Origin of the sequence: Chitinophaga sp., assembly GCF_039596155.1 — a bacterium.
Taxonomy (GTDB): Bacteria; Bacteroidota; Bacteroidia; order Chitinophagales; family Chitinophagaceae; genus Chitinophaga.
Window position 1 is genome coordinate 1 of sequence record NZ_JBCNKF010000034.1, and the last position, 96295, is coordinate 96295.

The following is a 96295-nucleotide window of genomic DNA, read 5'->3' on the forward strand; positions in this document are numbered from 1 at the left end:
GTGCTTTTAAATACTACGGATAAAGTTTTACCTCTTGCCATATTTAAATATAGGAAGAGTTAATAAAATATTGATTAACAATACATTTTTTTATACAAAAAAAAGAGGTAGCACTTATGCTACCTCAATAAATTATCTGGTCCTTTGAAAACCTAATTTGTATTATTCCCCTTCAAATATTGGTACACAAATGTAACAACCTTTTTCCGCTCTTTCCAAATCTTTTTTCCCATAATTCTCGCCTCCTGATACTACACAAGAGACAATTACCTCAAGCTCAATCGTATTATGCAATTGTACTCATATAAAGAAAATGGCTACCCGAAAATATATTTTATTATATAGGAAATTATTATAATTTACGTGTCTCTGGAACCATTATCGACACATACAGCTACCGTGATATTGAACCCATATTTAACCAGATCCTCTATGTATTGAAAACTTTATCCTATACCCGATGCCAAAACTCTATTCGCTGTCCCTGGCACTGCTTTTATCTCCATTGCAGCTAAAAGCGCAATATGCCGATACCGGAACAGGATCCCTCAAAGCGCAATCATACTGGTGCAACTGGTCCGGTTTTTCTATTACCCAGGGCGCCACCAGATCATTCACTACCAGTGATAGTCTCACCGTTACCGCCACCTTCTCCGATGTGGCCGGGGCTATGCCCATACCCAACTATATGTCTTACGCCGGCTACGATTTCCGTAATCCTTCCATCAAAGGCTCTTTAAATGCCACTGGCAGTTCTCACTTTAAAGTCGCCTTTACCGCCACCCGCAACAGTACTCCGGCCCCCGTTACCGTGGTGGTCATCCCTTCAGGTGGTACCAGCTTTACAAATGCCTGCGCCACAGAGCCATTATTACAAAGCGCTGCTACCGAAGTTAACATGCCATACAATGGAGCGCTCATTTTTGGTATTCTCGCAGCCTTTGACAGAGGAGACCTCCCTGCTTCTTACGGCTACGCTGCACATGAACTCACCTACGATTCCTGCACGTTAACCCCGCAAACAAATTACTACCTGGGTGCCATTGCTCCTGATGCAGATACTTTGAAGTCTGCTGATGATGGTGCTGATGAAGATGCTATTGCCACCTTTCCTCCATACACAGGAGGAGGCGCCTATGAGCTGGTCATCCCTGTAAAAGCGGTTGGCAAAGCATATGTTTCCGCATGGTTCGACTTCAATCGCAATGGTATTTTTGATTCGACCGAAATAGCAATAGATACTGTTACAACCGGTATTACAGCCACCCTGAAATGGGAGAACGTGCCATCCCGCCTGCCTGCAGGGAGAGTATCCCCCTGTGCTTTTCGTTTCCGTATCTCTGATAGCCTGCTTACCAGTCCTACAGGCTATGCACCTAATGGTGAAGTAGAAGATTACTTCATTTCACTCAATGCCCCCTGCGACGCGAAAGTGACAACGCTTGCAGACGTTATTCTGTGCGCCGGAAAGTCTACCCAACTAAGTGCGGCAGGCGCTACTACCTATCGATGGACACCTGCTGCAGGTCTCAATGCAGACACCGTCGCACAACCTGTTGCATCGCCTGCCGTCAGCACAAAATACACCGTCACTGGCACAGATGCCTATGGGTGCACCGGCACAACTTCTTTGACAGTCTCCGTCAATCCCTCCCCGGTCATTACCACCAGCCGGGATACCGCTATGTGCACCGGCACTACCATCCAGTTGTCCGGGGTTTCAGATATTCCTGCCAGTTATAGCTGGTGGCCTGCCAGCGGATTGAACAACACCACGATTGCCAACCCGGCAGCTTCTCCTCAAACGACGACTAATTATATCGTTACTGCATCTACCATCTATGGTTGCCGTACTTCGAAAACTATTCATATCGGTGTGACCCCCACACCTGTGTTTAAAGTCACACCTGATTCACCAGCTGTCTGCATTGGCCAATCGGTGATAATGACTGCCAGCAATGGCGATGAATACGCCTGGCTCACAGCTGAAGACTCGTTGCTTACTACCAGCTCCTCTCTCAATATATCTCCCCTGCATGATACTACTTTCAAAGTATACATTGCTGACTACACCTGTAAGATCGCTGATACGCTTGTGGTGCCCGTGATCGTCTACGATACACCCATCACTGCTATCGCCAAATCGGGCGATATCGACTGCGCGAATGCCAGTATCAATCTGAAAGCTACAGGAGGCATCTATTACACCTGGCAGGCGGCACCTGGTATCACCAATACTCATACTGCCAGCCCGGCTGTATCGCCGCTTGAAACTACCACTTATGAGGTTACTATTATGGATGGTCATGGATGTACCAATGTAGAGAATATCACCGTTCATGTGGACGTTGCGCTTGCGTTCACCCGCTATCCTATTCCGTCGGCCTTTACGCCCAACGGTGATGGTAAAAATGACTGCTTTGGGCTCAGGCGCTGGGGAGAGACTGCCTGGTTCGAATTTAATATCTTTAATCGCGGAGGTCATATTGTCTATACATCGAATACGCCAGATGCCTGCTGGGATGGCACTTTCAAAGGACAGCCGTTACCTGCGGGTAGTTATATTTACATGATTCGGGCCAGGACGATTTGTGGAGATGTCATAAGAAAAGGATCCATCCTCCTCATCCGTTGAGCTAAATCCATTTTGCAAAAAATAAATTTGGGGCTCATAGATATTTCCTATTTTAAGGGACTAAAAATCATGACCCTATGTTCAATAAAAAAAGGCGCCAGTTCCTGGCCAACGCAGGTAAAGCTGCTGCTCTCACCGGTATTGCTTCCCTGTCGGGCGCTGCGCTCTCTGCAAAACCAACAGAAAAGGTCTTTGTACACCATGTCTACTTCTGGCTCAACAATCCTGACAGTCAGGACGACAAAGCCAAATTGATTGAAGGCCTGCAAACCCTGGCTAAAACAGCCAAAACTATCAAACAGCATCACATTGGCGTCCCTTCTACTACCAACCGCGAAGTAATCGACCGGTCTTACCAGGTATCGTGGCTCCTGTTCTTTAAGAACAAAGCAGACCAGGATATTTATCAAACGGATCCAGCGCACCTGGCATTCGTTAAGAACTGCTCCGCCCTCTGGCAAAAGGTGATCGTTTACGATTCGGAGGATATCTAGCATTAACCGTTTATTAACCATAGAAGACAGGAATAATCCTTTATTTCGACCTATCAACCAAATACACGCAGCACACAACAACGTTATGTTAGAAACATATATGATGATCTGTATATGACATTAGTATACCGCTATTTGTATTACCATTATTACTTGTTGGCACAAAAATTTACAAAACGGTATGCTAGAGGAAATGCCGTTTTATATCTGACTGCAGTGGGTTTTATGGTGCTGTTACCATTTGTAATAGCCAGCTTTATTATGATCTTCGATCAGGTGTCTTATGGCTCCCTGTCGCTCATTTCAGCGGGATTTACCATCTTTATCTATATGGTTAACAGATGTTATTTCAGCCGTAAAACAGTGATTCGTAGAACTTATAAGGAATTTGCCCACCAAAGTGAGCAAGCCATACATGATGGACTCATTTTTGCCACCGGCCTCCTCATACTGGCCCCTGTGCTTTTTCTGCTGTTACTCGGCTTTATGTCGCTGCTTGACAGATAATAAAAAAGCAGCGGATCAATCCGCTGCTTTTTGTTTTTCCCTTTCCTATGTATAAAAAAATTACATCTGCATTCCGGAGTTAGTATCCATGCTGCTGTTGGCTTTACGCTTAAACAGACTTGCATCGATCTTACCAAAACGATACGCCAGATTCAATCTTACAAATTGTGGGTTACGCAGACGTGTATATTCCTGCGTGAAATATGTGCTGTAAGATACCTGATCTGTTTTCCTGCTGCGGAAAATGTCGTTCACACTCAGTGTTGCAGTCAGCGCTTTGCTCTTCAGGAAACTCTTCTTCAAGGCCAGGTCTATACCATAGAATCCTTTGATATAACCCTGTGAAGAGCTTTGTGCCTGCATCATTGGCGGACCGTCACCAAAGCCCTTCTGCTGATTAACCGGCAGGTTGGTTTTTGATTGATACGTACCTGTCAGCTGCAATTCAAAGCTGGCCGGCAGCCTGAAGTTACTGTTCACCTTTGCAAATACGCTCCACAGCGCATTGTTCTGTACTTCTGCCGTACCCGCATTGACCTTTGAATTGTATGCGTTGATATTCGTATTCATATCCCACCACTTCGTGAGGTAATTGACGAGTGTTACTTCCGCACCTGTTGTATAGCTATTCTTCGCATTGATATATGTATTTATGAGCGCGGTGCTACCGGTCGTTTCATCTTTCTGCGAATCGATGTAGCTGGTGATCGTATTCGTAGTACGCTTGTAATAACCAGATGCCATAAAGGTGCTGTTATTACTGAACGTCTTCATGTAAGATAACTCGAATGACTGTGTGAATTCTGGTACGAGTGCAGGGTTACCTTTTGTGATATTCAGTTTGTCGGTACTATCCGCAAATGGTATCAGCTGGAAAAAGTTAGGACGGTTGATTCTCCTTGTTACACTGAACTGTACTTCCTGGTTACCGGCCAGTTTCTGGCTCAGGAAGATCGTTGGGAACAAGCTTACCGGATAACTATTACTGAACTTCTCACCGGTGTTGATGAGTTTACCATCATAGTTGCTCCGCTCTGCACGCAGGCCCAGTTTATAGCTGAAGTTCTTTACACTGCTGCTGAACGTACCATATGCCGCAAAGATATTTTCATGATTCTCGTAGTTGCTGCTTGAGCTGGGAGACAGATCGTACTCACCGGTTGCATCATTGAAATAGTATACGGCATTTTTATTCAACGTATAGTTCAGCTGCGCACGTACACCGGCTTCCAGTTTGGATTTTGACGTCAGTTGTTTTACATAATCCGCCTGGCTAGTGATGTGGTACATTTTGCCATTACCATCAATTTTCTGAATTTGATTGTCTGTATAAGTACCTCCTTTTGCTGTATAATAATTGGTAGTATACAGTGAATTATTTTTGTTGGTACCACCAAAGTAATTGCTGGTGATACTCAGTTCATCGCCTTCGTGGGGAAACAGGTGTTTCATGGCCAGTTCCAGGCCATTCCCGTTGAACACTCTCTTCCCATCTGTAATACGACGGCTATAAGAGTTGGTAGTACCGGTATTGAACAGACTATCTGTAAAGATATCCAGTGTACTCTTTGGAGTCATTTCACCATGAACCTTCGTGCCTGTCAGGGAGAAAGTTGTTCTGTTATTCATGAAATAGTCCAGTCCTGCTCTGCCAAACATGAACCCGCCGCCGCCGGTTTGCGTATTCTCCTGCAATGTGTGCAGGTTAGGTGTAGTTGAGTAGTCCGTACGGTCGGTGTAACCGGTAGTCCGATCTCTGTTCTGGTGATACATCGCATTGGCACTAAGGTTAAATTTGCCCTGGCGTGCGTTAAAGTCTAAACCACCATTCACACCACCCCGGCTATCAACGCCTGCTCTGAGATTACCGTTGTAACCCGTCTTACGGTTTTTCTTCAGTACGATGTTCACAATACCTGCGCCACCACCCGAAGCGTCGTATTTTGCGCTGGGAGCTGTCATCACTTCCACACTTTCGATCGCATCTGCCGGAATCTGATCCAGGGTCAGGGTGGTAGGACGGCCATCCATGTACAATTGGGGGGTGGCATTGCGCATGGTCATATTACCATCTATATCTACGTTTACAGAAGGAACGTTTTTCATTACATCCTGCGCGGTACCACCTACGCTGGCAATGTTCTGCGTCACATCGAATACTTTCTTGTCCATTTCCACTTTCATCAGTGGTTTGGCAGCAGTGACGGTTACCTCGTTCAGCTGGCTGACGTCGGAAGTGAGTTTGATATTTCCCAGGTCCTTGTCAGCAGATGGTGGGCCACCACCCGCTTTCCTGAAAGATACTGTCTGAACATATTGTTTAAAACCGGTTGCAGAAATTTTCAGGATCAGCGGGCCAAATGTAGGTACCCCTTCAAGGCTGAAATCCCCGTTATTTTGTGTGATCGCTCCTTTTAACAACACATCTTTTTTAGTGCCGGTAGCGGAGTCAAATTTGTTCTGAAATACGATTACGGAAGTGTAGGGCAGGGGTTTCCCGTCACTATCCAGTACTTTGCCGTAGAGGTGGCCATTTGCGGCGGGTCTTCCCCCGCCAGGGAAGGCACCTGGGGGAGGAGTGCCACCCCCGGGCATTTGTGCATACGTTGCTACGGTAAAGGTCAACAGGGCGATTAGCCAAAAAATTCTTTGCATAACTTTCTTTTCTGATAAAGCAAAACTAATTGTAGAATTTAATTATGCATAGGCAAATGAGACAATAGGAAAAAATATGGCGACAAAAGGTAACTTCTTTTCATGTTCGGCCCGGCAAACAAAAAAAAAGGGTTTCGCCGCCCGGCAAAACCCTCCAATGACCTATTCGGCAGTGATTATTTAGTGCCCGTCAGCGCCGCTACGGATTCCCGGTAGTTATCTCCCACAGGCAGCTCCATTGTGCCGATAAATACGCTATTCTTCCTGATAGCAGTAATGTGCGCTACGGCAATGATATAGCTCTTATGAATCCTGATGAACTTAGCCGGATTCAGCTGCTCTTCTACCTGTTTTAACGGCATGCGGGTCACCACCGGTTTGGCGGTTCCCGTCATATGGATCCTGATATAGTCTTTCAGGGCCTCAATCCAGATGATATCCGCGATGTTGATCTTGAGCAGGCTGTAATCAGCATTCACAAAGAAAAACTCTGGCGAGGGAGCCGTTGTGGTAGCAGTAACCGGCTGGTGCTTCAACTGGAATAATTCCTTGGCCTTATTGCAGGCTTTGATAAACCTGGGTAGTGCTACCGGCTTAACCAGGTAATCCGTTACTTCCAGGTCAAAACCCTGCAAGGCATATTTCTCGTATGCCGTAATCAGGATGATCATCGGTTTATGTTGCAAACTCTGTATGAACTGTAATCCAGTCAAGCCTGGCATCTGGATATCGAGGAAGATCAGGTCTACTATATTTTCCTCCAGTACTTTAATGGCTTCAAACGCATCTGCACACTTCGCCACCAGTTCCAGATAAGGTACCTGTTTTATATTATCTTCCAATAAATCCAGCGCCAGTGGCTCATCATCTACTGCTATACAACGTAATACCATATTCGTAATTTATTAATGCAAATGTAATTGTAGAGATACTACGAACCATCCCTCTTTTTTATTGATCAATAACTGATAATTATCCCTGTACAAAAGGTTCAGCCTGCGTTTTACATTCGTCAGTCCGATCCCGGATGTCTTATCTTTTACCTCTTCAAATTCTTCATTGTATTTGTTCATCACAGAAAACTGCAGTAATCCCTGCCTCGCTCTTAATTCTATGTCTATCCTGGCATCGGGTATCATACCGGTACCATGCTTAAAGGCATTCTCTACAAAGGGGATAAGCAGCATCGGTTCTATTTCATACCCGTTTTCCGGCAGCTGGAGGTTCACGTTTACCTGTACCTTAGCCCCGAACCGCTGCTGCTGCAGGTCGATATAACTTTGCAGGTAATCCACCTCCTTGTCAAGTCCTACCTTGTCCTCATCCGTTTCATACAACATATATCTCATCAGGGAGGATAATTTAATCAGGGATGGCTCCAGCTGGTCCGATTGTTTCCTGGCAAGGGCCACCATATTGTTCAATACGTTGAACATAAAGTGGGGGCTTACCTGGGAGCGCAACAGGCTCAGCTCTGTCTTCAGGTTCTCGTTCTCCCTGTCACTGGCCATTTGTTCTGCCTCTACCTTGTCTTTCACGATCCTCCATGTAGTACTACAGGCAAGGATAAAGAGCAGGGTGAAGAAGCTGAAGAAGATGGTGGGTTTTAGATCAAACTCCTCCGATGAAATGAACAGGTTGACAAAAATCCATCTCACCAATACCTGTATGATCAGCATCAGGAATAGTACGCCACCATACTGCCACCATTTCTTTTTATAAACAAGTCTGGGTATTAATACGTTTGAATTAATGTAAAAGCAGCACGTCAGCAACACACAGTTTATAATAAAATGTATATGCCAGAGTGGGTCTTCCTGCCTGTGGCCCTGGTGTTTGTCAGGAGACGGGCGTAGTAAGTAAGGTAGTGAGAAGAGGGTGATCCATGCTACTGCATGCAGGAAGGGTTGTGCCCATTTCTTCGTGTACCAGGCGGGTATTATTTCATTTCGTGTAACAGTCATTACTTTATTCTTCCGTTATAACACCCCAAAAAAACTGAAAATATCCGGATTGTAAGATAAAATAGAGATGAATTACTCGTTTTTGGCGGCAAACTTGTACTTTTCTCTTAATATTGCTGTTAATATTTTGTTATAATCATATCCATGTCCAACCACTAGCAATAAAATCACTTCATCTTCAGGGTGAGTGTTCAGAATAACTATGGTGCAATCTAAGACCTTTAACCCTGCGAACAATTGGGAGGGCGCAATAGCAGCCGCTTTTGAAGATGGCTATGTTGTTGTTGATCACGCCGGCCAGATTGTGGCCTTTAATCTCTCCGCACTGGAGATCCTCCAGGTCTCTGAATCCCAGCTTCGCAATGCAGACTGGTGGAGGAGCCCGTCTGCGGGTGCTTTAGGGCATCTTCTGCAGGAAAAGATAGAATTCTCTGACCAAAAGGTCAGGCAGGAAGTCCCTCATAAAAAAGACTGCTGGTTGCGGGTTACCGGCAAAGTATTGCATACCTCCACAGAAACCGGATATATGATAATTTTCAGAGATGTGACAGGTTATCTGGAAGTGAACCGTTCACTGAACACCATCATCTCATCGCTGGACGATATCATTCTTGAAATGACCACTGATGGCATTATCCTGCATGTCTGGATGAACAGAACAACCCGCCTTACGCTACCCTGGATGGAGATGCAGGGAAAGCCGGCTAACAATTATATGCCTGACCAGTTAGTCATGGAGATCCAGCAGCTGATCGGGGAAGTAATGACCTCCGGGAACGAGGTAATCAGAGTGCTGCACGACCCACTGGGTAGAGATCAACAGGTATGGTACCGTATCCGCCTGCTCAAACCTGGTACCACAAACAATACAATTATCGTCACCATACACGATGTAACAGCCGAATACAAGGCTAATGAAGCGCTAAAAGAAGCCCGTACACAACTGGAAGACAGTCAGCAGATATTCAAAAGTGTTTTTGACTATTCTCCCACGGGCATCGCCCTTTTGTCAATTACAGGGCAGTGGCTGGATGTCAACGCTTCTCTGCTGGATACGCTGGGATATACCCGGGAGGAGATCTCCAGGCTGAGCGTAGCCGACCTGATTCATCCCGACGATATAGACAAAGCTGCTGCCCAGATTGAACTGATCCGGGACCGCAAGATCAATGCTTACAGGGCAGAGCGACGCTACCGGCATAAGGAGGGGCATTACATTTATATGTTCCTGGCTTGCTCGGCCATGCTAAATCCGGATGAAAGCATTCGCTACCTGATCCTTCAGATGATCGATGTGACAGAGCTTAAGCACCTGGATTCAGAAGCCAGAAAAAGGAATATTATTCTCCATGCGACATCTATAGACCTGCAGCAAAAGATCAAGCAACTCTTCGAAATCAACCAGATCATCGCTCACAACCTGCGCGGCCCCGCTTCCGCCCTTATTAGTTCGGTTGAATTACTACCAGAATTGACAAATATGGACGAACAGCAAATGCTGCTCTATCACATGAAAAATTCAGCTAATGCAATTTTAAACACCCTGAACGACCTAAAAGATGTACTGGCACAACATAGTAATACAGAGCTTCCCTTTACCAGTTGCAATGTGGAACATATAACAAAACATTTGTGGAGCTCCCTCAATCAACAGGTTGTGGAGAAAAATGCGCAGTTAAAAATGCTGTTTAGAGAACCAAGTATTGAGTATTCCCGCCCGTATCTGGAAAATATTTTATTTCATTTGATAAACAATGCATTAACTTATACCCGGCCGGAAGTTCCACCCGAAATTGTCGTCGAGACCTGGAAGGAAGATGATCAGATCGTGCTGATGGTCAGGGATAATGGCATAGGGATTGACCTTCAATTACACGGGGAGCAGTTGTTCAGGTATAAGAAGAAGTTTCATCGCGGTTATGTAAGTAACGGAGTGGGTCTTTTTATGATCAGGAATCAGATCCGGACTTTCGGTGGCAATATAGATGTAAAGAGTGAGGTTGGGAAAGGAAGTAGTTTCTTTGTTTATTTTAATAACCGGGTACACATATCGAAGGATGATGAATAAGATTAAAAATGTTTGCGTTGTTGATGATGACGAATTATTTCAATTTGTCATGCGGCAGCATTTTGAAAGGCTGGAACTGGTGGAAAAGATCCATAAGTTTACAGATGGAGAACAGGCACTGAATTATATCAAGCAAAACCTGAACGAGCCGGATAATCTACCGGATTTAATTCTGCTTGACGTCAATATGCCCTACATGGATGGGTGGCAGTTTATGCGGGAATACATGAAATTGCAGCTGCCTGAAGGAAAACACATAAAGGTTTATGTGCTGACAAGTTCAACACACGAGAGTGATCTGCAGCGGGCAAAAGAGTTCCCCTCACTGGCAGGTTATTTAGTGAAACCTATCGGGAAAAATATTATCAAAGAAATATTAACGGAACTGCTGCCTGCTTAACCGGTAGCTTATTTTAAGCTCTCCGGATGACAGGACTTAAGAAATACTCATTTGCCTACGGTAAATGAGTATTTTTTTGCAATTTTATGATACAAAGCCGGCCACCACCAGTGGAGCCAATATAGGTATTTCTCCTTACGGGCAATAATTACATGTTTTTTCCTCTTCGCTACGCCGTCCAATATGCGCGTCGCACATGCGCTTACCGGGATTCCCTTTAGCTGCGCCTCATCCATCACCCCATGTGCTTTACCACTCGCTGTAATTGCTGATAAAGACAACCCCGTCTGCACCCTGCCCGGACTCACAATCGTCACCGGCACATCCTGCTCCACCTGCAACGTCTCGAAATATCCCTTTAATGCATGCTTACTCGCCGCATACCCCGTTCTTCCCGGAAAGCCCATCAAGCCTGACATACTTCCAATCACAACCATATGTGCTTTACATACAGGCAATAAATACCCCGTAATGGCTACCGGCACAAAAAAATTAATTTCCATCAGCTGTCGGTATACCTCCAGTGGCGTCTCCACTGCCAGTGATCTCTGGCCCACTCCGGCAGCATGGATTACAATGTCAATATTCCCAAAGGCGGTCAGCGCATACCCCGTGAGTGCTGAGAGATCCGCGTCATACAGATCTGCGGCTAAAACGATGACATTTGTATCCAATCGTGCAGCCAGTGTTTCCAACTGCGCTTCCCGTCTTGCTGTCAGGATAAGTTTCGCCTTTTTTTCAGCTAACAGCACCGCCAGCGCTTCTCCGATTCCAGAAGAGGCTCCCGTAATCCAAACAACCTTACCCGTAAAATTTATATCATTCTCTTGCATGACCCTGATCATCTAATTAATAACTGCCGGACTGCATCTTTGCAACACAAGCTTAGTCACCATGAAAATAGAACAAATTTATACAGGATGTCTCGCACACGGGGCTTACTACATCGAAAGTGATGGAGTAGCTGCCATCATAGACCCGTTGCGTGAAGTGGCCCCTTATGTCCAGAAGGCCGCTTCAGCCGACGCCAGTATTAAGTATGTGCTGGAAACACATTTTCATGCTGACTTTGTATCCGGTCACCTGGAATTGTCCGCGATCACCGGCGCCACTATCGTATATGGCCCTACGGCACAACCAGGTTTTCCCGCCTATGTAGCAAACGACAATGAGTTTTTGTTCCTGGGCAAATGTACCATACAGGTGTTGCATACACCAGGTCACACACCCGAATCATCATCTTATCTATTATACGACGAGTTTAATAAACCGGTGGCCCTGTTCTCAGGAGATACCCTTTTTATTGGTGATGTAGGACGCCCTGATCTTGCCCAAAAGGCTGCCAATATGTCCAGGGAAGAATTAGCCGGTGTGCTGTTCGATTCCCTGCGCAATAAGATCATGACGCTACCCGGCGATATCATTGTATATCCCGGTCATGGCGCAGGTAGTTCCTGCGGCAAAAAAATGAGCCGTGAAACCACCGATACCCTGTCCAATCAGCTGGCAACTAACTATGCCCTGCGTGCAAACATGACCCGTGAAGAGTTTATTGCTGAAGTAACGAATGGTTTGACCACGCCGCCTGCTTACTTCCCGGAAAACGTGCGGTTGAACAAAGAAGGAGCAACTGATATTGGTACCGTAGTGTCACGTGGCTTACGCGCTTTAGTGCCCGACGATTTTGAAGTTACTGCCGGTGAAACGGGTGCGCTCATACTCGATGCACGCGATCCGGAAGAATTTGCGACCGGCTTTATACCCGGTGCTATCAATATTGGTATAGATGGCAGTTTTGCCCCATGGGCAGGCACCCTCATTCCCGATATTGAGCAACCTATCCTGATTGTAGCTCCCACAGGCCGTGAGGAAGAAGTAATCATCCGTCTTGCCAGAGTAGGATATGATTTCACCATGGGCTACCTGAAAGGAGGCATCCTCTCCTGGATGGAGGCGAATAAGCCAATAGACAGAATTATTACAGTAGAAGCCAGTTCCCTGACGGGGGGTGAACATATCGTGGACGTACGCCGTAAAAGTGAGTTTGACAGCGAACATGTAACCGGCGCTATTCATGCACCGCTGGATTATATTAATGACAGCATGGTGCTGCTGGATAAAGAAAAATTGTATTACGTACATTGTGCAGCAGGATACCGCTCCATGATGTTTATTTCTATACTTAAGGCCAGAGGTTACAACCACCTGGTAGATGTCAGAGGTGGACTCAAGGCGATCCGCGAGGCAAAGAGGCTTCACCTGACAGACTATGTGTGCCCCGTGACCCAACTCTGACGTTCTTCATAGACTATACAAATAAACCTGCAAGGAAGCTGACTAAGAAGATACCCTTCTGCCGGAGGATCATCTTTTGGGTTGGCTTCCATTTTTGTTTGCTGGCATGCTGATTGTTTTTACAATATAAAACTGATACGCATGAAAACATTAGGTCTCGTTCTTATTATCGCCGGTATTGCCATGATTGTCATCAGAGGCTTCTCTGTACAAACGCAAAAGAAGGTCGTTGACCTCGGCCCCGTAGAAATCAACAAAAAAGAAAACAAATGGATCGGATGGCCTACCTACGCAGGCGGTATCGTTGCGGTAGTAGGTGTAGTACTGGTTTTAGGCGCCAGGAAAAAATAATCCTTACATTTACAGGCATAAAAATAGGAACATATGCCTGAATTGAAGAACGGACAGTTGCACGTAGTCATCGCTGAAAAAGGAGCAGAGCTCCGGAAAGTAACCCGTACTGACCTGCAGCAGGATTATATCTGGAGTGCAGACCCTGCTTTCTGGGCTAAAACCAGCCCTGTATTATTTCCTATAGTGGGTACGGTGAAGAATAACACCTACACGTTTGAAGGAAAAAATTACACACTCAGCAGACACGGTTTTGCAAGGGACAATGTATTTGCTGTAACTTCCCAGAGCGATACACAGGTGACGTTTGAATTGAACAGCAATGAAGAGACCCTGAAAGTTTACCCCTTTCATTTTCGTTTTGCTGTCATTTATACAATTGATGGTGCTACACTCACAGTGACCTATCAGGTAGAAAATAAAGGTGCTTCAGATATGTATTTTTCTGTAGGTGCGCATCCCGCATTTAAGGTGCCTTTGGAAGAAGGTGTGACCTACGAAGATTACTACCTGGAATTTAACAAAGTGGAAAACACCCCTTTATACCTGCTATCTGCCGGTGGATTTGTGGAGACAACACCCGTGCCTTTCCTGGAGCATACGCAGCGCCTACCCCTGAAGAAGTCGCTGTTTTATAAGGACGCACTGGTATTTAAAGGTCTTTCTTCCAACGCAATCACTTTGAAAAGCGATAAAAAGCCACATGGCCTCACCCTGAAATATGACGGGTTCCCTTTCATGGGAATATGGGCAGCCATCGATGCAGACTTTGTTTGTATCGAACCTTGGTGTGGTGTGGCGGATAGTGTAGACGCAACGGGTGAATTGACAGAAAAAGAGGGTATTAATAAATTACCGGCCAGGCAGGTATTTGAAAGAAACTGGTCCGCCGATTTCTTTTAAACTGGTACGGTATTTTCTGGTGTTGTAATGAGAAAAACGACATGTCATGATACGAAAATTGAAAACCGGGAAGTATAGGATTTACTCCCGTAAGGTGGACCCTAAAACACAGAAACGCAAGAACCTTGGAACGTTTGATTCACTGGAAGATGCGAAGAAACATGAACAGGCGATACATTACTTTAAACAACAATAACAAACCTCCCTTCGGGGAGGTTTGTTTATTTTAATACATTTCAGTTTTCAGTCGATCTGCCCCCTCCGCTAAAAAATAATAGTACACTAATTTGGTGGACTAATATTTTTTACTATTTTTGCCTTCATATCACTGTAATTTATTCGTACAATGGCAAATACAGTACAGACCATTTATCATCAACCAGGATGTTCTAACTCAGCCAACCGCTGTTGTTGCCGCTAATTGTATTCTCTTCCATTAATCACCCTTTTGATAGTAATAATCCTAACACGCCTTCCTATGTTCCTCACAAGAGATATGGGAACGCCTCAAAATTGTAACATGCACAGTCATCTACATAACAAAGGCACGCCTTAGTGCCCTGAAAAAAGAAAGCCGGTAACTGCGGGAACAGTCACCGGCCGGATTTTAACAAGGCTCGTTATCGCACTACTCAACGACTCACACCGTTGGGCAGGCACCTTATTTTCTAATCGCTAACTGCAAATTTAATGAAAAAAGTTCTCTTGCTCATCTCACTTACGCTGGGATTTGCACCTGTAACGTCGTATGCACAAACAGTGAATGAACCAGTCATCAACTCCACACTCACCGGCATTGTCGTAGACAGTAAGTCACAAACCCCGCTCATCGGGGCTTTGGTCAGAATTAAAGGGACTACCAACCAGGTACTCACAGACAGTAAAGGAAAGTTCTTCTTCAAAACAGGACAAAAACTTCCCTATGTACTCGAAGCTGCTTACATAGGTTATAAAAAACAGGAGATTGAAGCCTCCACATCACCGCTCACGATCTCACTTGTAGAAAATGAAAGCCAGCTGAATGAAGTGGTGGTGGTAGGTTATGGTACCCAGCGCAAAAGTGACCTGACCGGCGCTGTAGCAAGCGTTAACAAAGGGTTGCTGTCACAACCGGCGGCTTCGTTCGATAACCTGCTGCAGGGTTCCGTGCCGGGAATAAACGTCACCCAAAGCTCCGGAGCGCCAGGTGCTACCGCTACTATCCGTGTCAGGGGAGGTAATTCTATCAGCTTCGGAAATGCCCCGCTCTACGTCATCGATGGCTTTATTATTTATAACAACAACGATAATGTGAATACCGGCGCCTCCAACGGCGTAGGCGTCAATGCGCTCTCTACCATCAACCCCAGCGATATAGAAAGTATCGAAATACTCAAAGATGCGTCTGCTACAGCTATCTATGGCTCACGCGGTGCGAACGGTGTAGTGGTGATCACTACTAAAAGAGGTAAACGCGGCCGCGACGAGATTAGTTATAGCACCTACTTTGGCCAGCAACAGGTACGCAAGAAACTGCATCTCCTCAACGCTTCTCAATGGGCCTCCCTCATCAACGATGTGAATGAAAGCACCGGCAGCGCCAAGACCTACAGCGACTCCGCCATCACGGCCCTCGGCGCAGGTACTGACTGGCAGTCTGCCGCTTTGCGCAAAGGCCCTATTCAAAACCATGAACTCTCCGTATCCGGTGGGGACGATAAATCAAGATACCTCATCTCCGGCAACTACTTCAACCAGGATGGTATCATTGTGAATACCGGTTTTAAACGCTACTCCGGCAGGATCAACTACGAAAGAAATATTGGTGACAAACTGAAGGTCTCGGCAAATATCTTCGGTAGCCAGTCGATCGAAGATAAACTCTACGGTAATGCCTATAACAGCATCAATTTTCAGAATACTGCCTTCGCTAACCTGCTGCAGGTATCGCCTGTAGTACCTGTTTACAATGCAGATGGCAGCTACTACACAGCCAGTCCTTATTCCTCTATTCCTACCAACCCTATTCAGGATTTTAAGTCTACTATCAACCGTACTTATATCCGTCGTATTCTCGGCAACGCTTCTGCTGAATACAAGATCCTCAAAGAATTGACACTCAAAGTTACCGGCGGTACAGACCTCATTAATACCAAACAAAACTATTACTCACCCAGCTATGCCGGTTCTCCAGGCGGTAGCAGCACCGGTTATGCTTCACAAGGCTATGCATCTGTAGGTAGTATTGCCGCCAGCACCTGGATCAATGAAAATACACTGACCTGGGATCATACTTTTAGTGACAAGCACTTCCTGAATGTATTGGCCGGATATACCACCCAACACCAGGAAGATCAGTCGGCCGTAGCCAGTGCACAGAAGTTCCCAAACGACCTCACTACCTTCAATAACCTGAACTATGCAGGAACAGCTGTACTCTCTACTTCCGATGCACATGAATCTTCCCTGAATTCCTACCTCGCCAGAGCCAGTTATTCCTACAACCATATCTACAATGTAACGATCTCACTCCGTGCAGATGGGTCTTCCAAACTGGGTAAGAATAACAGGTGGGGATATTTCCCTTCCCTCGGTCTCTCCTGGAATGCAGGCAGGGAAAGCTTCTTCCGTCCTGCCAGTCAGGTCGTAAATGACCTGAAACTGCGTGCGTCTGCAGGTCGCACCGGTAACTCTGAAGTACCGCCATATAGCTCACTCGCAGCACTGTCTCCGAGCAACTACTATTTCAATGGTACACTTGTTACAGGTATCGCACCTACGCAGATCGCCAATCCGAATCTGAAATGGGAAACGACTACCCAATACAATGTAGGATTGGATGCCGGCTTCTTTAACAACCGTCTCACCTTTACCTTCGATGCGTACTATAAGAAGACAACCGACCTGCTGCTGAACGTGCCTTTCCCGCTCTACTCCGGTTATTCCAGCGTATTGCAGAACGTGGGTAGCGTAGAAAATAAAGGGATTGAACTAAGCCTCTCATCTGATAATATCAAAAACAGCGCTTTCACCTGGAAGACCACTGCGGTATTTGCTGCCAACAGGAACAAGATCCTGAGTCTTGGTCAGGGTACTGACTACTACTTCCCGCTGGCGCCCACAGGGTATGTGTCTCCTGTGATCGTAAAAGTAGGTTTGCCGGTGGGTAGCTTCTGGGGGTATAACACTGCCGGCCTGCTCACTGCTGCTGATATAGCGAAAGGGGTACCCTACCTCTCCGGGGTATCTCAACAGGTAGGTGATACCAGGTATGTAGACACTAATGGAGATGGCGCTATCACTACTGCTGATAAACATTACCTGGGCAGTGCACAGCCAAAGTTCACCTTCGGCCTCAATAATACCTTTGCATACAAAGGCTTTGATCTGTCCCTGTTCTTCCAGGGATCTTATGGCAATAAGATCTTCAACTTCCTCCAGCAGAAACTCGAGATCCCTACACTGTCGCTGAATGCCTCTGCCACTTTGCTGGACAGATACAGCGCTACCAATCCTAATGGCAAAGTTGCCAAAGCCACCAATGCACCAGTTGCACAGGTGACTGACAGGTATATAGAAAATGGTTCTTACGTAAAACTGAAAACACTGTCCTTAGGCTACACCATTCCCCGCGAGGTGATCCGCCAGCTACATATCAATCAGCTCAGAGTCTATGTGACCGCTCAGAATATCTGGACATGGACTAAATACACCGGCCTCGATCCTGAAGTGAATTTCTTTGATAGTGACAATACCAAGCAAGGTATTGATTACGGAGCCTATCCCAGCACAAAAGGTTACCTCGCCGGGCTGAGTCTGACATTCTAAAATAAACAACCATGAAAAAATCATTCATTATATTTTCATTACTCTTCGCTGCAGCCTGCAACAAGCTGGAGGAAGATCCGAATTCTATCGTCACGGCATCGCAGTTCTATAAAACAAAGTCAGATGCTATATCTGCAGTAGCAGCAGTGTACAGCACACTCAATACTGATGCTGCAGGCGACTTTGTGATCTATGGTCGTAACCTGAACCTCCTGACCGGTAATGGCAGCGATGATCAGATCTTTAGCCCCTCCAATACCAATCCGGATGTACGTGCATTAGGTACGGCTACTTATGTACCCGCCAATGACCGTATCAAAAAGAACTGGCAGCAACACTACTTTGGCATCAGTCGTGCCAATGTGGCGATTGATAATATTCCCAATATAGATTTTGATACGGCAACCCGTGCAAGGTTAGTACGTGAAGCTAAATTCATCAGGGGCTTACTATATTTTAATATCGTGCGGCTTTGGGGAGATGCGCCACTGGTACTCCATGATCCTACAAGCATAGATGTCAATGCACAAAAGATCAAACGTAGCCCGAAAGATACCATCTATGCTCAGATCATTTCAGATTTAAATGAGGCTACGTTATTGCCTAAAACTTATACAGGTGCTGATATCGGCCGCGCTACCAGTGGTGCAGCACATGCTTTGCTGGCCAAGGTTTACCTCACCAGGAGAGAATGGACCAAAGCCGAAACAGAGCTAACGACTGTCATTAATGGCGGCTATGGTTATGCCTTATTCGATAGCTTCCTCGATGTATTTCAGCAGGCTACAAAAAATGGGAAGGAACATATCTTCTCTGTACAATTTGGCACTAATCTCGGTGCAAAGAATAGTACAAATTCTCTGAGTAGCGGCAACTTCGGGTCTTTTAATCCAGCTGTATATCCCGGTGATCAGCCCGCAGATAGTAGCCTGTATCAATTGTTTGCCAGCTTTGATACCCGTCGTGCTGTTACCTTCTTTACACAGCTGTATAACTCAGCCACCGGTAAGTATGTCCAATTTGGTGCTGCACGCTTTGCCAAGTTCATAGACTATTCCATTTCTCCATTGACAAATCAGTCTATCAGCGGGATTAACTATCCGGTGATCCGCTATGCGGACGTACTCTTAATGCAGGCAGAAGTATTAAATGAAATCAATGGTCCTACCGTCGATGCCTATGCCGCGATCAACCAGGTGAGAGCAAGGGCAAAGATCAGTAACCTCACAGCTGGTTTGAGTCAGGCAGATTTTCGGGACTCCGTATTTCTTGAAAGAAGAAAAGAGTTCATTCAGGAAGGCAATCGTTGGTTCGATCTGTCCAGAAGGGGCGGCACTTACCTCTATGATGCCCTGAAGAAATATCCTTTGAAAACAGGGGCTGCTGTCAAAGATACACTCTTCCCGATTCCCCAGTCTGAAATAGATATTAATAATGAACTGACACAAAATCCTGGTTGGTAAAAAATACAAAACTTCATCAATGAAAAAACAATTTTTAGCCGCTGCTGTCATGCTCTCTTCGCTCGCTACGACGGCTCAGACTTATAAGGGCACAGTAGGCCGCACCCTCGCTGAATCCAAAGAGTGGTGGCCGGAACCTGTGCGACCACCACAAGGTGCGCCCAATGTGTTACTTGTATTATTGGATGATGTAGGATTTGGTGCCAGCAGTGCATTTGGTGGTTTGATCAGCACGCCTACATTCGATAGCCTGGCTGCCAACGGACTTCGTTATACCAACTTCCACACCGCTGCGATTTGTGCGCCAACCCGTGCTGCCCTGCTTACTGGCAGGAACCAGCACTTTGTACACATGGGTGGTTTTGCACACTACTTCTCATCAGCCGGTTTTCCTGGCTGGGATGGCCGTATTCCCAGCACTTCAGGTACCATTGCTGAAGTGCTGAAAAATGCCGGCTACAATACTTTTGCAGTAGGTAAGTATGGGGTAACACCTGATGAAGATACTTCCGATGCCGGACCTTTCGACTACTGGCCTTCCGGTAAAGGGTTCGAACATTTCTTTGGCTTCCTGGGTTCGCAGACAGATCAGTATAAACCTGCGCTCGCGGAAGACAATGTAAACATTCTACCCGATGGCCGCCACTTCAGCGAACAGCTTACGGACAAAGCGATCAGCTATATTGCCCGCCAGCAAAAAGCGGCACCCGGTAAACCATTTTTCCTCTACTATGCCCCTGCAGCTACGCATGCTCCGCATCAGGTACCTGCTGACTGGCGCGATAAGTACAAAGGACAGTTCGACGAAGGTTGGGATGTATACCGCCAGAAGGTATTTGCTAACCAGAAAAAGCTGGGTATCATTCCTGCCAACGCCACATTGCCGGCACGCAATGCACGTATCAAAGCATGGAACAGTCTCAGACCAGATGAACAAAAATTGTATGCGCGATTCTTCGAAGTATATGCTGCTTATCTCACCTACACCGATTACCAGGTGGGCCGCGTGATCGATTACTTAAAAAGCATCAATCAGCTCGATAATACCCTCATATACGTGGTGATCGGCGATAACGGTGCCAGTAAGGAAGGTACCGATGAAGGGGTCGTATCCGCAAAGCAAACACCCCGCGGCAATAAAAACCTGACCCGTGAAGCAGCTGTCAGATACAACGAAGAAAACATTGCGCTCATTGGGACGCCGGAGTCAGATGCCAACTATCCGCTAGGTTGGGCACAGGCCACCAACACACCGTTCAAATTCTGGAAGCAGGATGCACATGCAGAAGGAGGGACCCGCAATCCACTGATCGTGTTCTATCCTAAAAAGATCAGGGATAAAGGGGCTTTGCGCACACAGTACGGTTATGTAACAGATATTCTTCCTACTACGCTGGAGGTAACAGGTGTACCATTCCCTGCATCTATCAAAGGCATCACGCAGGATACCTTACAGGGAACCTCACTGGCTTATTCTTTTGATCATGCAAATGCGCCTACCCGTCACAATGAACAATACTATTACATCTTTGGTTCCCGTGCAGTGTACAAAGATGGATGGAAAGCAGCAGTTGCCCACCACCCGGATTACATTGATCTGAATGAATTTGCCGATGCAAAACATGACATACAGCGAGATTATGATAAAGAGGAGTGGGAGCTCTATAATCTGAATGAAGACTTCAACGAACAGAACAACCTGGCTAAGAAGTATCCCGAAAAACTGGCTGAGTTGAAGAAGCAGTTTGAAGAAGATGCAAAGAAATATCACATCTATCCATTCATTGACTGGGAAGATGTCTTTACTGGAAAATTGATTAATGCAAGAAAAGTAAAACGATAAGTTATGGTGCTTCAGGATATCCTGTTACTCATCAGGAAAATCATAGTGGGGATTATCATCTTCCTCATACCGCTGTCAGTGATCGGCCTGTTGTTATGGCTGGTAAAGTATTTATTGTCTAACTAAAAAAAAAGCGCATGAAAACACCTCTTGTCACTCAAAAACGCATACTGAGAGATGTGATCATCAGCATCTTTATCTATGCCTTGCCGATAGTATTGATGCTATTGTCATTTAAGATCTCCGGCCAGCGGCCATGGAAGGATAAGCCGGCAACAACGATTAACAAATAAAATCTAATGCATATGCTCGTACATATTGAAACCATTTTTCGCAATCTCAATGGATGGGGACTACCTGTCATCATGCTCCTCATTGGAGTGATCGAATTTGCTTATGGACTCTACGAAAATCACTGGACAAAGAATGAAAAGGTACTGGATATTGTATGCTTTGTAATACCTAAAATAATAGTAAGGCCTTTTGTCGCTTATATCGGTTTGTTGCTGTTCCCCCGTTTTTTGCCCGATGCAAAGAATGTGTTTGCCTGGGTGCCTTTCTGGTGGGGCTTTGCAATTATTGCGGTCGCAGACGACCTTACGCAGTATTGGTATCACAGGTTGCATCATCAGCTGCCGTGGTTATGGCGATTCCATCGTACACACCATTCCGCACCGTATATGGGGATGGCCATGGCAAGCCGGCAGAATATTATTTATACAATCTTCTTTTCTCAGATTTATCTCACAACAACATTGGTGTATCTGGGATTAGGCTACCCGGTCCTGTTTGTAACGGGGGTAAAGGCGCTGATCACAACCGGTGCACATTCGAGTATTAAATGGGATAAACCTTTTTATACGATAAAATGGCTGAAGCCAGTCGGCTGGGTCATGGAGCGGCTCATCTCAACACCAGCCACTCACCATGCGCATCATGCGGATACTTCGGATGATGGAGTCGGGTATTATAAAGGGAACTTTGGAAATATGTTTTTTATCTGGGATCTGATATTTGGTACAGGGATTATTACCCGGCAGTATCCCTCAGGTTACGGGATCAAACATTACAAGCAGGAAGAATGGTATGCCCAGTTCCTCTGGCCCATCTTCAAGTCTAAGAAGGAGGGAAGCGAACTGGCAGCAAATGGTCCTATGGTGGGAGATGCCCTGCCTGCTGAAGCGCCTGCTGTATAAGTTGCTGCCATACAAAAAATGCTGCTTTACCATCGGTAAAGCAGCATTTTTACATTTCCAGCCCGGGGGCCTGCAGTCCAAAAAATTAATATTAAATGTTACACCATCATTAGGGAAATCCCTTCACACTCCGTATTTTACATAATCAACCTCAAATTATGAAATCACTTAACCTTGACATCCATCAGCAATATGCCGAGATCTATGATGGAGACAACTGGGTAGGAGTAAGTTTCTGCAGTGCCATTGATGGAGTAACCCCCCAACTGGCTTTTCAGCAACCCCCAGGCCAACGTAATTCAATTGCAGCGATCGTTAAACACATGACTCATTGGAAACAATTCGTGATCCAGAAATTGCAAGGCAATGTATCCTTCGATGTAGACCAGGAAGATTCTCTTGATGTCACTGACCTGGCAGCGGACCCTGCCGCCGGTTGGAAAAAACTGCTGGAGGCCCAGGAAAATGTACACGAAGACCTGCTGGACGCACTCGATGACCTGAGCCCCGAAGATTTAGACACACCTGTTGGGGGAAGAGACTACGATATCAAATACCTCATTAACGGCGTCGCCCTGCACGACATGTACCATACCGGTCAGATCGAACTATTAAAGAAACAACTGCAAGCCCTCTGACCCTGTTTACTACCGTCATGGGAATAGCCACCCATAAAAACTTTCCCTCACATGTCCTGATTTTTTAAATACCTTTGCCCCGGAAGATAAAAAATTAGGAAAATGAACTTTAACCTGGACAAGATGCCGGAACGTACGCAGCGGCCCCGTTCTTACGGCATCACAATGGTAACTGACAAAGGACTTAGCCTGCAAGACACTAAAGACTTCTTAACCGTTGCATCACCGCATGTGGACATGGTCAAGCTCGCTTTCGGTACGGCTTATGTAACGCCAAACCTGAAGGAAAAAATAGACCTGTTTCATTCTCACCAGGTACCTGTCTACTTTGGTGGTTTACTGCTCGAAGCTTTTATCATCCGCAACCAGTTCGACGATTACCTCAATGTAGTTAAGGAATATGGTATCAAGTATTTTGAAGTATCTGACGGATCACTCAACATTCCACATGCTGAGAAATGCGGCTATATAGAAAAACTCGCGAAATTAGGCACTGTATTGAGTGAGGTAGGGTCCAAGGATAAAGATCGTGAGCACATCACACCTCCTTACAAATGGATTGAACTCATGAAAGCTGAAATGGATGCCGGTGCGTCGTACGTAATTGCGGAAGCAAGGGAGCAGGGGACTGTAGGGCTGTATCGTGATTCCGGTGAAGTAAGGGAAGGGCTGGTACAGGAGATCCTGACAAAGATCCCGGGTGAGCAGATCATTTGGGAAGCACCCCGCAAAGATCAACAGCTGTATTTTCTGCGTTTGGTAGGTTGCAATGCCAACCTGGGTAATATTTCTGCCAATGAGGTAATATCCCTCGAAGCGATGAGAGTCGGATTGAGAGGTGACAGCTTCCATTTCTACCTATAAACGAATTCGGGTGGCAGGATAAACCCCGCCACCCGAAATTGTATCTTATTTCAGCTATCAATACAGCTTTTCTGTGCCATCTATCGCAGAATGCCTTCTATCTCTTCCAGCTCTTCCACGGTATATCTTAAATTCTCCAGCGCACCCAGGTTATTATCCAGTTGCTCCACAGAACTGGCCCCGATTAATACTGTCGTAATTCTCCTGTCCTTCAGCAACCATGACAACGCCATCTGTGCCAGTGACTGACCTCTCCGTTGTGCAATCGCATGCAGCCTGTTGATCTTGTCCAGTTTATCCTGTGTGATCTGCTCCGCTTTCAGGAACCCGGTTGGCTTGCTCGCCCTGGATCCCTCCGGAATACCATGCAGGTATCTATCTGTAAGTAATCCCTGTGCCAGCGGTGAAAATGGAATACATCCCACACCGTTGTTCTCCAGTACATCCAATAACCCGTTCTCCACCCATCTTTCAAACATAGAATATCTTGGCTGATGGATCAGGCAGGGTGTACCCAGCGATTTCAATACTGCAAGTGCTGCCGTTGTTTGTTCCGCTGTGTAATTCGACAATCCTACATACAATGCCTTTCCTTGTCTTACAGCCGTATCCAGTGCCCCCATTGTTTCTTCAATCGGGGTCTCAGGATCCGGACGATGAGAATAGAAAATATCTACATAATCCAGCTGCATCCTTTTCAGGCTCTGATCCAGGCTGGACAACATATATTTCCTTGAACCCCATTCGCCGTAAGGTCCCGTCCACATATGGTAACCTGCCTTCGTTGAGATCAGTAGCTCATCTCTCAGATAGCCGGTGAAATCTTTCCTGAGTATGTTCCCAAAATTCTCTTCGGCAGAACCTGGCACAGGACCATAGTTGTTTGCCAGGTCAAAATGGGTAATGCCTCTGTCAAAGGCACGGCGTATAATCTTCCTGCCGTTTTCAAAAGTATCGATGGAACCAAAGTTGTGCCAAAGACCCAGTGATATGGCCGGGAGCTTGATGCCGCTTTTCCCGCAACGGTTATATTGCATGGAATCATACCGGTCACCAGCAGGTACATAAGCATTCATAGTCGTGAAAATTTAGAAGGCCCAAGATAGTGCTAATTAATTAATCTCTCAAGCCGGTTATCCGTTCCTTCAGCCATCCAACTGCTTCATAAGGCGATTGAAATTTCCGCAACTTCTGTGCACAAAATGCTAAAATCTGCAAACCCATCTGACCTTGCATCCCTTAAATTTATCATTATGAAAAAGATTTTCCTGTCAATCATGCTACTCCCTGCATTCGCCAGGGCTCAATCCTTACCGCCTTTTCAGCCCTCTGCTGCTGAAGAGAAAACGGCTTACCAGGCAGCCGCTCATCTCGATTCCATCATTCGTGGTAAAGCCTACAAAACTACTGTCAAACCACATTGGCAGGCTGATAACAAAACATTCTGGTATAAAAATTTACTGGCAGATAGCGCTGTCGAATTCATACTCGTCGATGCGGTGAAAGGTACAAAAGTACCTGCCTTCGATCACGTAAAAGTAGCTGCTGCATTGAAAAAATATGATGCCAGGCATCTTCCCATCACGGATATTATTATTGATAAACGTTCCTTGAAATTCGCTGTCAAAGATCAATGGTTTGAATATAAAAACGGCCAATGCATAACCATTGCAGCACCTGATCGCACCATCCCGCAAACCAACTTCCGCGAAATTCCCCGCTGGGCTTTTCACGATGACAATACCGCTTCTGACACCTCATCTCCCAACAAGGAGTGGATCACAACTATCCAGGACGGCAACGTATTTCTAAAATCATCAGGTGCTACAGATGCTATCCAACTCACCACCGATGGGAGCATTCATCAACCCTATGGTGCCCTGAAATGGTCTCCTGACAGTAAATACTTTGTCGGTTATCGCATCCGCCCCGAAGTAATAAAACCAATCCATCATTTGTTGTCCTCACTTCCTGATCAGACACGTGCACGCCTGGATACTGAAGAATATGCCCAACCCGGTGATCCCTTCACGTCCTTCGAAATGTTCATCTTTAATCCCTCGGATAAAAAGGTCACCAGGGTAAACACGCCGATCTATGATTTTCTGGGAAAGCCTTACCTGCGCTGGCGCAAAGACAATCCCCGCTATTTTACTTATGAAAAGGCAGATCGCGGTCACCAACGTTTTCGCATCATTGAAGTCGATGCCACCAATGGCTCTACCCGCGATCTTGTAGATGAAAAAACAAACACATTTATTTACGAATCCCGCATCTTCACGCACTATCTCGAAGCTACCAACGAAATTATCTGGTCTTCTGAAAAAGATGGCTGGTATCACTTATACTTAATTGATGCTATCAAAGGCTCGATTAAAAACGAAATCACCAAAGGGCCATATGTAGTACGTGATATTGACAGTGTGGACGAAAGTAAAAGAGAAATATGGTTCAAAGCCAGTGGTATGAACCCCGGCGAAGATCCCTACAATCTTCACTACTACCGTATTAATTTTGATGGGTCTCATCTTGTATCGCTCACCAAAGAAAACGCACAACATAACCTGAGCTTTTCTCCGGACAGGGCATATTACTTAGACACTTATTCCCGTCCTGACTTACCACCTGCCACTTCCTTACATCGTACCTCAGACGGTAAGCAGATCATGGAAGTAGAAAGGGCAGACCTGGGTGACTACTTTGCCACGGGTATCCGGCTTCCGGAAGTGTTCACGGCAAAAGCCCGCGACGGGCAGACCGACATATGGGGAGTCGTATGCCGTCCGCGCAACTTTGATAGTACCCGCCGATATCCCGTGATAGAAAACATTTATGCAGGACCACAAGATGCTTTCGTGCCAAAGACATTTATGACCTATAGTGAAATGCAGAGTCTCGCAGAAGTAGGTTTTATTGTTGTACAAATCGATGGAATGGGAACTGCGAACCGCTCCAAAGCATTTCATGATGTATGCTGGCAAAACCTGGCTGATGCCGGATTGCCTGATCGTATACGCTGGATCAAAGCACTCGCCGCGAAGTATCCTTATGTAGATACTACCCGTGTAGGTCTCTACGGCACTTCCGCCGGTGGTCAGAATGCTGCCGGCGCTTTACTGTTCCATCCTGAATTTTACAAAGCTGCTGTATCAGCCTGTGGTTGTCACGATAACAGGGTCGATAAGCAATGGTGGAATGAACAATGGATGGGATACCCCGTAGGACCGCATTATGCAGCACAGTCGAATGTAACCAATGCTGCAAAACTAAAAGGTAAACTCCTCCTCATCGTTGGCGAAGCAGATAGTAACGTGCCCCCGGAATCGACCTATCGCGTAGTGGATGCATTGATCAAAGCAAATAAAGACTTCGACCTGCTCGTCGTACCTGGTATGGGGCACAGTGATGGAGGACCTTATGGCAGAATGAAGAAGCGGGATTTCTTTGTCAGGAATTTATTGGGGGTGATGCCACCTGATAGAAACTGATGACATTCGCTGACCGGAATTTACCTGGCTGCAGCGATCCCTATAAACATACATCTCTTTTCTGCGGAAATGCCGGTATCTACCGGCATTTCATAATAATAAGTTAACCACGTTTTACATTTTTCTGACATATAACCTCCAATAACTTTCTTATTTTACAACGACCATTATCAAAGACAATATCCTCTGATAGCCTAAACCATGCCTTTAACATATCCTCCTATATTCATTAATCAACAATCCTTACATGAAGAAAAACCTACTCACCATTCTGATGTTGATCATTCTCTATGCCTGCCCTGCTTATAGTCAATTGCCATCGGCATTTGTACTCAAACAGTTATCCGGCAAGGATATCAACGAAGCCACTGCCTTGGCGCATGCTCCCGACGGCCGTATCTTTATCGCTGAACGTGGCGGTAATGTAAAAGTCTATCAAAACGGTACTGTGTCAACCGTACACACAGTATCAACCACTACCGCAAATGAACAGGGACTGTTAGGCATGACACTGCACCCGCAGTTTGCTACCAACGGTCAGTTCTACATCTTCTACACCAATGCAGCCAGCACTGTGCACTACCTGGACCGCGTCACCATCAACGCTGCCAACCAGGTCACCGGCACGACCCGCATTATGGAGTTTGATCCTATTATCAATGGCTTTCACAATGGTGGCGCTATCCTCTTTAAAGACAACTATCTGTATGTAGCCATCGGAGAAAGTAATGCACCCGCTGAAGCAACCAAACTAAACACCTATCGCGGAAAAATTCTTCGTCTCACCGACGACGGGCAACCGGCTCCCGGCAATCCTTATTACAACACACCCAATGCTTCCCGCCAGCAACGAAGTATCTGGGCCATCGGTATGCGCAACCCGTGGAAAATGGCGCTGGACCCGGTATCAGGAAAGATCTTTGTTGTCAACGTAGGCGGTAACTATGAAGAAATTGATGATGTAACGGCCCCGGATTCTACCAAACATTATAACTATGGTTGGGATGGGAAGGGACAATCAGGGCCGGAACAACCTGATTCTACTATCGCTCCTGTATTTGCTTATCCGCATGATGGATGGGGATGTGCTATCACTTCAGGAGTGTTCTTTAATCCGGTAAATACCAGATATCCGGCTGAGTACAAGAACCGTTTTTATTTTTCTGACTGGTGTTCCGATTGGTTGAAAAGTGTGGATGCTACTAACCCCGGTGCCGGTGCAACCACTTTTTCTACCACAAACTTCAGAAGCGTGCTGGGTACCAGCGTAGGCCTGGATGGTAATATCTATTTTGTCTATTATGGCAACGGGGGCTCTTTGTATCGCCTTGAATACGACACCACCCAATTGCCGGTGATTGTAAATCAGCCCCAGAGCCAGTCAATCGTAGCAGGCGACCCTGTTGAATTCTCTGTAACATCTTCAGGCGCCCTGCCATTAGCCTACCAGTGGCAGAAGAATGGTGTGAACATAGCGGGTGCAACTGCCAGTAAATTTGCAATAGCAGCAGTGGCAGCAGGTGACTCTGCTAATTACCGCTGTATAGTGAGCAATAGCGCAGGCAGAGATACCAGTGACAATGCAAAGTTGACAGTATTGCCGTTCAATGCCCGCCCTGTACCACACATCACTGCTCCATTATCTACACGCACCTGGAGTGTGGGCGATACCATTCGATTTGCCGGTACAGCTACCGATGCAGAAGATGGAACCATTCCAGCCAGTAAGTACCAGTGGGAAGTACGTTTCTATCACCAGGATGGTCCAAACAATATGCACTATCACCCAGGTCCCGGCGTACCTAATGGTGTTACCTCCGGTACTTTCATCGCCGACAATGGTGGCGAAACTTCTCCGAACGTATGGTTACGTATCCTGCTCACGGTAAGTGATTCTAAGGGACGCACCGGTATAGATTCAGTCGATATCATTCCTAATAAAGTAAACATCACCGCCGCCGCCAGCGTTCCTGGTTTACAACTCATTCTCGGCGCGCAGAGCACGGCGCCATTTACGAAGACGCTGGTAGTAAACACCCCGATTGCCCTGGAAGCGGTGACCCCCCAGGTGCTGAATGGCAGGTTCTATGAATTTGCATCCTGGAGTAATGGTGGCGCTGCCAGTCAAACGATCCGCGTGCCTAAGAAGGACAGTACGTTCACCGCTACTTACGCATTGGGTGCCAGTCTGCAGAATCCTTATTTCGCAACGCCTGCACCTATCCCAGGCAAGATCGAAATTGAAAACTTCGACCTTGGCGGAGAGGGCATTGCTTATCATGATAACTCTACCGGTAATGCAGGTGGCCAATACCGTACTACCGAAGATGTAGATCTTGAAAACTGTTCAGAAGGAGGCTTTAATATAGGATATGTAGCAGCGGGAGAGTGGCTGGAGTATACGATCGATGTAACAACTACTGCACAGTATACCTTATCTGTTCGGGTTGCGAATCCGGGTGCTGCCAAGTCTATGCACGTGGAGCTGGATGGTCAGAACATCTCCGGCAATATTACGGTACCAGCTACCGGTGGTTTCCAGGCATGGCAGACGGTTTCGGTGACTACCCCGGTATTAACGAAAGGCGTAAAGGTACTGCGCGTATCGCTGGATGCAACAGACTTCAATGTAAACTACCTCACGTTTGCACTGGCAGGTAGCATCGAAGGGCCTGTTGTGAGCCTGACTTCCCCTGCAAACAATACGACTTTCTCAGCAGGTGAAAATATCGAAATAGCTGCCTCCGTAACAGATGCTACAGCAGCAGTTACCAATGTAGAATTTTATCAGGGTACCACTAAGATAGGACAGGATGCAGATGCTCCTTATACTTTCACCTGGACCAATGTTCCGGCAGGTACCTACTCCCTCACTGCAAAAGCAACAGACATTGCCGGGCTTAATGCCACCTCTATACCCGTAAGCGTTACAGTGACTAACGGTAGCAGCAATAACCTGGCGCTGAATAAGACTGTAGTGGTGTCAGGTAATGAAAATGCGGTAACTATGCCTGGTTCGGCAGCAGTAGATGGTGACATGACCACCCGCTGGTCAAGTGCGTTCGAAGACCCTTCCTCAATCTATGTTGACCTGGGAGCAAGGTATAATATCAGTGAGGTGAAGATCACATGGGAAAATGCCAAGGGCAAAGACTACCTCATTCAGATAGCAGACACCATTGGCAACTGGAACAGGTTGAAGGCCGTTACGGGTAATAATGACCTGGTTAATGACCATACGGGTTTAACCGGAGCAGGTCGTTACCTGAGGATATATGGTACCGCCAGAACTACCGGCTACGGTTACTCTATATTCGAACTGGAAGTGTATGGCAACAGTGCCGCCAGAATAGCCAGTTTTGCCCAGCCAACAGCTGCTATAGCGCAGAAGGCTTTCAAAATTTACCCTAACCCGGTTTATAATTATCTTACTATCAGCGGACTGTCTGAAGATGGTCTCTTTACAATTGTGAATGTCGCAAATGGCCAGAATAGCTATCTGCGTTCAGAAGGTGGTAAAATTGATGTAAGCAACCTGATTCCGGGTACTTATATCATACAATTTAAAGAAGGTGAAAAGAAGATAAACAGGAAGTTTATTAAGTTGTAGCAAAAAATGATGGAGGTCAACGCTGACCTCCATCATTTCTATTTGGAAAAAAAGAGAACTTATAATTAAACAAATCTTTCTCAATACCACCTTTCCGGATTATCCATACAATACTGTTTCCACCGCTGAAGGCGGGCTCGCACAGATATCATACATTCTGAAAATAACTCGTCATATACTCACTCGGCGATTGCGTTGTCACCGTCTTAAACACCCTGTTAAAATTCGTTATACTATTGAATCCACACGTATACGCCACCGTGGCAATATTGTCAAATGCCCCATCGGTCAGCTTCTTGCACGCTTCATTAATCCTCACTTCATTTAAGAAAGAAACGAATGTATGCAACGTATGCTTCTTGAAAAACCTGCAGAATGCCTGTGGTGTCATATGTGCCTGTTTGGCCGCATCCTCCAGCGTAATCGGCTTATCATAATTCTGCATAATATAATTATAGATATTCCCGATCCTGATCCCCTCATGCTCAGTGACCATTTGAGTCTTCTGCGCAGTGGCCAGCGGAGTCATATCTGTGTAGCCGGACAACTGTTTGAGCAGATCAACAAACTGCAATAACTGATCCGTTCCACTACTATTTGTAATCTGCATCATCTTGCTCGATACCTCTGCTGTATAGGAAGGCGGTACCTTAAAACCTGACTGACTTTGTTGAATGAAATTCTTCAGCAACTTCGTCTCCGGTAAATTAAAGAGCGATGCCAATTCTCCATTCGGGTTAAAAAAGATGACCAATGCCACTATTTTCTTCCTGCTCTTCGGCTGAAAATAGGATGCCTCACTTTTAAAAATATGCGGTTGGTTGGCCCCCAGCCAGAAGATGTCATTTGGCCGGAAAGCATGCATGTTATTATCCGCTACCAGGGTGCCTTCTCCCTGCTGGATCCAGCTCATCTGGATCTCCTGGTGCCTGTGCAAATGAGGATAAAAAAAAGGCATTACATCTTTTTGAACAATGATCGATTTGTCCAGCGGAACAGGTATAGTAAACTGTAACACTTTCATCGTAAAGTAATTTTAAGTCACAGCAAGCAGGTACTTGCAAAAACGGTTTACAGGTAAAAAAGCAGAAATCCCTTCTTATGTGGCCCTATTTTAATGTTTTGGTTGATCCCTTCTATCAGGTAAAAATGAGTGTTAATGGCACAATTAAAATTTCGTCCTCTCAATATTACAGATTTTAACCCAAATTTCATAATATTAATCTTATACAGGTTAAAATCCGGGCAATGATGGATAAAATCCTGATTACCGTATTTTGCACTTATTAATAGTACAGTGTTTGAGCTCGTTGCAGGCCTGCCGCATACCTGTGCAAGATGTGGGTATCCGGGCAGGGCCGCAGTCGCAATCGCCCGTCAGTCAAAGAGGTTAAAATTCACTAATAATTGATTACTATTAGAGCGGCCCCCTTACATCGTAGTAGATATTTTTGAAAAAAAAACACACAGTCTATGGCTATTGAATGGAAAGGAATATTTCCTGCATTTACCACCAAGTTTACATCATCAGATGAATTAGACCTCCCTCTGTTTGGCAAGAATCTGGATGCACAGGTAGCAGCCGGTATTGACGGCGTTATCCTCGGCGGATCACTGGGCGAAGCCAGCACCATTAGCATCGCTGAAAAAGAAACCCTCACAAAATATGCGGTTGAAAAGGTAGCCGGAAAGATCCCGGTTGTACTGAATATTGCAGAAGGTGCTACCAGCGAAGCCGTGAAGCAGGCCGAAGCTGCCGCCAAATGGGGTGCAAAAGGGCTGATGCTGCTGCCGCCTATGCGCTATAAGAGCGATGAAAAAGAAACTGCTACCTTCTTCAAAACCGTAGCTGCTTCTACCGACCTGCCTATCATGATCTATAATAACCCTGTAGACTATAAGATTGAGGTTACATTGGACATTTTTGAACAGTTAGCCGCTTATCCCAACATACAGGCCGTTAAAGAATCTACCAGGGACGTCTCTAATGTAACCCGTATGATAAATCGATTTGGGGACCGTTTTAAAATACTTTGCGGTGTTGATACGTTAGCCATGGAAGAGATCATGCTCGGGGCAGATGGTTGGGTTGGAGGACTGGTATGTGCCTTCCCTGCAGAAACAGTGGCTATCTATCGCCTTACCAAAGCAGGCAGAATCGCAGAAGCGCTGACTATCTACCGCTGGTTCCTGCCTTTGCTCGAATTAGATTTACATCCTAAATTAGTACAATATATCAAGCTGGCTGAGCAGGCTGTAGGTCTCGGTTCCGAAGCTGTGAGAGCGCCACGCCTGCCACTGGAAGGTAAGGAGAGAGAACAGATCCTTGCGGTGATCAATAACGCACTTGCCAAAAGGCCACAGTTGCCCGTATATTAACATTTACAATATAATATCGCATGCAGATACAAAAGATTATGCAGCAGTCCGCACAGGCCTTTGAAACGTACAGACAGGTTACCCCTGCTGTACGTGCTGCATTCCTGGAAACCATCGCCACAGAACTTGAATCAAAGAGAGAAATAATGGTACAGACAGCCGGCGAAGAAACCAATCTGCCTGCCGCCCGTCTGAATGGTGAACTGACCCGCACCACTAACCAGTTGAAGCTATTTGCCGAACTGCTCCGCGAAGGCAGCTGGGTAGAAGCTGTTATTGACTCCGCCCGGCCTGAAGCGACACCTGCCAGACCTGATCTTCGCAGAATGTTATTGCCTGTTGGACCGGTTGTGGTGTTCGGCGCCAGCAATTTCCCTTTTGCGTTTTCTACCGCGGGGGGAGATACTGCCAGTGCCCTTGCTGCCGGTGCTACCGTGGTAGTAAAGGGGCATCCTGCTCATCCCCGGACTTCCTTACTGGCATACGAAGCCATTGCCAGCGCTATAGAAAAATCAGCATTGCCTGCCCATACCTTACAGCATGTAGCTGATGAAGGCTATGAAACAGGTAAGCAGTTAGTCATGGATCCGGCGACTACCGGAGTTGCATTTACCGGTTCTTTCAATGGTGGAAAAGCTTTGCTGCAATATGCTGCACAAAGGGAAACCCCCATTCCTGTCTTCGCTGAAATGGGCAGTGTGAACCCGGTTGTTTTTTATCCTGATGCATTGCTCACACAGGGAGCGCAATTGGCCCAGACTTTCGCAGCCAGCATCACACTTGGTATGGGACAGTTTTGTACCAACCCCGGTTTACTGCTCGGTATACAGAGCGATGCGCTGGACAACTTTGCGCATATGTTAGGTGGTGCTATCTCGGCCAGTGCACCTGCAAAGATGTTGCATACAGGCATCTATACTGCCTATACCAAAGGCAGGTCCAAAGTTCTTTCCCAGGAATGTGTAACCCTGGTAGGTCAGACACCTGAACCCGCAGAACTGGAAGCATGGCCTGCGGTAGCCCGTACTACCGGGGCGGAATTTTTACAACATCCACATCTCGCAGAAGAATTGTTTGGCCCCTACTCTTTACTGGTAGCATGCGCCGACGAAGAAGAACTGGAGAAGGTACTCAAAAGTCTAAAAGGACAACTTACCACAACAGTGGTAGGGACTGAAAAGGATACCACTATTTACAAATCACTGATCGCCTTGCAGGCCACGCTCGCAGGCAGGATCATACTGAATAATGCGCCTACCGGTGTGGAAGTCTGCGCTGCAATGGTGCATGGAGGCCCTTATCCGGCTACTACCGATAACCGCTTTACGAGTGTAGGTACCAGTGCTATTCGTCGCTGGGTACGCCCCGTATGTTTTCAGAACTTTACAGATAATATGTTGCCCGATGCATTAAAGAAATCAAATCCACTGGGAATATGGCGACTTGTCGATAACGAGTTTACCAGATAAAAAATACCTATGTCAGATCAACCAAAATCATTTAAACGTTCATTTGGCCTGCTTGATGCTACAATGATCGTAGCAGGATCTATGATCGGCTCCGGGATCTTTCTCGTGAGTGCAGATATTACCCGCAACGTAGGTTCGGCCGGCTGGCTGATACTGATATGGGTTATTACAGCAGTACTCACCATTACAGCGGCTGTGAGCTATGGCGAATTGAGTGCCATGTTTCCACATGCAGGCGGACAGTATGTATACCTGAAAGAAGCGTTTAACGACCTGACAGGGTTCCTGTTTGGCTGGAGTTTTTTTACGGTCATACAGGCTGGTACCATTGCAGCGGTGGGAGTGGCATTTGCAAGGTTCACGGCTTTCCGGTTCCCTGTTTTGAGTGAGACGAATATCCTGGCAGATCTGGGGTTTGTAAAAATCTCCGCTGCACAGGTTACGTCTATTTTGCTAATTGTCTTTCTCACATTTATAAATACACGTGGTGTGAGAGAAGGGAAGTTGATTCAGACAATCTTTACTTTGACCAAGATTGTTGCATTGCTGGCACTGATTATATTTGGCTGCTTTGCCGCAAGCAGACAGGTGTGGGATGCCAACTGGCAGAGTGGATTTGGATTTAATAAAATGGAGCCTTCACAACTGGTGTCTTATTCAGGATTCGCCGTGTTGGGTGCCATTGCTGCCAGTATGGTGGGGGGCTTGTTTAGTAGCGATAGCTGGAACAACGTGACTTTTATAGCCGGGGAGATCAAGAACCCTGAGCGGAATATCGGCCGCAGTTTGTTTTTCGGTACTTTATTGGTGACCACTATTTACATTGCTACAAACCTGATTTACCTGGCAGTGCTGCCCCTGCATGAAATCGCTTTTGCAGAAAATGACAGGGTAGGTGTGGCTGCTGCGGTAAAGATCTTTGGGAACAATGGAACGATGATCATTGCGGTATTATTGATGGTATCTACATTTGGATGTGTAAATGGATTGATCCTGTCTGGCGCACGTGTATGTTTTACGATGGCGAAAGATGGATTGTTCTTTAAACAAATGGGATTGCTGAATAAGAATGCAGTACCGGGCAAGGCATTGTGGAGTCAGTGTGCATGGGCTTCTTTGTTGTGCCTTAGTGGAAAATACGGACAGCTGCTGGATTATGTGATCTTCGTAGTGCTGATCTTTTACATTCTGACCATTACGGGGATCTTCAGATTGAGGCTTACCAGGCCTGAAATTGAAAGACCCTATAAGGCATTCGGATACCCGTTTATCCCGATGTTGTATATCATAGCAGCGACGATTATTTGTTTGTCTTTGCTGGTGTATAGATTCGGGAATACCTGGCCCGGGTTATTGATCGTGTTATTGGGAATCCCGGCTTATTATTTCTTTGGTAAAGGGAAAGTAGCAATTAACAAGGCATTGTCGTAGTAATCCTGCGGGAACGGATCAATTACAGCTAAGGCAGCATTGATCTGTTCCCGGCGGATTAGCCACATGTAAACATTCCCATATGTCCGGGTAGTTACAGGCAGGTACTATTTTATTGTTGACCAGCTCCTTCTTCCTTCTGTACCTCTTCCTGCTGCTGCCCCTGCAGGTGTACATTATTCAATTCCTCAAACACATAGCCATCTTCATACCCCACGGCTACGAATACTGACAATTGTTGCTTTGCGGGTCCTTTAAACGTGCCCTTCACGGGAGTACAATCTTTAAAATCCCGGCCTACTGCCAGTTTTACGTGCTTGTTTGTTACCCACACATTATTTGTGGGATCTATTCCCGCCCAGCCGGTTCCTGGAATGTACACTTCCACCCATGCATGGGTAGCTCCTTCACCCCGCAATCCATCCTTATTCGGACAGATGTACCCACTCACATACCTGCTTGGGATCTGGCAACTCCTTAATATCTGGAGCATGAGATGCGCAAAGTCCTGGCACACACCGGCCTTATGTTGCAGGATCTCATCCACCGTAGTCTCGATATTCGTAATCCCCTTGATGTATTTAAAATGCCTGAAAATATATTCACTGCAATGCTCGGTTACAGCCGCCACACTTTTCCCGTTTGCATTGATTGTTGTAATAATATCTGTAATGGTTTCCTGGGCTTTAACCGGTGCCGTCTGCGCCATTTCCAGCAACTGTAAATTCCCGGACACCTCGTCTTTCAATTGTTCAAATCCCGAATGGAAGTTCAATTGGAGCTGCGAAGTGGCCGTAGTGCGTACCAGTAATTTACTTTCAATCTTCAGCGTTTTGTGTGCAGTCAGTATATTAAATCCACCTGTCTTATTTCCGAAGTAGTCCGTAAACGTCTGCACATCCGGATACCCTGTAATAGTCAGATCATGTTGCAATACTTCCTGCCCCGGACATTGAGAAGGAAAGATCTTGATTTCGTTCACACTTTCTTTGACCGGTCTGTCGTATTCGTATCTGGTAATATGATGTATTCTGAATATTGGCATATGGCAAGCGCTTATGCGTAAGAAAAAAATTGTTGACTCAGCAGTTTGGTAAACTGCAATACTTCTCCCCGCAACTCTTCCAGGTAAGGGTGTAAGGTGTGATTATTCAACGTATCCATGTCAGTATGTTTTACCTTACTGTACAATCTCCCAAAGCACCGCATCAAGGCGGCATTCTCTTCAGAGACGTTGCGCCTGGTAACATCCTGCAGATGCCTGTCAATACGGCCTAAAGAATATACGACTGAATGTGGGAAATCTTCATTGAACAATACCTGGTGTAATACATCGTGATTATCCGCAGAAGAGCGATAAGTCTTTAAATGCAGTTCATATCCAGATAGTGACATGAGCAATTGCCGCCATTGCATTATATCTTTACTTTCATGAATCTTGTAATGATTCATCTGGTAATGTTTATTAGTCAGCACGATGGTCTCAAAGCAACGCTCGATATATTTCCCCAGGTTCATAAACCCCCATCCTGTACCGCGTGCCATCGTAATATCTGTAATACCTGTATACAAGACACTATGTCTTGTGAAAAGATCCAGCATATCAGCAGCTTCATAACTGGATAACCGTTTGTCAAGCGTAGGCTGATTGATGAGATGATAAAAGGAGTTAACTTCCTCCCATACTTCTTTCGTAATATAATCCTGTATACCTCTTGCATTTTCGCGCGCTTTGCCAATGATCATCTTCAGTGAATTGGAATTACTATTGCTGGTAAGCAATAATTTCAACGCATCGGCAGTCTGATTTTTGGTCGCTTCTATCTCTGCTGGTGTAGCAGTGGTAAATGTCTCCAGCACTGACTGCCAGGTGAGGGCACCATTCACATCTTTGTCGAGAGAGAGAAGATAATGTGTAGCAGTTACTCTTAGTAAACCTTCGGCCCTTTCCATATAACGGGCCAGCCAGAATAGTGAATCCGCAATCCTACTTAGCATGTACGATCTATATTAATATTTTAATCAATAACCCAGGTATCCTTACTACCCCCTCCCTGTGAAGAGTTCACGATCAGGGAATCTTTGCGTAAAGCCACCCTGGTAAGGCCGCCGGGTACAATCTGCACACCCTGCGGCCCACATAATGCATAAGGGCGCAGGTCTACATGTCTGGCTTGAAAAGTACCGTCTATAAAACATGGTACGGTGGAGAGCTTGATAATGGGTTGTGCTATAAAACTACGGGGATCAGCTTCAATGGCGGCTTTCGCTTTTATCCATTCCTCCGGTGTCACTTTATTCCCCATCACCATCCCATACCCGCCAGATTGATTGGTCCGCTTGATCACCATTCTTTCTATATTGTCAAACACATGTTTGCGTTGCTCCGGATCACTTAATTCGTAGGTAGGTACATTGGGCAGGATCGGTTCCTCATTCAGATAGTACCGGATCATCTGTGGTACATAGGCATACACTGCTTTATCATCGGCCACCCCATTCCCAATCGCATTTACAATAGCTACATTTCCCATTCGGTAGGCATTCATCAGCCCGGGTACTCCCAATGCACTATCCGGTTTAAATACCAGGGGGTCCAGGTATTCATCGTCTATCCTGCGATAGATTACATGCACCTGCTCCAGGCCTTCCGTTGTCTTCATGTAGACTTTATGATTATCTACGACCAGGTCCCGGCCTTCTACGAGGGTGATGCCCATCATACGTGCCAGAAAAGCATGTTCGTAGTAAGCGGAATTATAAATTCCTGGCGTAAGTAGTACCACACTGGGATTGGAAATTTGCGCGGGTGCCATTTGCAACAGGATCTCATGGAGCATCAGGGGATAGTTACTTACCCTGCGCACATGACTGGCCGCCAGCAGTTCCGGGAAGATCCGCTTGGTCACCTCCCTGTTCTCCAGCATATAACTCACCCCGGAAGGCGTGCGTAGATTATCTTCCAGTACATAGAACTGCCCGTCTTCGCCCCGGATCAGGTCAATTCCCGAAATATGAACATAGATGTCGTGCGGCACCCTGATCCCAAATACCTCCCTGGTGTAATGAGGACAGGAGGCAATCAGCGCCGCAGGAACGATCTTGTCTTTCAGGATCTGCTGTTCATTGTAAATATCTTTTAAGAAGAGATTCAGGGCCTTTAAACGCTGCTGAATGCCCAGTTCAATATGGTTCCATTCTTTCCCGGTAATGATCCGGGGAATGATATCAAAGGGGAAAATTCGCTCTATTCCGGCGTCATCACTGTACACTGTAAAGGTAATGCCCTGATTCATAAAGAGTTCGCCAGCCAGCCGGTCTTTCTGCTGGAGAGCATTGACATCAAATTGTTCCAGCGAATGAAAGACTTTGTGATAGTGCTCCCGTATCTGTTTGCGATCGTACATCTCGTCCCAAATGTTTGGAGAGAGGTCATATTGGTCCAAAAATCCCATAAGCGGTTGATAAGGTTTGGTACTGGCTTGATACAATATAATAAAAAGAAGGGGTTGTTTCAGAAAAAGCGAATATATAATTTATTTTAATGTATTGAAGAGGTAGGTGTAAACCCTTGCTAAGGTATAGTCAGACTATACTACCAACCCGTCATTAAACCATCACCATAAGGGCACCAATATATCACCTCTATATCTCCCTGATATTGAAGTGATATATTGGTGCCCTTATGGTGTACTGTTGATGCCCCGTTTGCACTAAGGCCCCGACGTCGCCAGACTAGTTATGATATGGCTAGAACCTGTTAATATCCGTACCGCACCCCCTGCCAGATTGCCCTAAATTTAATAGCGCACACCCGCATGCCCCCCTGAAAATCTGTTACACTAAAAAACATAACCCATGAAAAAAACTGTACTGTCGTTATTATGCCTGTTCATTACAGGTATCACTGCCGCCCAGAAGTCGGTATTTATTCCCACCGAGTTTTCGTCGGCCCCACTCAATACCTGGTCATACAGCAAGTCTTATCAATCCACGAATTTCATTGTCTTCTGGGGTAATGTAGTTGGCACCGATCCCGTCAATTATCCAGATGCAAACCTGGCCTTTAATCCCAGGTCTATTTGCGATACCCTGGAGAAGATTTACACCAGGTACATTTCCGACATCAAATTTTGTTCTGACACCAGTACTAAGAACCTTGGCAAGTACAAGATCATTATCGTTATGAACGACACCTGGGGTACTAATGGGCCCAGTGGATGGGCCTTTGGAGGTGCCTATGACAATACCATCGGCGCTATGTGGGTACATCCCAATGCCTGCCGGGATGGGGGTGTGATCAGTCATGAACTGACCCATTCCCTGCAGGGCATGATCTCCATTCAGGAAAATACAGCCGGTGGGGGATTTGTCAATTATGAACCCGCTGGTTTCTTCTGGGAAACCCACGCCAATTACATGCGCACCCAGGTGTATCCCCGTTTCGCCGCCGATGATATGTCCAGGTGGATGGGAACTGCCATGTTCCATTATAGTTCCACCCGGCATCACTATGATGCTTTCCGCTTATTATTCACCATCCAGCAGTTCGATGGCATCTCCATGGTCAACCGGCTCTGGAAAGAGTCTGTTGCCAATGAGCATCCTTTGATGACCTATCGCCGGTTAAAGGGATGGACACAATCACAGTTAAATGACTTTATGTATGAGTATGTAAAAAGAGAGCCAACGGCCGATTATACCGTGAATGGTTTCGGAGGAATTATACGTGCACAGCGCGACGCCTACATCAACAGTGAACCGCACTATATATGGCGCCTGAATACGATGCTTACACAGATCAATGCCAGCACCGGGCGCTATGTAGTGCCGGATGCTTTTGCACCGCAGGATTATGGTTATAATATCATTCCCTTATATCCTACCTGTAGCTCAAAATTGGTAACAGTAAAGTTTAAAGGACATACAGAAGTGAATAGTACCGCAGGCTGGCGCTATGGCTTTGTTACCGAACTGGCAGATGGTACTATTTCCCGGTACGGTAACCTCAATAGTGCCAATGAAAGCCAGATCAGTTTTCAACTGAACAGCAACGAATCAAAGTTGTACCTGGTTGTAATGGGAGCACCTACCACACATACTTCTTATGCATGGGAGCCTGGCTGGCCGAAGATCAAACGTTATCCATATGAACTGCGCATTGCCAATGCCGTTCCGGAAGGATACCAGCCCGGTTTCCGCGCTGCTTACAAAACGAACGGGCATGCACACGCTAATGGGGGAGGTTGGGTAGCGAATTCGGCTACCGTAGCATCCACGGCCTATGTAGGGCCCAATGCCATCGTGCTGGGATCCAGCAATATCTCTGGTACTGCACGCATAGATGGATGGGCCTGGGTTGAAAATTCGAACGTATCAGGCAGTGTTGTGATCAATGGCAATGCGAATGTATGGAATAGTACCTGCTCAGGTACTGCGCAGGTGACGGACAATGCCTTACTGAGTTATTGCACCGTTACCAACAGTGCAATTGTAAAAGGTGATGCGATGGAATGGGGCGTTACATTGGGTACAGGCGTGACCGTAGGCGGCGATGCCGAGACCGGTAGTTGTAGCACCGCAGGTGTATACTTACAGGTACCACATGCAAACAATGGGCGCAGTGACTGTGATGGTAAAGGCGCCAGTGATGTATCGAACACAGATGTAAATAGTACATATACCCAGTTTACCAATGCACAGATGGCATTTACCGGTAGTGTGGCATGCGTTGGCGGAGCTGCCCGGATAGCTGCGGTAGCCGAAGCAACCACTACAGAAAAGGAGGTGGTCATATATCCAAATCCCGCTGCTACCTCTTTTAATGTGAGTCTCCGCAATTTTGATGATGGAGAAGCGCTGCTAATATCAATATATGATAGCCAGGGAAAAGAAGTGCTGCGACAGGGAATAAAAGGACAGCACAGCGTAAATATTAATAAAGTATTGGAACCAGGTATGTATGTATTGAAAGTAACGGGTGCCCAAACCTATACTAAAAAATTACTGATCACAAAATAACTGGAATGTTGAGATGAAGGGGCTCTCTGTTTTTACAGAGGCCCTTTTTTAAACTTAATATTCAGTTTACATCCGGTGAGTATGTTTGTACCCTTATATGGAAAAGTATCCGGACAGCCAGCTATTAGCATTCATTAAAACTGGGGATCAGCAAGCCTTCACTGCATTGGTAAACAGGTATTGGGAAGAGCTGTATACCCATATATACGCACGCCTGAAACAGGAAGACGATACGAAAGATATTTTACAGGAAATTTTTATTACTGTCTGGAAAAAGCGCGATACCATTCTCCCTGACGATAATGGTCGCCTGAGCAGCTATCTCTTTACAGCCGCCCGTTACTGCATCATCGATCATTTCAGCCGCCCGCAAACACCTGTATATAACGAAGATTATTTTGCGGAGACCCTGGCACAACAAACGACCTTTTCTGCTATTGAACTACTGGAAACGAAAGAAATGGAGGAACAGGTGAATGAAGCCCTGAACCGCATGCCGGATCGTCTTCGCCTGCCATATCGCCTGAGCCGCTACCAGCAGCTCTCTACACGGGAAATTGCCCTGCAGCTTTCTCTCTCCGAACAGACTGTCAAGAATAATATATCTATTACCTTACGCTACCTCCGTACTTATCTAAAAGAACACAATGACATAACAGGTGTCATTATCATCGTACTCTTCATAATTCCTTAACATACTTTTCCGGTACCTCTTTTCATGGCGGGAGATGTATAGAGTGTTATGAGCAATCAACAGCTGAAATTCCTTTTGTCCCGATACCTGGAGGGTAAGGCTACACCTGCCGAAGCTGCGCTGGTGGAAGCATGGTATGCCTCTTTTAATGAAACGCCTTTATCAGAAAATGATAGCGAACGCCTGAAAGATGAAATTATTTCCAATTTACTACGGGAAATAAGACCACCTGAACGCGTGCATAAATTATACTGGTGGTATGCAGCCGCAGTCATCGTTTTGCTGGGGTCTACACTTTCTTTTTTTGTCATTAATCACAAGCCGGTGCCTGCTATGGCAGATCAACTGGTAAGCACACCGGCAGGTAGTAGAAAGACCATTCGCTTACCAGATGGTACAATGGTCCAGATGAATGCAGGTACTTCGCTGTTGATTGCAGGTGACTTTGGTACGAAATGCCGTTCCATCACATTGACCGGCGAAGCGTTTTTTACTGTTGCTACCGATGCCCGGCATCCCTTTATTATTCACGCGGGCAGTATTCAGACCACTGTATTAGGTACCTCCTTTAATATCCGCTCCTGGCCTGAAGAAGATACCTGGGCCATTGACGTAAGTACCGGGCAGGTAAAGATATCGAACGAAGTGAACAGACAGGTAATAGCCGCCTGTCTCACTGCCAATAAAACGCTCGTTCATCACCTGCAGCGTGGTACCTCCGATATAACTGACATTGAAACGGGTGTGCCGGGTGCATGGCGCAATAATATCTTCCAATTTAATAATAACAGTATCGCGGAAATAGGGCAGGAGTTACAGCGTCAGTACAATATCCCTGTGATAGTGACCGGTGCCGGGAAAGACGGTGGACACTATAAGATCAGCTTCTCCCGGGAGCCGCTTGCCAAAGTATTGAAAGTACTCGCCGGCCTGACCGGTATTACATATACAATTAAATCAGATCAGGTGATCATTCGGATGCCAACAACAAATTAAAACAGGCGTGGGCAGCAAAAGAAAACCGGAAGTGGTTGCAACACTCCCGGTCCTTCACGCACTGCGAACAGTACGCCACATTTTTAACGGATTCAACTCACATTAAAAAACAGATCAAAGATGCGAAAAATTTTCTCAGGTTACTACAACCTGTTTAAAAAGCTATTTACCCTGAAAATGAGACTAACGAGCTTTCTGCTACTTTTTTCTTCGGTCATTTCCTTTGCTGCTACCGGCTCCGGCCAGTCTATGCATGAAGTGAAAGTAAGCCTTCAGGTCGAAAACAGGCCTATCAGAGAAGTGCTGGCCATCATCGAAAAGCAATCTGCTTTTGTAATCGGGTACAATCAGGACAATATTCCGGATAGCAGCCGAATCAGCTATCATGCGAATAATAAGTCTGTCAGCGATGTGCTCAGAGATATTCTGACTATCTATCCCGTGGTAGCCCGTCAGGTGAACGAAAAATATATTGTACTCAATAAGGTATCGTATACTGAAAAGTATCTGTTGATGCAGCAAATTACCATCACGGGTAAAGTGAGTGACAAAACTACCGGCGAAATGCTGCCCGGTGTAAGCATCGGTATCAGGGGCACCACTCTGGGGGCTGCTACCGGAACCGACGGCCGGTTCGCCCTGCGTTTTCCGCAGGATCAGGAACAAATTACATTGGTGATCTATTCCCTCGGCTATAAGAAAATTGAGCTGGTGCTGACCCGTGATAAAGCAGGCAGTCCGCTCGACGTACAGCTGGAAGCTGACCGTCTGGGTCTGGATGAAATTGTAGTGACCGGTCAGGGACAGGATATTTCCAAAAGAAGGTTGTCATCTACAGTAGTTTCTATAGGTACTAAAGAACTGGATCAGGCGCCTTCAGGTAGAATTGATCAGATCCTGCAGTCAAGACTGCCCAATGCGCAGATCCGCCTATCTGGTGGCCAGGCGGGTGCTACCTCCATCATTCGCGCGAGAGGCGTAAATTCTGCTTTTGTAAACTCGACACCGATCATTTATGTTGACGGTGTGAGAATGGATAACCTGAACACCGCCTCCAAACTCGGTGGGGGCTCTTCTACCGGTGCTGCGGTAAGCTCGGTCGCAGATATTCCGATGGACAACATTGAGAAGATTGAATATATCAACGGAGGAGCTGCTACAACGATGTATGGTTCTGATGCTGCCAACGGGGTGATCCAGATTTTTACTAAAAAAGGAGGTGCCGGCAGGACAGCTGTCGTTGCTGAAACGCAGATGGGCGTCGAGACACCTACCAGCGATTTTCTACATTTCAGGCGCACAAAAGACCTGTTATTCCAGCATGGCTTTTACCAGAAACAACACCTGGCGATCAACGGTGGTAAAGACAACTTCGGCTTTAGCTTTTCAGGCAATTATATGAACAGTCAGGGGGTACAGATCTATGACCAGAACAGAAACAAGCGCGTAGACTTCGCCAGTGGTTTCCGCGCAGATCTTGGTAAAAATGTTACCTACGAAAGTAGTTTCACCTATATTAATAACAACTACAAGCGAAACAGGAATGGTAACCAGGGTGGTTATACAGGATTATGGTTTGCAGAAAGCGGGGCATCCGCTATCACCGGACCTAAGTTCAGTCCCATTATCGACACACTATCTGCCGCATCTTACGAAAAAATGAAAGCGTATGTGGATGAAGCTGAACGCCTGCAGAATAACAGTATCAAAGTAAACCGCTTCCAGACTTCACAGGTGTTTAAGTATGCGCCACTTAAAAATCTGGTGTTTAAAGCTACCGGTGGCCTCGATTACCGTGTGATGCGTAACCAGGTCATTACGACTAATCAATACCTGTCTGTTACCACGAATACAAAAGTGACCGACCAGGGTAGCGTGAACAATACAGATAGAAAGTACATGGGTATTACTCTCGAACTGAATGGCCAGTATCAGGCAAAGTTAGGCGACTTCTCTTTCGTAACAACTGGTGGTGGCCAATACTTCCGCAATGAAGACCAGCAGATCCAATACGTGGGTAGTAATATCCGCGACGGTGCCCAGATCATTACCGGTGCTGCGACTAAAACGAGTGATGAATATTACCTGGAAGTAGTGAACTACGGTGTCTACCTGCAGGAGAATATCGGTTTCAGGAACAGGCTGTTCCTTGATATGGGAATCAGAGGTGACGGCAACCCGGCGTTCGGAAAGAACATCGGTGTACAATATTATCCCAAAGTCGGATTGTCCTATATTCCTAGTGTTGAACCATGGTTTGAAGGCCTCTCCAAAGTCATCTCTTCTGCGAAAATCAGGGGGAGCTTTGGGGTTGCCGGGAACCTGCCTACGGCTTTTGCAAACCAGCGTACCATTGCATTCAGCGGGTACCAGAACGAGCAGGCGGCCTATTTTGGTCAGCCTGGAAATGATAACCTGAAACCGGAAAAAACACAGACCACAGAAGGAGCGCTGGACCTTGGTTTCGCACATGACAGGATCTTATTATCGGCAGGATACTATCGTTCATTGACCAACAATGCCCTGTTTTACGTGCCTGCCACTCCTTCCAGTGGACAGTCACAATCTCAGCTTTACAACGTAGGCCAGATCCTGAACCGTGGTTTTGAATTCAACTTTGTAGTCATTCCGATAGAGACAAAGTATACTTCGCTGCGCCTCAATGCGTCTGCTAACACATCTTATAATAAAGTACTGAGTAGTGGAGGAGTTGCCGCTTTCAATATTAATGGTTTCAGTGCGAGAACAATTCAGACCGTGGTACAGGAAGGATATGCCATTGGTTACCTCAGGGGGAACAAGGGTGTATTTGCAGCAGATGGTACACTTGCTTCTACGACTGCACAGCAGTACCTGGGTACCACTATTCCGAACCTGTTTGGGAGCATGGGGTTGAACTTCCGCTATAAGGAGCTGGAAGTATTTGCAAATGCAGATTATCAGCGGGGCGCATATGCCAACTCTTTTGATCGTCAGTTCCGTTTTTATTACAGTGCGGCCACAGAAGGTATTCCTGATGCGGAAATCGCTAAAAATGGCCGTACCAACTGGCTGAACTTCACTGATCGCTTTGTAGAGAAAACCGACTTTATCAAAGTAAGAACTATCGGAATGAGCTATACGCTGAAAGCCAGTAAACTAAACAATAAGGTGGGTGCTGTAGTGATTGGTTTTATGGCTGTAAACCCGCTGAATTTCAGTTCGTCCAGCTTTGATCCTGAAGCGACCATCAGTGGTGCAGCACAGGGACAGGGCGGTGCGACTACCGGTGGTATCTCGTATGCTACCTATTCTTCACCACGTCAGTGGCTGGGCTCTTTAAGGTTAAACTTCTAATTCAGGCAACAATGAAACGACTCTTTATATTACTTTTTCTGGGTGCCAGTGCCTGTAATGTACTGAACCCGAACATCACAGATGATGTATATATTTCAAATGCCGGTGCAGCCAGCAGCTGGGTAAATGGTGTACGTCGTCAGCTCGCGCTCACGATGAACCAGGTAGTGGTGAGTGCTGAACTGGTATCGGACAACTATTATAATAACCGTACTCAGAGTAGCAAGGTATTCGACATTCCGCAGATTGATTATTATGATACGGATGTGAATAATATGCAGACGCAGGTAGCGGTATTGCGTATCATGGCAGAATATGGTCTGAGCAAGGTACTGCCGGGTGATAATACGGCAACTGCTGCCAATTATGCGGAGATGTATTTTAGTTTAGGGTACGCGCATATTTTAAGTGGTGAATTATTTGTTGGTTTGCCCGGTAGCGAAAAGGGACGGGTGCTGACACCAACAGAACACCTGAACCTGGCCATTGCTAACCTGAATGCTGCCATTACACTGGCCGTAGCTGGTAGCACTGAACAAATGGCCTATACGCTGCTGAAGGCACGGGCGTTTTACTCCCTCGGTAATGCAGATAGTGCAGTCTCCCTGGCAAGGAATGCGATGAATATTCCTACCCTGTTAAGACAGGTGAAGTATGATGGTACAAACGGCGTGACCAATGACATGCAGACCTATGTATTCTCCTCTACTTACAATGAATTTGCCCCTAACCCAAGACTGGATTTCCTGGATCCTAAATATTATCATATTGGACTGGCTGCTGCCGATCAGAAACCTGTAACGATTGTAAAAGCAGAAGAGGCCTGGCTGATCGTAGCGGAATCTGCCATTTCGAAAAGTGACCTGGCTGCTGCACGTATTACACTCAAAGACCTGCTCACATCTGTCATCGCGAACAGACCTGCCGTTTCACTGGATGATAGTAAAGAAACCCGTAATGGGGGGAACAGAAAGGATTATCCTGTGACAGCGGAGCTGGTGAAATTTGATGCAGCTGATAATACACGCAGTGGCTACATCCTGAACCGACAGGCGGGAAATATCACTGCTTATACTGTATCAGGTACAAAGGTAACGGCGACGGACATAGATGCAGCGGCAACGCAGGATGATCTGCTATACCTGTTGTATCGTATGCGCCAGGAGATCTTTATGGCGGAAGGTCGTCGTATGACAGACCTGGGTATTAAGTTTCCCGTATCACAAACGGAGCAGTTAAATAATAAGTATGTAACAGATGCAGATATCAAAGCCCAGATCCCTTCTTATATCCCGCTGGCAAGAGGGATGGACGATTTTACCAATGATAAAGTCGCTGGTATTGTGACAATGAAATATGATATGAACAAGGTATTGGTAGCGAATAAAACCTCTCCTTATATTTTCCCATTTATTAATTAATTATGAAGAAGTTAATATTATCTATAGCAGTCATTCTTTGTGGTTGCCAGCTGATGGCACAGCAGGTAAAATATGTGGTACTGGTGAGTGTGGATGGCTTTCGACCTGATTTTTATATGGATGCTTCGTGGCCGGCGCCCAATATGCAGCAGATGATGCATACAGGTGTGTATGCAGAAGGTGTAAGGGGCATTTTTCCCACGGTGACCTATCCTTCGCATACGACGTTGATCACAGGGGTGATGCCTGCGAAACATGGTATCGTATACAATACACCTTTTGATCCGAAAGGTCTGAATGGGACCTGGTTTAAATATGCCAGCCAGATTAAATCTGAAACGCTGTGGGAAGCAGCACATAAAGCGGGATTGAAAACGGCGGCGGTGTCATGGCCGGTTACGGTAGGTGCGGATATTGACTGGAATATTCCTGAAACATGGCTGGAAAATCAGCCGGGTGACCGACGGATGGCTACCAGCCAGGATGCGACACCAAAGGGATTGTTTGAAGAGATCCAGGCAAATGCAACCGGGCTACTGGAAGCGAATGATATGGACCTGCATTACCTCAGTATGAATGAAAATCTCGGCAGGATGACGGCTTACCTGATTCGCAGATATAAACCTAACCTGATAGCGGTGCACCTGCCTAATACAGATGAATTTGAGCACATGGAAGGTCGTGAAGGGCCGGGTGTACGCAAGGCTGTGGCAGCAGCAGACAGGGCTATTGGAGACATTATGGAGGCTTTGCAGAAGGCAGGGATAAAGGATAGCACAGCGCTCATCGTTACCGGTGATCATGGGTTTGTAGATACACACTCCAGCCTGGCGCCAAATGTATGGCTGGCACAGCATGGCTTACAGGGTACAACGCCTGACAGGGGGAACTGGAAGGCCACTTTTCATGCAAGTGGCGGATCTGCTTTTTTACACCTGAAAGATCAGGGCGATACCAAAACGCTGGAGCAGGTGAAGGCGATATTAGCCGGTTTGCCAGCTACGCAGCAACGCCTGTTCAGGGTCATCGACAAGGCTACGATTGACAGAATGGAGGCGGATCCGGCGGCGGTACTGGCATTGACGGGGGAGCAGGGGATCAGTTTTAATAATAATGCCGACGGACCTTTGCTAAAGCCGGCAAAAGGTGGTGCGCATGGGTACTTCCCGGATTTTAAGGAAATCAGGACCGGTTTTGTGGCAGGTGGTGCTGGTTTGGGAAGCGGGGTCGTATTGCCTGAGATCGGGTTGGAAGATGTGGCGCCTTTGGTGGCAAAGTTGTTGGGTATTGAGCTGAAACAGGCTGAGGGACTGGTGTATCCCGGCGCATTGAAGAAATAAAGTCAGGGCGGACCTGCAGCAGGCCCACGCCGCAAAAAATCCATATCTGCCGGAGGCGGATATGGATTTTTGTGCTAACGGCATGATTTTTACATGATAAATCTAAAAATCATGCTTTTTTTATGGAAGAATCACTGACAGCGCCAGTCATCATCCACAGCGCTTTTGACCTCATTACTACATCAGAAAAGGTAATTCAGATCAGCAACGACGTTCCCTTTGTTTCGACCACCTTCAATACCTCCCCGGAAGGCAAAAAGCTTCTCTCGGTAAAGGCCATTATCGGGCTCAATGCCGATAGTATGGAGTCGTTCAGACTGATCGTGACGGAAGTAAGTGACACCCTGGGCGTAACCCTCCGGTATGACCAGGATGTAGACAGTGCGCAACGCAGCCTGTGGTACATTGATGCTGTATTTGGGAATGTAGATCAGATTGATAAGGTTGAATTCATGATAGACTCTTCCGACGACTATCATGATCAGAAAATAGGCAGGATTGCCATTCCGAAAGAATAGCCTTTCTTTTCCGCTGATTTTATGTTAATTTTTGCACATCATTGATCAATACCGGAGAGTACACATTCCTGTGCAGCCGGTATTTTTACCAATGAGGAATAAATTAACCAGAATCAAGCACCCGTGAAGAAAAATTTTTTTTGTATCGATGCCCATACTTGTGGCAATCCTGTGCGACTGGTAGCCGGCGGAGGTCCTGTACTCCATGGCGCCACTATGAGTGACAAACGCAACCATTTTTTACAGGAGTATGACTGGATCAGGAAAGGACTGATGTTTGAGCCGCGTGGCCACGACATGATGAGCGGCAGTATCCTGTATCCCCCCCACGATCCGTCGAACGATGTAGCTGTTTTATTTATAGAAACCAGTGGTTGTCTGCCCATGTGCGGACATGGTACGATCGGTACCATTACCATTGCCATCGAAGAAGGGCTCATTACACCCAGGGTCCCTGGTATTGTGCGCATGGAAGCACCTGCCGGACTGGTTATCATCGAATACAAACAGGAGGGCAACAAAGTTAAAAGTGTCAAACTGACGAATGTTGCATCTTACCTGGCAGCCACCGATCTGGAAGTGGAATGCCCTGACCTGGGCATGCTGAAGGTAGACGTGTCTTACGGTGGTAATTACTATGCGATTGTAGATGTGCAGGAGAACTTCCCCGGTCTTGAACACTACACAGCCTCCCAGTTAATCAGCTGGGCGCGTGAACTCAGAAAACGCATCAACGAGAAATACACTTTTGTACATCCTGATAATCCACACATCAATGGCTGCTCGCATGTTCTTTGGACAGGCAGTGTGCTTGATGCTGCTTCTACTGCACGTAACGCGGTATTCTATGGTGATAAAGCCATAGATCGCTCCCCCTGTGGTACCGGTACCTCCGCAAGGATGGCGCAATGGTATGCAAAAGGCAAACTGAAGAAAGGAGACGCTTTCATTCATGAAAGTATCATCGGTTCTAAGTTTATCGGAACGATAGAAGAGGAGACAACCGTCGGTGGCATGCCTGCCATCAGGCCGGGCATTGAAGGATGGGCAAGGGTATATGGATACAATACGATTTCCATCGATCCTGAAGATGATCCGTATGCATATGGGTTTACTGTTTTATAGCAAAGGAGAATTTTGTTTTGTCAATTTTAAAAAGACAGTACAAGATCGAAATTCATTATCATGAAGACAATCATTATAGGCGGCGGCATTATCGGATTATCCAGTGCGCTTTATTTACAGGCCGCAGGCCACGACATTACCGTTGTAGACCGTACTGACATGCTCAATGGCTGCTCATACGGTAATGCAGGATATATTTGCCCAAGTCACTTCGTTCCACTCGCTACACCGGGTATCGTATGGCAGGGCCTCAAATGGATGCTCAATTCCAAAAGCCCTTTTTACATCAAGCCATCCCTGAATGGCGCACTTGTAAAATGGGGATTACAATTTGTAAAGAGCGCTACAAAATCACATGTAGAGAGAGCTGCGGTGCCTTTAAGAGATATTGCCCTGCTTAGCAAACATCTCTATGAAGAATGGACGAAGATTCCCGGCCTGGATTTCAGTTATGATCCTACCGGTATGCTGGAGCTCTTTCAAAGTGAAGCCAACGCTCATCATGCAGAACATACGATCAAAGATGCCAGGGCACTGGGCATAGAAGCCCGGCTGATAGATAAAGCAACGTTACAGCAAATGGAACCCGACACGGAAATAAATGCACTCGGTGCTGTGTATTTTCCCGGTGATTCCCAGCTGTATCCCAATCAACTCATGACCAGTTTGATTGCCTACCTGAAAAGTAAAGGGGTACAGTTCGAAGCCAACCGTGAAGTGACCGGTTTTACGAAGAAAGGTGTTATTACCAGTAAAGGGGACCTCGACGCGGACCACATTATTGTTGCGGCAGGCGTATGGAGTGGTGAACTGGCCAGGCAACTGGACCTGAACATTCCTATGGTAGGTGGCCGGGGCTATTCTGTTACTTACGAAGATGCCCCCTGGAAAGTAAGGCGCTCTGTGATCCTCAGTGAAGCCAGAGTGGCTATTTCTCCCATGAACGGCAACAAGATCCGTTTTGGTGGCACAATGGAGATCACCCCCGTCAATACCCCTCCACGTATGGAACGGGTACAAGGCATTCTTGAATCTGTAAAAAGATATTTCCCTGCTTACGACATTCCGTTACCCACAGCAGATAAGGTATGGCATGGCTATCGTCCCTGCAGTGCAGATGGGCTGCCACATATCGGCACATTGAAAAACTATCCGAATGTCACCGTGGCTACCGGTCACTCTATGCTGGGAATCAGCCTGGGCGCCGCCACCGGTAAGTTAGTCAGCGAAATCATCACCGGCGATAAACTATCCATGGATATCACGCCTTTCAAGGTAGACCGATTCTGAAATAGATAAACTCATTATACATGAAAAGACTCATTTTCTCGATGATGCTTGGGACTACTATGCCCGTATGGGCGCAACAGAAAGATATTACAGATCTGCTCATTCATTATGAAGCAGACAGGGGTAGTTTATACCGCTTTTACCAGGTCGATGAATCACCGGAAAAAAATGCCCGCTTTAAAACTTTCAACAACGACTACCTGTCACAACTGGAGGCCGTGAACTTCGATGCACTTACGACAGATGCCAAGGTAGATTATGTACTCTTCCGCACGAAACTGAAAGAGAATATTTACCATATCGATGAAGCAACAGCGCAGGTAAAGACGTTGTCCTCCTGGTTCCCCATCGCAGATAAAATTTATGCTGCCGAGAAGATCAGAAGGAGAGGAGGAAAGCAGGACGCACAGGCGCTCGCTGCTACCTATAGAGAGATGGCACTTGCTATCAAAGAAAAGGAAAAACAGTTAACCGGTAATACAGACCTCAACATTTACCTGCTGCGCAGAGGTGAGCAGGTCACTAAAGGTTTGCTGGAAGCGATCCATAGTATTCAGACTTTTTACAACGGTTATGATCCGCTGTTCACCTGGTGGATACCTGCTCCTTATGCACAACTGGATAGTGCGTTGAACAGTTATGCGAATGCATGGAGAACAAAGATGAAACAGGCGCCCGGTACCAAAGATGATGGTAGCGGTATCACCGGTCATCCCATTGGCCGGGAAGAACTGATCCGTCAGTTACAAACAGAGTTCATTCCATATTCACCGGAGGAACTCATAGATATTGCCAATAAAGAATTTGCATTTTGTGATAAGGAGATGCTGAAAGCCAGCCAGGAAATGGGATTTGGGGACGACTGGCACAAGGCACTGGAAAAAGTAAAGAACACGTATGTACCTGCCGGCGATCAGCCGGAGGCGATCATGAAACTTTATAACGAGTCAGTAGATTTCATCAAAGGTCATCACCTGGTGACCATTCCACCACTGGCGGAAGAGACCTGGCGGATGATTATGATGACGCCTGAGCGGCAGCTGGTGAATCCATTCTTTACCGGGGGAGAGGAGTTGAGTATTTCCTATCCTACGAACGACATGGAAGAGGCAGATAAGCTCATGAGTATGCGTGGCAATAATCCGCACTTCTCCCGTGCGACGGTGCATCATGAACTTTTTGCCGGTCATGCATTACAGGAATTTATGACCAACCGTTATAAGACCTACCGCCATTTTGAAACCCCGTTCTGGATAGAGGGCTGGGCACTCTACTGGGAAATGTTACTGTGGGATCAGAAATTTCCGCAGTCACCCGAAGACCGCATCGGCATGCTCTTCTGGAGAATGCATCGCTGTGCCAGGATTATATTTTCCCTCAATTACCATCTTGGTAAATGGACTCCTCAGCAATGTGTTGATTTCCTGGTAGACAGGGTAGGGCATGAAAGAGCCAACGCCGCAGGCGAAGTGCGCCGTTCCTTCAAAGGTGATTACAGTCCACTGTACCAGGTGGCTTATATGATAGGTGGTCTGCAATTTATGGCACTGAAAAAAGAAATGGTAGATAGTGGCAAGATGACTTACCAGCAATTCCACGATGCAATCATGCAGGGTAATATGATGCCTGTAGAGATGATCAGGGTGATCCTCGAAAACAAAACTATCACGAAAGATTTCAAAACGAACTGGCGCTTCTATTAACCTGATTTAAACAAATTGATGCATGAAAATACGCTCTATATTCTCATTCTCGTTGTTGCTACCTGTAGCCTTTTGTTCCGCACAGTCTTTCTCTCCTATGAAAGATAACGGAAAGATGAAGGTAAAACCTGTCGTTAAATTACAGGCATATACATTCCCCCTGGAAGATGTCAGCATTGCGGCGGGCCCTTTTAAGCAGGCAATGGAGGCTGATGAGCGCTTCCTGCTGTTACTGGAACCAGATCGGCTGCTGGCGGATTTTCGTGAACACTCCGGACTGAAAGCAAAGGGACAACGATATGGTGGCTGGGAATCATCCGGCCTGGCAGGACATACCTTAGGGCATTACCTGTCTGCCTGTGCGATGGAATACGCAGCTACCGGCGATAAACGTTTTCTCGATAAGGTCAATTATATCGTAAAGGAGCTGGATGAATGTCAGCAGGCCCGCAAAACAGGGTACCTGGGTGCCATACCGGGGGAAGACTCTGTATGGGCACAAGTGGCAGCAGGCAATATCAGAAGCCGTGGTTTTGACCTGAATGGCGGCTGGTCGCCCTGGTATACAGTGCATAAGATTATGGCCGGTTTGCTGGATGCTTATATCTATTGTAATAACAATACGGCACTTGTGGTCGAGAAGAAAATGGCTGACTGGACCTCAAAAGAGATCAACCATCTGCCGGATTCCCTGATCCAGAAAATGCTGCTATGCGAATATGGTGGCATGAATGAAGTACTGGTGAATACCTATACCCTGACAAAGGAGAAGAAGTACCTCGATCTTTCGTACAAGTTCCACGATGTACGTATTCTTGATTCGCTTGCTGCCAATCTCGATGTGTTGCCTGGTAAGCACTCCAACACACAGATACCCAAAGTCATTGGTTGTATCCGTCGCTATGAAGTGACCGGGCAAAAGAAAGACAGCGTGATCGCAGGATTCTTCTGGAACACCATCACGCAGCATCATAGTTATGCACCTGGTGGTAATAGTAACTACGAATATCTCGGGCCTCCGGATAAGTTGAACGATTATCTGACTGATAATACCATGGAGACCTGTAACAGCTATAATATGCTGAAGCTGACGCGCCATCTCTTCTCCCTGCAACCGGATGCGCATTTCATGGATTTTTATGAAAGGGCACTATACAACCATATCCTCGCTTCGCAGAATCATGCAGACGGTATGATGTGTTACTTTGTTCCGCTGCGCATGGGCACCCGCAAGGAGTTCAGCGACACCTTCAATACATTCACCTGCTGTGTGGGAAGTGGTATGGAGAACCATGTGAAGTATGGAGAAAGCATTTACTTTCAGGGTGCTGATGGCAGTTTGTATGTGAATCTCTTCATTCCTTCACGTTTGCAATGGAAGGAAAAGAACATAGTAATAGACCAGGCTACATCACTGCCGGCTGATGACAAAGTGCAGCTCACGATTACTGCCAGGCAACCTGCTACATTCGCAGTACGCATCCGTAAACCACACTGGGTGCAACCAGGCTGGAAGATTTTGGTGAATGGTGAAACGGAAAGGGGCGTAACAGTGGGTAGTGACGGTTACATCACCGTAAAACGTACCTGGAAGAATGGTGACAAGATCACCCTGGAGCTGCCTATGAACGTGTACAAGGAAAGCATGCCGGACAACCCGGACAGGATCGCATTGTTCTATGGACCTGTAGTATTGGCTGGTGTATTGGGCAATACAGAACCTGATCCTGTAACAGGTATTCCTGTACTGGTTACAGCAGACAACAATCCCAACAACTGGGTAAAAGCAGATCAGCCACTGGTGTTCCACACCACGCAGACAGGGCAGCCGAAAGATCTGACACTGGTACCATTTAATACTGTTGCCAAAGAATACTATAGTGTATACTGGGACGCGTTTACACCGCAAACCTGGGCCGTACAACAGGAAAAATATGAAGCAGAAAAGAAACGCCTGCAACAGATAGAAGCAAAGACAGTCGACATGCTGCGGGTAGGAGAGATGCAGCCGGAAAGAGACCACAATTTTGGTGGTGAAAAGACGCTGACGGGGGAAGAGCATGGTCGCAAATGGAGAGCAACAGAAGAAGATGGGTCTCTTACATTCACGATGAAAACAGATCCTGTAGCAGCCAATAGCTTGCTATGCAGCTACTGGGGAATGGACAATCGTTACCGCAAATTCGATATCCTGATAGATGGCGTGAAGGTAGCGACAGAAGACCTGAACCACTACAAGACGAGTAAGTTTTATGAAGTTGTGTATACAATTCCTATAGAATTAACGAAGGGCAAGCAGCAGATAACTTTTACACTGAAAGCGGCGCCTAAAAACAGCGTAGGACCTATATACGGTACGATCAGAATGGTAAGGGACTGACATAAGATAAGTAATTGCTAACCATTAAAATGAAAGCGGGCCTGCACAATTGTGCAGGCCCGTGATATTTTATGATCAGAATAATAAGGGAGATTATTTAATGTTAATTCCCATTCCGATTGTGATCTGCTGAGTGTGCCAGTTAATGTCAGTACGTTCAGCCGGATGTACATTCAGTACATCGTTGATACCGTATACATAACGGCCGAAGAAGTGTACCTGTGCTACCTGCACCTGTACGCCTGCTACAGCGCCAATATCATTTTTAATCAACGCATCTCTGTTGCCCTTGAAGATATTTTCATTTGCATAGAAGAGGTAGCTGTACTGTGCACCTACGTGAATAGTTAAGTTTTTGATCGGGTTGTAACGTAACAACAATGGTACAGTGATATAGCTGAGCTGTAATTTGTCATTACCATAAGTGTTCCTGTCGGTTACGAAATAAGTCGCAAAATCATTTGATTTCTTTGCTGTTGCCTGTGTAAAAAGCAATTCAGGCTGGAAACCCCATTTCCCGTTTTTTGACAGGTCCCATTGTGCATACAGACCACCCTGGAAACCTGGCTTAATTCCTGATTCCATACCATCTCCGTGAATACTGGAAAACATCAGGCTGGCTTTTAAACCGTAATGAAATGTCTGCGCTTTGGAAGCCGTTCCAATAAACAGTGATAAAACACCTGCCAGTAACAATCCTTTTTTCATAGATTTTTTTTGCTATTTGACAATTTTATAATTTTGAAGGGTGAAAAAAGGCTCCCTTTAAAATATAACCTAAAATTTATTCGCGGGCAAACTTACGTAATTCATCATAATACCTTATTATAATTAAATTAAAGTTTGTCAGGTTTTTTAGATACCCTTTTACGAATTGAGTTTAAAAAGATCAGATTTAATAGGATGAACGACTGGATGTTATCTGTTAAATCCTGTTTTTGATCCACGAACGGCCGGAAGACGTCGCTCAGTTATTTTTCGTTATTATTGCACGAAATTCCTTTTTTCGCTTATATATGGAGATTATTATCATTGTCGTGCTTTCGTTCGCGATTATCGTGTGGCTGCTTTTTACCATACAAAAATACAAGACACGGCTGGCGGTTATGGAGACCCAGATGGGTACGGGCAACCAGGCGGTAGACCTTTTAAAACAGGAATTGCAGGAGAAAAAGGCACTCGCAGAGGAGCTAAATGCCCGTATGCAGATCTTACAACAGGAAAATGTCCGGCTGCATAGTGATACAGAAGCCCGTGATATGCGGTTGCGGGAGCAGCAGCAGTTTATTGAACAATCCAACCTGCAGCTCAGGGATGCTTTCAGTGCTTTGTCTACAGAGGCATTGAAGCATAATAACCATTCTTTTGTTACACTGGCCAAGGCTGCCTTGGAAACTCAGCTGACAGATGCAAAAGGAGATCTGGAAAAGCGGCAGCAGGCGATTGATAATATGGTGAAGCCCCTGAGCGAAAGTTTACAACGCTTTGATGATAATATGCGCCAGCTGGAAAGCAGCCGGCAGCAGCAATATGGGCAGATCAACCAGTTTATACTCGGCGTGCAGCAAAGTACGGAAAAGTTGCAGAAGGAGACGCATAGCCTGGTGAGTGCATTGAAGACCTCTCATATCCGTGGAAAATATGGAGAAATTGCATTGCGCAGGGTCGTGGAGTTCGCGGGTATGACAGAGCATTGTGATTTTAATGAGCAGGTGTCGGTAAACAGTGAGGATGGGCAGTTAAGGCCGGATATGATCATTCGTTTGCCGGAAGGGAAGACGATCGTGGTTGACTCGAAAGTGCCGTTGAGTGCTTATATGCGGGCTTTTGAAACGGATAATGAAGATGAACGCAAGGCCTTGTTCACACAACATGCATTAGCGGTAAGGGATCACCTGAAGAAGTTGAGTGCAAAGGCTTATTGGAGCCAGTGGAGCCATTCTCCGGACTATGTTATTTTGTATTTGCAGATAGAGTCTTCTTTTGGCGCGGCTTTACAGGCAGATCCTACGCTGATTGAGGATGGTATCAGAAACAGGGTGGTGTTTGCCACGCCAACTACATTGATCACTTTGTTGCGGACAGTAGGTTTTGTGTGGCAGCAGCTGCATGTGGCGGAGAATATAGAGGAGATCAGGAATGCGGGGATAGAGTTATACAACCGGACGAATGTGCTGGTACAGCACTTTACCCGTATAGGGGGGAGCCTGACGACAGCGGTGGGCCATTATAATAATGCGGTGGCTAGCCTTGAGAGCCGTTTTGTACCGCAGGCAAAGAAGTTATATAATTTAGGGCCGGCGTTGAAAAACACATTGCCGGAGGTGAAGCCGGTGGAGACGGCCGTGAGACAATTGCCGGAGCAGTTGGGAGAGAGTGAGGAAACAGTAGAAAATTAAACAATAAATTATTTATTTTGTGAAAAGTAACGGGATGGCATTCCGCGGTGCGGACGCTCCCGTTACTTTATTTTTTATATTAAACCACCCACGTATTAAATGGTCTACTCAATTAAAGGTCTGAAAAGAACTATGGGCATCCTATGCCTGTCAGTCTCCCTGATTCCCGCAGTCACCCGGGCACAGGACAAAACATCAACCATCAGCCGTAAAGGTTATACCCTTGTCTTCACGGACAAAAGTACTGACCTCGACTCCACAGTCAAAGCACGCCTGATCAGCACCTTCTTCACGGTCTATCCGGCCGAAGCGAAGAGGTATAACAAAAACACGGTAAAGAAAGTAGATTTCGTTATCGATCCTGCTTATGATGGGGTTGCTGCTACCAGCGGTTCGGTAATTACTTTCAACCCGGAATGGTTCCGCAAGCACCCCGGTGATATCGACGTGGTGACCCATGAAGGGATGCACGTGGTACAGGCTTATCCTGAATACAACCCGGGCTGGCTTACCGAAGGTATCGCCGATTACGTACGTGCTACTATGGGAGTAGACAATGAAGGCGCCCACTGGACTTTGCCGGATTACAATGAAAAGCAGTCTTACAAAAATGCTTACCGCGTTACAGCCCGCTTCCTGATCTGGCTGGAAAAACATAAACGCAAAGACATGGTCGCGAAACTGGATAAGGCTATGCGTACCAACACTTATACAGATGGCATCTGGACAGAACTGACGGGGAAAACAGTGGATGAGCTGTGGCAGGAGTATGGTGCTAATCCGGTCCTGTAGCTATGGGCCTTGTTGAAAATGAGTATTAGTCTACTAAATTAATGTAGTATATTTGAGATACCTTTTATCAACTAAATAAACATACATGCAAACCCGTAGTATTACTTGTGTATTGTCTGTTTTCCTGAGCTATGCCACGCTGACAACTGCACAGCAGCAACCTATCACTGGTTACAACAGCAGTGAATCTGCTACACAGCTGCAGCTGGAAACCCGTTTCGACAAACTGCTTTCCGCAGCACAAATCGGAGATGACATCCGCTACTTTTCTGCTTTCCCACATCATATTGGTTCGGCCCGGGGGAAGGCCGTGGCTGAAGACATTGCTGCCAGATTCAAAAGTTATGGCTGGGATGCCCGCATCGTTACTTACAAGGTGCTTTTCCCAACACCTAAGACAAGAGTGCTGGAGCTCACAGGGCCCACTCCCTACAAAGCTGTACTCAAAGAGCCTGCATTGAAAGAGGATGGCACTTCTGCACAGGATGGACAATTGCCTACCTACAATGCATGGAGTGCGGACGGAAATGTAAACGGGGAACTTGTATTTGTTAACTACGGGTTACCTGAAGATTATGAATGGCTGGAAAGACAGGGAATATCCGTAAAAGGCAAGATCGTCATCGCCAAATACGGACATAGCTGGAGAGGTATCAAACCTAAAGTAGCGCAGGAACATGGTGCTGTAGGATGTATCATTTACTCCGATCCTGCTGATGACGGTTATACCCAGGGAGATGTATATCCCAAAGGGGCCTACAAAAACGAGTACGGGGTGCAGCGGGGATCAGTCATGGACATGGTAATTTACCCCGGCGACCCGCTTACCCCGGGTACCGGGGCTACGGAGTCTGCTGCCAGGCTGGATAGAACCCAGGCTCCCAACCTGCTGAAGATACCGGTACTACCCATTAGTTACCATGATGCACAGCCATTGCTCAAAGGCCTGGAAGGTCCTGTAGCACCGGCGGCATGGAGGGGAACACTGCCCATCACTTATCATATAGGACCCAGCGTAGCCAGGGTGCACCTCGAATTGTCCTTCGACTGGAAGTTAGTACCTGCTTACAATGTGGTAGCTACAATAAAAGGATCAGCCTATCCTGACCAATGGGTGATCAGGGGGAACCACCATGACGCGTGGGTAAACGGGGCTTCTGATCCGATCAGCGGCCTGGCTGCCGAGCTGAATGAAGCAAAGGCAATTGGCCAGTTGGTAAAAGAAGGTTATCGGCCGGCTCGCACGCTTGTATACTGTGCCTGGGATGGTGAAGAACCAGGATTACTGGGATCTACAGAGTGGGTAGAAGATCATGCGCAGGAACTGCAACAGAAAGCGGTGGCTTACATCAATAGCGATGGTAACGGCCGTGGCTTTTTGTATGCAGGAGGTTCGCATGCACTGGAGCCGCTGATGGCAGATATTGCAAAGACAGTGACCGATCCACAAACCAAAGTAAGTATCTATGACCGCAAGAGAGCCGCAGATATACTGAAAGCAGGGAGTGCCAAAGCAAAGAAAGACCTGCTGCAACAGCAGCAGCTAACCATGAGCGCATTGGGATCCGGTTCAGACTATTCTTCTTTCTTACAACACCTGGGTATCCCGTCTCTGAACGTAGGTTTTGGGGGAGAAGATGAAGGCGGTGATTACCACTCTATCTTTGATAGCTGGGATCACTACCGCCGTTTCGGTGATCCGGAATTTGCATATGGAGTCGCCCTGGCACAAACCGCAGGGAGGGCCGCACTTCGCCTGGCAGATGCGCCGGTATTGCCGTTCAACTTCAGTAACCTGCAGAGAACAATTGCCGGTTATGTAAAGGAACTGGAAGCACTGGTTACTACTATGAGAGAAAATACCACTATCGATAATGAACTGATACGTAGTCGTCAATACGATCTGGCAGCAGATCCGACAGAGAAAATAAAGGCGCCGGCTGTAAAAGCGGAAGTACCCTACCTGGATTTCTCCCCCCTGCAGAATGCATTGGTCACACTGGATTCCGCTGCACACCATGCGAATGTAAAGGCAACGGGAACAGGTGATAAGGCGGCAGTGAACCAGGCCCTTTATCAGGCAGAACAACAGCTGTTAACAGCGAGTGGGCTGCCCCGGAGGGACTGGTATAAACACACGATCTATGCGCCGGGGTTTTATACCGGTTATGGGGTGAAAACCATACCCGGTGTAAGAGAGGCGATAGAACAGCGGGACTGGAAAGAGGCGCAGGAACAGATCATCATAGTAGCAGGCGCTATCAATAAACTGGCAGCATACCTGGAAAAAATCTGATGCTGACGGTATGTCCGGCAATTGAAAGAATCGCTTATGCTGTAAGGCATAGGCGATTTTTTTGTAACTATCTATAATGTGGCACTATATTTACGGCCTTATAGACCGCACAACAACGAATGGATGAAAACTAGTTCTACTTTCAGAAGAAATTTGCTAATTGGTTTCGGCTTATCCCTATTCCTGCTGATCATCAGCTCAGTCGCTTCATTTTTCAGTATTAAGAACCTGATGGATAGCGCTGCCCTTGTAGATCATACCAATCAGGTGATCATGGGCCTTGAAAATACAATCTCTTACATGAAAGATGGGGAAACGGGTCAGCGGGGATATCTGCTCACCGGGAATGATGAATTCCTGGACCCTTACAGGGGCGCTTTTGATAGCGCTATAGCAGGAATTCAACAGGTGAAGCAACTAACTGTGGATAATTCTCTACAACAAACCTCGATAGAGCAGTTGCGGCTCCTCGTTATGAGGAGGCAGGCCCTCCTTCAGCGGTCCGTTGAAGCAAAAAAAACCGGCAGGATGATCAGTTACGATACGCTGCAAAGCGGCCGCATGATCATGGACGATGCCCGCAATATAGTGAAGGTGATGGAAGCCAGGGAAAGGAAACTGTTGCAGGACCGTACTGACCGGCTAAACCGTGTATCCGGTTATACGCCTGTCCTCATAGTAATCGCAGCTATTCTCGCACTGTTGATCACGTCGGTCTTTTACGTAAGGGTAAAACGTGATTTCGATGTCCGTACACAATTACAGCATGCATTAGAAGCGAAAGACAAGGAAATCACCCGGCGTATTGATATCATCCGGAACATTGCTGAAAAGATCTCAGCGGGCGATTATGGCATCCGCGTAAATGATGAGGAAAGAGATGGACTGGGTAGCTTGTCTTTTGCACTCAATAAAATGGCGGCTTCTCTCGAAACCTCTTTCAATCTTCTGGGAGAAAAAGAATGGCATCAGACCGGCGTAGCAGGATTGAATAATAAAATGGTAGGCGAGAAGTCGGTAGAAATGCTTTCCGCACACATCATTGAATTCCTTGCTGAATATACGCATAGCCAGGTGGGTGCATTATATGTGAATGAATCCAACAAAAAGTTGTGGTTAGCTGGTAGCTATGCTTTTTTACCCAGCGAAGAAAGAGAAGAGATCAAATATGGTCATGGACTGGTAGGCCAGTGTGCTGCCAGTGCAAAAACGATTTTAGTAACTGATGTAGCACCGGAAAATATTACTATCAGCTATGCTTCTGGTGAAATAAAACCGACCAGCATTATCGCGGTGCCTATCAATTACGAAGGCAGAATCAAGGGTGTAATAGAACTGGCTGGTCTCACGCCATATACGCCTAATGATGTTGCATACCTGGAGCAGGTGAGTCATAATATTGGTCTTGCTATTATAACAGCAGAAAACCGCCGCCGCCTGCAGGAATTGCTGGAAGAAACGCAGGCACAGTCAGAAGAACTGCAAGCCCAGCACTCAGAACTCGAGAATATCAATACAGAGCTGGAAGCCCAGGCACAGAAGCTGCAGGCCTCAGAAGAAGAGCTTCGGGTACAGCAGGAGGAACTGCAGCAGGCGAACCAGGAACTCGAGGAGCGTTCGCGCATGCTGGAAGACAGGAACCAGGTGATCGTAGAGCGGAACCTGGAAATTCAGAAAAAGGCAGAAGAACTGGAAGTAAGTACCAAGTATAAGTCCGAGTTCCTCGCGAACATGTCGCACGAACTCCGTACACCACTGAACTCCATCCTGTTGCTGAGCCGCCTGATGGCAGAAAACAATGAAGGGAACCTGTTGGATGACCAGGTAGAATCTGCCCGCGTGATCCAAAGTTCCGGTAAGGGGCTACTGAACCTGATCGATGAGATTCTGGACCTCTCCAAGATAGAAGCAGGTAAGATGGACCTGGAATTTGCCAATGTACCGGTACATGAGATCTGCACAGACATGGAATCCCTGTTTGCACCGATTGCCAGGGAAAAGAACCTTTCGTTCAATATCAATATCCTGGAAGATGCGCCGGCATTGATCGAAACAGATAAAATGCGACTGGAGCAGATCCTGAAAAACCTGCTTTCCAATGCACTGAAGTTTACTGCAAAAGGGAGCGTGACACTGCAGGTAGGATTACTGGCAGACCAGTCAGGCTACGTTCGTTTTTCAGTGAGAGATACCGGCATCGGTATCCCGAAAGAAAAACAGGCGGTCATTTTTGAAGCCTTCCAGCAAGCCGATGGTTCTACGCGCCGCAAGTATGGTGGCACAGGACTTGGGCTTTCTATCAGCCGTGAACTAACGAAGTTACTGCATGGTGAACTGAAGCTGGATTCTGAACCGGAACATGGCAGTGAGTTCATGGTAATTATTCCGATACATCCGCAGAACGTGGAAAAAGAAGCGTTACCTGAACCTACCCAGGAGCAGGCAGAAAAAGTATGGCAGGAAGCACAGCAACCGGTAGACAAATATGCGAATTTCATTGCGAGTGCTATCCCGGATGAGATTCCTGACGACAGGAACGACATTACTGCGAATGACAAAATCATCCTGATAGTAGAAGATGATACCAACTATGCCCGTATATTGCTTGATTTCACGCGTAAACGTGGATATAAGGGCATCGTGGCAGTGAGAGGTGACCAGGGGCTGGAATGGGCGTTGAAGTATAAGCCGATTGCCATCCTACTGGATATTGTACTGCCGGTACAGAGTGGCTGGCAGGTAATGGATGCGTTGAAATCAAACCCGGCTACCCGTCATATTCCGGTACATATTGTATCGAGCATGGACGCGAAAAGGGAAAGTTTGCAGAAAGGTGCGGTAGACTTCATTAACAAACCACTGGCGCTGGAGCAGATGCCGCGTATATTCCAGCAACTGGAAGAAGCATTGAGCAAGGGACCGAAGAAGGTATTGATTGTAGAGGAGAATCCTAAACATGCACAGGCGCTGGCTTACTTCCTGGAGAATTTCAGTGTAAGTACAGAGATTACGGGTAATATATCAAGCAGTATCACGGCCCTGCAGAAGCAGGATGTGAACTGTGTGATACTGGATATGGGGGTACCTGACCAGCATGCTTACGAAACGCTGGAAACGGTGAAGAACAATCCGGGGTTAGAGAATCTGCCGATCATTATCTTCACCGGGAAGAACCTGTCCCGTGCAGAGGAGAACAGGATCCGGCAGTATGCTGACAGTATCGTGATCAAGACTGCACATTCTTACCAGCGTATGCTGGATGAGGTAGCACTCTTCCTGCACCTGGTAGAGGAGAAGGGGGGCCAGAAGCCAGGCCGTAAGCAGCTGGGTAGTCTGAAAGAAGTATTAAATGGTAAGACGGTGCTGATAGCAGATGATGATGTGCGAAACATCTTCTCACTGACCAAGACACTGGAGCAGCATAAAATGAAGATTGTATCGGCACTGGATGGAAAGGAGGCGATGCAGCAGCTGGAGAATAACGGGGAAATAGACATTGTGCTGATGGATATGATGATGCCGGAAATGGATGGTTATGAAACCATCCGGCAGATCCGCCAGGTACCAAGGTATCGCCATCTGCCGATACTGGCGGTAACGGCCAAAACGATGATTGGGGACAGGGAAAAATGCATTCGGGCAGGAGCTTCTGATTATATTTCGAAACCAGTAGACATTGACCAGCTGGTATCCCTGCTAAGAGTATGGTTGTACGATAATTCCCGTAACGCTTAAGAGACAAATGAAAAAGATTCTGATTATAGACGACGATTCGCGTAATATTTACGCATTAAGACTGGTACTGAAGGCAAAAGGCTATGAGGTGTTAACGGCAACGGACGCCCCGGCAGGAATTCAGTTGCTGAGAGAGGAAAAGAAAATAAAGGTGGTACTGATGGACATGATGATGCCGGAGATGGATGGATATGAAGCATTGTCTATATTGAGAAGTGATCCGGACCTGGTGGAAATGCCGGTGATAGCGGTAACGGCGCAGGCGATGGTAGGTGACCGGGAAAAATGTCTGGCAGCGGGTGCAAACGGATATGTGAGTAAGCCAATAGATGTAGATGTGCTGCTGGAGCTCTTAAAGCAACAATAATGACGTGAATTTCACAAGGTTACTTCAAAAGTAATATTACCCGGTTTTATTTGGGTAGCTGACAGAACGAAAATTCGTATGGAACGATGTTCGAACTTTCAGATTACTTTTGAAGTAGCTTTTTTTATCCGGATAATTTTAAAATTCTCTGGAAAAACCGGCACGATAAAGCAATAAAGCGATCTTTGTTCAGTTAATAAATCGTACGTTTATCTGGTTTTCAGAGGTAAATGTTACAGGAATGGGTATACCAGAATCAGCCATAGGTGGCATTAAAAACGTAAAATGTACCTGTTAACATGGTATTAACGTTGTGGCGATCAGGGAAATATGATATTTACGGTAATAACTGTTAACGTTTTTCCCAAAAAACACGCTGTATGCAGTATATGGATGATTCGGTAATGCTGGCTGCCCTGAAAGGCGGAGATTTGAAAGCGTATCAATATTTCTTTATGAAATATTATAAGCCTTTGTGCCTGAAGGCCAGAACGATGCTGACTGTGATGGAAGAAGCGGAGCAGCTCGTGCAGCATGTATTCGTACAGGTGTGGGAGGAGCAGTTATACCTTGAAATAGACCACTCTATGGGTGGATATTTATACAAAATGGTTCACAACAGTTGTGTTAATCTGGTAAGAAAGAGCGATTCGAATGACCGTTTTTCCGCAGATCCCGGCTTATTGATGGTCCACCACGCTGAGTTCCCTTTACCGACATCCTATGACCAGTTGGATATGAACGGTGCGCTTAGTTTTTCTCCTGCTGAAAAGGACTGGGGTGAGCAATTTAAAAGAATAATGGAAAACGGTGTCTTTTACGCTAAACAGTTATGCAGAGAAGTCCTCAGAACGCTCAGGCTTCGTAAATAGTAATGATTAATGCCAACGAAAAACCGGTTGCCCGTAGCAGGTGACAATTTTCTCTTTTTAGCCCAATGATTCATAACGAAGAACATATCTTTCAGCTGATACTTGAAAAGTTGAGTGGTGAAATCACCCCGGAAAATCTCGACTACCTGAATAAGGTGGCTGCGGAGGAACCGAGTGTGCAACGTTGTCTTGACGAAATGGAAAATGCGCTGCGGGCTGCAGGTCCCGGCTTTATGAATGATGTGTACAATGAGATGGCATGGGGAAAGGTATTGTCGTTGCTGGATGTAGATCAGTCTGATCTAATGGTTGGGGAGCTGGAAGCAGGTACCCTGGAACTGAATGTGTTGACGCCCGTTGACATGCCTGAAGCGTCTGAAGTGCCGGAGGAACCTGTAGAACAGGTAAGGATCAGCAAAAAGAGCGCTTTCAGGGGATGGATGGCCGCTGCTGGTTTACTGGTGATAGTTGCAACGGGATTGTTCTTTTTCCTTTCTGCACGTCAGCCAGCTACAAATGTATTACAGGCCGGTACCGGTACTGCTGGTATGATCAGGCTCCTGTTGGAGAATGGCGATACGATCAGCCTTCCGGAAAACAGCAGTGAAGATATTACCGCCAATCAGGCCAGACTGCACCCTGTACCGGGACAGCTCAGTTTTACGTCTACCGGCAATACCAGTGGCTGGAACACTTTGCTGGTACCCACCGGTAAAGATTACAGGGTCGTTCTTGCAGATGGCTCGCAGGTACATCTTAACGCATTCTCCCGGCTCCGTTTCCCTTTTGCTTTCAATGGAAGCTCCCGGGAAGTATACCTGGAAGGAGAAGCTTATTTTAATGTGGCACCGGATGCCCTGCATCCTTTTATTGTTCATACAGGTACAATTGATACCAAAGTGCTGGGTACAGCATTCAATGTGAATGCTTATACAGATAGCCTGGTGGTGACCTCGCTGGTTCAGGGTAGTGTAAGTACCACCCGGGGGCATGACCCGGCAGTGCTGTTAAAACCCGGTATGGAGACGGTGTATTCAGCCACACATGCCCGGCAGGTTCGTGCATTTGATGAGAATGTCACATTGGGATGGCGCAAAGGAGAATATACCTATTACAACCAGTCTTTAAGTTCACTCGATGCAGTGATTCGCCGTTGGTACGGTAAAACACTCATATTTGAAGATACTGCCCTCGCTCATAAAATGCTCACAGGGGTGATAGAAAGAGATCATCCCGTTACCGAATTTCTCGACGGTTTGAAAAAAACTTCACGAATAGCATATCACATTACAGCAGAGAAGATTTATCTTAGTAGCCATAATTAAGACTTAAGAAGGTGTTGCCAAAAGAAAGGAAAGCATTTGGCAGTAGCGTACCTTCGGGACGAAAGCATTTACGTTGTGATAAACTCAACCAAATAATACTTGTCAGTAACGCCAAGAAGTCCGTACCGTAAAACTCAAGGATGGCCAAGCATGTTTGCAGCGCTATTGGAACCCTTTGTGTTTTTTACCTTTTTTTACTGCCGTCCACTGCTTTAGCCCAACCTGCTGATCACAGTGTAAAAGTCTCGGTGGTGGGTAAACACGTTCCATTATCTGCTATTTTTAAAAGTATTTCAAAGCAGACCGGTTATTATTTTGTTTTTGATAACGCTATCCTGGATGAAACGGAAAAAGTGACCGTTCATTTTCGCAAAGTGTCCTGGAAGCATGTTTTACAAATTGTATTACAGGATAAACAGATCAGCTGGACCCTGCAGAATAACAGGATCTTTTTACAAAGAACGACAACTGGCGGCCTTCCCGCCGCACCTGTGCCCGCAAAGGATACCCTGCACTATACTATTAAAGGGTATATCAGAACAGCGGGAGAACAGCCTGTGCCGGGGGTAACGGTGATGCTAAAAGGTACTTCCCGGGGTATTACTACGGGGAATGATGGTGCATTTGAACTCAGCCAGCTGCCGCGTAATGCCGTATTACATATTTCATCGTTAGGTTTTGCATCCCTTGATACGTTATTGACACCTTTCCGTTCCCATGTGATCCAATTGTCCCCGGCAGTAAATAGCCTGGACGCAGCTGTTGTAATTGGTTATGGTGCCAGCAGCCGTCGTTTGCTTACGGGGAATGTGACCCGCATAACCGGTCAGCAGATAGCCAGCCAGCCGGTTGTAAATCCTCTTACAGCCCTGCAGGGGCAGATACCGGGTCTGCTCGTGATGAATACCAATGGCCTGCCGGGGGCTGAAATAAAAGTATATATCAGGGGCCGTAATTCTATTGCCGCAGGTAATAATCCGCTGTTTATAATAGATGGTGTCCCTTTCGATAATACCCCGTTGAACAACATGGATCAACTACAGGGGGCGATCCGCTATATCAGCCCTTTTAACAGCATTAACCCTGCCGATATAGAAAGTATTGATATTCTCAAAGATGCAGATGCTACGGCTATCTATGGCTCCCGTGGAGCAAACGGGGTGATCCTTGTGACCACCAAAAAGGGAAAACCAGGAAAATCAGTGCTGGACCTCAATGTATATCAGGGTGCAGGGCGCACTGCCGGTTCTCTTCACATGCTGAATACCCACCAGTATCTTGCGTTGCGGAGAGAGGCATTTCATAACGATGGTATTACACCTACAGCTGCGGAAGCTCCTGACCTGTTTCTATGGGATACTACCCGCAGTATAAACTGGCAACGATATCTTGCGGGCGGTACAGCACCTGTTTCCAATGCGCAGGCCAGTTATGCCGGAGGGAATAAGCTGACCACCTTCAGACTGGCCGGCAACTATTACAGGCAGGGTTCTGTATTACCTGCGCGGCTCTACTATGAAAGAGGAGGGGGGCATTTCAGTATACAGCATCATGATGAGAAGGAACGTTTTGAAATCAATAGCACCACGTTGTTTACGACAGATAATAACAGAAGTATTTCGGGCGATCTTTATTCACTGATCAATCTGCCTCCTGATTATCCTATGTATACCCCGAACGGGAAATTGTACTGGGGTACTTACCTCGACAATCCGGCTGCCTACTTAAGGCAACATGCGAATAGCAGAACGGATAATTTATTGAGTAATGCCGTGCTGCGTTGCCGGTTGTATCCGGGGCTTTACCTCAGGATGAGTGGTGGGTATGCGCGGATTGACATGCTGCAGACATTTAGTTTCCCTTTGTCTTCACAGCGTCCTGAAAATGCGGTTGACAGTTATATGAGACAGGCAGAGAACAGAAGAACAGCCTACATCATAGAGCCGCAGGCAGATTATACTATGCGCATTGCAAAGGGGAGTCTGCATGCCCTTGCCGGTGGTACCTTTCAGCGTACATTGAGCAGGGGACAGTTTGCAGAAGGAAGTGGTTATGCCGATGAAAATAATATACATTCGCTGGCCGGGGCAGACACGATCATCCGTAAGCCGGATACACATATTGAATACCGGTATATTTCTTTTTTTACGCGCTGGAATTATAACTGGCAGGATAAGTACCTGTTGAATATCAGTTACAGAAGAGATGGTTCTTCCCGCTTTGGTCCGGGTAAACAGTTTGGGAATTTTGGAGCAATCGGTGCTGCCTGGATCTTCTCTGAAGAGCCGTGGTTAAGGCGGCTGACCTGGCTGAGTTTTGGGAAACTTCGTGTAAGTGGTGGTATTACCGGCAATGACCAGATTCCCGATTACCAGTATATGAGCAATTATGGATCGAACGGTAATTATCAGAATAGTAATACATTGTCCCCTTTGCGCATAGCTAATAATGATTACAGCTGGGAGGAGAGCAGGAAGCTGGAAGCGGCCCTGGAGTTGGGAGTACTGCATGACAGGCTCTTTTTTACAATTGCCCGTTATGACAACTGGAGCAGCAATCAGCTGGTCGGATACCAGTTGCCGGCTATCTCCGGCTTCGGTAGTTATCAGGCGAATCTACCGGCGATTGTACGTAACAGGGGATGGGAGATAGCGTTGACGTCGACAAATATTCAGCGTAAGAAACTGAGCTGGAAGAGTAGTCTGAATGCTACTTTCTTTAGCAATAAACTGCAATCTTTCCGGGCATTGACGGCGTCCTCTTATGCGAATACGCTTGTAATCGGGCAGTCGCTGAATATTGTAAGAGGATATCATTTCCAGGGTGTGAACCCGGAGACAGGCGTAGCGATATTTGAAGATGTGAATAAGGATGGCAGTTTGTCCAGTGCGAACGACCTGGTAACAATTTCAAATAAAGATCCCCGCTATTATGCAGGATTAACAAATGATGTTACATTCGGACAATTTTCTGTCAGTTGTTTTGTACAATACGTAAAGCAACAGGGACAGATCCCTGTCAATACGCCTGGTAGTCTGCACAATGAAACAATCACAGCGCTTAGGCGCTGGCAGCAATACGGAGATCAGACGGTAGTGCAGCGGGCCAGTACAACACCCGGCAATGAGGCATTTGATCTGAATGCAAATTTGTCTTTTTCCAATGCGGCCTACATGGATGCGTCTTACCTGCGGCTCAGGAATATCAGCCTCGCATATGAACTGCCTGCAGCATGGATGAAGCGGGTGCATATTACCAGATGCAGGCTGTATGCAATGGGGCAGGATCTGATCACCATTTCACCATATGATGGTGCCAACCCTGAAACACAGCTGGCACTGCCACCCATGAAAATTATCACCGTTGGTATGCAGTTAACACTATAGTACATGGTACATGTAAGAATTATATTACTGGTGCTTTGCCTGGCCTCCTGCAGAAAACTGCTCACCGTTCCTACGGCGGACAACGAGCAGAGTGCTGATGCTGTGTTCAGTTCAGATGCCGGTGCAGATGCTGCTGTGTCAGACATTTACTATACTATGGGTATGTACTACAGTGGTAACGTATTGTCGCTGATCAATGGAATGACAGCGGATGAAGGCAGTACATTGAACACGTTTTATCAGCGCTATGTCAATAATAGCATACCTGCTGATGATCCGCAGCTTTATCTGATCTGGAGTGCCTATTACAAGGTTATATACCGTTGCAATGCAGTGCTGGAAGGACTGTCGCATTCGTCGGGGCTCACACCGGAAAAGGTTTTACAATGGAAGGGAGAGGCGCTGTTCATGCGGGTATTATGTTATTATTACCTTGTCAACTGCTGGGGGGATGTGCCTTATATTACGACGACCGATGTCAGTCAAACGGCGCTTGCCTACCGTACCAGTACCGATAGTATCGGTATATGGATGAAACGGGATCTGCTGGGTGCGATTAATTTATTGCCGCCGGCAGCAGAGCGTGTAAGAGCGGGTAAAGATGCTGCCATGGCGCTGATGGCAAGGCTTTGTCTCCAAAATGGACAAAACTCCACTGCTGAATTTTATGCTACACAGGTGATCAATTCCGGCCGGTATCGTTTATGTGTACAGGATAGCGTATTTCTATACAATAGCCCGCAGGCGATATTACAGATCTGGACAAAAGATGGATATACACTGCCTGGGCAATTATTTATTCCGCAGGATGAAAACGTTTCTTATTACCCCCTGTCTGCAGATATGATGGGGGCATTTGAAAGCGGAGATCTCCGCAAAACTTCCTGGACACGGTCGTTTGCCTATGGAGGCAGTACATGGTATTATCCATTTAAATATAAGCAGCGAAGCATCACGAACGGAGACAACAGGGAGTACCTGATGGTATTACGTTTAGCAGAGCAATACCTGATAAGGGCAGAGGCCAGGGCCTTGCAGGATAAGTATCCTGATGCGATAACAGACCTGAATGTGATAAGGGCTGGTGCCGGATTGGCGGCACTGGATGCAAACATTACCCGTACCTCCTGCATAGCCGCAGTGGCGCGGGAGCGGAGAGCAGAATTGTTTTGTGAATGGGGCGACCGCTGGCTTACGTTGCGACGCATGGGAACCATGAATGAAGTATTGGGTACCCTGAAGCCCGGTTTCTGGAAGGACTGGGCTGCTTATTATCCTGTTCCGCAACAGGAGCGAGAAAAGGACCCTAATTTAACACAGAATCCCGGGTATCAATAGTGTAGCTGTAAATATAATCCCTGCACTCAATCACCATGCTGTGGTTAAAAATATGAATGCGGCGCACTTTGTCCGGGCTTACCGGCAGATAGAAGCTGCCAAGGTATTGACTGGTATTGATATCATACTTGTCAATAGCCGTATTATTACCAAATTTACCGTCTGCTTCATGATCACCTTTGAGCAGGGAATGAACGAACAATTTGCCGTTGTATACAAAGCTGGTATTGTTCACTATCTGGTCAGGGCCCTGGCTTGTGAAGACGTGTTCACCGGAGGCAGCGGCGTCGGATAGCTGAAACCGGAAGTGGCTGGAAGTATCGATGGTATGACCTGCGTGTAATTTATGCAGCGATGTATCGAAGCTGAAGAATTGATTGATGTAGAAATAGGTGTAGATCAGTTTTTTACTGGCTGTATCGTATACCAGGCTGCCATCAGTGCTCATTCCCCCATCCTGGTGCAGGATGGAAAGGTTCTTTTCAACAGTGATCTCATTGGTGGTGGTATTGACTTTCAGGAATTGCTGATCGGCAATTATTCTATCCAGTTTGCGGAGAATAAACCGGTCAGGTGCAATGGCGTATGCTTTGGAAAAGCCGCCGGGAGGGAATCTGAATACCTGTGTATGGCTGCCGGAAAGGTGGAGCGTCACAATAGCCGGCATGTTGTATCCGAAGATATGTACAAACGGAGAGTCGATCGTGGTATAGAAATAGGTTTGCAGGGAATCAATGAGTCCTTGTGAGAGGTGTAGTTTAATTCGCCTGGGATGTTGCAAATGGTAGTCGGTGCAGAGAATGATGGTCGGGTCGGTAGTGGTAAAGAAGAGTTGAGTGGGGGTGGCGCCGCTTACCAGCTGGATGGAGTCTGCAGGCATATTGCCCAGTGGGGTGAGGAAGTTGGTGGGCAGGATGGTCCTGTCAAAACCGTTGAGTACTTTATTTGGAAGGGGGGCAGTTTTCACCAGCAGGGTGACGATGAGGATAGCAGTGAGGAATAGGGATAGGAGAGTGAAAATTGCTTTACGCATGGTACATTTTATGTAAGGCGGGGCTGATGTTGATGGGCATCAGCCCCTAATAATTTTAGGAATGTTGGCTTACGGTTTACGGGCGGAAAACGATTTCATACCCATTGTCCATGTTGACTGCGCAAACCTGGTTGTTAGCGCCTTTGCAATAGATATTCTTAATATCGGCGGCGATTCCGGTTCTGGTACTACCTTCCCAGAACACCCAGGTAGTTACACGTTTGTGGCTGGCTAACGCTGTTCCAACCGCCAGCAGGGCGGCAATAAAGGTGATGCTCAGGGTCTTTTTCATGGTCTGATGATTATATGTAGTTGATAAATGCCTACTCTTTTCTACAGGTTTTCGGCGGCGCCTGACAACGTTTTTCATCGTGACTTTTTCACATGCATCAGTACCCCCATAGTGGTTAAGATGATGAATGCTGCATTGAATATGATGTGTGCCTGCCAGGAGAGGTGTTGAAGTACGCCTCCGCAGGAACAGGGTATATAAGGGCTGTACCTGAGCATAGCGGTCAGGTAAAAGGTGAACAGGTTAAGAAGGAAGAATGAGCAGTAAAGGCCCGATAACCGGGTTTTATTGATCAATAGCAGACCTGCTATCAGGAGTTCTCCGAGGGGGAGTGCCCAGGAGATGATGTTGGCATACCGGGAGATAAAGGGCGATTGGCTGAGTTGCCTGTTAAAAGCGGTGTAATCCAGCAGTTTGCTGATACTGGTATAGATAAACAGGAAAACAAGCAGTGCTGAGATAAATTCAATCAATCGTTTCGTTAACATAGGAACAGGAATCGGGGCTAATATAGTGCTTATTTTTAATTTGTTTGTAAAAAAATAAGGACCGTTTGGGACGGTCCTTATCAAAAAAATTCACCTTATATCTCGTTTCCTCACCTCCTGCGCCTGCACGACCAGATTTACCGGGAAATGCTCGTTCACATATTCATCAAATCCTATTCCCAGTCGTCTTGCGTCTCTTTCCATGTTTTCCAGTTTCTCCAGCATGTGTTGCTGGTGTCGCCTGATATGTTCCTCATTTGAAAAATCGCTTCCATGTGGGGTTAACCAGGCTTGCTGTAAAGCCACCTCATTGCGCAGCGCTTCGAATCTTGTATCCATCTGAAGAAAAGCTGTATGGAAATATTCCAGTTTTTCCAGGAGGGAACGATCAAAGTGATACTGTAAAATATTGGCTAACTGGGTTTTAAGGTTGATATTCCGGTTCTCCAGTACGGCCAGTTGTTTTTTGCACCTGTCAAGGGCATTGCGCAAGTCTTCCATCGCTAAAAATCTTATCAGTTCAAAGATACTTAGCGTCTGTTTGGCCAAACAGGATACGGGTCAGTAAGAAAACTGATTTTTATCATGCTTAGTTTACCAGATTGGCCAGCTTTTGTTCGTTCAGGATTGTGATCACCCCTTGTTTAATCTCCAGTAGCTTTTCGTCTCTGAAATCGCCCAGGGTCCTGATCATCGATTCGGTAGCTGTGCCTGCGATAGTTGCCAGATTTTCTCTGGAGATATCTATCGAGAAGGGCTGGTCTTTGGCTACGTGATATTTCTTTTTCAGGAACAGGAGGGCTTCTGCCACTTTCTTACGCAGGGAACTGTAAGCGATGTGGAGCAGTTGCTGTTCTTTTTCGGTAATGTTTTTAGCCAGCAGGCGTATAAATTGCTGGGCTACTTCCCGGTTATTGTTAATGAGTGTTTCGAAGTCTTCCCGGGGAATGGCGGTCAGTTCACAATCGTCCAGTGCTTCTGCATTTTCGTGATAATTACTGCCTTCCAGCAGGGCAACATAGCCCAGGAAGTCGCCGGCGCTGTAGAGGTTAGCAGCCAGTTCTTTACCGTCATTATTCACCTTGTAGGTCTTTACTCTTCCTTTCTGTATGTAATACAGGCTGGTTGGGCGGTTGCCTTCCTGGTAAATGAGTTGTTTTTTCTTGAACCGGTCGGTGTTACCTTCTTCCATGAGGGTTTGCAGTGTATTCGTTCCGGTTGCACTCGTCAATAGCTGTTGTAATCCTTCCATATCTGACGTAAGTTCCAGTTTCTTTACAGCGGCTTTTTTCAGCCTTCTCTCCACGGCATTCAGCAGGTCGGTGCCACTGAATGGTTTGGTGATATAGTCGTCCGCGCCCATTTCCATTCCTTTACGGAAATCGCCACGTTCACTTTTTGCGGTTAAGAAAATAAAGGGAGTATCCTGTATGTCGGGATTCTTTTGCAGCAGGTGCAGTACCCCATATCCATCTAATACAGGCATCATGATATCACATACCACCAGGTCCGGTTGATGTTCCAGGGCCAGTTCCACGCCGGTTTTACCATTTTCGGCGGTTAATACTTTGTAGTTGGCCAGCTCAAGGATTTCGGCGGTGTTCTCGCGAATATCGTCGTTGTCTTCTATGAGTAAGATAGTTTTCATCATTTGAGCGTTTTAGTTAAGATTGCAGAAAGGTCACTGTAAAGGTAGTACCTTTATTTAATTCACTCTTACAAGTGATCTTCCCGTTCATGAGTTCTGCGTATTTACTTACAATGTGCAGCCCTAATCCCGTCCCCTGTATATTGCTGACATTGGTGCCCCTGAAAAACCGCTCAAACAGATGCTGTTGGTCCTCTTCGGAGATACCTATACCGGAATCGCTTACTTCGAGTTTGATAATATGTCCTTTCTGGAGGGTGTTGACGCGGATCACGGCGTTCTTTCCGGAGAATTTGATCGCGTTGCCCAGTAGATTGAGCAGGATGTGTTTAATCAGTGATGGATCCAGCTTTACTTTGGAAGGGCCTTTGTGTTCATATTCAATTTTCTGGCCTTCCTGTACGAGATCCTGCATTTCCTGGATAATGGCAGTGGTGTGTTGCTGCATATCAAAGGTGTTGCTTCTTACCTGCACACCTCCTTCTTCAATTTTGCCTACAGAGAGGAAATCATTCAATACTTCGGTGAGCAGGGTCACGGAAGAGATGATTCTTTGTATATGTTTACTTCTTTTAGGTTGGTCTTCGGTATTGATATATTGATTTACCAGGAACGCTGAGGACAGGATGGTACTAAGTGGCGTCCGGAACTCGTGAGAAGCCATGGAAACGAAGCGACTTTTCAGCTCACTCAGTTCTTTTTCCTTGTTCAGTGCGATCATCACTTCCTGTTTGGAAAGTTCCAGTTGCTCCAGGGCATGGGTAAGTTGCTGGGTACGCTCAGCGATCTTCTGTTCCAGCTCGTTATGCATTTTTTCGAGCTTTTCTTCCGCTTTTTTCCGTTCAGTAATATTATTGATATAGGAAATAACGAAAGACCCTTCTTCATGTTGGTATTGACTGAGGCTGACTTCCACGGAAAACTCCGTACCATCCTTTTTAAGGGCAAAAAGATCCATTCCGATACCCATAGGCCGGCTTTGGGGATGGTTGTTGAACGAATCGCGATAGCCTACATGTTTTGGCCGGAAGCGCATAGGCATGAGTCGCTCAATGGACTCGCCAATGAGTTCTTCCCTTTGATAGCCAAATTGTTCCAGTGCAAAGTCGTTCATCAGGACGATCTCTCCCTGCTGGTTGGTCACCAATATGCCAATGCTGGCAAAATTGAACAGGGCTTCAAAGCGCTGTAGTTCTTTATCGTATTCTTTTTTATACAGATTTTTACCGTAGAGCATAGTTACAAGATCAGCCTTACGGCTGTAAAATTCCGCTACGGTGAGGTGAATGCATATGACGAGCGTCAGTAAATCCGGTGATTATCATCATCGGCCATAGGGGGCGAGCCATTTGGCGGCCAGCGATGGCCAGGTGTCGGCCGCCGGGTTGCCTTTGCGGAGTCCGTAACCATGACCGCCATATGACAAAAAGTGTAGTTCGACGGGCACTTTTGCATCGCGGAGCGCACCGGCCATCACCAGTGCACTGTTGCCATAGAAGTCGTCGGCGGTGGCAAAAAGGAACATGGGTGGGGTATCTGCATTTACCTTCAGCTCTGGCGTAAGGGTACGGTGCTCGCCCTTGTCCAGGTAGGCCGGGTAGATCAGTACACTAAAAGCAGGCTTTGCTGACTGGTCATCAGCAGCGTCAACCCTGGGGTAGCTGTCAGTCGCATAAAGGGTACTGATACGGGCACTCAGGCTGCCTCCGGCAGAGAAGCCTAATACGCCCACCTTATCCGGGTTGATCCTGTACGCAGCAGCCCGGCTTTTTACGAGACGGATGGCGCGCTGTACATCCTGTAAGGCGCCTTGTTCTTTATCAGGTACACGGTACTGAAGTACAAAGGCAGTAAAGCCGAGGGTGTTCAGCCATTTAGCTATTTCATAGCCTTCAAGGTTGATAGCAAGTATTTTATAACCACCACCGGGGCAGATCACGACTGCGGCACCATTGGGTCTGGCAGGGCGGAAAACCTGTAAGGTAGGGTCAGTAACGTCGGTGAGGCGGACCACACCATGGGTCGTATCGGAGGTAGGATGAGCGGGATGTTTCGGAGCTGTCTCTCCCGGCACATCACCTGGCCATATATGAATAATGTCTTTATCCTGTGCAAATGTGTGCATACCAAGGGCTAATACTATGACGAGTAGTCGGATAGTTCTCATAAGTGGAAAAGTATGGAATAAAAATAGCAATTCTGAGAAAGAAAAAAAATGTTTTAAATCAGGTATGGTGGAAATAACCGTGGAACGGACAGACCTGCGATGTACAGCCGGATGTTCACAGCAAGGCATTTATACGGCCGGAAATACCGGGATTTTCCAGCAAGTTTTGAGTTTTGTGTAACCAAACGGCCTGCCAATGCGTTTAATTGTCATGCGAACCATTTATCTACTTCTGACCATCGCGCTGCTCAGCAGCTGTAGCAAAAAAACCACTCCCGCAGGAGGAGGGGAATGTACCAAATATGCGATCGTTCCTGTATCACGTATCGAACATGTTAACGACAGCATCAAAGTATATTTCCATGTCATGAACGGCTGTGGCCAGTTTAATAAATTTATAGAGAAGGATTCCGCCAATATCCATCTGGTAAGTGTGCAGGCTATATACAAAGGATGCTTCTGCACCATGGATATTCCGGAACGTTCTGCCAGCTATCAGTTCAAACCTTCCAGATCCGGTACTACTTTCCTTACATTTAAAGGAGAAGAGGGTAACGATATCACGGAAACTATTGATGTCAGATAAGAATAAAAATGCAACAAAAGAGCGGTTGGCACCTGGAAGTGATTAAAATGAACACATCTCCATCAGGTGCTTACATAAATGAGGGCGTATCATAAGTTCTGATACGCCCTTGTTGTATTTTATGCCATCCCGGTTATCCTGCTGCCCTGACCTTTTTGAGATGTACACTCGGTGGTACCCCGAACTGCGCTTTGAAACACTTACTGAAATAGAAAGGATCATTCATCCCCACTTTATAGGCTACTTCCGCTACTGTATATTCACCGGTGTTCAGTAATTCCGCGGCCTTCTTCACCCTTACCAGCCTGATATATTCATTCGGCGAATAACCCGTCAGGCCCTTCACTTTTTTATAGAATAAGGTTCTTCCCATTTTCATTGACAGGGCAAAATCATCTACTGAAAACTGAGCATTATCCAGATTTTTATCGATAATCCTATTGATCTTTTCCAGGAATTGCTGATCTGCTTCATTTTCTGAAATATGCACGGCAAAGAAACCGGGATCATTTGCAAAACGCTTCCTGATCTTTTCCCGCTGCTCTATGATCCTGATAATTGTGGTTAGTAAGAACCGGGTACTGAAAGGCTTTGTAATATAAGCATCCGCACCTGCATCGATGCCTTGTAACTGGTGCTCTCCTGAAGATAATGCAGTCAGTAATACGACCGGGATGTGGCAGGTTTGAAACTCGCTTCTGATTTTATGTGTAATATCCAGACCACTCATTTCCGGCAGCATCACATCACAGACGATGAGGTCTGGTGATTGTGCAATGGCTTGTTCCAGGCCTTCCCGTCCATTGGCAGCAGTATGGATATGGAAATAACGACTCAGGGTAGTAGCCAGATAGGCAGCAATGTCAGGATTGTCTTCTATGATCAATACATGGTATTGGGAACCGGGGGCGGTTATCTCTACTGTATCGGTATCATCAAAGAATGGCATCACCGGTGCCTTACAAACAGTTTCCGCTGCAATTTCATCTGGCAGGTAGGCTTGCCTGTGTATAGGTATATTTATGTAGAAGGTAACCCCTGCATCTGCGTTATTTACAAAACTGATCTCTCCCTTGTGCAGGGTGACCAGTTCTTTTGTCAGGGATAATCCTATACCTGTACCGGTAGGGGTGAAATTGAGTTGGGTGAAGCGTTGAAAGACCATGTGCTGTTTTTCTTCCGATATGGCGATGCCATTATCCCTCACTTTGATAGACAGTGTATCTGCTACATATACAATCAGATCAATCTTTCCACCTGCCGGCGTGAATTTATGTGCATTTGAGAGCAGGTTATAAAGCATTTTATCCAGCTTGCCGGGATCTACCCATGCCATATATGCGTCTACATTCGACTGAAAGGATAACGTGATTTGCTTCTGCGCTGCCAGGTCATTAAAACCATTACATATGTCCTGTATAAATTGAATGACCTCCGTTTCCTGCACCTGCAGCTGCAGTTTTTTATGCTGTATTTTTCTAAAGTCCAGTAACTGATCGGCAAGACGCATCAGGTGTGCGACCTGCCTTTGCATAATATGCAGGTGTTTTCCTCCTGGCCTTCCGGGTAGTAGTTGCTCCATCGCGCTCATGATGAGCGATAGCGGTGTTCTGAACTCATGAGAGATATCTGTAAAGAAATTGAGTTTGTATTCAGTTAGTTCCTTCTCCAGCGTCACTGCATGCTGTAAGCGATGGATGCGCCGGTTGACGACGATGACGCTCAGCACCATGCCGGCGATCAATCCAAGGTAAAGCATGATGGCTACATTGGATCGCCAGAATGGTGGAAGTATGGTGAGTTGTATACGCGCTTCCTGTTTGCTCCAGGTACCGTCATCATTGGTGCCGCGTACTTTGAAAGTATATTTTCCCGGAGGAAGATTTCGATAGGTCGCTACATTGTAACTGGAAGGGGTATTCCATTCATCTTCGTAATTCTCCAGGATATAGGTGTATTTATTCTGTTGTGGATTTCTGAATGCCAGTGAGGCAAATGAAATACTGAATACTTTCTGACCGGGTTCTAAAGTGATGGATTTTGCGGTACTGATAGATTCTTCCAAAGGCACAGGATTACCAGCTACGCTTAATCCGGTCAGTAATACAGGTGCATCGCCATTGCTGTTTTTGAGCTGCTCAGGAAAGAAACTATAGAAACCATTCAGACTGCCCCATAATAGTTGCCCGTTTTCTCTGCGCAGGCAGGCGCCTTCTGAGAATAAGTTACCTAATGCATTATTGGCAAAATAGAACACTTCAAAAGTACTTTTTTCAGGATTGAACCTGGTAAGCCCGTTTTCCGTGCTTACCCATAAATTGCCATGGACATCTTCGAGCATGCTGTTCACCACATCATGCGAGAGCCCCTGTTCTGTGGTATAATTGACAAATGTATTTTTTTGTGGTAAATACCTGCTAAAACCACCACCAGTAGTGCCTATCCAAATCCTTCCCTGATGATCTTCGCAAAGGCTTTTTATTTCATTGCTACCTAGTCCTGCCTGGTAAGTGGTCACATTTCCTTTGCCAGACAGTAAGCTATCCGGGCTAAATACCAGCAATCCATTATTGGTACCGGCCCATAGACGGTTTTGTTTGTCCTGCATTAAACAACGGATATACACAGGGTTCGTTCCATCATGAAGAAAATTCTTCCATTCCAGCTGATTCCCCCCTTTGTAGGTGGCTAGAAAGAGGCCGCTTCCGAACGTACCTACCCATATTCTCCGTTGGCGATCCTCCATGATGGTATATACCAGCCGGTTATCGCCTGTAGGTAACAGGAAGTGTCTTGCTTTCTGTTGCAGCGAATCGCGGTGCACGATGTACACGCCGTCTCCTTTGGTACCTATCCAGAGATATCCTTTATTATCTTCTGTCATACAGTAGATGTTCGCAACCTGCCCGGGTAGCAGGTGTTCCAGAGAGCGGGTCTTTTCCAGACGATCATTATATAGATACAGGGCACCGTTACGTGTACTTACCCAGATCCGCTTATAGCTATCTTCAAAGATGGTCTTTACACCGTTAGCAGCATATCTGTCCGGCGTTTGCGTTTCGGGAAAAATATGTGTAACATGGAGGGATTGGGGAGTCAGTTTCTGTAAACCGGTATGTTCAGCACCCACCCATATCAGCCCGGAACGATCCGCAATGACAGTGAGCAGGTAATTGGTACTTAATCCATTTGGATTTTCAGGGTCGTATACGAACCTTTGTACCTGCCTGTTTATTTTATCAAAACAATAGAGGCCTCCGCCATAGGTGGTGATCCATATTTTGCCTTTATGATCTGCTGCAAAGCAGAACCGGCAGTCATCAATGACCTTCATGACATTGGCGGGAATGAGGGAAATGCGCTGACTAAATTCCTGTACCGGGTCAAAATACCAGACGTCGCCGGTATGATTATTTACCCAAATACCGTGGTCCTCATCAGTTTCTATATCTATATGTCCGGGTATTTCTTCCCTGAATAGTTTACTGCATGGTATCAGTTGGAGGGTATTTAGATCCATGACGAGCAGTCCATGTTGCTGGGTACCGAGTAAGATCCTGTTATTGGCTATCAGTGCCGCATCGGTGAGTATGGTACCAGCTGGTAGCGCCTTCAGTGTGTTTGAGGTCGATTGTCGTGTTTTCAGGTCATAAACAACCATTCCCTCTTTCTTAAGAAAATATAATTGCTGGTTTCGGGTGATAGCCTTGATGAAGTTGCCTTCACCGGCGGCAACTGCATTACCGCGGGTATCCAGTTTATACAGGTTCTTATCTGTGCCGATCCAGATGCCATGTAGTGCATCTTCAAATATAAAGTGTACTGACCCTATTGCATACCGGCGACCGTTGTGTACGCATCCGTTATTCTTACTGTACAGCCACACGCCTTCAGCACTTTCGAACAGGTGGTCATAGGTCAGGTCCGCACTGTCGGGCAGGACATTGATAAAGCTTTCTTTTTTGGGATCAAAGCAATGGTAATGTCCTTCGGCAGTCTTCACCCATATAATTCCGGATCTATCTTCATATAATGTTCTTATCCTGTTATCACTGACTGGTTGTGATACTCCCGTGTTAGTGCGGTAAACGGTAAACTTCCGGCCATCATACCTATTCAATCCATTGAGTGTGCCAACCCAGATAAACCCTTTTTTATCCTGCAGCAGGCACCGGACGGTATTTTGAGAGAGCCCGTCATGTGTAGTTAATTGTTCCAGCCTGATATTGCCGGACGGATCAGTAGCCGGGCCGGGTATTTTGTGGTTAGCTGCATAATATTCTTTTCCCGAAGAGGGATAAGCAGTGTGCGCACCGGGAGCCAGGTAGTTATTTCCCGCTTTAGCAGCCGGAACGGATAATCCGGTTAATGACGGAAATAGGAAGCCGCCTAACAAAAGGAAGTATTGTTGCAGTCGCATAACGTTTTTCTTTGCCGGCATCGGTGGAATTAGCCGGATGGAATTTATAATGCCTGAAAAGAATCAGATCGTATGAGCAATATAAAAAAATAACACCTACCCGTTATCCTATAGTGTCTTAGCAACACTTTTTCGCACATTTTTCCATCCTTTTGTCAATTTATCCATGCTGCTGACCACATTTTTACAGGATTTACTACAATAATCCATTGCACAATTATGGGATAGGGAATAGATTTGAGGGTATGATCAGGTCTATATTTACGATAATTTGTTTGTATGTGTTAATGCCGGCCCGGGCACAGCAATTCATCAGGCAACAGAACGCATTTCAGATCCACACCGCTACGCGAAACTTTCAGCTGGAATTTTGTACACCTGCTATGTTCAGGGTCAGTTATGGTACTCCTGTAGAGGAGCCGCTGATGGTGAACCGGTATGACTGGGATAGCATTTCGGTACAGGTGAATAGTGAGAAAGGGGAATTACAGTTCACAACAGCCAGTCTGCGGGTGATAGTCGATGCATCCGGACAGTTAGCCGTGTATACAGCGATTGGTCAGTTGCTGTGCGCAGATAAAAATACAGACTCTTCAATAGTCAGGAAAACCCTTCAGGCCGACGAGCACTTCTTTGGGTTTGGGGAGCGTATGGACTTTTTAGATCAGCGGGGCAAGAAGGTACAGCTGGAAGTTGGCCGCGGCAAGGAGAAACCCCATATCGTGGGCGCTTACAATGTATTGCAGGCGAATTATAGTCCGGTACCTTTTTTTATGAGCACTAAGGGGTATGGTATATTCCTGCATACGACCTACAATTCCACCTGGGATATGGGGAGTACCGAACCGGAAACCTACAGTTTTTCAGCGGCTCACGGGCCGCTGGAGTATTATTTTATATATGGTCCCCAATTTACAGGTATACTGGATCTGTATACACAGTTAACGGGTAAGTCACCTTTATTGCCCCAATTTGCCCTCGGTTTGCATGTAGGTACTTACAGTGGTGGAACCTGGGGACATGAGGAGCAGACTTCTGCAGCCTACGTGATCGAACTGGCACGCAGATTTAGAAAAATGGGTATCCCTGTAGATATTCTTTTCCTGGATTCTACCTGGCGTCAGTTTGGCACGAATGGGGGAAAGGGGGCCACCTCATTTGAATGGAGAGAGACCTTTCACCATCCGGAGGCAATGTTCGATACCCTTTATGGTTTGCATTATAATATGGTCGGACTGCATATCCGGCCGAGGATAGATAACGGGACGCGGTTCCGGTTGTTAGATACAGCGAGAGCGCTGCATTATACCTACCCGGAGGCTAATAACCCCGGTGAATTTATCAACTATTTTGACACGGCAGCTGTGAGTTGGTGGTGGAATCATGCAGCAATGAAGGTAGCAGGAATTGGTGCACGTTTCTTTAAGACGGATGAGGGTAGTGCCTTTGGAGCATTGGCCAATGAAAGTGCGAAGACAGGACCCGGAGGACCGGAAGCACAACGTTTACACAACGTATTCCCGATCGCATATGCCAAAGCGGCGTATGAACAATTTGCTGCTTACAACCAGCTACGCGGCCTGAATCAGACCCGGGAGGGGTATGCCGGCATCCAGCGCTATCCCTTCATCTTTGCGGGTGACTGGCCCAGTCAATGGCAGTACTTCGGACCTGTGATCAGGGCGGGATTAAATATAGGCGTGTCCGGTGTAGGGTACTGGGCACATTGTATGGGTGGTTTTGAGCAACCGGCCGACCCGGAATTGTATATACGTTGGGTGCAATTTGGTATGTTGAGTCCCGTTGCCCTTTTATTCGGCATGGATCATCCTGGTTATAAGGAACCCTGGCGCTACGGGCGGGAAGCAACTGATATTTTCAGGCAATATGACGAATTGAGATATAGCCTGCTGCCTTACCTTTATAGTGCCAGCTACCAGCAATATAAAACCGGTACCCCAATTATGAGGGCCCTTGTACTGGCATACCAGGATGATGTGAATGTATACAATATCACAGACCAGTATCTTTTGGGAGAGAATATGATGGTATGTCCTGTAACGGAAAAAGGAGCTGCTACACGCGTGGTATACTTACCCGGAGGAGAATGGATCGACTACTGGACAGGCAGGCATTATGAAGGGAAGGTGTATGTGAATGCCGTATGCCCGCTGGACAAAGTACCTATCTTCATTAAAGCTGGCAGTATTATACCCAAACAACCTGTAGTGCAGTATGTAGGGCAACGGGAAATTGACACCGTCATACTGGAAGTATATCCTGGTGCTGAAAGCAAAACGGAATTATACATGGATGATGGCAGGAGCCTACAATACCAGCAGGGGATCTATGCCATTACCCACATAGACCAGCAGACAGAAAACGGCGGCTGCCGCATACACATCAGTGCACCAGCGGGAAATTATCATGCCCCCATCAGGACCTTTACCCTCCGGGTGCATACGGAGAAAGCACCTGCCAATAGTAAGGGCCAATATGATACTGCTAACCATGTATACATACTGGCAGGCATCGACGCTACAAAAGATAATACGATAGTCATTAACTGATATGAAACAAACAGGACTGATAGCGCTGCTATTCTGCTGTATGCTATCTGTAAAAGCACAAACGATCTCCCTGAAGGGAGAATGGCAGTTCACCACTGACTCTGCCGGTCAATGGAGCACGGTAAAGTTACCGGGATCTATGCTGGAAAACGGTAAAGGGGTGGATGTGTCGGCGAACACAAAATGGACGGGAAGTATTTATGATAGCTCCTGGTACTTTAATCCTGAGATGGCGAAATATCGGGTGCCGGGAAACATCAGGTTTCCTTTCTGGCTTACACCGGCGAAAACTTATGTAGGACCGGCCTGGTATAAGAAAGGGGTGGATATCCCGGCTGACTGGAAGGGACGTCGTATTACGTTTACGATGGAGAGACCACATTGGGAAACAGTGGTGTATGTAGACGGACAGCGGGCGGGGATGCAGAATAGCCTGAGTGCACCACATGTATATGACCTGACTGCGTTGCTGACGCCGGGAAAGCACACGATCGTTGTGCGGATTGATAACAGGATCAAAGAGATTAATGTAGGACCTGATTCACATAGTTTGACAGATCATACGCAGGGGAATTGGAATGGAACGATTGGTGCGCTGGAACTGAATGCGGGGAGTACGGTGTGGATGGAGGATGTACAGGTATACCCGGATATTCAGCATCATCTGGCCAGGATTAAAGTATTGATAGGCCGCAAAGGACCTGTATCGGGGAAGCTATTGCTTGCAGCCAACGGGATACCTGCGAAGGAAGTACCGTTTGATTTAAGAGATGATACATCTTCTGTTGTGATTGATTATCCGATGGGCAGTAATGTATTGTTATGGGACGAATTTCATCCGAACCTGTATACATTAAAGGTACAGATGATACCTGCCAATGCCGGGATTAGTACAAGGATCATCACCTTTGGTATGCGGGAATTCAGTATTTACAATACCCGGTTTATGGTGAATGGAAGACCTGTGTTTTTGCGTGGTACGGTAGATAATGCGGTATTCCCGTTAACAGGTTATCCCCCAATGGATGAAGAGAGTTGGATACGTATTTTCCGGAAGGCAAAATCTTATGGTCTTAATCACATGCGTTTCCATTCCTGGTGCCCGCCGGAAGCGGCTTTTAGTGCAGCAGATAAAGTGGGTTTTTACCTGCAACCGGAAGGACCCAGCTGGGCCAATCATGGAACATCATTAGGCGATGGGTTGCCAGTGGATCAATACATTTATGATGAGACGAACCGAATGGCGAAAGCGTATGGTAACTATGCGTCTTTCTGTATGCTGGCATATGGCAATGAACCTAAGGGAGGACACCAGGTAGACTATCTGACACAATTTATTGCTTATTGGAAGGCGAAGGATAGCAGGCGTGTTTATACAGGTGCTTCTGTAGGAAATAGCTGGCCGTTGGTACCTGATAATGAGTACATGGTAAAAGCAGGGGCAAGGGGTTTACGATGGTCTGCTTTGCCGGGCAGTGATTTTGATTATTATGACCGGATCAGGGATTTTCATGTGCCGTATGTGAGTCATGAAATGGGGCAGTGGTGTGTGTATCCTGACTTTAGCGAGATACCCAGGTATACAGGTTTATATAAGGCGAAGAACTTCGAGATCTTTCGTGATCAGCTTACCGCGCATCATATGGGCGCATCAGCACATGATTTCTTAATGGCCTCAGGAAAGTTGCAGGTTTTATGTTATAAGGCGGAAATAGAGGCAGCGTTGCGTACACCTGGGTTAGCGGGTTTTCAGTTGTTGTCGCTCAATGATTATCCCGGGCAGGGAACTGCCCTGGTGGGTGTATTAGATCCTTTCTGGAATGACAAACCTTACATCAGTGATAAAGAGTGGCGCCGCTTTTGTAGTCCGACAGTATTATTAGCCAGGATAAAGAAATTTGTATATACAACAAAGGATACATTGCATGCAGCTATTGCTGTCACAAACTTTGGAGAAAGTGCATTGAATGATGCACGTCCTGTATGGAAGATAAAAGATCAGGCAGGTAAGGTGTTGCAGCAGGGTACCTTTCCTGTTATGCAAATTCCGCTGGGAGATAATATTCCGTTAGGTGATCTGCAGGTGCCGCTGGCGTATGCAGGTAAAATTACTTTGGAAATAAGTCTTGAGGGAACGGAGATCAGCAACAGCTGGTCTTTGTGGGTATATCCTGCTGCGTTGGAGATTGCTGAGAAAGGGGTGTATATATGTGATACATTGGATGCAGCTGCGCAGAAGGTGTTGCAGAATGGCGGTAAGGTTTTGCTGCTGGCGGCAGGAAAGATACAACGGGGGAAGGAAGTCGTGCAGAACTTTACACCAGTGTTCTGGAATACGTCCTGGTTTAAGATGCGGCCGCCGCACACGTTAGGTATTTTATGTAATCCTAAGCATCCTTTGTTCGCTGCATTTCCCACGGATTATTATAGTGATTATCAATGGTGGGAGCTGGTGAATAATACACAGGTGATGGATCTGTCAGATTTCCCGGCTACGTTGATGCCATTAATTCAGAATATAGATACTTGGTTCCTGAACAGGAGAATTGGTATGCTGGTAGAAGCTAAAGTAGGAAAGGGAAGCCTGATGATTTCCAGCATTGATCTGAAGCAAGAGGGGATTGTGACCCGGCAGCTAAGATATAGTTTACTGAAGTATATGCAGTCTGCTACATTCGATCCTGCCATAGAAGTGAAGTTGCCTGTGATCCAGGAATTGTTCCGGCCCGGTGCTTCCAGAAAAGTCAACTTGTATACGAAGGATAGCCCGGATGAACTAAAGCCAGCAGCGGTGCGTTTGCCTGCAATGGTAAGCGATCATATGGTTTTACAGCAGCATGCGGATGTAAATATCTGGGGATGGGGGATTGCCGGCGAAAAGGTGACGATCCGGAATAGCTGGGATAATAAGACAATTGCTACAACGGTTGGTAAGGATGGTCGCTGGCAGGCGGTATTGACTACTGCCAAAGCAGGTGGACCTTATACACTGGCCATTAATAATATCCGCTTATCTGATGTCTATTTAGGAGAGGTGTGGCTTTGTTCCGGTCAGTCTAATATGGATATGACGGTAGCACGCGAAGACCGGTATTGGTGTGGCGTGTACAATGAAGCTACGGAAGTTGCAGCTGCTAATTACCCGGCTATCCGGGTCTTTGATACAGACTTTACACCTACGGATACTATTCAGCGTGATGTAAAAGGGAAATGGGAAGTTTGTTCACCTGCTACGGTTGGGCATTTCTCAGCAACGGCTTATTTCTTTGCGCGTTATTTGCAACAGCAGTTGCAGGTGCCGATAGGGCTGCTGACAACTGCGTATGGAGGTAGTACGGCTGAAGCCTGGATAAGCAGGCAAGCCCTGGCAGATCACAATTTTCAGTCGCTGCTGGATAATTATGCGCAGCGGAAAGCCCTGTATGATACAAGTTTTACAGCGCGTGCAAAATTTAAAACAGCGATTGAAAAATTTAATACTGCTGCAGCGGAAGCAAAAGCAGCACATAGAGATCCGCCGAAAAGTCCCAAAGATCCGGATCCGGAGCATGATCAGCACAGTCCGGCGGTATTGTATAATGGAATGATAGCGCCTTTAATTCCTTACACGATTAAAGGAGCGATCTGGTATCAGGGAGAGTCCAATACGAATAACCCAGGCATTTATCGTTCGCTGATGGAGACGTTGGTAGCAAGTTGGCGGCGTGAATGGCGCCAGGGAGATTTTCCTTTTTATTATGTGCAGCTGGCGAATTATGGAAAGGTGGATTCATTGCCGGTAAAGGAGAATGGAACGGTGTTGATCAGGCAGGCGCAGCTGGAGAATTTAAGTATACCGAATAGCGGGATGGCTGTAGCAATAGATAATGCCAATCCGGAAGATCCGGGTAATATACATCCGAAAGATAAGCAGGTAATAGGATTGCGGCTGGCACTGATTGCAGCAGCAAAAACTTATGGGCAGAATAATGCCTGCAGTGGTCCTATGTTTTCGAAAATGGAAGTACAAGGCAGGCAGATCAGGTTATATTTTGATCATGTGGATGGAGGGCTGGTGATAAAAGGTGATACGCTGAAAGGATTTGCGATAGCAGGTGCGGATCAGCAATTCGTATTTGCGAATGCACGCATTGAAGGAAATACGGTGGTCGTGTCGGCGCCTGAAATTTCAAAACCTGTAATGGTAAGGTATGGATGGGCCAGTAATCCTGTAACGAATCTCTATAATAAAGCGGGGCTACCGGCAGGTCCATTCAAAACTGATCAGTAAACTATTGGGCATTCTTTGTATTATAGCCGCCGTCTTACAGCTGTTTCCGCCTTTGGCTGGAAACAGCTGTTTTGCTACAACCTGTCAAATTTTCCATTAAATAGTACAATCCTCCATTGTTCCGGCCTGGCCCTACTGCTACTTTTACCCAATGGAACCGCATTACCACCAACAACGGCTCACGCGTCTTAAACGGTTAGAAAAACTATTGCTCATTCTCATTTTATCTGCTACCGCACTGGTAGCCTGGCTAATCTTTTTTCATTAGTATCAACCAACGAAAGCGTTATGAAACAACTTTTATTGTCAGCAGCATTGCTACTCCTGCCGCAATGCCTCTATGCAGCATTTGGCCCCATCACCGGGCAGGTCCTGGACGATGCGGACCAATCCCCGTTAATAGGGGTGAGTGTGCAGGTAAAAGGTACTTCGAAGGGTATCACCACCAATGCACAGGGACAATTCACCCTCGATGTGCCGGACAATGCCGTACTCGTCATCTCATACGTCGGTTACGATCAGAAAGAAGTGACCGTCAGTGGTCCACATCTCACTATCCGCTTATCCAAATCAAATAAGGGATTGAATGAAGTTGTAGTCATCGGCTATGGTAGTGTTGCAAAAAAGAACCTGGTAGGTGCCGTAGCTTCTATCGGCGAAGCACAGATCAAAGACCGCCCTATTACCCGCATTGATCAGGCACTGGCAGCCCAGATGCCCGGTGTGCAGGTACAGTCCATCACAGGTACTCCCGGAGCCGCTTTACAAATAAGGGTAAGAGGTGCTGCCTCTGTATCCGGCAGCAATGATCCATTGTATATTGTAGATGGTGTTCCGGTTGATGATTTAGGTGATATTGATCCTACTACTATACAGTCTGTAGATGTATTAAAAGATGCATCGGCAGCAGCCATCTATGGTGCAAGAGGCTCAAATGGTGTAGTGCTCATCACTACCAAACGGGGAAAGAGCGGCAGACCAGTCATTGCTTTTTCGGCCAATTATGCCAGACAGGCACCGGAGAAGTTAGTGAAGATGATGAGTCCTCAGCAATGGATCCAGTTCAGGAAAGATCTTATCGACTCTTCCTGGACTGCCCTGGGCAGAACAAAAGGCAAGAACTATCAGGCCAGTGATAACATGGCTTTCCGTGCAGGTGAATTGGGCGGTACAACCGCCAATACCCACAAACTGGCCAATACAACCTACATGTATGATCCTTACTGGAATTACGGTACAGATAGTCTCGATTACGTAAACTGGCAGGATGAATTTTTCCAGCCGGCATGGATGCAGAAATATAATCTCTCTGCTTCAGGAGGAAATGAAAATGCCATTTACCTTTTATCGGGTGAGTATATGGATCAGAATGGAATGGCCGCGAACACCGGTTATAAGCGTTATACCTTCCGTTCCAACATGGAAATAAAACTCAGTGAGCGGGTGAGAGTAGGCCTGCAGCTATCACCCTCCATCTCATGGACAGATGGGGCAGGCATTGATGGACGCGGGGGGATTGGTCCTTCTGTAGCTGGTACTGCACCTATTCAGGAGAAAGGAGTAGGCATCCACTCCGGTTCTATCGGCACAGATGCTTACCGCTGGGTGGCAGATCAGATCAGTCCCGTCGAAGTGATGGAAAAGACAATGAACAAAACAGAGCTTACCAAATTGCTCTCTCAGATGTATATCAATGCTGCTTTGGCAAAGGGGCTTCGCCTGAACCTGACCGGTGCCTGGAACAGCAGTAGCAGTGACTATAAATATTACCAGCCTACTGCTGTGACTTCTGCCAGGCGTACTGCAGTAGAAGGCTCACAAAGTACGGCTACCCGTAAGACGGCCCGTACGCAATACTACCTCTTTCAGGCACTGCTTACCTACGATAAACAACTGCGCCGGCATGGTTTTAATTTTATAGCCGGTGCAAGTACAGAAAGCAACAACGCCGCCAGCAGCACCCAAACCAACAAGGTATTTGCCAATGATAACCTGTACACCTTTGATCAGGGTTCCTCTACAGTCACAGTCAGTAATACTACCGAATCGAAACGTACACTGGCTTCTTTTTTCGGTCGTGTTAACTACAATTTTGATAGCCGGTACCTGTTGTCAGTGAGCTTCAGGCAGGATGGTAGTTCCCGCTTTGGTGAAGATTCCAGGTGGGGGGCTTTCCCAGCTGCATCTCTTGGATGGAGGATCAGTGATGAGTCTTTCATGCGTGGTGTGAAACATATCTTCAATGACCTGAAGCTTCGTTATTCATGGGGGATTGCGGGTAATGACAGAATCGGTGGAGATTATCCGGCAATTGGTTTGGTGACCAGTACCAACTATGCATTTGGAGAGACACCTGCACAATCCACAGGCTTCTCTGTTACCAGCATCACGAATCCTCATCTCCGCTGGGAAAAAACAACCTCCAATGATGTGGGTTTTGATGCCAGTGTGCTGAATGACCGTCTCTACATCTCATTTGACTACTACGATAAGATGACCAGAGACCTCCTGCTCAGTGTACCGGTAGCGAGAGCGACCGGTTTCACAAAGGAAAATGCCAATATCGGTTCTGTAAGGAACTGGGGGTATGAGATCAACCTGAATTCAAAAAACATCAATGCAAAGAACTTCAGTTGGGAAACCTCCCTCAATTTTTCCTGGAACAAAAATAGGGTGGTAAAGCTCAATAATGATAATACCCCTATTTATACAGGCTGGGAAAGTACCGTGAAAATAGCCGTAGGAAGGCCATTATACTCTTATGTACTCTATGATGCCATTGGAGTATACCAGACGGAAGAACAGCTGAAAAATCAGCCTAAAAGGGTCAGCAGCATCATCGGAGATCCCGTGTACCGGGACGTGAACAAAGATGGCTCTATCGATGCCAATGATATGACGGAAGTAGGGCACCCCGACCCCAATTATACCTGGGGAATGACAAACCGTTTCAATTATAAACGATTTGACCTGTCTGTTTTATTCCAGGGGCAATGGGGCAACCAGATCTTCAGTATGTTCGGCCGCAACATTGATCGTCCCACTACTGGTTTGGGCAACTACAATGCGAAGCAGGTTTGGGTGAACCGCTTCCGTAGTCTTAGTCAGCCGGGGGATGGGAAGACTCCCCGTATCGATGCCTCTACGGCCAGTTTGTATGACACCCGCTGGTTGTACAGTGGTGCATTTTACAAGATCAAAAACCTCACCCTCGGTTACAACTTCCGGCCCGGTATTGTAAAAGGCTTACAGAATGCCAGGCTGTATTTCAGTGTAGACAACCTCTGGATGCATGATAATTATTCCGGGGGTTATTCACCTGAAGCCTTTCAGTATGATTACCTGAGCGACTGGTCCAGTTATCCAACTGCAAGAACATACAGCCTGGGTATTAATATCGGATTATAAAAATCGATTCACATGAAATATATTTCCGCAATCATTTGCTTCGCTATACTGGTGGCGTGTAACAAAGATTTCCTGGACACGGCGCCTATTTCCAATCAGAATGAAAGTAGTTTTTATAAAACGGAGAATGACATCGTACAGGCTGTGAGTGGGGTTTATAACAAACTGCTCACCTTTCCTGACGTAAATAATTTATATCTTTCAGAAGTACGTTCCAATAACTACTATGTAGACAGACAGGATGCAGCAAGAGATTACTTCAGCCTCTCCGCATTTGAAATTACGCCGGCATTGGGTACATTGCAAGCTGCCTGGACCAATGATTATGAAATGATAGAAAGAGCCAACCAGGTGCTGGACAGGATCGATCATATTCCATTCACTGATACAACCAGGCGTAGCAGGATGAAGGGGGAATGTAAATTCCTTCGTGCGCTTGCCTACTTTGAGCTGGTGAAAGCTTTCGGTGCAGTGCCTTTGATCGATCGCACCGTTTCTTCCGCGGAAGTGCTCAGTTACCCCCGTGTAGGAGCAGATACGATTTACAATTTTATCGTGAGTGAGCTTACAGCAGCGGCATCACTTTTACCTGCCAGTTACGGTGGTACAGACAAGGGGCGTGCAACCAAACTCGCTGCGCTGGGGTTATTAGGCCGTGCTTATATGTTTATGGCAGGCTATCCTTTTAACAAAACGGAAAATTATTCCAATGCTATCAACGTATTCCGCCAGGTACTGGATGCTGAGAATAACGGATGGATTTTTGCACCAACCTATGCAGAGATCTTTAAAACATCCAGCGATAATAAATACTACCTATTCGAAGTACAATACCTGTCAGGTGGAAAAGGGTTAGGGAATCCGGTTCCCGGAGAGGTGATTCCCATCGACATGGATACCAAAATAACGCCTTATGGCGCGTATTACATGCAGGGGTTCCCATCCGCTGATCTTATCAATAGTTTTGAAGCAGGTGATAAAAGAAAATTCGTGATCCTCGACACGGTGTACAGAAATAAAGCTGGTGTGATGACCCAGCGTGCCTACTTCAGAAAGTATCTTGACTCATCTGCCGCTGCTTCTATTCTCAGTAGTTCAGACTGGGGAATCAATTTTCCTATTCTGCGGCCTGAAGATGTAATGCTGATGTATGCACAGGCCGTGAATGAGACCACGGGTCCTACAGCGGAAGCGCTGAACCTGGTGAACAGGATCCGGACAAGGGCGGGACTTACCTCTGTTTCCGGTGTATCGCAATCAGCATTCAGGCTTATACTGGAAACGGAAAGAAGACATGAACTGGCATGGGAAGGGATCTATTGGGGAGATTTAATACGAACGGGGAGATGTTTAGAGGTAATGAATCCGTGGTTGCAGACCAATTACGCAAAATCTATGGATGTGACACAGGAGCTGTACCCGATTCCACAATCCGAGATGCAGATAAAACCGGGATTATACTATCAGAACCCGGGTTATTAATAAAAAGAAGAGAGGGTGTCTCATAAGTAAATGAGGCACCCTCTCATTTTTTTGAGTTATATAGCATTTTAAGGGTCGCCCTATATTGATTTTTGGGTAATCGTTTTGAGAAGGAAAGTTTTTCAAATAGATCCCGA

65 protein-coding genes are annotated in these 96295 nt (G+C 46.5%); 47 read left to right on the forward strand and 18 right to left on the reverse strand.

Annotated features, from left to right (window positions below; all coding sequences use genetic code 11):
- The first annotated feature begins 460 nt into the window (after positions 1–460).
- The 3 genes from ABDW33_RS25850 to ABDW33_RS25860 all read left to right on the forward strand — a co-directional run bounded on the left by ABDW33_RS25850 (position 461) and on the right by ABDW33_RS25860 (position 3636).
- Complete coding sequence (locus ABDW33_RS25850; protein ID WP_343693001.1) at positions 461–2635, forward strand: gliding motility-associated C-terminal domain-containing protein; 2175 nt, start codon at positions 461–463, stop codon at positions 2633–2635.
- A gap of 77 nt (positions 2636–2712) precedes the next feature.
- Entirely contained in the window at positions 2713–3129 is a 417-nt protein-coding gene (locus ABDW33_RS25855; protein ID WP_343693002.1) for a Dabb family protein, read from the forward strand.
- A 261-nt stretch (positions 3130–3390) separates the two neighbouring features.
- Positions 3391–3636 carry a hypothetical protein gene (locus ABDW33_RS25860; protein WP_343693003.1) on the forward strand — a complete coding sequence of 82 codons (246 nt, stop codon included), beginning with the start codon at positions 3391–3393 and terminating at the stop codon, positions 3634–3636.
- Between the two features lie 60 nt (positions 3637–3696).
- Here ABDW33_RS25860 and ABDW33_RS25865 read toward each other — a convergent pair whose 3' ends face one another.
- The 3 genes from ABDW33_RS25865 to ABDW33_RS25875 all read right to left on the reverse strand — a co-directional run bounded on the left by ABDW33_RS25865 (position 3697) and on the right by ABDW33_RS25875 (position 8255).
- A complete protein-coding gene (locus ABDW33_RS25865; protein ID WP_343693004.1) occupies positions 3697–6291 on the reverse strand; it encodes an outer membrane beta-barrel family protein in 2595 nt (864 codons plus the stop codon).
- Positions 6292–6467: 176 nt separating this feature from the next.
- Positions 6468–7184 carry a LytTR family DNA-binding domain-containing protein gene (locus tag ABDW33_RS25870; protein ID WP_343693005.1) on the reverse strand — a complete coding sequence of 239 codons (717 nt, stop codon included), beginning with the start codon at positions 7182–7184 and terminating at the stop codon, positions 6468–6470.
- Positions 7185–7196: 12 nt separating this feature from the next.
- A complete protein-coding gene (locus ABDW33_RS25875; protein ID WP_343693006.1) occupies positions 7197–8255 on the reverse strand; it encodes a histidine kinase in 1059 nt (352 codons plus the stop codon).
- A gap of 202 nt (positions 8256–8457) precedes the next feature.
- On the opposite strand from ABDW33_RS25875, the gene ABDW33_RS25880 reads away from it, so the two are divergent.
- Both ABDW33_RS25880 and ABDW33_RS25885 read left to right on the forward strand, forming a co-directional pair.
- The gene (locus ABDW33_RS25880) at positions 8458–10323 is read left to right on the forward strand and encodes a PAS domain S-box protein (protein ID WP_343693007.1); all 1866 of its coding nucleotides are present in this window, start codon (positions 8458–8460) and stop codon (positions 10321–10323) included.
- On the forward strand, positions 10316–10723 hold the full coding sequence (locus ABDW33_RS25885; RefSeq protein ID WP_343693008.1) for a response regulator: 408 nt from the start codon (positions 10316–10318) through the stop codon (positions 10721–10723). Before ABDW33_RS25880 ends, ABDW33_RS25885 begins: the two co-directional genes overlap by 8 nt.
- 47 nt (positions 10724–10770) lie before the next feature.
- Here ABDW33_RS25885 and ABDW33_RS25890 read toward each other — a convergent pair whose 3' ends face one another.
- Complete coding sequence (locus ABDW33_RS25890; protein WP_343693009.1) at positions 10771–11556, reverse strand: SDR family NAD(P)-dependent oxidoreductase; 786 nt, start codon at positions 11554–11556, stop codon at positions 10771–10773.
- A gap of 61 nt (positions 11557–11617) precedes the next feature.
- On the opposite strand from ABDW33_RS25890, the gene ABDW33_RS25895 reads away from it, so the two are divergent.
- The 12 genes from ABDW33_RS25895 (at position 11618) to ABDW33_RS25950 (ending at position 24083) form a co-directional block, all read left to right on the forward strand.
- Positions 11618–13018, forward strand: a complete 1401-nt coding sequence (locus ABDW33_RS25895) for an MBL fold metallo-hydrolase (protein ID WP_343693010.1) — start codon at positions 11618–11620, stop codon at positions 13016–13018.
- A gap of 141 nt (positions 13019–13159) precedes the next feature.
- Complete coding sequence (locus ABDW33_RS25900; RefSeq protein WP_116854888.1) at positions 13160–13369, forward strand: hypothetical protein; 210 nt, start codon at positions 13160–13162, stop codon at positions 13367–13369.
- 33 nt (positions 13370–13402) lie between these two features.
- Positions 13403–14272 carry an aldose 1-epimerase family protein gene (locus ABDW33_RS25905; protein WP_343693011.1) on the forward strand — a complete coding sequence of 290 codons (870 nt, stop codon included), beginning with the start codon at positions 13403–13405 and terminating at the stop codon, positions 14270–14272.
- 46 nt (positions 14273–14318) lie between these two features.
- A complete protein-coding gene (locus ABDW33_RS25910) occupies positions 14319–14468 on the forward strand; it encodes a hypothetical protein (protein WP_343693012.1) in 150 nt (49 codons plus the stop codon).
- Positions 14469–14962: 494 nt separating this feature from the next.
- On the forward strand, positions 14963–18079 hold the full coding sequence (locus ABDW33_RS25915) for a TonB-dependent receptor (RefSeq protein WP_343693013.1): 3117 nt from the start codon (positions 14963–14965) through the stop codon (positions 18077–18079).
- Between the two features lie 11 nt (positions 18080–18090).
- Positions 18091–19542 (forward strand): RagB/SusD family nutrient uptake outer membrane protein, encoded by a 1452-nt coding sequence (locus ABDW33_RS25920; protein WP_343693014.1) that lies wholly within the window; start codon positions 18091–18093, stop codon positions 19540–19542.
- A 19-nt stretch (positions 19543–19561) separates the two neighbouring features.
- Positions 19562–21385 (forward strand): sulfatase-like hydrolase/transferase, encoded by a 1824-nt coding sequence (locus tag ABDW33_RS25925; RefSeq protein WP_343693015.1) that lies wholly within the window; start codon positions 19562–19564, stop codon positions 21383–21385.
- Between the two features lie 3 nt (positions 21386–21388).
- Positions 21389–21511 carry a hypothetical protein gene (locus ABDW33_RS25930; protein WP_343693016.1) on the forward strand — a complete coding sequence of 41 codons (123 nt, stop codon included), beginning with the start codon at positions 21389–21391 and terminating at the stop codon, positions 21509–21511.
- 11 nt (positions 21512–21522) lie between these two features.
- A complete protein-coding gene (locus ABDW33_RS25935; protein WP_343693017.1) occupies positions 21523–21678 on the forward strand; it encodes a hypothetical protein in 156 nt (51 codons plus the stop codon).
- A 12-nt stretch (positions 21679–21690) separates the two neighbouring features.
- Positions 21691–22581 carry a sterol desaturase family protein gene (locus ABDW33_RS25940; protein WP_343693018.1) on the forward strand — a complete coding sequence of 297 codons (891 nt, stop codon included), beginning with the start codon at positions 21691–21693 and terminating at the stop codon, positions 22579–22581.
- 158 nt (positions 22582–22739) lie between these two features.
- Positions 22740–23219, forward strand: a complete 480-nt coding sequence (locus ABDW33_RS25945) for a DinB family protein (RefSeq protein WP_343693019.1) — start codon at positions 22740–22742, stop codon at positions 23217–23219.
- A gap of 102 nt (positions 23220–23321) precedes the next feature.
- The gene (locus ABDW33_RS25950) at positions 23322–24083 is read left to right on the forward strand and encodes a phosphosulfolactate synthase (protein ID WP_343693020.1); all 762 of its coding nucleotides are present in this window, start codon (positions 23322–23324) and stop codon (positions 24081–24083) included.
- 80 nt (positions 24084–24163) lie between these two features.
- On the opposite strand, the gene mgrA is transcribed toward ABDW33_RS25950, so the two are convergent.
- Positions 24164–25159, reverse strand: a complete 996-nt coding sequence (gene mgrA / locus ABDW33_RS25955) for an L-glyceraldehyde 3-phosphate reductase (RefSeq protein WP_343693021.1) — start codon at positions 25157–25159, stop codon at positions 24164–24166.
- Positions 25160–25336: 177 nt separating this feature from the next.
- Between mgrA and ABDW33_RS25960 the strand changes: the two genes are divergently transcribed.
- Entirely contained in the window at positions 25337–27571 is a 2235-nt protein-coding gene (locus ABDW33_RS25960; protein WP_343693022.1) for a prolyl oligopeptidase family serine peptidase, read from the forward strand.
- 247 nt (positions 27572–27818) lie between these two features.
- Positions 27819–31181 carry a PQQ-dependent sugar dehydrogenase gene (locus ABDW33_RS25965; RefSeq protein WP_343693023.1) on the forward strand — a complete coding sequence of 1121 codons (3363 nt, stop codon included), beginning with the start codon at positions 27819–27821 and terminating at the stop codon, positions 31179–31181.
- A 148-nt stretch (positions 31182–31329) separates the two neighbouring features.
- Here the strand turns inward: ABDW33_RS25965 and ABDW33_RS25970 are convergent, their stop codons facing one another.
- A complete protein-coding gene (locus ABDW33_RS25970) occupies positions 31330–32205 on the reverse strand; it encodes an AraC family transcriptional regulator (RefSeq protein ID WP_343693024.1) in 876 nt (291 codons plus the stop codon).
- A gap of 449 nt (positions 32206–32654) precedes the next feature.
- Here ABDW33_RS25970 and ABDW33_RS25975 point away from each other — a divergent pair, with 449 nt between their 5' ends.
- The 3 genes from ABDW33_RS25975 to ABDW33_RS25985 are packed head-to-tail and all read left to right on the forward strand — an operon-like array spanning position 32655 to position 36460.
- Positions 32655–33560, forward strand: a complete 906-nt coding sequence (locus ABDW33_RS25975; RefSeq protein ID WP_343693025.1) for a dihydrodipicolinate synthase family protein — start codon at positions 32655–32657, stop codon at positions 33558–33560.
- A 20-nt stretch (positions 33561–33580) separates the two neighbouring features.
- A complete protein-coding gene (locus tag ABDW33_RS25980; RefSeq protein WP_343693026.1) occupies positions 33581–35029 on the forward strand; it encodes an aldehyde dehydrogenase (NADP(+)) in 1449 nt (482 codons plus the stop codon).
- Positions 35030–35038: 9 nt separating this feature from the next.
- Positions 35039–36460, forward strand: a complete 1422-nt coding sequence (locus ABDW33_RS25985) for an amino acid permease (protein ID WP_343693027.1) — start codon at positions 35039–35041, stop codon at positions 36458–36460.
- 112 nt (positions 36461–36572) lie between these two features.
- Here ABDW33_RS25985 and ABDW33_RS25990 read toward each other — a convergent pair whose 3' ends face one another.
- Genes ABDW33_RS25990 through ABDW33_RS26000 form a run of 3 tightly spaced genes read right to left on the reverse strand, consistent with a single transcriptional unit; the run spans position 36573 to position 39915 of the window.
- Positions 36573–37505: a transglutaminase family protein gene (locus ABDW33_RS25990; protein WP_343693028.1), complete on the reverse strand. Its 933-nt coding sequence runs from the start codon at positions 37503–37505 to the stop codon at positions 36573–36575.
- An 11-nt stretch (positions 37506–37516) separates the two neighbouring features.
- Positions 37517–38458 carry an alpha-E domain-containing protein gene (locus ABDW33_RS25995; RefSeq protein ID WP_343693029.1) on the reverse strand — a complete coding sequence of 314 codons (942 nt, stop codon included), beginning with the start codon at positions 38456–38458 and terminating at the stop codon, positions 37517–37519.
- Between the two features lie 20 nt (positions 38459–38478).
- On the reverse strand, positions 38479–39915 hold the full coding sequence (locus ABDW33_RS26000) for a circularly permuted type 2 ATP-grasp protein (protein WP_343693030.1): 1437 nt from the start codon (positions 39913–39915) through the stop codon (positions 38479–38481).
- Positions 39916–40318: 403 nt separating this feature from the next.
- Between ABDW33_RS26000 and ABDW33_RS26005 the strand changes: the two genes are divergently transcribed.
- From ABDW33_RS26005 to ABDW33_RS26055, 11 genes are all read left to right on the forward strand, one after another.
- On the forward strand, positions 40319–42481 hold the full coding sequence (locus ABDW33_RS26005; protein WP_343693031.1) for a DUF6055 domain-containing protein: 2163 nt from the start codon (positions 40319–40321) through the stop codon (positions 42479–42481).
- 97 nt (positions 42482–42578) lie between these two features.
- A complete protein-coding gene (locus ABDW33_RS26010; RefSeq protein ID WP_343693032.1) occupies positions 42579–43175 on the forward strand; it encodes a sigma-70 family RNA polymerase sigma factor in 597 nt (198 codons plus the stop codon).
- 48 nt (positions 43176–43223) lie between these two features.
- The gene (locus ABDW33_RS26015) at positions 43224–44171 is read left to right on the forward strand and encodes a FecR domain-containing protein (RefSeq protein ID WP_343693033.1); all 948 of its coding nucleotides are present in this window, start codon (positions 43224–43226) and stop codon (positions 44169–44171) included.
- Positions 44172–44291: 120 nt separating this feature from the next.
- Entirely contained in the window at positions 44292–47507 is a 3216-nt protein-coding gene (locus tag ABDW33_RS26020) for a TonB-dependent receptor (RefSeq protein ID WP_343693034.1), read from the forward strand.
- A gap of 11 nt (positions 47508–47518) precedes the next feature.
- Entirely contained in the window at positions 47519–48928 is a 1410-nt protein-coding gene (locus ABDW33_RS26025) for a hypothetical protein (RefSeq protein WP_343693035.1), read from the forward strand.
- Between the two features lie 2 nt (positions 48929–48930).
- The gene (locus tag ABDW33_RS26030) at positions 48931–50268 is read left to right on the forward strand and encodes an ectonucleotide pyrophosphatase/phosphodiesterase (RefSeq protein ID WP_343693036.1); all 1338 of its coding nucleotides are present in this window, start codon (positions 48931–48933) and stop codon (positions 50266–50268) included.
- A 122-nt stretch (positions 50269–50390) separates the two neighbouring features.
- Complete coding sequence (locus ABDW33_RS26035; protein ID WP_343693037.1) at positions 50391–50786, forward strand: hypothetical protein; 396 nt, start codon at positions 50391–50393, stop codon at positions 50784–50786.
- A 123-nt stretch (positions 50787–50909) separates the two neighbouring features.
- The gene (locus ABDW33_RS26040; protein ID WP_343693038.1) at positions 50910–51911 is read left to right on the forward strand and encodes a 4-hydroxyproline epimerase; all 1002 of its coding nucleotides are present in this window, start codon (positions 50910–50912) and stop codon (positions 51909–51911) included.
- Positions 51912–51971: 60 nt separating this feature from the next.
- Positions 51972–53201, forward strand: coding sequence for an FAD-dependent oxidoreductase (locus ABDW33_RS26045; RefSeq protein ID WP_343693039.1), 1230 nt, complete (start codon positions 51972–51974; stop codon positions 53199–53201).
- Positions 53202–53221: 20 nt separating this feature from the next.
- Entirely contained in the window at positions 53222–54904 is a 1683-nt protein-coding gene (locus tag ABDW33_RS26050) for a DUF885 family protein (RefSeq protein ID WP_343693040.1), read from the forward strand.
- Between the two features lie 22 nt (positions 54905–54926).
- Positions 54927–57284 carry a beta-L-arabinofuranosidase domain-containing protein gene (locus ABDW33_RS26055; protein ID WP_343693041.1) on the forward strand — a complete coding sequence of 786 codons (2358 nt, stop codon included), beginning with the start codon at positions 54927–54929 and terminating at the stop codon, positions 57282–57284.
- A 93-nt stretch (positions 57285–57377) separates the two neighbouring features.
- On the opposite strand, the gene ABDW33_RS26060 is transcribed toward ABDW33_RS26055, so the two are convergent.
- A complete protein-coding gene (locus ABDW33_RS26060) occupies positions 57378–57992 on the reverse strand; it encodes a porin family protein (protein ID WP_343693042.1) in 615 nt (204 codons plus the stop codon).
- A 308-nt stretch (positions 57993–58300) separates the two neighbouring features.
- Here ABDW33_RS26060 and rmuC point away from each other — a divergent pair, with 308 nt between their 5' ends.
- From rmuC to ABDW33_RS26105, 9 genes are all read left to right on the forward strand, one after another.
- Complete coding sequence (gene rmuC, locus ABDW33_RS26065; RefSeq protein ID WP_343693043.1) at positions 58301–59683, forward strand: DNA recombination protein RmuC; 1383 nt, start codon at positions 58301–58303, stop codon at positions 59681–59683.
- A gap of 99 nt (positions 59684–59782) precedes the next feature.
- Positions 59783–60475, forward strand: coding sequence for a basic secretory protein-like protein (locus tag ABDW33_RS26070; RefSeq protein WP_343693044.1), 693 nt, complete (start codon positions 59783–59785; stop codon positions 60473–60475).
- A gap of 85 nt (positions 60476–60560) precedes the next feature.
- Entirely contained in the window at positions 60561–62771 is a 2211-nt protein-coding gene (locus tag ABDW33_RS26075; protein WP_343693045.1) for a transferrin receptor-like dimerization domain-containing protein, read from the forward strand.
- A gap of 123 nt (positions 62772–62894) precedes the next feature.
- A complete protein-coding gene (locus ABDW33_RS26080; RefSeq protein ID WP_343693046.1) occupies positions 62895–66506 on the forward strand; it encodes a response regulator in 3612 nt (1203 codons plus the stop codon).
- Positions 66507–66513: 7 nt separating this feature from the next.
- Entirely contained in the window at positions 66514–66873 is a 360-nt protein-coding gene (locus tag ABDW33_RS26085; RefSeq protein WP_343693047.1) for a response regulator, read from the forward strand.
- A gap of 380 nt (positions 66874–67253) precedes the next feature.
- Positions 67254–67745, forward strand: a complete 492-nt coding sequence (locus ABDW33_RS26090) for a sigma factor (RefSeq protein WP_343693048.1) — start codon at positions 67254–67256, stop codon at positions 67743–67745.
- Positions 67746–67810: 65 nt separating this feature from the next.
- Entirely contained in the window at positions 67811–69070 is a 1260-nt protein-coding gene (locus ABDW33_RS26095; protein WP_343693049.1) for a FecR domain-containing protein, read from the forward strand.
- Between the two features lie 251 nt (positions 69071–69321).
- Positions 69322–72456: a SusC/RagA family TonB-linked outer membrane protein gene (locus ABDW33_RS26100; protein ID WP_343693050.1), complete on the forward strand. Its 3135-nt coding sequence runs from the start codon at positions 69322–69324 to the stop codon at positions 72454–72456.
- Between the two features lie 3 nt (positions 72457–72459).
- On the forward strand, positions 72460–73794 hold the full coding sequence (locus ABDW33_RS26105; RefSeq protein ID WP_343693051.1) for a RagB/SusD family nutrient uptake outer membrane protein: 1335 nt from the start codon (positions 72460–72462) through the stop codon (positions 73792–73794).
- Here ABDW33_RS26105 and ABDW33_RS26110 read toward each other — a convergent pair.
- The 7 genes from ABDW33_RS26110 to ABDW33_RS26140 form a co-directional block, all read right to left on the reverse strand.
- The gene (locus tag ABDW33_RS26110) at positions 73763–74827 is read right to left on the reverse strand and encodes a hypothetical protein (protein WP_343693052.1); all 1065 of its coding nucleotides are present in this window, start codon (positions 74825–74827) and stop codon (positions 73763–73765) included. The two genes, ABDW33_RS26105 and ABDW33_RS26110, sit on opposite strands and share 32 nt — an antisense overlap.
- A 76-nt stretch (positions 74828–74903) precedes the next feature.
- Positions 74904–75119, reverse strand: coding sequence for a hypothetical protein (locus ABDW33_RS26115; protein WP_343693053.1), 216 nt, complete (start codon positions 75117–75119; stop codon positions 74904–74906).
- 74 nt (positions 75120–75193) lie between these two features.
- Positions 75194–75607, reverse strand: a complete 414-nt coding sequence (locus ABDW33_RS26120; RefSeq protein WP_343693054.1) for a MauE/DoxX family redox-associated membrane protein — start codon at positions 75605–75607, stop codon at positions 75194–75196.
- A 90-nt stretch (positions 75608–75697) separates the two neighbouring features.
- Complete coding sequence (locus ABDW33_RS26125) at positions 75698–76108, reverse strand: hypothetical protein (RefSeq protein WP_343693055.1); 411 nt, start codon at positions 76106–76108, stop codon at positions 75698–75700.
- An 88-nt stretch (positions 76109–76196) separates the two neighbouring features.
- Positions 76197–77258, reverse strand: coding sequence for a response regulator (locus tag ABDW33_RS26130; protein WP_343693056.1), 1062 nt, complete (start codon positions 77256–77258; stop codon positions 76197–76199).
- A gap of 13 nt (positions 77259–77271) precedes the next feature.
- Positions 77272–78492, reverse strand: a complete 1221-nt coding sequence (locus tag ABDW33_RS26135) for a PAS domain-containing sensor histidine kinase (RefSeq protein ID WP_343693057.1) — start codon at positions 78490–78492, stop codon at positions 77272–77274.
- An 87-nt stretch (positions 78493–78579) separates the two neighbouring features.
- On the reverse strand, positions 78580–79422 hold the full coding sequence (locus tag ABDW33_RS26140; RefSeq protein WP_343693058.1) for an alpha/beta hydrolase: 843 nt from the start codon (positions 79420–79422) through the stop codon (positions 78580–78582).
- Between the two features lie 196 nt (positions 79423–79618).
- Here ABDW33_RS26140 and ABDW33_RS26145 point away from each other — a divergent pair, with 196 nt between their 5' ends.
- On the forward strand, positions 79619–80008 hold the full coding sequence (locus ABDW33_RS26145) for a hypothetical protein (protein ID WP_343693059.1): 390 nt from the start codon (positions 79619–79621) through the stop codon (positions 80006–80008).
- A 133-nt stretch (positions 80009–80141) separates the two neighbouring features.
- On the opposite strand, the gene ABDW33_RS26150 is transcribed toward ABDW33_RS26145, so the two are convergent.
- Positions 80142–84428 carry a two-component regulator propeller domain-containing protein gene (locus tag ABDW33_RS26150; RefSeq protein WP_343693060.1) on the reverse strand — a complete coding sequence of 1429 codons (4287 nt, stop codon included), beginning with the start codon at positions 84426–84428 and terminating at the stop codon, positions 80142–80144.
- 245 nt (positions 84429–84673) lie between these two features.
- On the opposite strand from ABDW33_RS26150, the gene ABDW33_RS26155 reads away from it, so the two are divergent.
- The 4 genes from ABDW33_RS26155 to ABDW33_RS26170 all read left to right on the forward strand — a co-directional run bounded on the left by ABDW33_RS26155 (position 84674) and on the right by ABDW33_RS26170 (position 96158).
- Positions 84674–86998, forward strand: a complete 2325-nt coding sequence (locus ABDW33_RS26155) for a TIM-barrel domain-containing protein (protein WP_343693061.1) — start codon at positions 84674–84676, stop codon at positions 86996–86998.
- A 1-nt stretch (position 86999) separates the two neighbouring features.
- On the forward strand, positions 87000–91268 hold the full coding sequence (locus ABDW33_RS26160; RefSeq protein WP_343693062.1) for a sialate O-acetylesterase: 4269 nt from the start codon (positions 87000–87002) through the stop codon (positions 91266–91268).
- A 288-nt stretch (positions 91269–91556) separates the two neighbouring features.
- On the forward strand, positions 91557–94676 hold the full coding sequence (locus ABDW33_RS26165) for a TonB-dependent receptor (RefSeq protein WP_343693063.1): 3120 nt from the start codon (positions 91557–91559) through the stop codon (positions 94674–94676).
- A 12-nt stretch (positions 94677–94688) separates the two neighbouring features.
- The gene (locus ABDW33_RS26170; protein ID WP_343693064.1) at positions 94689–96158 is read left to right on the forward strand and encodes a RagB/SusD family nutrient uptake outer membrane protein; all 1470 of its coding nucleotides are present in this window, start codon (positions 94689–94691) and stop codon (positions 96156–96158) included.
- Positions 96159–96295 lie beyond the last annotated feature (137 nt).

Coding starts and splice junctions, on each gene's coding strand:
- ABDW33_RS26055 (WP_343693041.1), top strand. CDS start 54,927: ATGAAAATACGCTCTATATTCTCATTCTCGTTGTTGCTACCTGTAGCC.
- ABDW33_RS25850 (WP_343693001.1), top strand. CDS start 461: ATGCCAAAACTCTATTCGCTGTCCCTGGCACTGCTTTTATCTCCATTG.
- ABDW33_RS25925 (WP_343693015.1), top strand. CDS start 19,562: ATGAAAAAACAATTTTTAGCCGCTGCTGTCATGCTCTCTTCGCTCGCT.
- ABDW33_RS26115 (WP_343693053.1), bottom strand. CDS start 75,119: ATGAAAAAGACCCTGAGCATCACCTTTATTGCCGCCCTGCTGGCGGTT.
- rmuC (WP_343693043.1), top strand. CDS start 58,301: ATGGAGATTATTATCATTGTCGTGCTTTCGTTCGCGATTATCGTGTGG.
- ABDW33_RS26015 (WP_343693033.1), top strand. CDS start 43,224: ATGAGCAATCAACAGCTGAAATTCCTTTTGTCCCGATACCTGGAGGGT.
- ABDW33_RS25890 (WP_343693009.1), bottom strand. CDS start 11,556: ATGCAAGAGAATGATATAAATTTTACGGGTAAGGTTGTTTGGATTACG.
- ABDW33_RS25895 (WP_343693010.1), top strand. CDS start 11,618: ATGAAAATAGAACAAATTTATACAGGATGTCTCGCACACGGGGCTTAC.
- ABDW33_RS26005 (WP_343693031.1), top strand. CDS start 40,319: ATGAAAAAAACTGTACTGTCGTTATTATGCCTGTTCATTACAGGTATC.
- ABDW33_RS25870 (WP_343693005.1), bottom strand. CDS start 7,184: ATGGTATTACGTTGTATAGCAGTAGATGATGAGCCACTGGCGCTGGAT.
- ABDW33_RS26000 (WP_343693030.1), bottom strand. CDS start 39,915: ATGGGATTTTTGGACCAATATGACCTCTCTCCAAACATTTGGGACGAG.
- ABDW33_RS25965 (WP_343693023.1), top strand. CDS start 27,819: ATGAAGAAAAACCTACTCACCATTCTGATGTTGATCATTCTCTATGCC.
- ABDW33_RS25980 (WP_343693026.1), top strand. CDS start 33,581: ATGCAGATACAAAAGATTATGCAGCAGTCCGCACAGGCCTTTGAAACG.
- ABDW33_RS26030 (WP_343693036.1), top strand. CDS start 48,931: ATGAAGAAGTTAATATTATCTATAGCAGTCATTCTTTGTGGTTGCCAG.
- ABDW33_RS25995 (WP_343693029.1), bottom strand. CDS start 38,458: ATGCTAAGTAGGATTGCGGATTCACTATTCTGGCTGGCCCGTTATATG.
- ABDW33_RS25970 (WP_343693024.1), bottom strand. CDS start 32,205: ATGAAAGTGTTACAGTTTACTATACCTGTTCCGCTGGACAAATCGATC.
- ABDW33_RS26045 (WP_343693039.1), top strand. CDS start 51,972: ATGAAGACAATCATTATAGGCGGCGGCATTATCGGATTATCCAGTGCG.
- ABDW33_RS26090 (WP_343693048.1), top strand. CDS start 67,254: ATGCAGTATATGGATGATTCGGTAATGCTGGCTGCCCTGAAAGGCGGA.
- ABDW33_RS26085 (WP_343693047.1), top strand. CDS start 66,514: ATGAAAAAGATTCTGATTATAGACGACGATTCGCGTAATATTTACGCA.
- ABDW33_RS25935 (WP_343693017.1), top strand. CDS start 21,523: ATGAAAACACCTCTTGTCACTCAAAAACGCATACTGAGAGATGTGATC.
- ABDW33_RS26010 (WP_343693032.1), top strand. CDS start 42,579: ATGGAAAAGTATCCGGACAGCCAGCTATTAGCATTCATTAAAACTGGG.
- ABDW33_RS26070 (WP_343693044.1), top strand. CDS start 59,783: ATGGTCTACTCAATTAAAGGTCTGAAAAGAACTATGGGCATCCTATGC.
- ABDW33_RS25930 (WP_343693016.1), top strand. CDS start 21,389: ATGGTGCTTCAGGATATCCTGTTACTCATCAGGAAAATCATAGTGGGG.
- ABDW33_RS26095 (WP_343693049.1), top strand. CDS start 67,811: ATGATTCATAACGAAGAACATATCTTTCAGCTGATACTTGAAAAGTTG.
- ABDW33_RS25990 (WP_343693028.1), bottom strand. CDS start 37,505: ATGCCAATATTCAGAATACATCATATTACCAGATACGAATACGACAGA.
- ABDW33_RS26125 (WP_343693055.1), bottom strand. CDS start 76,108: ATGGAAGACTTGCGCAATGCCCTTGACAGGTGCAAAAAACAACTGGCC.
- ABDW33_RS26135 (WP_343693057.1), bottom strand. CDS start 78,492: ATGCTCTACGGTAAAAATCTGTATAAAAAAGAATACGATAAAGAACTA.
- ABDW33_RS26025 (WP_343693035.1), top strand. CDS start 47,519: ATGAAACGACTCTTTATATTACTTTTTCTGGGTGCCAGTGCCTGTAAT.
- ABDW33_RS25905 (WP_343693011.1), top strand. CDS start 13,403: ATGCCTGAATTGAAGAACGGACAGTTGCACGTAGTCATCGCTGAAAAA.
- ABDW33_RS26130 (WP_343693056.1), bottom strand. CDS start 77,258: ATGATGAAAACTATCTTACTCATAGAAGACAACGACGATATTCGCGAG.
- ABDW33_RS25985 (WP_343693027.1), top strand. CDS start 35,039: ATGTCAGATCAACCAAAATCATTTAAACGTTCATTTGGCCTGCTTGAT.
- mgrA (WP_343693021.1), bottom strand. CDS start 25,159: ATGAATGCTTATGTACCTGCTGGTGACCGGTATGATTCCATGCAATAT.
- ABDW33_RS25910 (WP_343693012.1), top strand. CDS start 14,319: ATGATACGAAAATTGAAAACCGGGAAGTATAGGATTTACTCCCGTAAG.
- ABDW33_RS25865 (WP_343693004.1), bottom strand. CDS start 6,291: ATGCAAAGAATTTTTTGGCTAATCGCCCTGTTGACCTTTACCGTAGCA.
- ABDW33_RS25885 (WP_343693008.1), top strand. CDS start 10,316: ATGAATAAGATTAAAAATGTTTGCGTTGTTGATGATGACGAATTATTT.
- ABDW33_RS26145 (WP_343693059.1), top strand. CDS start 79,619: ATGCGTTTAATTGTCATGCGAACCATTTATCTACTTCTGACCATCGCG.
- ABDW33_RS26155 (WP_343693061.1), top strand. CDS start 84,674: ATGATCAGGTCTATATTTACGATAATTTGTTTGTATGTGTTAATGCCG.
- ABDW33_RS26165 (WP_343693063.1), top strand. CDS start 91,557: ATGAAACAACTTTTATTGTCAGCAGCATTGCTACTCCTGCCGCAATGC.
- ABDW33_RS26105 (WP_343693051.1), top strand. CDS start 72,460: ATGGTACATGTAAGAATTATATTACTGGTGCTTTGCCTGGCCTCCTGC.
- ABDW33_RS26160 (WP_343693062.1), top strand. CDS start 87,000: ATGAAACAAACAGGACTGATAGCGCTGCTATTCTGCTGTATGCTATCT.
- ABDW33_RS26075 (WP_343693045.1), top strand. CDS start 60,561: ATGCAAACCCGTAGTATTACTTGTGTATTGTCTGTTTTCCTGAGCTAT.
- ABDW33_RS25940 (WP_343693018.1), top strand. CDS start 21,691: ATGCTCGTACATATTGAAACCATTTTTCGCAATCTCAATGGATGGGGA.
- ABDW33_RS26020 (WP_343693034.1), top strand. CDS start 44,292: ATGCGAAAAATTTTCTCAGGTTACTACAACCTGTTTAAAAAGCTATTT.
- ABDW33_RS25915 (WP_343693013.1), top strand. CDS start 14,963: ATGAAAAAAGTTCTCTTGCTCATCTCACTTACGCTGGGATTTGCACCT.
- ABDW33_RS25900 (WP_116854888.1), top strand. CDS start 13,160: ATGAAAACATTAGGTCTCGTTCTTATTATCGCCGGTATTGCCATGATT.
- ABDW33_RS26035 (WP_343693037.1), top strand. CDS start 50,391: ATGGAAGAATCACTGACAGCGCCAGTCATCATCCACAGCGCTTTTGAC.
- ABDW33_RS26110 (WP_343693052.1), bottom strand. CDS start 74,827: ATGCGTAAAGCAATTTTCACTCTCCTATCCCTATTCCTCACTGCTATC.
- ABDW33_RS25950 (WP_343693020.1), top strand. CDS start 23,322: ATGAACTTTAACCTGGACAAGATGCCGGAACGTACGCAGCGGCCCCGT.
- ABDW33_RS26080 (WP_343693046.1), top strand. CDS start 62,895: ATGAAAACTAGTTCTACTTTCAGAAGAAATTTGCTAATTGGTTTCGGC.
- ABDW33_RS25875 (WP_343693006.1), bottom strand. CDS start 8,255: ATGACTGTTACACGAAATGAAATAATACCCGCCTGGTACACGAAGAAA.
- ABDW33_RS26120 (WP_343693054.1), bottom strand. CDS start 75,607: ATGTTAACGAAACGATTGATTGAATTTATCTCAGCACTGCTTGTTTTC.
- ABDW33_RS26170 (WP_343693064.1), top strand. CDS start 94,689: ATGAAATATATTTCCGCAATCATTTGCTTCGCTATACTGGTGGCGTGT.
- ABDW33_RS25855 (WP_343693002.1), top strand. CDS start 2,713: ATGTTCAATAAAAAAAGGCGCCAGTTCCTGGCCAACGCAGGTAAAGCT.
- ABDW33_RS25920 (WP_343693014.1), top strand. CDS start 18,091: ATGAAAAAATCATTCATTATATTTTCATTACTCTTCGCTGCAGCCTGC.
- ABDW33_RS25960 (WP_343693022.1), top strand. CDS start 25,337: ATGAAAAAGATTTTCCTGTCAATCATGCTACTCCCTGCATTCGCCAGG.
- ABDW33_RS25975 (WP_343693025.1), top strand. CDS start 32,655: ATGGCTATTGAATGGAAAGGAATATTTCCTGCATTTACCACCAAGTTT.
- ABDW33_RS25860 (WP_343693003.1), top strand. CDS start 3,391: ATGATCTTCGATCAGGTGTCTTATGGCTCCCTGTCGCTCATTTCAGCG.
- ABDW33_RS26060 (WP_343693042.1), bottom strand. CDS start 57,992: ATGAAAAAAGGATTGTTACTGGCAGGTGTTTTATCACTGTTTATTGGA.
- ABDW33_RS26050 (WP_343693040.1), top strand. CDS start 53,222: ATGAAAAGACTCATTTTCTCGATGATGCTTGGGACTACTATGCCCGTA.
- ABDW33_RS25880 (WP_343693007.1), top strand. CDS start 8,458: ATGGTGCAATCTAAGACCTTTAACCCTGCGAACAATTGGGAGGGCGCA.
- ABDW33_RS26140 (WP_343693058.1), bottom strand. CDS start 79,422: ATGAGAACTATCCGACTACTCGTCATAGTATTAGCCCTTGGTATGCAC.
- ABDW33_RS25945 (WP_343693019.1), top strand. CDS start 22,740: ATGAAATCACTTAACCTTGACATCCATCAGCAATATGCCGAGATCTAT.
- ABDW33_RS26150 (WP_343693060.1), bottom strand. CDS start 84,428: ATGCGACTGCAACAATACTTCCTTTTGTTAGGCGGCTTCCTATTTCCG.